The 115,343-nt window shown below is 63.7% G+C and carries 109 protein-coding genes and 2 tRNA genes (1 of these 111 only partly in view); 41 read left to right on the top strand and 70 right to left on the bottom strand.

Annotated elements, in window-relative coordinates; translation table 11 throughout:
- Positions 1-457: the 5' portion of a 3-isopropylmalate dehydratase large subunit gene (leuC, locus tag AC1L34_RS01675; protein ID WP_424322684.1), read on the bottom strand. Its footprint begins 980 nt before the window's first position; the window shows 457 of its 1,437 coding nt (coding positions 1-457); it begins with the start codon at positions 455-457; its stop codon lies beyond the left edge, outside the window.
- Positions 458-591: 134 nt separating this feature from the next.
- Here leuC and AC1L34_RS01670 point away from each other — a divergent pair, with 134 nt between their 5' ends.
- On the top strand, positions 592-1,308 hold the full coding sequence (locus tag AC1L34_RS01670) for an IclR family transcriptional regulator (protein ID WP_424296912.1): 717 nt from the start codon (positions 592-594) through the stop codon (positions 1,306-1,308).
- A 9-nt stretch (positions 1,309-1,317) separates the two neighbouring features.
- Entirely contained in the window at positions 1,318-1,818 is a 501-nt protein-coding gene (locus tag AC1L34_RS01665) for a pyridoxamine 5'-phosphate oxidase family protein (protein WP_424296910.1), read from the top strand.
- A 166-nt stretch (positions 1,819-1,984) separates the two neighbouring features.
- Here the strand turns inward: AC1L34_RS01665 and AC1L34_RS01660 are convergent.
- From AC1L34_RS01660 to AC1L34_RS01640, 5 genes are all read right to left on the bottom strand, one after another.
- Positions 1,985-2,057, bottom strand: a tRNA-Glu gene (locus tag AC1L34_RS01660).
- A gap of 53 nt (positions 2,058-2,110) precedes the next feature.
- Positions 2,111-2,182 (bottom strand) — tRNA-Gln (locus AC1L34_RS01655).
- Positions 2,183-2,320: 138 nt separating this feature from the next.
- Positions 2,321-3,811 carry a glutamate--tRNA ligase gene (gene gltX, locus AC1L34_RS01650; RefSeq protein WP_424293253.1) on the bottom strand — a complete coding sequence of 497 codons (1,491 nt, stop codon included), beginning with the start codon at positions 3,809-3,811 and terminating at the stop codon, positions 2,321-2,323.
- 55 nt (positions 3,812-3,866) lie between these two features.
- Entirely contained in the window at positions 3,867-4,700 is an 834-nt protein-coding gene (locus AC1L34_RS01645; protein WP_424293254.1) for an alpha/beta fold hydrolase, read from the bottom strand.
- Positions 4,697-5,467: a fumarylacetoacetate hydrolase family protein gene (locus AC1L34_RS01640; RefSeq protein ID WP_424293255.1), complete on the bottom strand. Its 771-nt coding sequence runs from the start codon at positions 5,465-5,467 to the stop codon at positions 4,697-4,699. Before AC1L34_RS01640 ends, AC1L34_RS01645 begins: the two co-directional genes overlap by 4 nt.
- A gap of 119 nt (positions 5,468-5,586) precedes the next feature.
- Between AC1L34_RS01640 and AC1L34_RS01635 the strand changes: the two genes are divergently transcribed.
- Positions 5,587-6,816, top strand: coding sequence for an MFS transporter (locus tag AC1L34_RS01635; RefSeq protein ID WP_480035068.1), 1,230 nt, complete (start codon positions 5,587-5,589; stop codon positions 6,814-6,816).
- On the opposite strand, the gene AC1L34_RS01630 is transcribed toward AC1L34_RS01635, so the two are convergent.
- The 3 genes from AC1L34_RS01630 to serA all read right to left on the bottom strand — a co-directional run bounded on the left by AC1L34_RS01630 (position 6,794) and on the right by serA (position 10,476).
- On the bottom strand, positions 6,794-7,744 hold the full coding sequence (locus AC1L34_RS01630; RefSeq protein WP_480035067.1) for a DUF1648 domain-containing protein: 951 nt from the start codon (positions 7,742-7,744) through the stop codon (positions 6,794-6,796). The genes AC1L34_RS01635 and AC1L34_RS01630 overlap by 23 nt on opposite strands.
- A 117-nt stretch (positions 7,745-7,861) precedes the next feature.
- Positions 7,862-8,872: a 3-isopropylmalate dehydrogenase gene (locus tag AC1L34_RS01625; protein ID WP_424293260.1), complete on the bottom strand. Its 1,011-nt coding sequence runs from the start codon at positions 8,870-8,872 to the stop codon at positions 7,862-7,864.
- 8 nt (positions 8,873-8,880) lie between these two features.
- Positions 8,881-10,476 (bottom strand): phosphoglycerate dehydrogenase, encoded by a 1,596-nt coding sequence (serA, locus tag AC1L34_RS01620; RefSeq protein WP_424323097.1) that lies wholly within the window; start codon positions 10,474-10,476, stop codon positions 8,881-8,883.
- Positions 10,477-10,751: 275 nt separating this feature from the next.
- Between serA and AC1L34_RS01615 the strand changes: the two genes are divergently transcribed.
- Complete coding sequence (locus AC1L34_RS01615) at positions 10,752-11,420, top strand: chymotrypsin family serine protease (protein WP_424296975.1); 669 nt, start codon at positions 10,752-10,754, stop codon at positions 11,418-11,420.
- 120 nt (positions 11,421-11,540) lie between these two features.
- Here AC1L34_RS01615 and AC1L34_RS01610 read toward each other — a convergent pair whose 3' ends face one another.
- From AC1L34_RS01610 to AC1L34_RS01595, 4 genes are all read right to left on the bottom strand, one after another.
- Positions 11,541-11,984: an SRPBCC family protein gene (locus tag AC1L34_RS01610; protein ID WP_424323098.1), complete on the bottom strand. Its 444-nt coding sequence runs from the start codon at positions 11,982-11,984 to the stop codon at positions 11,541-11,543.
- A gap of 552 nt (positions 11,985-12,536) precedes the next feature.
- Positions 12,537-13,538: a ketol-acid reductoisomerase gene (gene ilvC / locus AC1L34_RS01605; protein ID WP_424323124.1), complete on the bottom strand. Its 1,002-nt coding sequence runs from the start codon at positions 13,536-13,538 to the stop codon at positions 12,537-12,539.
- Between the two features lie 152 nt (positions 13,539-13,690).
- Positions 13,691-14,191, bottom strand: a complete 501-nt coding sequence (gene ilvN / locus AC1L34_RS01600) for an acetolactate synthase small subunit (RefSeq protein ID WP_424294876.1) — start codon at positions 14,189-14,191, stop codon at positions 13,691-13,693.
- On the bottom strand, positions 14,188-16,095 hold the full coding sequence (locus tag AC1L34_RS01595) for an acetolactate synthase large subunit (RefSeq protein WP_424323099.1): 1,908 nt from the start codon (positions 16,093-16,095) through the stop codon (positions 14,188-14,190). The genes ilvN and AC1L34_RS01595 overlap by 4 nt, the downstream gene beginning before the upstream one ends.
- A gap of 335 nt (positions 16,096-16,430) precedes the next feature.
- Here AC1L34_RS01595 and AC1L34_RS01590 point away from each other — a divergent pair, with 335 nt between their 5' ends.
- From AC1L34_RS01590 to ilvD, 3 genes are all read left to right on the top strand, one after another.
- Positions 16,431-16,838 carry a PH domain-containing protein gene (locus AC1L34_RS01590; RefSeq protein ID WP_424294879.1) on the top strand — a complete coding sequence of 136 codons (408 nt, stop codon included), beginning with the start codon at positions 16,431-16,433 and terminating at the stop codon, positions 16,836-16,838.
- Between the two features lie 2 nt (positions 16,839-16,840).
- Positions 16,841-18,178: a magnesium transporter gene (gene mgtE / locus AC1L34_RS01585; protein WP_424323760.1), complete on the top strand. Its 1,338-nt coding sequence runs from the start codon at positions 16,841-16,843 to the stop codon at positions 18,176-18,178.
- 144 nt (positions 18,179-18,322) lie between these two features.
- Complete coding sequence (gene ilvD, locus AC1L34_RS01580) at positions 18,323-20,167, top strand: dihydroxy-acid dehydratase (protein WP_424294883.1); 1,845 nt, start codon at positions 18,323-18,325, stop codon at positions 20,165-20,167.
- 84 nt (positions 20,168-20,251) lie between these two features.
- Here ilvD and AC1L34_RS01575 read toward each other — a convergent pair whose 3' ends face one another.
- A complete protein-coding gene (locus AC1L34_RS01575; protein WP_424323100.1) occupies positions 20,252-21,469 on the bottom strand; it encodes a DoxX family protein in 1,218 nt (405 codons plus the stop codon).
- Between the two features lie 80 nt (positions 21,470-21,549).
- On the opposite strand from AC1L34_RS01575, the gene AC1L34_RS01570 reads away from it, so the two are divergent.
- Positions 21,550-22,695 (top strand): PQQ-dependent sugar dehydrogenase, encoded by a 1,146-nt coding sequence (locus AC1L34_RS01570; protein ID WP_424294886.1) that lies wholly within the window; start codon positions 21,550-21,552, stop codon positions 22,693-22,695.
- A gap of 73 nt (positions 22,696-22,768) precedes the next feature.
- Here AC1L34_RS01570 and gatB read toward each other — a convergent pair whose 3' ends face one another.
- Genes gatB through AC1L34_RS01550 form a run of 4 tightly spaced genes read right to left on the bottom strand, consistent with a single transcriptional unit; the run spans position 22,769 to position 27,418 of the window.
- On the bottom strand, positions 22,769-24,274 hold the full coding sequence (gene gatB / locus AC1L34_RS01565; RefSeq protein WP_424294887.1) for an Asp-tRNA(Asn)/Glu-tRNA(Gln) amidotransferase subunit GatB: 1,506 nt from the start codon (positions 24,272-24,274) through the stop codon (positions 22,769-22,771).
- Positions 24,275-24,328: 54 nt separating this feature from the next.
- Entirely contained in the window at positions 24,329-25,357 is a 1,029-nt protein-coding gene (locus AC1L34_RS01560) for an ATP-dependent 6-phosphofructokinase (RefSeq protein WP_424294889.1), read from the bottom strand.
- 55 nt (positions 25,358-25,412) lie between these two features.
- Positions 25,413-26,054: a response regulator gene (locus AC1L34_RS01555; RefSeq protein ID WP_424294890.1), complete on the bottom strand. Its 642-nt coding sequence runs from the start codon at positions 26,052-26,054 to the stop codon at positions 25,413-25,415.
- Between the two features lie 5 nt (positions 26,055-26,059).
- Positions 26,060-27,418: a sensor histidine kinase gene (locus AC1L34_RS01550; RefSeq protein WP_424323101.1), complete on the bottom strand. Its 1,359-nt coding sequence runs from the start codon at positions 27,416-27,418 to the stop codon at positions 26,060-26,062.
- Between the two features lie 165 nt (positions 27,419-27,583).
- On the opposite strand from AC1L34_RS01550, the gene AC1L34_RS01545 reads away from it, so the two are divergent.
- Together AC1L34_RS01545 and AC1L34_RS01540 are read left to right on the top strand one after the other, a co-directional pair.
- Entirely contained in the window at positions 27,584-28,228 is a 645-nt protein-coding gene (locus AC1L34_RS01545; protein WP_424323102.1) for a hypothetical protein, read from the top strand.
- Positions 28,225-29,421 carry an alpha/beta-hydrolase family protein gene (locus AC1L34_RS01540; protein ID WP_424323103.1) on the top strand — a complete coding sequence of 399 codons (1,197 nt, stop codon included), beginning with the start codon at positions 28,225-28,227 and terminating at the stop codon, positions 29,419-29,421. Before AC1L34_RS01545 ends, AC1L34_RS01540 begins: the two co-directional genes overlap by 4 nt.
- 67 nt (positions 29,422-29,488) lie before the next feature.
- Here the strand turns inward: AC1L34_RS01540 and gatA are convergent, their stop codons facing one another.
- Entirely contained in the window at positions 29,489-30,976 is a 1,488-nt protein-coding gene (gatA, locus tag AC1L34_RS01535; RefSeq protein WP_424323104.1) for an Asp-tRNA(Asn)/Glu-tRNA(Gln) amidotransferase subunit GatA, read from the bottom strand.
- A 2-nt stretch (positions 30,977-30,978) separates the two neighbouring features.
- Positions 30,979-31,290: an Asp-tRNA(Asn)/Glu-tRNA(Gln) amidotransferase subunit GatC gene (gatC, locus tag AC1L34_RS01530; protein WP_424297453.1), complete on the bottom strand. Its 312-nt coding sequence runs from the start codon at positions 31,288-31,290 to the stop codon at positions 30,979-30,981.
- A 149-nt stretch (positions 31,291-31,439) separates the two neighbouring features.
- On the opposite strand from gatC, the gene AC1L34_RS01525 reads away from it, so the two are divergent.
- Together AC1L34_RS01525 and AC1L34_RS01520 are read left to right on the top strand one after the other, a co-directional pair.
- Positions 31,440-31,781 carry a YbjQ family protein gene (locus AC1L34_RS01525; RefSeq protein WP_424297451.1) on the top strand — a complete coding sequence of 114 codons (342 nt, stop codon included), beginning with the start codon at positions 31,440-31,442 and terminating at the stop codon, positions 31,779-31,781.
- Complete coding sequence (locus AC1L34_RS01520) at positions 31,778-32,458, top strand: ACT domain-containing protein (RefSeq protein ID WP_424297449.1); 681 nt, start codon at positions 31,778-31,780, stop codon at positions 32,456-32,458. The genes AC1L34_RS01525 and AC1L34_RS01520 overlap by 4 nt, the downstream gene beginning before the upstream one ends.
- A 30-nt stretch (positions 32,459-32,488) precedes the next feature.
- Here AC1L34_RS01520 and ligA read toward each other — a convergent pair whose 3' ends face one another.
- Positions 32,489-34,624, bottom strand: a complete 2,136-nt coding sequence (ligA, locus tag AC1L34_RS01515) for an NAD-dependent DNA ligase LigA (protein ID WP_424323105.1) — start codon at positions 34,622-34,624, stop codon at positions 32,489-32,491.
- 82 nt (positions 34,625-34,706) lie between these two features.
- On the opposite strand from ligA, the gene AC1L34_RS01510 reads away from it, so the two are divergent.
- Positions 34,707-35,096, top strand: coding sequence for an MmcQ/YjbR family DNA-binding protein (locus AC1L34_RS01510; protein WP_424297445.1), 390 nt, complete (start codon positions 34,707-34,709; stop codon positions 35,094-35,096).
- Positions 35,097-35,198: 102 nt separating this feature from the next.
- Entirely contained in the window at positions 35,199-35,531 is a 333-nt protein-coding gene (locus AC1L34_RS01505) for a DUF4333 domain-containing protein (protein ID WP_424297444.1), read from the top strand.
- 11 nt (positions 35,532-35,542) lie between these two features.
- On the opposite strand, the gene AC1L34_RS01500 is transcribed toward AC1L34_RS01505, so the two are convergent.
- From AC1L34_RS01500 to AC1L34_RS01470, 7 genes are all read right to left on the bottom strand, one after another.
- On the bottom strand, positions 35,543-36,580 hold the full coding sequence (locus AC1L34_RS01500; protein WP_424297442.1) for a uroporphyrinogen decarboxylase/cobalamine-independent methonine synthase family protein: 1,038 nt from the start codon (positions 36,578-36,580) through the stop codon (positions 35,543-35,545).
- Complete coding sequence (gene mnmA, locus AC1L34_RS01495; RefSeq protein WP_424323106.1) at positions 36,577-37,671, bottom strand: tRNA 2-thiouridine(34) synthase MnmA; 1,095 nt, start codon at positions 37,669-37,671, stop codon at positions 36,577-36,579. The genes AC1L34_RS01500 and mnmA overlap by 4 nt, the downstream gene beginning before the upstream one ends.
- Positions 37,671-38,894 (bottom strand): cysteine desulfurase family protein, encoded by a 1,224-nt coding sequence (locus tag AC1L34_RS01490; RefSeq protein ID WP_424323107.1) that lies wholly within the window; start codon positions 38,892-38,894, stop codon positions 37,671-37,673. Before AC1L34_RS01490 ends, mnmA begins: the two co-directional genes overlap by 1 nt.
- A gap of 69 nt (positions 38,895-38,963) precedes the next feature.
- Positions 38,964-39,842 carry a lysophospholipid acyltransferase family protein gene (locus tag AC1L34_RS01485; protein WP_424323108.1) on the bottom strand — a complete coding sequence of 293 codons (879 nt, stop codon included), beginning with the start codon at positions 39,840-39,842 and terminating at the stop codon, positions 38,964-38,966.
- A 14-nt stretch (positions 39,843-39,856) separates the two neighbouring features.
- Positions 39,857-40,708 (bottom strand): GNAT family N-acetyltransferase, encoded by an 852-nt coding sequence (locus AC1L34_RS01480; protein WP_424323109.1) that lies wholly within the window; start codon positions 40,706-40,708, stop codon positions 39,857-39,859.
- 353 nt (positions 40,709-41,061) lie between these two features.
- Positions 41,062-42,015: an electron transfer flavoprotein subunit alpha/FixB family protein gene (locus AC1L34_RS01475; protein ID WP_424297433.1), complete on the bottom strand. Its 954-nt coding sequence runs from the start codon at positions 42,013-42,015 to the stop codon at positions 41,062-41,064.
- A 54-nt stretch (positions 42,016-42,069) separates the two neighbouring features.
- Positions 42,070-42,855, bottom strand: a complete 786-nt coding sequence (locus tag AC1L34_RS01470) for an electron transfer flavoprotein subunit beta/FixA family protein (protein ID WP_424323771.1) — start codon at positions 42,853-42,855, stop codon at positions 42,070-42,072.
- 159 nt (positions 42,856-43,014) lie between these two features.
- On the opposite strand from AC1L34_RS01470, the gene AC1L34_RS01465 reads away from it, so the two are divergent.
- The 8 genes from AC1L34_RS01465 to AC1L34_RS01430 all read left to right on the top strand — a co-directional run bounded on the left by AC1L34_RS01465 (position 43,015) and on the right by AC1L34_RS01430 (position 50,798).
- Complete coding sequence (locus AC1L34_RS01465; protein WP_424323772.1) at positions 43,015-43,851, top strand: class I SAM-dependent methyltransferase; 837 nt, start codon at positions 43,015-43,017, stop codon at positions 43,849-43,851.
- On the top strand, positions 43,852-45,378 hold the full coding sequence (locus tag AC1L34_RS01460) for a 1,4-alpha-glucan branching protein domain-containing protein (RefSeq protein WP_424323773.1): 1,527 nt from the start codon (positions 43,852-43,854) through the stop codon (positions 45,376-45,378).
- The gene (locus AC1L34_RS01455; RefSeq protein WP_424324768.1) at positions 45,378-46,622 is read left to right on the top strand and encodes a glycosyltransferase family 4 protein; all 1,245 of its coding nucleotides are present in this window, start codon (positions 45,378-45,380) and stop codon (positions 46,620-46,622) included. The genes AC1L34_RS01460 and AC1L34_RS01455 overlap by 1 nt, the downstream gene beginning before the upstream one ends.
- 162 nt (positions 46,623-46,784) lie before the next feature.
- Positions 46,785-47,306 carry an alternate-type signal peptide domain-containing protein gene (locus AC1L34_RS01450; RefSeq protein ID WP_480035066.1) on the top strand — a complete coding sequence of 174 codons (522 nt, stop codon included), beginning with the start codon at positions 46,785-46,787 and terminating at the stop codon, positions 47,304-47,306.
- A gap of 45 nt (positions 47,307-47,351) precedes the next feature.
- Positions 47,352-47,945, top strand: coding sequence for a hypothetical protein (locus tag AC1L34_RS01445; RefSeq protein WP_424294132.1), 594 nt, complete (start codon positions 47,352-47,354; stop codon positions 47,943-47,945).
- Positions 47,942-48,613 carry a signal peptidase I gene (locus tag AC1L34_RS01440; RefSeq protein WP_424323113.1) on the top strand — a complete coding sequence of 224 codons (672 nt, stop codon included), beginning with the start codon at positions 47,942-47,944 and terminating at the stop codon, positions 48,611-48,613. The genes AC1L34_RS01445 and AC1L34_RS01440 overlap by 4 nt, the downstream gene beginning before the upstream one ends.
- The gene (locus tag AC1L34_RS01435; protein ID WP_424323114.1) at positions 48,610-49,182 is read left to right on the top strand and encodes a hypothetical protein; all 573 of its coding nucleotides are present in this window, start codon (positions 48,610-48,612) and stop codon (positions 49,180-49,182) included. Before AC1L34_RS01440 ends, AC1L34_RS01435 begins: the two co-directional genes overlap by 4 nt.
- Entirely contained in the window at positions 49,179-50,798 is a 1,620-nt protein-coding gene (locus tag AC1L34_RS01430) for a signal peptidase I (protein WP_480035065.1), read from the top strand. Before AC1L34_RS01435 ends, AC1L34_RS01430 begins: the two co-directional genes overlap by 4 nt.
- 2 nt (positions 50,799-50,800) lie before the next feature.
- Here AC1L34_RS01430 and AC1L34_RS01425 read toward each other — a convergent pair whose 3' ends face one another.
- Positions 50,801-51,562: an acyltransferase gene (locus AC1L34_RS01425; protein WP_424294127.1), complete on the bottom strand. Its 762-nt coding sequence runs from the start codon at positions 51,560-51,562 to the stop codon at positions 50,801-50,803.
- A 149-nt stretch (positions 51,563-51,711) separates the two neighbouring features.
- Here AC1L34_RS01425 and AC1L34_RS01420 point away from each other — a divergent pair, with 149 nt between their 5' ends.
- Positions 51,712-53,043, top strand: a complete 1,332-nt coding sequence (locus AC1L34_RS01420) for an outer membrane protein assembly factor BamB family protein (RefSeq protein ID WP_480035064.1) — start codon at positions 51,712-51,714, stop codon at positions 53,041-53,043.
- Between the two features lie 106 nt (positions 53,044-53,149).
- On the opposite strand, the gene AC1L34_RS01415 is transcribed toward AC1L34_RS01420, so the two are convergent.
- From AC1L34_RS01415 to AC1L34_RS01390, 6 genes are all read right to left on the bottom strand, one after another.
- The gene (locus AC1L34_RS01415; RefSeq protein WP_424294124.1) at positions 53,150-53,653 is read right to left on the bottom strand and encodes a hypothetical protein; all 504 of its coding nucleotides are present in this window, start codon (positions 53,651-53,653) and stop codon (positions 53,150-53,152) included.
- 53 nt (positions 53,654-53,706) lie between these two features.
- Positions 53,707-54,678 (bottom strand): alpha/beta hydrolase family protein, encoded by a 972-nt coding sequence (locus tag AC1L34_RS01410; RefSeq protein ID WP_424294123.1) that lies wholly within the window; start codon positions 54,676-54,678, stop codon positions 53,707-53,709.
- Positions 54,678-55,589 (bottom strand): transporter substrate-binding domain-containing protein, encoded by a 912-nt coding sequence (locus tag AC1L34_RS01405; RefSeq protein ID WP_424294122.1) that lies wholly within the window; start codon positions 55,587-55,589, stop codon positions 54,678-54,680. Before AC1L34_RS01405 ends, AC1L34_RS01410 begins: the two co-directional genes overlap by 1 nt.
- 148 nt (positions 55,590-55,737) lie before the next feature.
- Positions 55,738-56,955, bottom strand: coding sequence for a THUMP-like domain-containing protein (locus AC1L34_RS01400; protein ID WP_480035063.1), 1,218 nt, complete (start codon positions 56,953-56,955; stop codon positions 55,738-55,740).
- A gap of 110 nt (positions 56,956-57,065) precedes the next feature.
- Positions 57,066-58,076 (bottom strand): class I SAM-dependent methyltransferase, encoded by a 1,011-nt coding sequence (locus tag AC1L34_RS01395; protein ID WP_424293381.1) that lies wholly within the window; start codon positions 58,074-58,076, stop codon positions 57,066-57,068.
- 13 nt (positions 58,077-58,089) lie between these two features.
- Positions 58,090-58,878: an enoyl-CoA hydratase/isomerase family protein gene (locus AC1L34_RS01390; protein WP_424293382.1), complete on the bottom strand. Its 789-nt coding sequence runs from the start codon at positions 58,876-58,878 to the stop codon at positions 58,090-58,092.
- A 92-nt stretch (positions 58,879-58,970) separates the two neighbouring features.
- Here AC1L34_RS01390 and ligD point away from each other — a divergent pair, with 92 nt between their 5' ends.
- On the top strand, positions 58,971-59,957 hold the full coding sequence (gene ligD, locus AC1L34_RS01385) for a non-homologous end-joining DNA ligase (RefSeq protein WP_424293383.1): 987 nt from the start codon (positions 58,971-58,973) through the stop codon (positions 59,955-59,957).
- Here the strand turns inward: ligD and AC1L34_RS01380 are convergent.
- Positions 59,954-60,784, bottom strand: a complete 831-nt coding sequence (locus AC1L34_RS01380) for an NUDIX hydrolase (protein WP_424293384.1) — start codon at positions 60,782-60,784, stop codon at positions 59,954-59,956. The two genes, ligD and AC1L34_RS01380, sit on opposite strands and share 4 nt — an antisense overlap.
- Before the next feature lie 91 nt (positions 60,785-60,875).
- Entirely contained in the window at positions 60,876-61,712 is an 837-nt protein-coding gene (locus AC1L34_RS01375) for an ABC transporter ATP-binding protein (protein WP_424293385.1), read from the bottom strand.
- Between the two features lie 75 nt (positions 61,713-61,787).
- Between AC1L34_RS01375 and AC1L34_RS01370 the strand changes: the two genes are divergently transcribed.
- Positions 61,788-62,822 carry an LLM class flavin-dependent oxidoreductase gene (locus tag AC1L34_RS01370; protein ID WP_424293386.1) on the top strand — a complete coding sequence of 345 codons (1,035 nt, stop codon included), beginning with the start codon at positions 61,788-61,790 and terminating at the stop codon, positions 62,820-62,822.
- Between the two features lie 30 nt (positions 62,823-62,852).
- Positions 62,853-63,581 (top strand): peptidyl-tRNA hydrolase, encoded by a 729-nt coding sequence (locus tag AC1L34_RS01365; protein ID WP_424293387.1) that lies wholly within the window; start codon positions 62,853-62,855, stop codon positions 63,579-63,581.
- 6 nt (positions 63,582-63,587) lie between these two features.
- On the opposite strand, the gene serB is transcribed toward AC1L34_RS01365, so the two are convergent.
- The 3 genes from serB to ctaD all read right to left on the bottom strand — a co-directional run bounded on the left by serB (position 63,588) and on the right by ctaD (position 68,098).
- Positions 63,588-64,808: a phosphoserine phosphatase SerB gene (gene serB, locus AC1L34_RS01360; protein ID WP_424293388.1), complete on the bottom strand. Its 1,221-nt coding sequence runs from the start codon at positions 64,806-64,808 to the stop codon at positions 63,588-63,590.
- Between the two features lie 108 nt (positions 64,809-64,916).
- Positions 64,917-66,044 carry a polysaccharide deacetylase family protein gene (locus AC1L34_RS01355; RefSeq protein WP_424293389.1) on the bottom strand — a complete coding sequence of 376 codons (1,128 nt, stop codon included), beginning with the start codon at positions 66,042-66,044 and terminating at the stop codon, positions 64,917-64,919.
- A gap of 344 nt (positions 66,045-66,388) precedes the next feature.
- A complete protein-coding gene (gene ctaD, locus AC1L34_RS01350; RefSeq protein WP_480035062.1) occupies positions 66,389-68,098 on the bottom strand; it encodes an aa3-type cytochrome oxidase subunit I in 1,710 nt (569 codons plus the stop codon).
- A 298-nt stretch (positions 68,099-68,396) separates the two neighbouring features.
- Here ctaD and AC1L34_RS01345 point away from each other — a divergent pair, with 298 nt between their 5' ends.
- The 3 genes from AC1L34_RS01345 to AC1L34_RS01335 are packed head-to-tail and all read left to right on the top strand — an operon-like array spanning position 68,397 to position 73,017.
- Positions 68,397-69,359 (top strand): ABC transporter substrate-binding protein, encoded by a 963-nt coding sequence (locus AC1L34_RS01345; RefSeq protein WP_480035297.1) that lies wholly within the window; start codon positions 68,397-68,399, stop codon positions 69,357-69,359.
- Between the two features lie 35 nt (positions 69,360-69,394).
- Entirely contained in the window at positions 69,395-72,253 is a 2,859-nt protein-coding gene (locus AC1L34_RS01340) for a DEAD/DEAH box helicase (RefSeq protein WP_480035061.1), read from the top strand.
- On the top strand, positions 72,250-73,017 hold the full coding sequence (locus AC1L34_RS01335) for an SWIM zinc finger family protein (RefSeq protein WP_480035060.1): 768 nt from the start codon (positions 72,250-72,252) through the stop codon (positions 73,015-73,017). Before AC1L34_RS01340 ends, AC1L34_RS01335 begins: the two co-directional genes overlap by 4 nt.
- A gap of 85 nt (positions 73,018-73,102) precedes the next feature.
- Here AC1L34_RS01335 and nrdF read toward each other — a convergent pair whose 3' ends face one another.
- Complete coding sequence (gene nrdF / locus AC1L34_RS01330; protein ID WP_480035059.1) at positions 73,103-74,104, bottom strand: class 1b ribonucleoside-diphosphate reductase subunit beta; 1,002 nt, start codon at positions 74,102-74,104, stop codon at positions 73,103-73,105.
- 167 nt (positions 74,105-74,271) lie between these two features.
- A complete protein-coding gene (locus AC1L34_RS01325; RefSeq protein WP_480035058.1) occupies positions 74,272-74,832 on the bottom strand; it encodes a TetR/AcrR family transcriptional regulator in 561 nt (186 codons plus the stop codon).
- Between the two features lie 100 nt (positions 74,833-74,932).
- Between AC1L34_RS01325 and AC1L34_RS01320 the strand changes: the two genes are divergently transcribed.
- Positions 74,933-77,422: a molybdopterin-dependent oxidoreductase gene (locus AC1L34_RS01320; RefSeq protein WP_480035057.1), complete on the top strand. Its 2,490-nt coding sequence runs from the start codon at positions 74,933-74,935 to the stop codon at positions 77,420-77,422.
- A gap of 127 nt (positions 77,423-77,549) precedes the next feature.
- On the opposite strand, the gene AC1L34_RS01315 is transcribed toward AC1L34_RS01320, so the two are convergent.
- Entirely contained in the window at positions 77,550-78,236 is a 687-nt protein-coding gene (locus tag AC1L34_RS01315; RefSeq protein WP_480035056.1) for a response regulator transcription factor, read from the bottom strand.
- Between the two features lie 186 nt (positions 78,237-78,422).
- On the opposite strand from AC1L34_RS01315, the gene AC1L34_RS01310 reads away from it, so the two are divergent.
- Positions 78,423-78,863: a hypothetical protein gene (locus AC1L34_RS01310; RefSeq protein WP_480035055.1), complete on the top strand. Its 441-nt coding sequence runs from the start codon at positions 78,423-78,425 to the stop codon at positions 78,861-78,863.
- Between the two features lie 436 nt (positions 78,864-79,299).
- A complete protein-coding gene (locus AC1L34_RS01305) occupies positions 79,300-80,322 on the top strand; it encodes a sensor histidine kinase (protein WP_480035054.1) in 1,023 nt (340 codons plus the stop codon).
- Positions 80,323-80,368: 46 nt separating this feature from the next.
- On the opposite strand, the gene AC1L34_RS01300 is transcribed toward AC1L34_RS01305, so the two are convergent.
- The 5 genes from AC1L34_RS01300 to AC1L34_RS01280 all read right to left on the bottom strand — a co-directional run bounded on the left by AC1L34_RS01300 (position 80,369) and on the right by AC1L34_RS01280 (position 85,364).
- Positions 80,369-80,935, bottom strand: coding sequence for an NUMOD3 domain-containing DNA-binding protein (locus AC1L34_RS01300; RefSeq protein WP_480035053.1), 567 nt, complete (start codon positions 80,933-80,935; stop codon positions 80,369-80,371).
- 356 nt (positions 80,936-81,291) lie between these two features.
- Positions 81,292-83,490, bottom strand: a complete 2,199-nt coding sequence (nrdE, locus tag AC1L34_RS01295) for a class 1b ribonucleoside-diphosphate reductase subunit alpha (RefSeq protein WP_480035052.1) — start codon at positions 83,488-83,490, stop codon at positions 81,292-81,294.
- An 80-nt stretch (positions 83,491-83,570) separates the two neighbouring features.
- On the bottom strand, positions 83,571-84,047 hold the full coding sequence (nrdI, locus tag AC1L34_RS01290) for a class Ib ribonucleoside-diphosphate reductase assembly flavoprotein NrdI (protein ID WP_480035051.1): 477 nt from the start codon (positions 84,045-84,047) through the stop codon (positions 83,571-83,573).
- A 12-nt stretch (positions 84,048-84,059) separates the two neighbouring features.
- Entirely contained in the window at positions 84,060-84,293 is a 234-nt protein-coding gene (nrdH, locus tag AC1L34_RS01285; protein ID WP_480035050.1) for a glutaredoxin-like protein NrdH, read from the bottom strand.
- A gap of 513 nt (positions 84,294-84,806) precedes the next feature.
- Complete coding sequence (locus AC1L34_RS01280) at positions 84,807-85,364, bottom strand: NADPH-dependent FMN reductase (protein WP_424296207.1); 558 nt, start codon at positions 85,362-85,364, stop codon at positions 84,807-84,809.
- Between the two features lie 195 nt (positions 85,365-85,559).
- Here AC1L34_RS01280 and AC1L34_RS01275 point away from each other — a divergent pair, with 195 nt between their 5' ends.
- Entirely contained in the window at positions 85,560-86,186 is a 627-nt protein-coding gene (locus tag AC1L34_RS01275; protein ID WP_424296210.1) for a TetR/AcrR family transcriptional regulator, read from the top strand.
- Between the two features lie 44 nt (positions 86,187-86,230).
- On the opposite strand, the gene eccB is transcribed toward AC1L34_RS01275, so the two are convergent.
- Positions 86,231-87,619: a type VII secretion protein EccB gene (gene eccB / locus AC1L34_RS01270; RefSeq protein ID WP_480035049.1), complete on the bottom strand. Its 1,389-nt coding sequence runs from the start codon at positions 87,617-87,619 to the stop codon at positions 86,231-86,233.
- 246 nt (positions 87,620-87,865) lie between these two features.
- On the opposite strand from eccB, the gene AC1L34_RS01265 reads away from it, so the two are divergent.
- Positions 87,866-89,038 (top strand): type VII secretion protein EccE, encoded by a 1,173-nt coding sequence (locus AC1L34_RS01265; RefSeq protein WP_480035048.1) that lies wholly within the window; start codon positions 87,866-87,868, stop codon positions 89,036-89,038.
- A 40-nt stretch (positions 89,039-89,078) separates the two neighbouring features.
- Here AC1L34_RS01265 and manA read toward each other — a convergent pair whose 3' ends face one another.
- From manA to AC1L34_RS01250, 3 genes are all read right to left on the bottom strand, one after another.
- Positions 89,079-90,365 carry a mannose-6-phosphate isomerase, class I gene (manA, locus tag AC1L34_RS01260; RefSeq protein ID WP_424294489.1) on the bottom strand — a complete coding sequence of 429 codons (1,287 nt, stop codon included), beginning with the start codon at positions 90,363-90,365 and terminating at the stop codon, positions 89,079-89,081.
- Positions 90,365-91,486: a hypothetical protein gene (locus AC1L34_RS01255; RefSeq protein ID WP_424294488.1), complete on the bottom strand. Its 1,122-nt coding sequence runs from the start codon at positions 91,484-91,486 to the stop codon at positions 90,365-90,367. The genes manA and AC1L34_RS01255 overlap by 1 nt, the downstream gene beginning before the upstream one ends.
- Positions 91,487-91,585: 99 nt before the next feature.
- Positions 91,586-92,014, bottom strand: coding sequence for a DUF3499 domain-containing protein (locus AC1L34_RS01250; protein ID WP_480035047.1), 429 nt, complete (start codon positions 92,012-92,014; stop codon positions 91,586-91,588).
- A gap of 84 nt (positions 92,015-92,098) precedes the next feature.
- On the opposite strand from AC1L34_RS01250, the gene AC1L34_RS01245 reads away from it, so the two are divergent.
- Complete coding sequence (locus AC1L34_RS01245; protein ID WP_424294486.1) at positions 92,099-92,608, top strand: metallopeptidase family protein; 510 nt, start codon at positions 92,099-92,101, stop codon at positions 92,606-92,608.
- A gap of 150 nt (positions 92,609-92,758) precedes the next feature.
- On the opposite strand, the gene AC1L34_RS01240 is transcribed toward AC1L34_RS01245, so the two are convergent.
- Positions 92,759-92,995: a WhiB family transcriptional regulator gene (locus AC1L34_RS01240; RefSeq protein ID WP_424294491.1), complete on the bottom strand. Its 237-nt coding sequence runs from the start codon at positions 92,993-92,995 to the stop codon at positions 92,759-92,761.
- 475 nt (positions 92,996-93,470) lie between these two features.
- On the opposite strand from AC1L34_RS01240, the gene cofD reads away from it, so the two are divergent.
- Genes cofD through AC1L34_RS01225 form a run of 3 tightly spaced genes read left to right on the top strand, consistent with a single transcriptional unit; the run spans position 93,471 to position 96,411 of the window.
- Positions 93,471-94,475, top strand: a complete 1,005-nt coding sequence (cofD, locus tag AC1L34_RS01235; protein WP_424323122.1) for a 2-phospho-L-lactate transferase — start codon at positions 93,471-93,473, stop codon at positions 94,473-94,475.
- Complete coding sequence (locus AC1L34_RS01230) at positions 94,445-95,830, top strand: coenzyme F420-0:L-glutamate ligase (RefSeq protein ID WP_480035046.1); 1,386 nt, start codon at positions 94,445-94,447, stop codon at positions 95,828-95,830. The genes cofD and AC1L34_RS01230 overlap by 31 nt, the downstream gene beginning before the upstream one ends.
- A 5-nt stretch (positions 95,831-95,835) precedes the next feature.
- The gene (locus tag AC1L34_RS01225) at positions 95,836-96,411 is read left to right on the top strand and encodes an NUDIX hydrolase (RefSeq protein WP_480035296.1); all 576 of its coding nucleotides are present in this window, start codon (positions 95,836-95,838) and stop codon (positions 96,409-96,411) included.
- 99 nt (positions 96,412-96,510) lie between these two features.
- Here AC1L34_RS01225 and glgC read toward each other — a convergent pair whose 3' ends face one another.
- The 10 genes from glgC to AC1L34_RS01175 all read right to left on the bottom strand — a co-directional run bounded on the left by glgC (position 96,511) and on the right by AC1L34_RS01175 (position 105,023).
- Positions 96,511-97,728 (bottom strand): glucose-1-phosphate adenylyltransferase, encoded by a 1,218-nt coding sequence (gene glgC, locus AC1L34_RS01220; RefSeq protein WP_424325933.1) that lies wholly within the window; start codon positions 97,726-97,728, stop codon positions 96,511-96,513.
- Between the two features lie 44 nt (positions 97,729-97,772).
- The gene (locus AC1L34_RS01215; protein WP_424322956.1) at positions 97,773-98,552 is read right to left on the bottom strand and encodes a methyltransferase domain-containing protein; all 780 of its coding nucleotides are present in this window, start codon (positions 98,550-98,552) and stop codon (positions 97,773-97,775) included.
- Between the two features lie 119 nt (positions 98,553-98,671).
- On the bottom strand, positions 98,672-98,839 hold the full coding sequence (locus AC1L34_RS01210) for a DUF3117 domain-containing protein (protein WP_424294068.1): 168 nt from the start codon (positions 98,837-98,839) through the stop codon (positions 98,672-98,674).
- A gap of 185 nt (positions 98,840-99,024) precedes the next feature.
- Positions 99,025-99,390, bottom strand: coding sequence for a DivIVA domain-containing protein (locus tag AC1L34_RS01205; RefSeq protein ID WP_424294069.1), 366 nt, complete (start codon positions 99,388-99,390; stop codon positions 99,025-99,027).
- A 4-nt stretch (positions 99,391-99,394) separates the two neighbouring features.
- Complete coding sequence (locus AC1L34_RS01200) at positions 99,395-100,402, bottom strand: glucosyl-3-phosphoglycerate synthase (protein WP_424294070.1); 1,008 nt, start codon at positions 100,400-100,402, stop codon at positions 99,395-99,397.
- Positions 100,399-101,211 carry a dihydropteroate synthase gene (gene folP, locus AC1L34_RS01195; RefSeq protein ID WP_480035295.1) on the bottom strand — a complete coding sequence of 271 codons (813 nt, stop codon included), beginning with the start codon at positions 101,209-101,211 and terminating at the stop codon, positions 100,399-100,401. Before folP ends, AC1L34_RS01200 begins: the two co-directional genes overlap by 4 nt.
- 127 nt (positions 101,212-101,338) lie before the next feature.
- On the bottom strand, positions 101,339-103,111 hold the full coding sequence (locus AC1L34_RS01190; RefSeq protein ID WP_480035045.1) for a long-chain-acyl-CoA synthetase: 1,773 nt from the start codon (positions 103,109-103,111) through the stop codon (positions 101,339-101,341).
- Between the two features lie 41 nt (positions 103,112-103,152).
- Positions 103,153-103,689 (bottom strand): LOG family protein, encoded by a 537-nt coding sequence (locus AC1L34_RS01185; protein ID WP_480035044.1) that lies wholly within the window; start codon positions 103,687-103,689, stop codon positions 103,153-103,155.
- On the bottom strand, positions 103,686-104,513 hold the full coding sequence (locus AC1L34_RS01180; protein WP_424293902.1) for an LOG family protein: 828 nt from the start codon (positions 104,511-104,513) through the stop codon (positions 103,686-103,688). Before AC1L34_RS01180 ends, AC1L34_RS01185 begins: the two co-directional genes overlap by 4 nt.
- A 9-nt stretch (positions 104,514-104,522) precedes the next feature.
- Complete coding sequence (locus AC1L34_RS01175) at positions 104,523-105,023, bottom strand: nitroreductase (protein ID WP_480035043.1); 501 nt, start codon at positions 105,021-105,023, stop codon at positions 104,523-104,525.
- A gap of 209 nt (positions 105,024-105,232) precedes the next feature.
- On the opposite strand from AC1L34_RS01175, the gene AC1L34_RS01170 reads away from it, so the two are divergent.
- A complete protein-coding gene (locus AC1L34_RS01170; RefSeq protein ID WP_424293725.1) occupies positions 105,233-105,946 on the top strand; it encodes a TetR/AcrR family transcriptional regulator in 714 nt (237 codons plus the stop codon).
- A gap of 3 nt (positions 105,947-105,949) precedes the next feature.
- Here the strand turns inward: AC1L34_RS01170 and dapE are convergent, their stop codons facing one another.
- The 5 genes from dapE to AC1L34_RS01145 form a co-directional block, all read right to left on the bottom strand.
- Positions 105,950-107,056: a succinyl-diaminopimelate desuccinylase gene (gene dapE, locus AC1L34_RS01165; protein ID WP_424293724.1), complete on the bottom strand. Its 1,107-nt coding sequence runs from the start codon at positions 107,054-107,056 to the stop codon at positions 105,950-105,952.
- Positions 107,057-107,116: 60 nt separating this feature from the next.
- Positions 107,117-107,995 (bottom strand): formylglycine-generating enzyme family protein, encoded by an 879-nt coding sequence (locus tag AC1L34_RS01160; RefSeq protein ID WP_424322950.1) that lies wholly within the window; start codon positions 107,993-107,995, stop codon positions 107,117-107,119.
- Positions 107,992-109,659, bottom strand: coding sequence for a sulfatase family protein (locus AC1L34_RS01155; protein ID WP_424293722.1), 1,668 nt, complete (start codon positions 109,657-109,659; stop codon positions 107,992-107,994). The genes AC1L34_RS01160 and AC1L34_RS01155 overlap by 4 nt, the downstream gene beginning before the upstream one ends.
- A 156-nt stretch (positions 109,660-109,815) precedes the next feature.
- The gene (locus tag AC1L34_RS01150) at positions 109,816-110,493 is read right to left on the bottom strand and encodes a response regulator transcription factor (protein ID WP_424293721.1); all 678 of its coding nucleotides are present in this window, start codon (positions 110,491-110,493) and stop codon (positions 109,816-109,818) included.
- A complete protein-coding gene (locus AC1L34_RS01145; protein WP_424322949.1) occupies positions 110,490-111,659 on the bottom strand; it encodes a sensor histidine kinase in 1,170 nt (389 codons plus the stop codon). The genes AC1L34_RS01150 and AC1L34_RS01145 overlap by 4 nt, the downstream gene beginning before the upstream one ends.
- 89 nt (positions 111,660-111,748) lie before the next feature.
- On the opposite strand from AC1L34_RS01145, the gene dapD reads away from it, so the two are divergent.
- Both dapD and AC1L34_RS01135 read left to right on the top strand, forming a co-directional pair.
- The gene (gene dapD, locus AC1L34_RS01140; protein WP_424293719.1) at positions 111,749-112,714 is read left to right on the top strand and encodes a 2,3,4,5-tetrahydropyridine-2,6-dicarboxylate N-succinyltransferase; all 966 of its coding nucleotides are present in this window, start codon (positions 111,749-111,751) and stop codon (positions 112,712-112,714) included.
- 141 nt (positions 112,715-112,855) lie between these two features.
- Positions 112,856-113,632 carry an endonuclease domain-containing protein gene (locus tag AC1L34_RS01135; protein WP_424322948.1) on the top strand — a complete coding sequence of 259 codons (777 nt, stop codon included), beginning with the start codon at positions 112,856-112,858 and terminating at the stop codon, positions 113,630-113,632.
- Between the two features lie 54 nt (positions 113,633-113,686).
- On the opposite strand, the gene dapC is transcribed toward AC1L34_RS01135, so the two are convergent.
- Together dapC and fdxA are read right to left on the bottom strand one after the other, a co-directional pair.
- Positions 113,687-114,769 (bottom strand): succinyldiaminopimelate transaminase, encoded by a 1,083-nt coding sequence (gene dapC, locus AC1L34_RS01130; RefSeq protein ID WP_424324614.1) that lies wholly within the window; start codon positions 114,767-114,769, stop codon positions 113,687-113,689.
- 28 nt (positions 114,770-114,797) lie between these two features.
- Positions 114,798-115,124 (bottom strand): ferredoxin, encoded by a 327-nt coding sequence (gene fdxA / locus AC1L34_RS01125; RefSeq protein WP_424293716.1) that lies wholly within the window; start codon positions 115,122-115,124, stop codon positions 114,798-114,800.
- Positions 115,125-115,343: the final 219 nt, after the last annotated feature.

Raw genomic sequence — 115,343 nt, 5'->3', positions numbered from 1 at the left:
CGAGCGCACCGAATGCACCGTGCGTGGAGGTGTGGCTATCGCCGCAGACTACGGTCATGCCGGGCTGAGTGAGACCCAGCTGGGGTCCCACGACGTGCACGATGCCCTGCTCGGCGTTGCCCATCGGGTACAGACGGACGCCGAACTCTTCGCAGTTCTTGCGCAGTGTTTCCACCTGCAGTGCTGAAACCTGGTCGGCAATCGGACTGAAGATGTCGACGGTCGGAACATTGTGATCTTCGGTCGCGATCGTCAGGTCTGGCCGTCGCAGCGGGCGGCCAGCCATGCGGAGGCCGTCGAAGGCCTGCGGGCTGGTCACCTCGTGCACGAGGTGCAGGTCGATGTAAATCAGGTCGGGGTTGTAGTTGCCGCTCGCATCTGCCTCGCCGGGGACCACAACGTGGTCGTCCCAGACTTTCTCGGCCAGCGTGCGCGGTTTTCCGGCGCTCTGCGTCATGAGCTCACTCGCATCTTCTAGTAGTTCCGCCTGCGCCGAGGCGAGCAGTCCGCACTGTCCGGGCTGGAACAGTGTCGGCCGGGCTGACACCCCTCGACTTTCAATCTCAGTATTTGGACGGTTAATATCGTCCTATGGGAAAGGATAGCGGAATCGGCGTGCTGGACAAATCCGTGATGATTTTGCACACTGCGGCCCGATCACCGATCAACCTTGGTGAATTATGCGACGCGACGGGATTGCCTCGCGCCACTGCGCACCGGCTGGCCGTCGGCCTGGAAGTTCATCAACTTCTGGCCCGCGATGAGTCGGGTCGCTGGATCCCCGGCCCCACGCTTGGGCACTTGGCTGCGACAGCTCGCGACACGGTCCGCGAGGCGGGCCTCATGACGCTGTCCGCCTTGCAGGACACCACTGGCGAGTCGGTCCAGCTGTACCGGCGCGAGGGCGCCGAGCGGGTGTGCATCGCCGCCGTCGAACCCCCGACCGGTTTGCGCGACACCGTCCCCGAAGGCACCCGCCTGCCGATGTCTGCGGGGTCGGCGGCCAAAGTCCTCGCCGCTTGGACCGAACCCGAGACACTGCGCACCTTGCTGACCGATGCCGCGTACACCGAGCGGTCCCTTACGGAGATCCGTCGGCGCGGCTGGGCGCAAAGCGTGGCCGAGCGGGCGGCCGGCGTTGCTAGCGTGTCGGCACCCGTGCGCAACAACACGGGCGATGTGGTTGCCGCCGTGTCTATTTCCGGCCCCGTCGATCGTCTGGGACGGCGTCCCGGTGAGCGTTGGGGACCACATTTGGTTGCCGCAGCCGATGCAATCAGTACCCGCCTCGGAGCACCGACACGCTAACGTCACCCCATGGGAATCAATCAACGGTCGAGCATCGTCATGTCCGACGATGAGATCGAAATGTTTATCGCTCAGCAGCGCGTCGCTAACCTGGCGACGCAGGGCAAGAGCGCGATCCATCTGACAGCCATGTGGTACGGCGTCATTGACGGTGCGATCTGGTTTGAAACGAAGGCCAAGTCGCAGAAGATCGTCAATCTTCGTCGCGACCCTCACGCCACGATCCTGATCGAGGCTGGCGATACTTACGACACTTTGCGCGGCGTCAGCATTGAGGGCACGGTCGAAATCTTCGACGATCCCGAGACCTGCTTCCAGACCGGCCGCAGCGTGTGGGAACGCTATAACGGGCCGTACACCGACGAGTTGCGTCCCGCCGTCGAAGCCATGATGAACAAGCGCGTCGCCGCCCGCATGGTGCCCTCGCGCATCCGCTCCTGGGATCACCGCAAGCTAGGCCTGCCCGCCATGCCCATCGCAGGTTCCACCGCTCAGTTCCTGAACGACTAACCCCGGTTCGTCGCTCCGCTCCTCGCGTTCTCGCATGATGCGTGCGTTCCCGCTACACGTCTGACGTGTAGCGGGAACGCACGCATCATGCGAGAACACCCGGGAGTGGGTTGTCGCACCAACGAGAGAAGGTCCGCACCTTTCGGTACGGACCTTCTCTTTTCTGTAGCCCCGACGGGATTCGAACCCGCGCTACCGCCTTGAGAGGGCGGCGTCCTAGGCCGCTAGACGACGGGGCCCTAGGAAAACATTCAATTGTAAAGCGCACAGAGAAGTACCTCTGTGAACTTCGCTGGGGTACCAGGACTCGAACCTAGAATGGCGGTACCAGAAACCGCTGTGTTGCCAATTACACCATACCCCAAGGTATTGCCCCGAAATCCGCCAAGACGCTGTGGTCGCGGCGCTTTTCGAGCCGGGAAGAACAATACCAAGAACCCCCTACCCAAACACAAATCGGCTGGTCAGAGGCCACAATTTCAGCCCGACGACGAGGGCGCGGCTATTGCGCAGCCATCGAGGCTGCGAGCTCGCGCGCACCGCGCAGTCGGGCGATCGTCTTCTCCCGACCGAGCAATTCCATCGACTCGTACAGGGGCGGGCTCACCGCAGCACCCGTGACACCAACGCGGACCGGACCGAAGGCCTTGCGGGGCTTCAGTTCCATCTCGTCAATAAGCGCCGCTTTCAAACCGGCTTCGAGAGTCGGGGTGTCCCAGGTGTCGACCGACTCACAGACGGCGATAGTGGCATCAAGGACGGCCGTGGCCTCGCCGCCGAAGTTCTTCTGCACCGACTTCTCGTCGTAGACGAAGTCCTCGTCGGAGACGAACAGGAACTTAATCAGGCCCCACGCATCGCTAAGCACCTGAATGCGGGTCTGCACGAGATCGGCAATAACAGCCCACTTGGCGGGCTCGACGGGCTCCGATAGGTTGCCAGCGTTGATCAGGAACGTCTCTAGGCGCGCGGCAAAGTCAGCGGGGTCCAGACGGCGGATGTGCTCGGCATTGATCGAGTCAGCCTTTCGCTGATCAAAGCGTGCCGGGTTCGAGTTCACATTGCGAACGTCGAAGGCCTCGATCATTTCCTCAATCGAGAAGATGTCTTCGTCGCCCGAAAAACCCCACCCGAGGAGCGCCAGATAGTTGATCAAGCCTTCTGGAATGAAACCGCGGTCGCGGTGGTGGAACAGGCTCGACTCGGGATCCCGCTTCGAAAGCTTCTTGTTTCCCTCGCCCATCACGAATGGCAGGTGCCCGAACTCCGGCACTGCATCGGCAATACCCAAGCGCATGAGGGCCTGGTACAGCGCGATCTGGCGCGGAGTCGACGACAGCAGATCCTCACCGCGCAGGACATGCGTGATCTTCATCATCGCGTCGTCGACCGGGTTCACCAGCGTGTACAGCGGGTCACCGTTGCCGCGGGTCAACGCAAAGTCGGGAACCGTTCCCGCCTTGATCGTGGTGGTGCCGCGCACCAGATCGGTCCAGCTGATGTCTTCGGCGGGCATGCGGAGTCGAACCACCGGATTGCGACCCTCGGCCCGATAGGCGGCACGCTGCTCGTCGGTGAGGTCACGATCGAAGTTGTCGTAGCCAAGCTTCGGGTCGCGTCCGGCGGCCTTGTGGCGAGCCTCGACTTCCTCATTGGTCGAGTACGCCTCGTAGGCCTCCCCCGCCTCGAGCAACTGAGCGACGACGTCAAGATGCGTCTGCTTGCGCTCGGACTGGCGGTACGGACCGTACGGGCCACCAACTTCGGGACCTTCATCCCATTCCAGACCCAGCCAGCGCAGCGCGTCGAGGATCGCATCGTACGACTCCTGCGTGTCACGAGCCGCGTCAGTGTCCTCAATGCGGAAGACGAAGGTACCGCCGTCGTGGCGGGCCTGCGCAAAGTTGAACAACGCCGTGCGGGCGAGGCCGACGTGCGGGGTTCCGGTGGGTGACGGGCAGAAGCGGACGCGAACGTTTGCGGCACTGGTCATGCCCACAATGTTAGTCAGTGTGCCGACTACCATCGAGGCGGCCCGTCCACCGGCCTCACCGATTGCTGTCGAAGAACTCCAAGATCAACGAATTCACTTCGTCCGGCCGCTCAATGTAGCCGTAGTGTCCGGCCCGCTCGATAACCCGGTGCACCGCCCCGGGGATCGCCTCAGCCACCTCTTTCGCCAGATACGGCGGCAGCGTCCGATCATCTGCGAACCCAACCACCAAGCACGGCACGGCGATCGCCCGGTACGCGGCGAGACGATTCTGTTCGCGGTCGTGGAGGTCGAGTTGGGCGCGGACACCCGGCGAACGGGTCTGACCACTGAATCCGATGATATCGAGCCAGTCGCGCGCCGCGCGATCGTCGGACAGCGTATGCGGCGACAGATTCATGTGTGCAGTCAGAGCCGCGTGGTACGACTCGGGCAGCGTGATGTTTTTATCGATCAGTTCACGTTCGCCCTGCGAAACGGCCTCAAGCATTGGGGTGGGACGCCCATAGGTCGCGAGCATTACCGCAGCCTTCACCAGATCAGGTCGAGAGAGCGCCAACTCTTGCGTGATTCGCGCACCGAGTGAAGTCCCCACGACGAGCGCCGGGCCACCGAGGTGCTCGATGAGCGCGGCGGTGTCGGCGACCATGTCGGCCAGGGTGAAGCCTTGGGCACACTCGCTCGACGGCGCGATCCCTCGATTGTCGAAGGTCACCACGCGATAGCCTGCCTTGACCAGCGCTGGCTGTTGGTGCGCGTGCCACACGCGTCCGGGGCTACCCGTGCCCATGACCATCACGACCAGCGGGCCGACACCAACGTCGGTGTACGACACGGTGATTGAGTTCAGGGTGGCAGTCTGCGGCCGAACCGCACCGGGTCGGGTCACTTGTCGATAACCGGATTGCTGAGGGTGCCGATCCCTTCGACCGTCACCGATACGCGCTGGCCGGCAGTCATGGGGCCGATACCTTCCGGGGTGCCGGTCAGGATGACGTCGCCGGGAAGCAAGGTCATGACGCGCGACACCCATTCGACGATTTCGCCGACGCTGTGCAGCATCAGCGAGGTCCGACTCGCCTGCTTGGTCTCGCCGTCGAGCTGGGTGCTGATGGCGACGTCTTCGGGATTGAGATCGGTGACGATCCACGGGCCGAGCGGGCAGAACGTGTCGTAGCCCTTTCCACGGGTCCACTGGCCGTCGTACTTCTGCTGATCACGTTCGGTGACGTCGTTGGCGACGGTGTAGCCGAGGATGAAGTCCTTGGCCTTGGCTGCGGGGATGTCCTTGCCCGGACGGCCGATGACGATGGCAAGTTCACCTTCGTAGTCGACGCGAGTGGCACCGCGAGGGCGCACGATCGGGGCTTCCGGTCCGACGATCGAGGTGTTGGGCTTCATGAAGATGACGGGGTCGGCCGGGGCCTCGGATCCCATCTCGGCCGCGTGGGCGGCGTAGTTCTTGCCGATCGCGATGATCTTGGTCGCGAGGATCGGCGCGAGAAGGCGCGTGTCGGACAGCGGCCACGACCGGCCGGTGAAGGTGGGATCACCGAAGGGATGCTCGGCGATCTCGCGGGCGGTTTCGCTTCCTTCCGCACCTTCGATCGCTACGAATGCGACGCCGTCAGGACTGGCAATACGACCCAATTTCATACCCTCAAGGCTAACGTACCCATGTCGGTGTTTTACACTATGGAACACAAGTTTCACTATGTGAGACACAATTGAACGGTGGCGCGATAGCCTCGACGCGGACGAAAAGGAGTCCACAGATGCCCAACACCGACGGTGCCACGGCCAACATCTCCAACGCCCGCGCGTGGACCATGCTCGCGTGCGCACTCATCGCCGCTATGACCACCACGTGCGCCACCGCCGGCGTCGCCTACGTGATCCCCGAACTACACCGGGCGCACGCGATGTCGCTCTCGTCAGCGGCCACCCTGGCGGCCATTCCGACCATCGGCCTGACGCTGACGATCATTGCCTGGGGCGCGGCCTTGGATCGCTTCGGTGAACGACGCGTCCTCCTGGTATCGCTGCTAATCACCCTGGCGGGTACCGTCGCCACCTTGATCGCTGCGGCGGTGGGTGCCGGATTCACCACGCTCGCCGCGGGCCTGCTGATCGGCGGTCTCGGTGCCGGTGCCGCGAACGGCGCGAGCGGCCGGATCGTCGTGGGGTGGTTTCCCGCTTCTCAGCGCGGGACCGCGATGGGCATCCGCCAGATGGCGCAACCCCTCGGAATCGCGGTATGCGCCTTAACTATGCCGGTGTTGGCCGCAACTGCCGGCTTGGTCGCAGCATTCGCTGTGCCCGTCGTCGTCACGACCGTCGGACTGATCGCCGTGGTCTTCGGGATCGTCGATCCACCATTGGAACGGGCCACCGGTCACCCTGGCGCAGCGGCCAACCCGTACCGCGCGTCGTCGTTCCTGCAGCGCGTCCACGCGGTCAGTGTCCTGCTGGTGATCCCGCAGTCGATGCTGTGGACATTTGTGCCCGCATGGCTAATCGTTGGGCACGGGTGGTCTCCGCTGAGTGCGGGAATCCTGGTGACCGCCACCCAAGTGGTCGGTGCCGTCGGCCGAATTGTCGCTGGCCGTATTTCCGACGTGTGGGGTTCCCGCATGCGCCCGATCCGGGCAATTGCGGTCGCCGCCGGTGCCACGACCGCACTGCTGGCCCTGGCCGACTGGTTGAATTCACCTCTCGCCGCCGCGGTGATGGTATTAGCCAGCATCAGTTCGGTTGCCGACAATGGACTGGCCTTCACCGCCATCGCCGAGTTCGCGGGCGGATCGTGGAGTGGCCGAGCCCTCGGTGTCCAGAACACGGCGCAGTACGTGACGACGGCAGCCAGCACACCGGTATTGGGAGCACTCATCCAAGCCGCAGGCTATCCGGCGGCGTTTGCCGTGAGTGCGATCGCTCCGCTGATCGCCGTCGGGTTAGTCCCCAAAGACGCAACGCCTCGGATCAGTGAGACACCAGTGCGTTGAGGATGCCAGCCGCTTCGACTGCGCCGTCGACGACGACCAACTCGCGACGGTCGTCCCCGACGACCAGCAACGCCTCCCCCGACCGCAGCACGAAGCCCTTAACCCCGCGGAGTTCGCCTCGGCCTGCCACCCGGTAGCCCCAGCCACCGAAATCACGGAATCCGTTGACGTTCACCACTTCCGCGCGTCGGATGTCGGCAAGCGCCATATCGATCTTGGGCCAGCCGAGCGAGTTGTGCGCGTGGAATCCGTCGCTCGAGACGGTGACCTTGATTGACCCCATCAAGCCCAAGCTGACAATAGCCACCAACACGGCCAAGCCGAGCAGGAACCAGCTGGTCATCACCACCCCGAGCCCGATCAGCACGGCGACAGAGGCACCCATGGCCACGAGTCCCGTAACGCCAGCAGATGCCGTTCCCTGCCACTCGCGGCGGCCGTCGTGCGCGACGGGCACCTCACCGAGCGCCTTCGTACGGCCGTAGTCATTAGCGCGAGCTGGCGTCGATAGTCCAGCACCGATGCCGATCAGCAGCGAGATCAGGCCGCAAACAACCATCACCCAGTTCGGGGCCGTCGCCTCGGCCGCGTCGGCGAGCCCGCGTTGCCTCGCGGTGATCCACACTTCGGTCGCGATGATGAACACTGCGGTGCCGGTACCGATCCCGACGAGGATACGACTGGTAGTCGTGTCTTTGGCAATGAAGGCACCGTATGCGGCGATCAAGGCACCAACGACTGCCGTGGTCGCGGCGATGAGGATGACGTTGGTCAGCGACGAGAAGCCGTCTGCGCCGCCGTCCATGCCGAAGTGTGACGCCACCGGGTCGGGAAGCTTCCCCGACCACACGGCCAGCAACACACAGCCCACGACTCCGGCGACCACAGCAATCAGCGGCCCAACGGTCCTTTTCGCAGTTTCACCCATGGCCCAACCGTAGCGGTGCGGACCGACAGGACATAAATCGCTCACGGGACGAAAAAGGCCTTGGCCCGCCCGAATCATCGAGCGGCCCAAGGCCTTCAGTCGTTACTCGTGGATTGCTTACACGAGAGCGAGGATGCGAGCACCGACCTCGTCGGTGGCACCGCGCTCGCTGCCGCGGGAGGCGACGTCTTGGGCGACGGCCTTCTCCACGCGCTCAGCACCTTCGTTGTCGCCGAGGTGACGCAGGAGCAGTGCCACGGACAAGATGGCCGCAGTCGGGTCGGCGATGTTCTGGCCCGCGATATCGGGGGCACTACCGTGGACCGGCTCAAACATCGACGGGCTGACGCCGCTGGCATCGATGTTGCCCGACGCCGCCAAACCGATGCCGCCGGAAACGGCAGCGGCCAGGTCGGTGATGATGTCGCCGAACAGGTTGTCGGTGACGATCACGTCAAAGCGGCCCGGATCGGTGACCATGAAGATGGTCGCCGCATCGATGTGCAGGTAGTCGGTGGTGACCTCGGGGAACTCGGTGCCGACTTCTTCGACGGTCCGCGCCCACATGGAGCCAGCGAAGGTGAGGACGTTGTTCTTGTGGACCAACGTCAGCTTCTTGCCGCGGGCCTGCGCGCGAGCGAACGCATCGCGAACCACGCGCTCAATACCGAAGCGAGTGTTGACGCTGACCTCGGTGGCGACCTCGTTGGGAGTGCCGACGCGGATGGCGCCACCGTTACCGGTGTACGGGCCCTCGGTGCCTTCGCGAACGACGATGAAGTCGATCTTCGGGTTCCCGGCCAGCGGCGACTGCACGCCGTCGAACAGGAACGACGGTCGCAGGTTGACGTGGTGATCCATGATGAAACGCAGTTTCAGCAGGAAGCCGCGTTCCAGGACACCCGACGGCACCGACGGATCGCCGATCGCGCCGAGGAGGATCGCGTCGTGCTCGCGCAGCGATGCGACGTCTTCGTCGGTCAGCAGCACACCGGTGTCGTGGTAGCGGCGTGCACCGAAATCAAACTCGGTGGTCGTGACGTCAGGATGCAGCTTGCGCAGCACGTTCAACGCCTGGGCGACGACCTCTGGTCCAATGCCGTCACCGGGGATGACAGCGAGATTCATCGGCTTGCTCATCCGAGGTTCACCTGCTTAATCAGGGTGGCCGAGACTGCATCGCCGACCGAAGCCAGCAGCGCGTCGTCGAGCTCACGGTCGAGGCGGAGGATCATCGTGGCACCTTCGCCATCAACGTCTTGCGCAAGTGCGGCGGCCTCGATGTCGACGCTGGCACCGCCGAGGACGGTACCGATCTTGCCGAGCGAGCCCGGCTGGTCGGCGTAGCTGACCAGCAGGTTGCGGCCTTCGGCGCGGAGGTCGAAGTTGCGGCCGTTGATGTTGACGATCTTCTGGACCTGCTGCGGCTCGGTCAGGGTGCCTGCCACGTTGACGATGCTGCCGTCGGCGAACACGGCGCGCACGTCGACCTGGCTGCGGTGGTTGGGGCTTTCGGTTTCGGTGACGACCTCGTGGGTGACGCCACGCTCGCCGGCAACTGCCGGGGCGTTGACGAAGGTGACGGGCTCGTCGACGACGGCCGAGAACAGTCCGCGCAGCGCCGAGAGTCCGAGGACGTCGACCGGGTTGGCGGACAATTCGCCGCGCACCTCGACGGTCAGGTGGGTCGGCATGCCGCCAGCGACGACGCCCGCGAGGAGGCCGAGCTTGCGGGACAGTTCCAACCAGGGAGCGACTTCGTCGTCGACCGGGCCACCGGTGATGTTGACGGCGTCGGGAACGAAGTGCCCTGCGAGGGCCAGCTTGACGCTCGCGGCGACGTCGGTGCCCGCGCGGTCCTGTGCTTCGGCGGTCGAAGCGCCAAGGTGCGGGGTCACGACAACCTGGTCGAGTTCGAACAACGGCGAATCGGTGCACGGTTCGGTGTTAAACACGTCGAGGCCAGCGCCGCGGACCTTGCCGGAGCGGATGGCGTCGGCGAGCGCCTGCTCGTCGATGAGGCCACCGCGGGCGGCGTTGATGATGATGACGCCGTCCTTCACCTTGGCCAGTGCGTCCGGGCCGATGAGGCCGGCGGTCTCCTTCGTCTTGGGCAGGTGGACGGTGATGAAGTCCGAACGCTCGAGGACCTCGTCGAGCGAGACGAGCTCGATGCCGAGCTGTGCGGCGCGGGCGGCCGAGGCGTAGGGGTCGTACGCGATGATCTTGGTTTCGAAGGCGGCAAGACGCTGCGCGACGAGCTGGCCGATGCGGCCCAAGCCAACGACGCCGACGGTCTTGTCGAAGAGTTCAACGCCGGAGAACGACGAACGCTTCCAGGTGTGCTCCTTCAGGGTCGCGTCGGCTGCGGGGACCTGACGAGCGGTTGCCATCAGCAGTGCGACGGCATGCTCTGCGGCCGAGTGAATGTTGGAGGTCGGGGCGTTGACCACCATGACGCCGCGCTCGGTGGCTGAGGGCACATCGACGTTATCGAGGCCAACGCCTGCGCGGGCGATGATCTTCAGGTTCTTGCCTGCGTCGAGAACCTCAGCGTCGACCGTGGTGGCCGAGCGCACCAGGATGGCGTCGGCGTCGACGACCGCCTCCAGGAGTTTCGGACGATCGGGGCCGTCGACCCACCGAACTTCTACGTCGGAGCCGAGGGCTTCCACCGTCGAAGGGGCGAGCTTGTCAGCAATGAGGACAACGGGACGGCCGGTTTCGGTCACTACTTTCTCCAGGTTTCTTCCGGTGAAGAGTGCCACGTCCGGCACCCGAGATTTCCCTACTATGGTAGGTCGCCGAGGCCCGCCAAGCACAGTTGGCCTCAACTGAATGTGGTGTCCGACACGTCGGGCCTGTACCCTTCGTTAGGCGTCTCAATTCCGTCACAACCTTCTCGCAAGTGATGGAACACATTGGTGGTCGCTGGCAAGGCACCTACAGTTGGCACGTCGCCGTTGTCGCGGCCAGCAGCAATAAACGTACTGAGCGGAGATCTTTTATGAAGAAGTCGATGGTGCTGCTTGCAGTCATCGCAGCGGCGTTGATGTCGCTGGTGGGGTTCGGAACTGCTGAAGCTGCGCCGAAGGTTCCGCTTGGTGGCGGCTCCGGAATCCTGGTTTTGAAGGGCGGGAACACTGCTGCAGCGTGCACGGTGACGACTGTCGGACGCCCTACGGCTGGCGCAAATAAGGGCGAGCTGATCGGCATTACCGCAGGTCACTGTGGCAAGCGTGGCCAGAAGGTCTACTCCGAGCGCTACCAGAACCGCGGCCAGATTGGCACCATCGCGTACACCGCTTCGGATATTGACGTCGCCGTGATTGACCTCGACGAGAGCAAGGTTGCTCCGGTTCGCACCGTGAACGGCGTGACGATCCGCCGCGTCAACACGGCACCCGTGCAGTTCCCGACCATCCTGTGCAAGGAAGGCCGCACCACGGGTAACACCTGCGGAATCACCTGGTTCTCGGACGGCTACTCGCATTTCAGCCAGATGTGCGTCATCGAAGGCGACTCGGGTAGCCCGGTTGTCGTCGGCGATCAGTTGGTCGGCATGGTCAACGCCTACTACTTCGTCTCTTGCCTCGGCCCGGAGACCGGAACCAACATCAAGACGATCCTGAACCGCTTGAACAAGATCGGCTACAACAACTTCAAGGTCATCTGACCGACTTGATCGAAAGGCCCCGACCGCACAGCGGTCGGGGCCTTCTTCGTTCTCGCACCACTTCTGGTTGTCACATTTGGTCGCGACATGTGCGACAACCGGAAGTGGTGCGATAAGGGACTAGCTTGCCTCGATCGCGTCGCGGATCTTGCTTTCGACGTGCTTGACGCCCTGTTCGGCGAAGGGCCCGATGAGGCCGCCGAGGACTTTGCCAGCGAGCCCGCCGGGCAACGTGTAGCCGAAGCGGACGCTCAGAATCGTGGTGCCGGGCTCGTCGCCGTCGGCGAAGGCCCAGTCGGTGTCGGCGCCGAAGCCCTTTACGGAGGCGAGTTTGATCAGTTCACCGTCGACCCATTCGGTGCAGCGAACGGTTGACGCGAGCTCTTTAGGGCCGACTTTGATGGCGGTCGAGAACTCTGCCCCGAGCCCGTGGTCGATGTCGGTGGTCGGCGTGAAGCGGTCGACGCCGAACATGTAGTCGGGTACGTTCCGGTAGTCGTCGACGTAGGCAAAAACCTTCTCGCGCGGACTGTTGATCACTGCTTCGTGGCGTACTTCGCCCATCTCACTTCTCCCCTAGTAATGGCCCCAACTAACACTGCAGAGCATTCCGCAGATCATAAGCGACACCGCAAACGACGACGCAAACAGGCTTGGGCGGGGGCAGCTTTCTGAAGCCCCCACAGTGACAGCGCGCTAGCGGACATCTCGGGGGCGTAGCCCCCTGCCACGGGTCTTAATCCAATTGAGTGCCCCACCCCTGCTGGATCCCGTTGCCGTCGTCCCAAACCGAGCTGCTCGTCCTCAACGGTTGTTGCTTGGGTCGTTTGGGTGGCGGGTTGTAGTGCTCCGGGCGAACGAGAGTCCACCGGTCACGTGCTGGAGGCACCGCATTGTTTGCACCTGCATCAGGTGCGGCCAGCGCTGGTGGTTAATTCCCAGAACCTGACACCGAACATGCTTTCAAAGCATGTTCGACCTACGATCTGCGGACGTCAGGGGCGGTAAGTTTGCGATTCTGTACACACGTTTTGACCTTTAGCCCCCAAACAAATACTCAAGGCACCGTCGGAAGGAATCCAACGGTGCCTTGAGTTGCACGAGGCGAGGCTGAGACTAAGCAGTCTCGGTGATCGGACGATCGACCCAGCTCATCAGGTCGCGAAGCTTCTGACCCGTGACCTCGATCGGGTGCTCAGCGTTCTCCTTGCGGAGACCTTCGAGCTCCTTGTTGCCGCCTTCGACGTTGGCGACGAGGCGCTTGACGAAGGTGCCGTCCTGGATGTCGGACAGGATCGCCTTCATGCGCTCCTTGGTGTCGGCGTCGATGACGCGGGGGCCCGACAGGTAGCCGCCGAACTCTGCGGTGTCAGACACCGAGTAGTTCATGCGGGCGATGCCACCCTCGTACATGAGGTCGACGATGAGCTTGAGCTCATGGAGGCACTCGAAGTAGGCCATCTCGGGGGCGTAACCGGCCTCGATGAGGACCTCGAAGCCGGTCTTGACGAGTTCTTCGGTGCCACCGCAGAGAACGGCCTGCTCGCCGAAGAGGTCGGTCTCGGTCTCTTCCTTGAAGTCGGTCTTGATGACGCCTGCGCGGGTGCCGCCGATGCCCTTGGCGTAGCTGAGCGCGAGCGCCTGGCCTTCGCCCTTGGGGTCCTGGTGGACGGCAATGAGGGCGGGGACGCCCTTGCCGTCGACGAACTGGCGACGAACGAGGTGTCCGGGGCCCTTGGGTGCAACCATGGCGATGGTCACGTTGGCCGGGGGCTTGATCAGCCCGAAGTGGATGTTGAGTCCGTGGCCGAAGAACAGCGCGTCGCCGTCGTTCAGGTTGGGCTCAATGTCTTCGGTGAAGATCTGCGCCTGGCTGGTATCGGGAGCGAGGAGCATGATGACGTCGGCCCAGGCTGCTGCCTCGGCGGTGCCCATGACCTTGAGGCCCTGCTCTTCTGCCTTTTCGCGCGACTTGGAGCCTTCGCGCAGGCCGATCGCGACATCGACACCCGAGTCACGGAGCGACAGCGAGTGCGCGTGGCCCTGGCTGCCGTATCCGATCACGGCGACCTTGCGGCCCTGGATGATCGACAGATCGGCATCGTCGTCGTAGAACATCTCGACTGCCACAGTTAAATCCCTTCGGTACTTCCCATAAAAATTTGGGCTTGTCTGGAAAAGCTTTTCGGTCGTCGCCGACCGTTCTAACGTCATGACCATTCAACCGCGTGGGGGTTGCGGTGGCCACGACCGGGGTCGTCACCGAGCGGTCAGCGGTGTGCCGACATGCTCTTGGGTCCTCGACCCAGGGTGACGCTGCCCGATTGTGCAATCTCGCGGATGCCGTACGGGTCCAGCATGCGCAGGAGTGCGTCGAGTTTGTCGTCCGTGCCGGTTGCTTCGACGGTGACCGACTCCGGCGAGACGTCAACGACCTTGGCGCGGAACAGGTTTACGACATCGATCACTTCGCTGCGGTTGGTGGCGTCAGCGCGGATCTTGACCAACATCAGCTCGCGGGAAACCGAGTTCTCCGGTTCCTGCTCGACGATCTTGATGACGTTGATGAGCTTGTTGAGCTGCTTCGTGACCTGCTCGAGGGGGAAGTCCTCGACGGAGACCATGATGGTCATGCGCGAGATGCCCTTGAGTTCGGTGGGGCCCACGGCGAGGGATTCGATGTTGAATCCGCGGCGGGAGAATAGGCCGGAGACGCGAGCCAGGACGCCGGGTCGGTCTTCGACCAGGACGCTCAGAGTATGGGTGCTCACTTGTCGTTCCCTTCGGTGTCTGCCTGCGAACGGTCGATGACCGCGTCGGTATCGACAGGGTCGCCCGCCAGTTCTTCATCGTCGAACAGCGGACGGATATTGCGTGCGGCCATGATTTCGTCGTTGCCGGTTCCGGCGGCGACCATCGGCCACACCTGTGCGTCCTTGCCGACGATGAAGTCGATGACGACGGGACGGTCGTTAATTTCGCGGGCCTTGGCGATAGCCGGTGCGACGTCTTCTTCACGTTCGACGCGGAATGCGACGCAGCCGAGAGCCTCACCGAGCTTGACGAAGTCGGGGATCATCCGCGAGTGGGTCGACAGGTCGGTATTGGAGTACCGCTCGTCGTAGAACAGCGTCTGCCACTGGCGGACCATGCCCAGGTTGCCGTTGTTGATCAGCGCGACCTTGATCGGGAGACCTTCGATGGCACACGTAGCGAGCTCTTGGTTCGTCATCTGGAAGCAGCCGTCGCCGTCGATGGCCCAGACTTCCTTCTCCGGTGCGGCGGCCTTGGCCCCCATCGCCGCCGGAACCGAATAGCCCATGGTGCCAAGACCACCCGAGTTCAGCCACGAACGCGGCTTCTCGTACTTGATGAACTGGGCAGCCCACATCTGGTGCTGGCCGACGCCGGCCACGAACACGCCGTCCGGTCCGACCATGTTGCCGAGGGTTTCGATGACGAACTCCGGCGACATGGAACCGTCCGACTGGCCGTCGTAGCTCAGCGGGTAGGTGTCGCGGAGGCCCTTGAGGTAGGTCCACCACTCGGTCATCTCCGGCTTGCTGCCGCCGGCGGCAAGATCGGTGCGGATCGCCTCGAGCAGGTCGATGATGACGGCCTTGGCGTCGCCAACGATCGGGACATCGACGTCACGGTTTTTGCCGATCTCGGCGGGGTCGACGTCGGCGTGGATCACCTTGGCGTCGGGCGCAAACGAGTTGAGCTGGCCGGTGACGCGGTCGTCGAAGCGGGCGCCGAGGGTGATCAGCAGGTCGCTGCGCTGCAGCGCGCCGACTGCGCCGACGGTGCCGTGCATGCCGGGCATACCCATGTGCAGCTCGTGGCTGTCCGGGAATGCGCCGCGCGCCATCAGGGTGGTGACGACGGGGATGCCGGTCAGTTCGGCGAGTTCGAGAAGTTCCTCGGAGGCCTCGGCCTTGATGATGCCGCCACCGACGTACAGCACGGGACGCTGCGACTGCGCGATCATGCGTGCCGCTTCCCGGATCTGCTTGCCGTGCGGCTTGATGACGGGACGGTAGCCGGGGAGTTCAAACTGCGGTGGCCACGAGAACGTGGTCTGCGCCTGCAGGATGTCCTTCGGGATGTCGACGAGGACGGCCCCCGGTCGGCCTGATTCGGCGATGTAGAAGGCCTCCGCGATAACGCGAGGAATATCGATCGCCGAGCTCACCAGGAAGTTGTGCTTCGTGATGGGCATGGTGATGCCGGAGATATCAGCTTCCTGGAACCCGTCGGTGCCGATCAAGGCCGTGCCGACCTGGCCGGTGATTGCGACAACCGGAACCGAGTCCATCTGGGCGTCGGCGAGCGGGGTCACCAGGTTGGTGGCTCCGGGTCCCGACGTCGCCATCATGACGCCTGCACGGCCTGCGACCTGCGCGTACCCGGTGGCTGCGTGACCGGCACCCTGCTCGTGACGGACCAGCACGTGGCGGACCTTCGTCGAGTCGAGCAACGGATCGTAAACCGGGAGCACTGCGCCGCCCGGAATGCCGAAAACGACCTCAACGCCAAGCTCTTCAAGCGACCGAACTACCGACTGCGCACCGGTGACGCGTTCGGGTGCCACAACGGCACTCGGCGAACTCATGCCCTCGGTGGACGGCGACTGCGGTCGGGTCGACGACCCGCGTGCTGTTGGAGTACTCACTGCACGATCCTCATCCTCTTGTGTTTGGCCTGTTCTGTTGCACTGCTCACGCTTCCCCGCTCAGGCCCTCGCGGTCACTTTCGACCGGTTCCTGGCAAGAAAAAACCCTCGCCAGCGAGGCTGTGCGAGGGGCGCGTCGTAATTGATCTCGAAGGTTCACGAAGTGACCGATCAGGCGTCGACGCGCCTACCGATTACTACGAGAAGTTTCTGATTCATCACGAGACAAAAATAGGACAGGACCAATGGTTACGTCAAATCGTCGCCGGTGATGACGCTACTTTGGCCGCTCCGCGGAGGTCCGCGCACGCGCCCCGCGTGAGAGAATGGACCATATGACGCAGTCCCCTCACGTTTTCACCATCTCCAAACTCGCGTACTTCGCTGTCCCGGTCGCGCTGCTTCTCGTTCTCATGCTGATGGGCATCTCTGTGCCCGGCTTCGCGTGGACCATCGTGGTCCCCCTGGCGCTGATTTGGTGGATTCGCCGCCTCAAGACCGTCGTCGACGAACAAGGCATCACCGCAGTCGGCACCTTCAAGACGGTTCGCATTCCGTGGCACGACGTGAACGGTTTGCGTTTCCCGAAGTGGAGCCCGGTCTGCGTCGTACTGAACGACGACTCTTCCGTGCGACTACCCTCAGTCAGTTTCAATGATTTGCCCGCCCTGGCAAAGGCGAGCGGCGGCCGAGTCCCCGACCCGTTCGCCGCTGAGCGGGAAGCCCGTCTGGCCGCCGACTAGCCGTGGCGGTCGTTTCAGTCCGGCAGTTGCAGAGTGCCATAAACGACGGTGACCTCGCCGAAGTTGGTCAGCAGTTGTCGCTGCTGGCCCCGCAAGATGCGGCAGCCATGCTCGACGCGATGGATTCCGGCGACCGGACTATCGCCTTTCGGCTCCTTGCCAAAGATGACGCCGTCCACGTTTTTGACGACCTCAGCCCCGGTGCTCAAGCGGCGCTCATCAAGTCATTGGGGACCGCCGAAGTGGTTGACGCCTTCGACCACCTCGACCCCGATGACCGTGCAGAACTGCTCGACGAACTCCCTGCGACGGTCGCGACGTCCTTGATTCGCAGCCTGTCCCCCGCTGAACGCGAAGCGACGGCCGTTGTTCTTGGCTTTGCCCGCGGATCGGTGGGCCGCCGGATGAGTCCGGAGTTTGTGCACGTGTTCCCCGACGACACGTGTGCGACGGCAATCGGTCGTATCAAGGCGGGCGGTCGGGATTCGGAAACCATCTATACGGTCCCGGTCGTTGACCATCAACGCCGCCTGGTCGGGGTCGTGAGCTTGCGAGATCTGCTGCTGTCGGATCCGGAGTCGCTCGTCGAGACGTACACCAAGGCGCCAATCTTCGCGTACGCCGACGAGAACGCCGAATCGGCCGCGCAACGCTGTATCGACCGCGCGGTCCTGGCGATGCCCGTCGTCGACGCCGAAGATCGTCTCTTGGGACTGCTGACCCTCGATGACGCCGCGGAAGTCGTCGAAGCCGCTCGCGACGAGGACGAGGCTCGCGCCGGTGCCCGCGAAGTCCTTAAGACGCCGTACTTGCAGGCCTCGGTGTTTGCGATCACGCGGGCACGGATCGTGTGGCTGTTCGTCTTGGCGATCTCGGCGATCTTGACGGTTAACGTGCTGGAGATCTTCGAGGGAACCTTGGAACAGCGCGTCGCATTGGCCCTATTCATCCCCCTGCTAACCGGCATTGGTGGCAACACCGGTTCCCAGGCCGCAACCACGGTGACCCGCGCCCTGGCAATTGACGAAGTCACCACGGCCGACGTCCTGCGGGTCGCAGGCAAGGAACTCAGTGTCGGAATCACCATGGGTTCGGCGCTGGGCTTAGTCGGCTTCCTAGTCGCTGGCATCGCCTACGACTTCGGCATCGGCACCGTCATCGGTTTGACGATCGTGTCAGTTTGTATGGTTGCTGCTACCGTCGGCGGCCTGATGCCGTTGATCGCCAGAACTGTGCGCGTCGACCCCGCAGTCTTCTCCACGCCGTTCATTTCCACCTTCTGCGACGCCACCGGCCTGGTCATCTATTTCATGATCGCTAAAACGGTGCTTGGCATCTGACGGGATTCGCGGCAGCGACCGCCGGGCCAAACGTGCTGTCCACCACCGGAAACGGTTGGCCATCGGGCGGCGCGTAATGTGGACTGCGTCCGATCAACAGCCCGTTCGGGCCCCATTCAGCGATTTATCTAGCGAGGAATTTTCATGCCAGCCCTGCGCTCTCGCACCACCACTGTCGGCCGTGAAGCATCCGGTGCCCGCGCCCTGTGGCGCGCCACCGGAATGACCGACGACGATTTCGGCAAGCCGATCGTTGCGATCGCCAACTCGTACACCCAGTTTGTGCCCGGTCACGTGCACCTGAAGGATGTCGGCGAGATCGTGGCGGACGCTGTTCGCGCCGCCGGTGGCGTACCCCGCGAGTTCCACACGATTGCCGTCGACGACGGTATCGCGATGGGCCATGGCGGCATGCTTTACTCCCTTCCTAGCCGGGAGATCATCGCCGACTCCGTCGAGTACATGGTGAACGCGCACACCGCTGACGCCCTGGTCTGCATTTCGAACTGCGACAAGATCACGCCCGGCATGCTGAACGCCGCGATGCGACTGAACATCCCGACCGTGTTTGTGTCCGGTGGACCGATGGAGGCCGGTAAGGCCGTCGTCGTTAACGGTGTTGCCCAGGCACCGACCGACTTGATCACCGCCATCTCTGCCTCCGCGAACGACGAGGTCGACGACGCCGGTTTGGCCGCTGTCGAACTCAGCGCCTGCCCCACCTGCGGTTCGTGCTCGGGCATGTTCACCGCCAACTCGATGAACTGCCTCACCGAGGCGTTGGGTCTGGCTCTGCCGGGCAACGGTTCGACGCTCGCAACCAACGTTGCGCGCCGCGACCTGTTCTCACGCGCAGGCACCACGATCGTCGAAGCGGCGAACCGCTGGTACCAGAACGACGATGCCTCGGTGCTGCCCCGCAACATCGCCACGGCGACGGCGTTCCGCAACGCGATGGCACTCGACGTTGCCATGGGTGGCAGTACTAATACGGTGCTGCACATTCTCGCCGCCGCCCAGGAAGGCGAGGTCAAGGACTTCAACCTCGATGTCATCGACGAGATCAGCCGGAACGTGCCGTGCCTGTCGAAGGTTTCGCCCAACTCCGACTACCACATGGAAGACGTGCACCGGGCTGGCGGCATTCCCGCCATCCTCGGCGAACTGCGGCGCGCTGGCCTGATCGACGACACCGCGTCGACGGTTCACTCCCCGACGTTGGCCTCGTTCCTTGACGACTGGGACATTCGGTCAGGGACCGCAACCGAGGAAGCCTTCGAACTCTTCCATGCAGCGCCCGGTGGCGTCCGTACCACGGAGCCGTTCTCGACGAGTAATCGGTGGAGTTCGCTCGACACTGACGCCGCCGAAGGCTGCATCCGCGACTTTGAGCACAAGTACACCGAGGAAGGTGGCCTGTGCGTGTTGAGTGGCAATATCGCCCCCAACGGTTCGGTCCTCAAGACCGCGGGCATCGACGAAGACCTGTGGCATTTCCAAGGACCAGCGCGCGTCGTGGAAAGCCAGGAGGCTGCCGTTCACGCCATCCTGTCGAAGGAACTGCAGGCAGGCGAGGTGCTCGTCGTCCGTTACGAGGGTCCCGCTGGCGGGCCCGGCATGCAGGAAATGCTGCATCCGACCGCCTTTATGAAGGGCACCGGCATGGGCAAGAAGTGCGCGCTCATCACCGATGGTCGTTTCTCGGGTGGATCGTCTGGTCTTTCGATCGGCCACATGGCACCCGAGGCTGCCGCTGGCGGCGCGATCGGTCTGATCGAAGACGGCGACGAGATCTACATCGACGTCAAGGAGCGTGCTTTGAAACTCCTCGTCGACGACGAAACCCTCGCCGACCGCCGCGCCAAGATGGAAGCCTCGGAGAACCCGTGGAAGCCGGTTAACCGCGACCGCGTCGTCACGACCGCACTTCGCGCCTATGCGAAGCTCGCAACCTCAGCCGACAAGGGCGCTGTGCGCGTCGTCGACTAGCTCGACTCGTTCCGCCAAATAGCCAGTGCCCGTTGTGACTTCAGCAAAGTCACAACGGGCACTGGCCATTTGGTACGGGTAACCCTACGGAATGAAATGTCCCGTCGCTTGCAGCGGGTTGGAACCGTTGAAGATCATCCAGACGGCGACTGCGGCACCGATGCCGACGATGACCCAGGCGGCAGATCCCCATGCGGGACGCCGCGACCAACCCCAGCGACGGTCAACGGAATACGTACCCGGACCGGTCAAAATGAGCGCGATGGCGGCCGCAGCCAACAGAATCTCCAGTTCAAGTCCATTGCCGCCACCGTCCGCATTGAAGAACCAGAGGCCACCGGCCAGCGTCGCCTTGTACGTGAGCGCGACAAGAATGGTGCCAAGCAACGCGGCACCCGCGATCGGCGTCAACAGGCCCAGAATGAGCAGGATTCCGCCAGCAGTCTCGGTAATACCCGCAGCCAACGACAGGATCGTCGTCACGTTGTCGTGGAACCCGATGGCCGGGTTCGGCTTGTTGGCCAGGTAATCGGCGAAACCGTTCTGACCGGGGCCGTTCATCCAGCCCGTCAGCTTCTGCAAACCATGCAGCGTGAACGTCAAGCCGACGACGACCCGCAGAATGAGCAGACCCAGATCGAGGGTGCCTCGACGCACGGGCACCACCTCGGGCCCGGATTCACTCACCACTGCTGGTTCCGCGGCCTCGGGAAGGTGCGTCGGCAACTCTTCGGTGTAGTCGTTTTCGAATTCGAGCGGCGTCGTGGGCTGCGGCTCGATGTAGGGCAGCGGCGGCTCCGTTAGGTGCTCGGCATAGCGGCGACGCTGCGCCGCCTCGTCGTCGTCGGAATCAGCGTCCGCGATCGCAGAGCTGTCATCGTCCACGAACGGCTCAGTGCGGACAGGCTCGTCAGAGACGCTCTTCTTCACCGGATTTTCCGTCGGAAGCGGCTCAGCCTTGATGATGGACCCAGTTTTGTTGGACCCAGTGTTGGTGGACGCCTCGTGGTCCGACAGTTGCCCCTCGTCTGCGGCGCTCAACTCCGCGGTTTCAGCAACGGGAAGCGCTTCAGTAGCCGCATCGTCGGCCTGATCACCGGCGTCATCGCGAGCAGCCTTCGCGTCGATCACCGTCCGCACTTCTGGTGCAGGCTTACGCCCGTGCCGGTCGAAGAAGTCATCGTTATCCGGCTTCGGCCGCCTAACCCGCACCTTCTCGATCGCTTGGGTCGGCTCGTCATAGGGGCTACTGGCTGGCGACGAAGAGCCACCCTCCGGGAACGTGTCATCGGTACTACTCACGACTTCGACTCTATTAGCGGCAACCTCAGTGAAGGCTTAGCGCCACCCGACGATTTGGTAACGATCGTTAGAGTGGAGGGATGCCGTCGCACCCCGGGACCACCCGTCGCGCCCTGCTCGCCGTCACCTCCGCGATCACCGCAACACTGATGGCTACTTCGTGCGCCAACTTCAGTGAGACCGATCAGGCGGCCGATCAGGGAACTTTCACCAACGTGCCGACGATGGAACGCGCACCTCAGCTTCCGCCAGCGCCGCCCGAAAACCCCGACGGTGGTCCGCCGCCGACGGGACCGTGCATCGACCCAAACCCAGCAGTTATTGCGACGTGCCTCGAATCGACAAGCGGACTGCGCCCAGGCGACGCCCAGGGACGCACCACCTATGTGGCCGAACGAACAACGGGCAAAATTATCCTGTCGAAGCGGTACGGACCACAGCGAGTCGTCGCCACCGTTCCCGATATCGACGCCTCGGGTGACGGCGGCCTCATCGACTTCGAAATGTCGCCGACGTACATGCAGGATCAGATGATCTATGCCCTTGTCACCACTGGGTCCGACAATCGGATCGTCCGCATCGCGCCGACCGGTTCGGTGAAACCTGTCCTGACGGGAATCCCGAAGGGCCCCACCGGCAATTTGGGTTCGATTTCTTTCGCCTCCCCGACAGAATTGATCGTCGCGACCGGCGACGCCGACAACCCCGGAGCGGCAACCAATCAGGCATCGCTCGCAGGAAAAATCTTCTCGATCGACCCCAACCAGTCGCAACCCAAACCGGACATCCGTGCGTCGGGGCTCGGCTCCAATGTGGCCTTGTGCCCATCTTCCGGAGCTGACGGACAACTATTCGTCGCCGACAGCGGCTCGGCAGGCGACCGCCTATCGCTGGTCGGTCCCAAAGGTCTCCAAACCCTGTGGACCTTCGCCAACCGCCCCGGCGTCAGCGGATGTGCCGTCGGCGACAACTGGATCGCTGTGTCCGCCGCAAAAAGTCGCACCATGAACATCTTCATCAAACCGACCGCTGGCAGCACTTCGGTGGGACAACCCGACACTCAGGACTACACGAAGACCTACGGTGCCGTCGGCCGGCTCACCACCTTCGGTGGCGCGGCAATGCAACTCGCCACCGTCAATAAGACAACTCCCGGCTCCAACGTGAAGTCGTTCGACGACCGCGTCGCCGTAGAGTCACCAAAAGCAGGCGAAGACCGGACCTAGGAGGCCCGGCCCCAACCCCTACCTCGCAGGCAACTCGCTACTCGCAAGCAGCCCTCTACTCGCAAGCAGCCCTCTACTCACAAGCTGCCAGGACGAGTTCCTTGACGCGAGCGGGGTCGGCCTGTCCGCGAGTGGCCTTCATGACGTCGCCGACGATCTTGCCTGCCGCTTGCACCTTGCCCGACCGGATCTTCTCCGCGATGTCGGGGTTCGCGGCCAAGGCCTCATCGACAGCCTTCTGCAGTGCCGAATCGTCGCGCACCACTTCGAGTCCGCGGTCGGCAACAATCTGGGCGGGCTCGCCTTCGCCGTCGAGGACCGCAACCACAACCTGCTGCGCCAGTTTGTTCGTCAGCTTGCCGTCGTCGACCATGCCGATGACTTCAGCCACCTGCTTCGGCGTGATAGCCAGATCAGCCAGCTCGGTGCCACGGGTGTTGGCCTGCTGCGCCAGGAACGATACCCACCAGCTGCGAGCCGAGTCAGCGGAGGCACCGGCTTCGGCGGTCTCGATGATGAGGTCGACGGCGCCGACATTCACCAGGTCGCGCATCACTTCGTCGGACACGCCCCACTGTTCTTGAATGCGCGCACGGCGGATCCAGGGCAGTTCTGGGAGGGTGCCGCGCAAAGTCTCAACCCAAGCCGGATCGGCAATCACCGGCGGCAAGTCCGGCTCCGGGAAGTACCGGTAATCCTCGGCAGTCTCTTTGCGGCGACCTGCAGAAGTGGTGCCGTCGGCCTCGTGGAAGTGACGCGTCTCCTGAATGATTTCGCCACCGCCCGACAAGATGACGGCCTGACGCTGCATTTCGAAACGCACCGCCTGTTCTACCGATTTCAGCGAGTTGACGTTCTTCGTCTCGGTGCGGGTGCCAAACTCGTTTGCCCCCTTGGCCATCAGTGACAGGTTGACGTCGCAGCGCATCGACCCCTGATCCATGCGGACGTCGGACACATTGAGCGACTTCAGCAAGTCGCGCAGGGCGGTGACATAGGCACGCGCAACTTCCGGGGCACGTGCGCCGGCACCTTCGATTGGCCGGGTGACGATCTCGACGAGCGGCACACCGGCGCGGTTGTAGTCGAGCAGCGAATGGCTCGCGCCGTGGATACGGCCCGTCGAACCACCGATGTGCAGCGACTTACCGGTGTCTTCCTCGATGTGCGCGCGTTCAATCTCCACGCGCCACACCGTCCCGTCGGACAGGTTCACATCCAAGTAACCGTCGTACGACGTCGGCTTGTCGTACTGGCTGATCTGATAGTTCTTCGGCTGATCCGGGTAGAAGTAGTTCTTGCGAGCGAAGACGCTGGACTCACGGATCGAGCAGTTCAGCGCCAAGCCGATGCGGATGGCCGATTCGACCGCCTTCGCGTTGGCGACGGGCAATGCCCCCGGCAGTCCGAGGCACGACGGGCAGACCTGCGTATTCGGCTCAGCACCGAAGCCCGTCGGGCACCCGCAGAACATTTTGGTTTCCGTACCCAGTTCGACGTGGACTTCCATACCCATAACAGGGTCGTAGGTCTCGATGACGTCGTCGAAGTCCATCAGTTCGTCGGTAGCCGCACTCATGCCGTCCATCGTATCTGGGGCGGTCGCGGTCGGTGTCGCCAGTATCGCGTGGGATCAGCCGAAGATCGCTCGCGCACCCCGGTAGTAATCAAGCGGCACCGTTTTAGGATTCCCCACGGCTTCGGCGAAGGGGACGCGGACAATATCGGTCCCGCGCAACGCCACCATCTGCCCCCACTGACCGTCGGCGACCAAGTCGCTGACAGCCTGACCGAATCGAGTGCCGAGCGTGCGGTCCCAGGCACTCGGAACACCGCCGCGCTGGATGTAGCCGAGCGTCGTCGAACGTGTCTCGATGCCAGTGTGTTCTTCGATGAGCGGGGCCAAGATGTCGCCGATCCCGCCCAGACGAGGCCGGTTGAAGCCATCGAGACCCTTATGCGAGTGGGCTTCATCCATGTGTGGGAAGGTGAACCCTTCGGCAACAACCACCATCGGAGAGCGCCCGCGGTCCTGGACGCTGAGGACCCATTCGCAGATCTGCTCGAGTGTTTCAGGCTGTTCCGGGATCAGAATGGCGTGCGCCCCGGCCGCAACCCCCGAATACATGGCAATCCAGCCCGCATGCCTGCCCATCACTTCCAGCACCATGCACCGTTTGTGGGAGTTGCCGGTAGTTCGAAGTCGGTCAACAGCCTCGGTCGCCACTTCCACGGCAGTATTGAAACCGAACGTGTAGTCGGTGGCGTTGAGGTCGTTGTCGATGGTCTTCGGTACGCCAACGATCGGGATCCCGTCCGTCAACAAGCGGTTGGCAGCGGCCATGGTTCCGTCGCCGCCGACCGCGATGACCGCGTCGATCCCGAGCCGAGCGAGAACGCCCTTGATATTGTCCGGGCCGCCGTCGGGTTCATACGGGCCAAACCTGCTGGTCCCAATAATGGTGCCACCCTGCGATGAAATGCCTTGCACGGCAGTGCGATCCAGATCCACAACATCGCCGTAGACCAGGCCGTGGAATCCATCTTTGAAGCCGACAAACTCTTGCCCGTGAACCTTGGTGCCCTGGAGGACGGTCCCGCGGATGACCGCGTTGAGGCCGGGGCAGTCGCCACCGGAAGTCAGAATGCCGAATCGGGCCATCGCTGTGAGACCTCTCGTGAAAGGAGACAGATGTCGGTCTTCATCAGACCATGTTCTACTTCAGTCCGTTCTCGTACGCGAACACGACCGCCTGGGCACGATCGCGTAAACCGAGTTTGGTCAGCATGTTGCTCACGTGCGTTTTGACCGTCTGCTCGGAGACGAACAGATCCTGTCCTATCTCCGCATTCGATTTTCCGTCAGCCACAGTCAACAGCACCTCCAGCTCACGCGGAGTGAGGGCGGAAGCAGCGTTGGTGCGCACACGTCCAGACGTCGCAGTGACCTTCTGGATGAGCCGCTTCGTCACCGAAGGTGCGAGCAGGGCGTCACCTGCCGCAACCACGCGGACCGCACGCACCAACTCGTCAGCTGGCGCATCCTTCAGTAGAAATCCTGACGCGCCGATGCGCAACGCGGAGTACACGTAGTCGTCGATATCAAAGGTGGTGAGCATCAACACTTTCGAATTCGAGCCCCCGGAAATGATCTGCTCGGCCGCCCACAGCCCATCGCGCCGCGGCATCCGTACATCCATCAGGACAACGTCGGGGTTCAGTCGGCGGACCTGTTCGACGGCGGCGAGCCCATCCTCGGCGTCGCCGAGCACAGAAATTCCGTCAGCCGCATCCAACAGAGCCGCGAATCCCGCCCGAACCATCGCTTGATCATCGGCAATCAGCACAGTAATCGGCACGTCACTCAGCCTAGTTCGGGTGGCTCGGTACCTGCCGAAGGCTGCTGGGTCGGCGCGCTGGTTGCCGTATCCAAAGCCTCGTCCGAATCCGAATTGGGCGGATCGCCGGGCTCAGCGCGCCCGATGGGATTGGCGGGCATGCTGGAGCGAACGACAAAACCGCCACCCGGCCGAGGTGCTGCGGTCAGCGTGCCGCCGACGGCTAGCGCGCGCTCAGTCATGCCCAGAATCCCTCGACCACCGCCGTGGGCGTCGCCGACCGGCCTGGTGGGTCCACCATTCACGACCTCGACGACGAGTCGGCCAGCATGGCCGGCGTCCGGTTGCATTCGAACCGCAATATCCGCACCTGGCGCATGCCGAGTCGCGTTGGTGATCGATTCCTGCACAATTCGGTACACCGCTGTCCCCACTGCCGGGGCAACATCGTCGCGCACCACAGTGCTGTCGAACTCAACGGTGACGCCGATCGCCCGGACTTCATCGACCAGTTCGGACAGCGCGTCGAGCCCCGGCACCGGAGCGAGTGCAGCACCACGGTCACTGTGCGGTGACAGTACCCCGAGCAGTTGTCGAACTTCATCGAGCGACTCGCGGGCGGCATCGGCGATGGCCGCGAACTCTCGCACCGTGCCAGGGCCGACCTGCTCCCGAGGTTCGGCGGCCGCCAGCCGGAACTGCGCAGTTTGAGCCATGACCACCACCATTGACATCCGGTGAGCCACGATATCGTGCAGGTCACGGGCGATCCGGGATCGTTCCGCGAGCACCGCTTCGCGGGCGCGCAGCACTTCGGTTGCCTCGGTCTGTACGGCGATCTCCTTCTGCGACAGTGTCCGATAGCGCAGGAATGCGGTACTTATCGCGACAACTACGAGAGCGAACACCCATCCGACGACCGCACTCAGGGGTAGCCCGACAAAGAAGACACCCGCGGTCGCGACGGTAATGATCGGCAGCGTCCGCAATGGCTGAGTCCAGAGTGCGGCGACCGTCATCACCAACAGCACCAGGAACAGCGGGATCGGCATCGACCACGAGTCCGCGCCCGGCACCAATGACGCCACGCCGGACGTGATGAGGGTGGCCGCCCAACCGAACCTGACGCCATCTGGACCGGTAAACAAGAGCGCCAGCCCGCAGCATCCAACGATGGCGAACACGGGGAGGAGGAAAGCAGGCAGGCTGGTGTATTCGCCGAGGACCGGCCAGCACACGGCGATCATTGCTACTGCGAGCAATGCGGCAAACCAGTTCCGCCCCCGCGACAGATAGCGATGCACTGCGGGGTCGCTGATCTGATCGACGTACGGGCGCACAGATCGGAACCCCGCCACCAATCTCTGCGCAACAGAAGTCTTCACACTTCGACGATAGGGGCCCGCAACTCCCGGTGCCTCCCCCACAGGAGCGAAATCGCAATGCCTCCTGCGGGTGAGGTAGGAACTTCGGCTACCCCGCGAGAACCCCGTCAATCTGGCCTTTCCGGGCGATCCGGCACAGTGTTTGCCGTTCATAGCGTTGCCACCATGACGTCCAACGACACCGACAGAACCGCGCTCGCCCCGCCCCGCCACCGCGTCCGAAAGTGGGCCCTGAGATTCGTCGTCGGGTTCGTCGCGACAGTGGGCTTGCTCGGTGCGGTCCCAATCGCCGTCGCGGTCGCCGACGTGAAAGCTGGCGACCCCCCGGTACATCCCGCTTTCCAAACCGAGCGGGCCATCGTCGCTCTAGTCAGCGATCACCCGCTCGACGCGCTCGCGTATCTCCCGGCAAAGTTCGTCGAACGATTCGGCTACACGCCCGAAGTGGTCGACGCTCGACCTCTCAATCCGCACGGTGACTGCTCCTCACCAATATCGCTGCCAGACGCGTTCACGAACGCGTGCCGGGCGCACGATTTCGGCTACGACCTTCTCCGCGACGCCGACAGTGAAGGTCGTCCGATCGGTGCCTGGGCGAGGCAAGCCCTCGACCGAAAACTGTTTGACGACATGCACAACAGTTGCCGACTATCGCCGACCCCCGGGTGCACCGCTGCCGCCGAAACGGCGCGGGTCGCGGTTTCGCTCAATACCTGGCGGCAACGCTCCGGGCCACCGCGACCGGAAACTACCGGCGATATCGCGGTCACCTATCTGACACGCGCAGTCGAAGCGCTGGGCCTGTCGTGAATTGGCTGCGGGTACCCCCGTCGGTCGCGTTCGGAGCGCTCGTCGGACGGCTGTTGGCCTTGTCGCCGGGAATGCTGCCGCGGTCGGTGCTGGTCGCGACGGCAGCCGGATCGGTCCTCACGGTGATCGGTATGGGAGTCGGCGGTGCCATTGGATCAGGCATGAACCGGATCTGGCGTCGCCGCCCCACCTGTGTGCATCCACTCTGGATCGCCGCCGGTCTAATGACCGTCAGCGTCGCGCTCGGGTTCGCTGTACGACACGAGATCGCTGTGCGATGCACGCTCGGCGTCCCGGCGATTGGCCCCTGGTGGGTACTCACTGTTTGGCTGATCCCACTTGCGACGGCGGCTGGCGTCGCGGCAGCGGTACAGGTGCCGCGGCGGCGGTTGGTCGGCCTCGGACTGGTTGGGTTGGTGATCGCTACCTTCCTGGTTCCGGGATCCGCCGCGCAGGCGACAACGGCGGATCGTCCCGATCGATCCGATTTGCTCTACAGCGCATTGAGCGAACCCGGATCTTTCCAAGTCCGGGCCGACCGACTAGTCGAACGGTGGGTCGCTCGTGGCGGCTTAACGCAACGGGCGGTGGCGCTAGTGGTGCCCACCGGATCGGGTTGGGTCGATGCCAGTTCCATCGAGGGCTTGAGCCGACAGTTCGGCGGGTCGGTCCGGAGCCTAGCGCTGCAGTACGACAACGTGCCTTCGTGGCGGGCCTTCGTCTCGGATCCCGACCGCGCCGGCGATGCGACTGTTGCTCTGCTATCACGTCTCTGGGAGGAAGCTACGCGGGTGCCAGCGTCGCAGCGGCCACGGATCTATCTGGTGGGCCAAAGCCTCGGCGCGGTCGGAGCGGACGCGGCCCGCGAGTGGGCACGCTCGGCAAAGGTCGACGTTGCGGGAACGATTCTTACCGGTCCCCCGGCCGGAACCATCCGCGCACTCGCCGCGTGCGAACGTCGTGTCATCGTCGCCAATCACGACGATCCGGTTCCTGGTTTTGCGCTCTCCCTGCTTTGGAGACCGACGCCGCGGGCGGACGGCGAACACCGTGCATGGTTACCTGCGGTGTCGGCGACGGCGACGGTGCTCGACCTCGTTGGCTCGCTCGATGTTCCCACCGGCCACGGGCACCGCTACGGGATTGAGCAGGGATCTGCGCTCACCCGCATGCCCGCAGGTTGCATTGACTGAAGCGACAAATCGGAAGTGCCCCGGTGATTCAACAAATCACCGGGGCACCGCTCGTTGTTGACCTGTGTCAGGCGACGGGGCCGCGCGCCGCCTCGTAGGCCGCGCCGACCCGGTACAGGCGGTCGTCGGCCATGGCCGGAGCCATGATCTGCAGACCGACCGGCAGGCCGTCGTCGCTGGAAACGCCCGAGGGCACCGACATCGCGGCCGTACCGGCCAGGTTGACCGGAAGCGTGCAGAGATCGAACAGGTACATCGACAACGGGTCGTCGACCTTCTCGCCCAACTTGAACGGCGTCGTCGGTGTGGTCGGCGAAATCAGGACATCGACGTCCTGGTAGGCCTTCGCGAAGTCCTGTGCAATCAGTGTGCGGACCTTCTGCGCCTGCCCGTAGAAGGCATCGTAGGCACCGGAGCTCAGCGCATAGGTACCGATCATGATGCGGCGCTTCACTTCCGGACCAAAGCCAGCTTCTCGCGTCAGCGCCATCACTTCGTCTGCGCTGTGGGTGCCGTCGTCGCCGACGCGGAGGCCGTAGCGCATAGCGTCGAAGCGCGCGAGGTTACTCGACACCTCCGACGGGAGGATCAAGTAGTACGCGCCGAGAGCGTAGGTGAAGTGCGGGCAATCGACCTCAACAATGGTGGCACCGAGACCGGTGAGCACCTCGCACGCTGCCTGGAACGATTCCAGCACGCCTGCCTGGTATCCGTCGCCCTGCAACTGCTTGACGACGCCGATGCGCATGCCCGAGAGGTCGCCGGTGGCACCGGCAAGTGCGGCACCAACCACATCCGGAATGGCGGCGTCGATCGACGTCGCATCGCGGGGGTCGTGGCCGGCGATTACCGAGTGCAGCAGAGCGGTGTCGAGAACGGTACGACCGCAGGGTCCGCCTTGATCGAGCGACGACGCACAGGCGACAAGACCGTAACGCGAGACGGTGCCGTAGGTCGGCTTGACGCCGACGGTCGCGGTGACCGACGCGGGCTGACGAATGGAGCCGCCCGTGTCGGTGCCGATCGCAAGGGGTGCCTGGTACGACGCGAGTGCTGCAGCACTGCCGCCGCCCGAGCCGCCGGGAATGCGCGTGACATCCCAAGGGTTGCGAGTGACCTGGTACGCGGAGTTTTCCGTCGACGAGCCCATCGCAAACTCGTCCATGTTGGTTTTGCCGAGGATCGGAATACCGGCGGCGCGAAGCTTCGCGGTCACGGTCGCGTCGTACGGCGACACCCAACCTTCAAGCATCTTGGATCCGCAGGTTGTCGGGGCGTCGACAGTGGTGAAGACGTCTTTCAGCGCGATCGGCACTCCGGCCAATGCCGACGGTGCCTGCCCAGCGGCGATGGCTTCATCAGCGGACTTGGCGGCAGCCAATGCCTCGGATGCACCGACATGCAGGAAGGCTCCGAGTTCACCATCGATCTCGCCAATCCGATCCAGGTGCGCTTGAGTGACCTCGACCGACGACAATTCGCGAGCAGCGATCTTGCCTGCGAGGTCGGCTGCGGACAGACCGGTGATATCACCGGCGGTACGGGTGTTGCTCACGCTTACTCTTCCCCCAGGATCTGCGGAACGGCAAAGCGCTCCTGTTCGACGGCGGGCGCACCAGAAAGAGCCTGCTCTGCGGTGAGGCCGGGAACCACGACATCCGGACGCAACGGATCGCGCAATTCAGCGGGGTGCGCGGTCGGCGCCACGTTGTCTGCGGCGACCTCGGAAATCTGGGCGACGTGGCTCAGGATTGAGTCGAGTTGCGACGCGTACCGATCAAGTTCGGCATCATCGAGCGCCAGTCGGGACAGCCGCGCCAGATGCGCGACTTCATCCCGGCTGATCGCCGGCTGGGAATCGGTAGACATTCCTCGACCTCTCTACAGATACGGGAATTTCGGATTGGACTTCATACAAGGATATGCGGCCCCTCCGACAGCGTCCCGGGCAGGGAGGGCTGCGTCAATCGAATGATCCATCGGTGGCTGCCACACGCGCCCCAAGGTAGTTTGAACACATGATCATCGTCACCACGAATGAACTTCCCGGCTACCAGATCGAGCACACATTCGGGGAGGTATTCGGCCTCACGGTGAGATCCCGCCACATCGGCTCAAATATCGGTGCCAGCTTTAAATCCCTCGCCGGTGGCGAATTGAGGGGCATCACCGAACTTCTCCACGAGGCCCGACACGAGGCGCTGAACCGACTGGCAGCCGAGGCCACCGGCAAAGGTGCGAACGCGGTCGTCGCCTTCCGCTTTGAAACCAATGAGTATGCGGGGTCGGGCGGCGTAGAGGTATGCGCGTACGGCACAGCCGTCGGTGTACGGCCGCTGGCGTCGACGCCAAACCAATGAGTCCGTCGACCTACCTACTCCGCGTTGTCCTCAACGATCGCCCCGGCAGCCTCGGCATGCTCGCCGTGCAACTCGGCACCATTGGTGCTGATATCCGCTCGCTAGAGGTGGTGGAACGCGAGGATGGCTTCGTCGTTGATGACCTCGTAGTCGATTTGCCCTCCGGGGCCCTCCCCGACACATTGATCACCGCGTCCGAGAAGGTGGCAGGGGTGCACGTCGATTCGATCCGCCCGCATGCCGGAGTCCTCGATACTCACCTGGAACTCGAACTAATCGACCGCGTGGCCGCCGGCGGGAAGGATGGCCTGCAGGTCCTAGCCGACTACGCGCCGCGTGTCCTACGGGTGTCGTGGGCGACGGTGATTTCCAAGCCCGGGCCCGATGTCCTGCGGTTGTACGGCAGTTCCGGTGCACCCGAAAGCCCGTTGGAAGTGGCCGATTGGCTCCCCCTCGACCATCCGACCTCGTTCGACTCGGAAGCCGAATGGATTCCCGCGTCGTGGCGCGACATGGACACCAGGTTGGCGGCGGCACCGCTGGGTACATCCGGAAAGGTGCTGCTGCTGGGCCGGATTGCCGGCCCGGATTTCCGTCCCGCAGAGGTCGCGCGCCTCGGCTACCTGACCGGAATCATCGGCACCCTGCTGCACACCAAGAAGCCGAAGGAAGGCTGAGCCCGATTCTGCGGGACGAAGCCGGCGAGGCTAGTCCTCGTCGGCTTCACTGCTTTCGGAATCGGTGCCTCCCGCGCTCCCGGTCTCAAGGAGCACCTTGAAGCCATCCTCATCCAAGATCGGCACACCGAGTTCCTCGGCCTTGGCGGCCTTGCTCCCGGGTGAATCACCGATGACGACGTAGTCGGTCTTCTTCGATACCGAACCGGAAGCCTTGCCGCCGCGGGCGATGATTGCTTCCTTGGCGCCGTCGCGGGAGAAGTCGACGAGCGATCCCGTCACAACGATTGTCTTGCCTTCGAGAGTCCGTTCGATGGAGTCGTCGCGTTGATCTGCCATGGCGACGCCCGCGGCCCGCCATTTCGCGACGATCTCGCGATGCCAGTCGACGGAAAACCAGTCGTGGACGCTGGCCGCACGGGTGGGACCCAGCCCGTCGACCTGGGCAAGTTCATCGACGGAAGCGTTCTGGATCGCTTCGAGATTGCCAAAGGCTGTCGCCAACGCACGGGCCGGGGTGGGACCGACGTGCCGGATCGACAGCGCCACAATTACCCGCCACAGGGGAACGTCCTTGGCTTTGTCGAGATTCTGCAGGAACCGTTTGCCGTTGGCCGACAACTGACCGGCCTTGGTGGTGTAAATGTCGGTCTTCGTGAGGTCGTCGGCCGTGAGCGAAAAGAGGTCCCCCTCATCGGTGAGCACGCCGCTGGACAGGAGTGCTTGCGCACCCTCGTAGCCGAGCGCTTCAATATCGAACGCTCCACGACCGGCCAGGTAGAACAGCCGCTCACGCAGTTGGCCCGGGCACGATCGCTGGTTGGGGCAGCGGATGTCTTTGTCGCCCTCTTTCGCCGGAGCGAGTTCGGTACCGCACTCGGGGCAGTTGGTGGGCATGACGAAGGCGCGTTCGGTGCCGTCGCGCAGTTCCACGACGGGGCCGAGCACCTCCGGAATTACGTCGCCTGCCTTGCGAATGGTGATGGTGTCACCAATCAGCACGCCCTTGCGTTGTACTTCGAAACCGTTGTGCAGGGTGGCGCGTGCGACTGTGGACCCGGCGACCAATACCGGTTCCATTAGTGCCCACGGCGTGATGCGACCCGTGCGGCCGACGCCGACCATGATGTCGAGAAGCTTGGTGGTGACTTCTTCGGGTGGGTATTTGTAGGCGATGGCCCAGCGCGGGGCGCGGGAGGTGGCACCGAGCCTGCGCTGCAGGGAGACATCGTCGACTTTGACGACGAGACCATCGATTTCGTGTTCTACCGAGTGTCGGTTTTCGCCCCAGTAGTCGACGGCGGCGACGATGTCGTCTGCGCCGGTAACTTTGCGAGTGTGGGTGGAGACTGGCAGACCCCAATCACCGAGCGCGAGGTAAGCCTCGTGCAGTGATTCGGGCTTCCATCCGTCGATCTTGCCGATGCCGTGGCAGATCATCCGCAGGTGCCGCTTGGCGGTTATCTGCGGGTTCTTTTGACGCAGCGAGCCAGCCGCCGAGTTGCGGGGGTTCGCGAACGGCGCTTTGCCGTCCTCGACCAGGGAGGCGTTCAGGACCGCGAAGTCTTCGAGGCGGAAGAAAACTTCGCCGCGAACTTCCAGAAGCGTCGGCACCGGCCGGACGGAAGCGTCGAGTTGGTGCGGAACGTCGGTAATGGTGCGGGCGTTGAGGGTCACGTCCTCGCCGGTACGACCGTCGCCTCGGGTGACGCCGCGAACCAGCTTGCCGTTCTCGTACACCAGCGACAACGCGACACCGTCAATCTTCAACTCGCACAAGAACTCTGCGCCAGCACCGACTTCGGCTTGGGTGCGGGCCACCCAGTCGCGCATCTCGGTGTGGTCGAAGACGTTGTCGAGCGACATCATGCGTTCGAGGTGGTCGACGGAGGTGAATTCGGTGGAGAATCCTCCGCCAACCAGTTTGGTTGGCGAATCGGGCACCGCGAGTTCAGGATGATCGGTTTCGAGCGCCTCAAGCTGGCGCAGCAGGGTGTCGAACTCCCCATCACTGATGATCGGCGCATCTTGCACGTAGTAGCGGAATTGGTGTCCGCGGACTTCCTCGGCTAGCCGGGCCCATTCGCGTGCCCAGTCTTCGCCTGTTCCCCCGGGTTGGTTGCCGCCGGCGTCGTTCGTGCTGCTTACCTTCTCACCCTCACTCACTTGACCAGATTAGCCGAGGGTTCTGACATTTCTTGCGACGAGAATCTGCGCACTCTCTACGGTCCGCAACTACCCTGGTTTCATGCCGCATCCGATCATGTTCGATGACGCCGATCCGATCCTGCACCGCTTGAGGAAGGCGGCCCTCGCACTCCCGGAAGCGACCGAGAAAGTGGCGCATGGTCGTCCAACCTTTCGCTGCGGGAAGATGTTTGCGATGTATGGCGGCGGAGAAAAGGGCAGCAAGGTTCGGCGCGATACGGCTCTGTTGTTCATCCCCGACCCTGTCGAACGGGAAGCCCTGATCCAGGACGACCGGTTTTTTGTTCCCGCCTACGTCGGTGCTTACGGCTGGCTCGGCATCGATCTCGCGGCCGACTCCGACTGGGCCGAGATCGCTGAACTCCTTGACGCCAGCTTCCGGCAGATCGCTCCGAAACGCGCCATCGCCGCACTTGAGAATTCCGCGTAGTTCGTTATCTTCCCTCCCACACGAGATTTCCCTCGTTAGGCTGGCACCACCCAAGTTCTCCACTAGACCGCACGAAGACCGTTGACCAGCGAAGGAACCCTCGTGAAGAAGAACATGATCGTTGCCCTGGCCGCTCCGCTGCTTGTCGCCGCGGCAGTCTCGTCGTGCAGCGTTGAAGCTTCAGTTGGCACCTCCAACTCGATTTCAAAGTCCGATCTGGCTTCCGCAACACAGAAGTCCCTGGCCGAGAAATTCGGCGATCAGACTGGCGAAGTGCGGTGCAAGGGCGACCTCGAGAAAAAGGACGGTGCCACCCAGGAATGCGCGATCAAGGATCGCAACGGGTGGCTTCCGATCACCATCACCGCCAAGGGTAGCGACGGCAAGTTTAATTATGAGGTGGGTACCGCGGTCATTCCCGAACCCACTTGGTGACAGGCGCTGGCCTACGGGCCAGCGAAGTCCGGGTCGCTCGCCAACCCCGACGCCACCTGTGACGCCAATTCCAGTGCGCGCGCGGCCCATTCGGGCGTAGCCGAGGCGAGGCCGCAGGTCGGGGTCACAAGAATGTTGTCGCGCAGCACGTTTCGCGGCAGCCCGATGCGATCGATGAGGCTTGCGAGATCAGCGGCAAGCTCTTCGGCCTGCAGCGGCGCGCCCGCCTTGGGTGCGGTCGACGGCACCAGGCCCGCGGCGAGAATCCCCCCGGAGTCCAGGAAACTGCCGAGACCGTCGTAGTCGCGGGCCGCGTCCAACGTCGTCACGTCCAACGACAGCGCCACCGACGAGAGCTGCTTCGTCAAATCCCAGCGGGGCACATTGCACGAATGCAGGACTACCGGCACACCGAGCGCGTCAATCATTTCCTGCAACTGCGCTGCGACATCGGGTGCCGGAATCGGACGTATCGGGTCAAGTCTGGTCAGGGGCGTCACACGACCATCGATCACGCGACCCACGTCAGGCTCATCAAGCTGCACGACGACCGTCGCCCCGAGGCGCCGCTGCAACTCCCCAACGTGCTCGCGGAGCCCTTCGGTCAGAGAGGCCGCAATATCGCGCACTGCGCCGCGGTCCTTGACAATCTTGTGGCCGCCTCGCAATTCGATGTGTGCACCCAACGTGAATGGTCCGCACGCCTGCACCTTCACCACGCGGCCCGACCCCATGAGACCAACTGTTTCCCAACGCTCTTCAAGAGCGTCCAGGTCCCAGCGCAGCCAGTCGCGGGCACGACGAGTTGTGGTGTTCGGGTGGTCGGCAAGCCGGTAGGCGCGGTGCACCAGGTCAACGTTGATATCGACCAACAGCGCACCGGTGCGACCGATCATGTCTGCACCCACGCCCCGATCGGGCAGTTCGGGCAGGAAGGGGAAGTCGACTTCGCCCGTCGCGACCTTCACCGATTCACGAGGATCGGTTCCGGGCATCGACCCGATACCAGTACCGACACCGGTCGGCACCGATCCGAGAACCTCGGTCATACCCCGGTCCCGGTGATGCGGCCACAGCCAATCACCTGATCACCGTTGACCGCATCGGCGAGGTACAGCACGGCTGCCTGGCCGCGGGCCACGCCACGCAGCGGTTCGCGCAGTTCAATCCGCATTTCTGGGCCATCAACGCCGTCAACGGGCGTGGCGATCGCGGGGGCCAACCCACCGTGTGCGCGGACCTGGACCAGGCATTCGACGGGACCGTCAGGGGTCACACCCGAAGTCCAGATCGCCTTGTTCGAGGTAATGGACCAGACTTCGAGCTCTTCGGCACCTCCGACGGTGACCGTCCCACTGTTGGGGTCGATGCTGGTCACGTAGCGTGGCTGCCCATCCGCCGCGGGGGCTTCAATACCGAGGCCCTTGCGCTGCCCGATCGTGAACCCGTGAACGCCTTCGTGCTCGCCGAGGACGTCGCCCGTCGCCGAATCAACGACGGAACCGGTGCGGATACCGATCTTGGCACCGAGGAAGGCACGGGTGTCACCACTGGGAATGAAGCAGATGTCGTAGGAATCGGGCTTGTCGGCGACGGCTAGACCGCGCCGCTCGGCTTCCTCGCGAATCTGCGGCTTAGCGGTGTCCCCCACCGGAAACATCGCACGCGACAACTGCTCGTGGTCGAGCACGGCGAGCACATAGGACTGGTCCTTGTCGGCGTCGACCGCGCGACGCAAGACGCCATCTTCCAAACGTGCGTAGTGGCCGGTCGCGAGAGCGTCGAAGCCGAGTGCCACGGCCCGCTCCGCGAGCGCCGAGAACTTGATCTTCTCGTTGCACGACAAGCATGGATTGGGGGTTTCGCCCGCCGCGTATGCCGCCACGAACTCGTCGATCACGTCTTCCTTGAACTTCGCGGCGAAATCCCACACGTAAAAGGGAATGCCCAGCAGGTCGGCGACGCGTCGAGCATCGTCGGCGTCCTCGCGGGAGCAGCAACCGCGCGACCCGCTGCGCAGTGCACCCGGGGCCGTCGACAATGCCAGGTGTACACCGACCACCTCGTGCCCAGCTTCCACCGCCCGCGCTGCGGCGACAGCCGAATCGACGCCACCGCTCATTGCTGCAAGTACACGCATTAGGAATTTCCTCCGGTTCGCCCACCAGCCACCGAGAGCAACCCTGCGGCCCGGGCACGGTCCACGACTTCACCGATTACCCCGGCGACGACGTCGACATCTTCGTTTGTGTTGTCCGGTCCCAACGAGAACCGGAGCGATCCGCGGGCGGTCGCGGTGTCCAAGCCCATCGCCAGGAGGACGTGGCTTGCTGCGGCAACGCCCGCGGTGCATGCCGATCCGGTGGAACACTCGACACCTTTGGCATCGAGCAGCATCAGCAGTGAGTCGCCTTCGCAACCGTCAATCGACACGTGCAGCAGACCCGGCAATGCCAGCTTTTCGTCGACGGTGCGCGCACCGTTGATCCGGACGGCACCAACGGCCGTAATCACCTCAGCCAGGCGGTCACGCAATGCCGCGACACGCACGGTTTCGTCGTCGAGCCCGGCAACCGCTTTCCGCAAAGCCGCAGCCATTCCCGCCGCGGATGCCACATCGGGAGTGCCGGATCGCAGGTCTCGCTCGTGACCGCCACCGTGCAGGAGCGGAACGGCAGCCACATCCCGACGGATCAAGAGAACGCCGGTGCCCTGCGGGCCGCCGAACTTATGAGCCGCCACCGACATGGCCGATAGCCCGCTCGTCGTGAAGTCGACCGGCAGATGGCCAACCGCTGCGACGGCGTCGGAGTGCACCGGAATCCCGGCGTCAAGGCCGAGTTGCGCGATCTCGGCGATCGGCTGGATGGTGCCAACCTCGTTGTTCGCCCACATCACCGAAATCAGCGCGATCTGGCCCGCATGTTCGACGAGCGCTGCGCGCACCGTATCCGGGTGTACAAAACCGTTCTCGTCGACGGGTAGGACCACCAATTCCGCACCAGCTTCGTCAGCTAGCCACTGCGCCGGATCCAACACTGCGTGATGCTCCACGGCGGAAATAACAATCTTGCGAAGACGGTCATCCTCGCGACGTCGGGCCCGGTAGATGCCCTTGATCGCGAGATTGTCGGACTCGGTACCACCGGCGGTAAAGATCACCTCGGACGGTCGTGCACCAAGGTCGCGGGCGATAGCCTCGCGCGATTTCTCCAGAGTGCGCCGCGCCGCCCGACCAGCACCGTGCAGAGACGATGCATTTCCGGGGTGACGCCAAGCATCAACCATCGCCGCGACGGCTTCGGGAACCATCGCGGTGGAGGCAGCATTGTCGAAGTAGACGGGAGGGCGCTGAACAGACATGACTTCACCAGGATAGACACCGGGCCCGCCCAACTCCCACCCGAGAGATGCCCGTCACGGCACACCGGGTCAGGCGGCAGTCGTTCCCGGTTCGCGAAGCGGGGCCGGAACTGCCAGGTCGACAGCGAGTTCGCGCAGGTCGTCGGACGAGACAGTCGGTGCGATCAGTTCCTGCGCCGCGGCCGCCAACTCCGCCCGACTGCCCGCAGGCAGCTGCAAGTCGAAGACGGTGACGGTGATGGTCAGGTCTGCCGATCGCAGTACCCGCGACATGGTGGTGCCCACGGTGTCGTCGCCGAGAAAACCGGGCATCGTCGTGGCATGGCCGGCGTCGGTGTAGCGCAAGCTAATCGGGAGGACCGGGACGCCCGCGTCGACAGCGGCTTGGAAGAAGGCGGGACGGAAGCGGCCCGATGCGGTCCCGCACCAAGTGGTTCCTTCGGGAAAGACCACCACGGGCCGACCGCTGTCGAGCACCCGCCCCACTTGGTCGATCATGGGTCGCAAGCGTCCGAGGTCGCCGCGAATGTGCGGTAATACCCCGAACAGTCGGGCGACGGGCCCAAAGCCTGCCATCTGCACGACCTCTCGCTTCGCGACAAACCGTGCGGGAGTCACGGCGGCCACGGCGACAATGTCCAGCAGGGAAATGTGGTTGGCGACCACGAGTGCGCCGTGTACCCGGCGACCATCGGTAGGACGGCGATCGTCGATCCGCAGGGTGATGCCCATCAGGCGAAGCGTCACCTTCGCTGCGCCGCGCCAGTAGCGGTGCCGGGCGCTGCGTGGTAGCAGCAGCGTCGCTAGGCCAACCATCGCAATGATCGATCCGACGGAGATGACGGTGCCCGCGCGCGCAATCGCGCGCAGGCGGGTCGCCGGGTTCGCTGGCGTGTGAACGCAGTGCGGTCCGCACGGACTGCTGGGTACCCAGATGTTTGCGGTCAACGGTTGGTCCTCCGCTAGTTAGTGCCGAGCCTGGTCATGGCACCGCGCAGTCGTTCGGTGTACCGCTGATCGCCGCGGTGCCGGTCGAGGACGGTCAGAAAGTCGCCGACGTCGAAAATCTCGTCGAAGGCCGGTTCACCGCAGACACGTGCCCCGAGGCGGACATACCCGCGCAGGAGTGCGGGGAGGCGGTTGGTGGTCGGAGGTTCCAGTTGATCCAGGCTCAGGCCGTCTACTTCGACAGGGCGGAACGGGAATACTTGCCAGTCTGCGCGGTGCTTGTCACGTGCCAGGTCGCGGATGCCGCGAAGTTCGCGTCCGCGGCCGATCGGCGACTCCAGCGGCACCGACACGCACCCCATCAGGTAGCGGTAGCCGCCTTCTTCGAGGTAGCCGAGCAGCGCGGCCCACAGCATGGCGGTAACCGAGCCACTCCGGTGGTTGGCGTCGACGACGGCGCGCCCCATTTCGACGGTCTCGCCGCGAATTGGTGAGAGCTCGTCGAGGTCGAACTCGGTGGCGGAGTACCAACCGCCCGCGGCGATGGCGCGGGGCGGCGGGAGGACGCGAGCACAGCCGACCAGTTGGCCCGTCGGCAGATGGTGGACCAGGAGGTGGTCACAAAAGTCGTCGAACGTATCGGCATCCAGTCCGGACGTGGCGTCGCCGATGGAGTCGGAGTACCCGGTTTCACTGTTGAAGACGTTGAAGCGGAGTCGTTGCGCGGCCTCGATCTCGCGGCGCACGTCGCCCTTGCTGATGCCGCCGATTCCCGCGTCGCTGACGATCGAAACGCAGTAGTCACCGCCGGACAGAAGCACCCGACGCGAAGAAGTTCTTGCACTGCCGAACTCGGTTACTGTCATGCCACGAAGTCAAGGCGGGCCAGTCGACGCGACGGTCACAGTGGCGTGACATGTCCGGACACGACAGGTGAACTCCTCGCGACGATGTGAACGGGCGGCAAACGAGCCGTCGAATCTGGGGCCAGAGCGTCGTCGTACCGGTTCTGGGTCGACTTCCCGCCCGACTTTCCCCTTTTCTGTCACATCTGACGGTCATGCTTCCGCCAAAGTGTCACCGGACGGCCTGTTCGGTGATGGGTGGGGCGAATCGTGACAGAAAAGGGGGACGGCCGAAGGCCGGGAAACGGGGCCGGGAAGACGACGACGCCCCGCCATGGAAGTCCAGGGCGGGGCGTCGCGGGAAAGCTAGCGCACTACTTGCGCTTGTTGACCTCTTCGGTCAACTGCGGAGCGACGTTGAACAGGTCGCCGACCACACCGAAGTCGCTGATCTCGAAGATCGGAGCTTCTTCGTCCTTGTTGACGGCCACGATGGTCTTCGAGGTCTGCATGCCAGCACGGTGCTGGATGGCACCGGAAATACCGAGGGCGATGTACAGCTGAGGCGAGACGGTCTTACCCGTCTGACCCACCTGGAACTGGCCCGGGTAGTAACCGGAGTCGACCGCGGCACGCGAGGCACCGACAGCGGCACCGAGCGAATCGGCGAGAGCTTCGACCACTGCGAAGTTCTCAGCCGAGGCGACGCCACGACCACCCGAGACGACGATCGACGCCTCGGTCAGTTCGGGACGGTCGCCGCCAACGTTCGGCGCGAAGCCGGTGATCTTGACACCGCCTTCCTGTGCCGGGACCTCGACGTTAACGACTTCGCCTGCACCAGCGGCCGGCGCAGCCTCGACGCCGCCGGGACGGACCGAGATGACCGGGGTGTCGCCACCGGCGGTTGCGTCAACGGTGAACGCGCCACCGAAGATCGAGTGGACGCCAGCGCCGCCTTCCTTGACGTCGATGACGTCGGTCAGCAGGCCAGAGCCCAGACGCACGGCCAGCCGGCCGGCAACCTCTTTGCCGTCGGCAGTAGCAGCGACGAGCACGCCAGCGGCACCGTTGGCCTCGGCCAGCTGCGACAGGACGTCGACGGCCGGGGTGATGAGGTAGTTGGCGACGTCGTCCGACTCGGCGACGTAGATCTTCTCAGCGCCAGCCTCGGTGAGACCGGCGGTGATGCCGGCGGCCGAGCCGGGCTTGCCGACGACGACTGCAGCCGGGGTGCCGAGGGCACGGGCGGCGGTGATGAGCTCGCTGGTGACCTTCTTCAGTCCACCTTCGGCATCCTGCTCAACGAGCACGAGTACTTCAGCCATGATTGTTCTCCTGAAATTCTTGGGTTTCGCCTGTGGAAGTGGTGTTCGCGGGGATCAGATGATCTTCGACGCAACCAGGTACTCGGCGACCTTGGTGCCGCCGTCGCCCTCGTCGGTGACGCGCTCACCAGCGGTCTTTTCAGCCTTCGGGGTCACGGCGGTGACGGTGCTGCCCGCGTTGGCGAGGCCAACGGTGTCAGCGTCGACGCCGATTTCGGCGAGCGTCAGGACGCTCACTTCCTTCTTCTTGGCGGCCATGATGCCCTTGAACGACGGGAATCGCGGCTCGTTGATCTTCTCGTTGACCGAGACGATGGCGGGGAGCGAGGCCTCGACGTTGAAGATGCCTTCGTCGGTCTCGCGCTCGCCGCGGAGGGTCTCGCCGTCAATCTCCAGCTTGCGCAGGTGAGTCAGGTGCGGGAGTTCCAAGTATTCGGCGATCATGGCCGGGACAGCGCCGCTGCGGCCGTCGGTGGCCTCGTTGCCGGCAATAACCATCTCGACGCCTTCGACGGTGCCGAGGGCGGTAGCCAGGACGTATGCGGTCTGGACCGCGTCGCTGCCGTGCATCAGGTCATCCTTGATGTGGATGGCCTTGTCTGCACCCATCGACAGGGCCTTGCGGATGGCATCGGTAGCGCGCTCAGGACCGACGCAGAGGAGGGTCACCTCGCCACCGTTTGCTTCCTTGATCTGCAGAGCCTCTTCGACAGCGCGCTCGTTGATCTCATCGAGCACTGCGTCTGCGGCTTCCCGATCGAGCGTAAAATCGCCATCGGCGAGCTTGCGCTCGGACCATGTGTCGGGAACCTGCTTGATCAGAACGACAATATTCGTCATGGGTCTTCGTCGACCTCCTGCTTCGGGTTCGGCAACTTACCGGCCGGTAAGGCCATGGGTCTCTGCCCTACTTTAGCGGCTGTCCGCCCGGCCGAGAACATGGCACCGATCACTTCCCACCTGCCAAGCGCCACAAGCACGGGTACTAAGGTCGAGTTGATGACCGAGAATCAGCCGACCGCGACCCCTCACGGCACCAACTTTGTTGGGGCACCGCCGTCCGATCAGCTTGCACTCACCGGTGAACGCACCGTACCGGGTATCCCGGCCGAAAATTACTGGTTCCGCCGCCACGAGGTGGCCTACGAATACATCCTCGACGCGGTTGCCGACCGAGATGTCCTCGAGGCAGGTTCGGGCGAGGGATATGGCGCGTCGATGCTCGCCACCCGCGCCAAGACCGTGACGTGTGTCGACTACGACGAACAGGCCGTCGCCCACACCTCTCGGGTGTACCCGGAGTTGACTGTTCAACAGGGCAATCTCATCGACCTGCCATTGGCCGATGGATCCGTCGATGTGGTGGTGAATTTCCAGGTTATTGAGCACCTCTGGGATCAGAGTGCCTTCGTCGCCGAATGCCACCGTGTGTTGCGTCCGGGGGGTTTCCTGCTGATGAGCACCCCGAATCGGGTGACCTTCTCGCCCGGCCGCGATACCCCACTTAACCCGTTCCACACGCGTGAGCTCAATGCTGCCGAACTTACCGAGTTGCTCGCTGAGGTACCCGGGACGACCGGCTTTGATGTGACCGGCATGGCTGGCGTCTACCACGGGACGTCGCTGGAAGCCCTGGACGCGAAGTGGGGTGGGTCGATCATCGACGCGCAGATCGAACGCGCCCTCGCCGGTGACCCCTGGCCCGACGAGTTGACCTCCGACGTTGCCGCGATGACCACCGCTGATTTCGCTATCCGTTCGGCGAAGAAGGCCGACATCGATGCGAGCCTCGACTTGCTCGCCGTGGCGGTGCGTCGCCCGGATCCGGCGGACTAAATGGCTGAGCAGGTTCCCGGCCAGTTCACCCTGGTGCTGCATTCGCATCTGCCGTGGCTAGCCAATCACGGTCGGTGGCCGGTTGGCGAAGAGTGGCTCTACCAATCGTGGGCGAATTGCTATCAGCCGGTTTTCGCGGCGTTGCGTCGCCTGGCCGACGACGGCTTCACTGACGTGCTGTCACTGGGGATTACCCCGGTGTTGGCAGCTCAGCTCGACGACCCGCACTGCGGGACATCGATGTACGAGTGGCTGGCCGACTGGCAGTTGCGGGCCATGGAGGCGGCAACCGACTCCGACCGCGACCGCCGAAACATGGGTCACCGCGAGTTCCGGGCGGCCGCAACCGCCTTGGCCGATTTCGAGACCCAGTGGCGACACGGTGGCAGCCCACAGATTCGGCCACTCATTTCGTCGGGAATCATCGAGCTCCTCGGTGGCCCCCTGGCCCACCCGTTCCAGCCGTTGCTGGATCGGCGCCTGCGCCAGTTTTCCCTTCGCGAAGGCCTCGCCGATGCCGAGTTACGTTGGGGCACAAGACCGTCCGGCATCTGGGCACCGGAGTGCGCGTACACGCCGGGCATGGAGACGGAATACGCCGCCGCGGGTGTCGGACACTTTATGGTCGACGGCCCCACCCTGCACGGAGACACGGCCCTGGGCCGGCCCGTAGGTGACTCGGGCGTCGTTGCCTTCGGTCGGGACCTGACCGTCAGCTACCGCGTGTGGTCGCCTAAGTCGGGCTATCCGGGTCACGCGAACTATCGCGACTTCCACACCTACGACCACGAGACCGGCTTTAAACCTGTGCGGGTTACAGGTAAAAATGTGCCGAGTGAGGCGAAGAAACCGTACGACCCGTCGTTGGTGGATCCCGTCATCGATAAGCATGTCGACGATTTCATCGGTGCGGTCCGCGAACGCCTGATTTCCGAATCCGAGCGCATCGGCCGCCCAGCGCACGTCATCGCAGCCTTCGACACCGAACTATATGGCCACTGGTGGCATGAGGGCCCCATCTGGTTGGAACGGCTCATCCGCCGACTCCCCGAAGCTGGCATTACCGTGGGATCCCTCGAAACCGCCAGGCAGTCCGGGTACGTCGGCGAGCCCGTCGAACTCAGCGACTCATCGTGGGGTTCAGGCAAGGATTGGCGCGTCTGGGAGGGGCCCCAGGTGCAGCACCTCGTACAACTCAACGCCGAGGTCACCGAGACCGCACTCGACTCCCTCGACAAGCGGGCCAGCCACGAACCGGCCCGCGATCAGGTCGCCGACCAGATTCTGCGGGAAACCTTGATGACCGTTCAGTCCGATTGGCCGTTTATGGTGTCCAAGGACACGGCCGCCGGTTACGCCGAGGACCGTGCTTACAAGCACGCGCACGCTACCCGCGAGATCTGTGCGGCGTCTGACGCCGGTAAGGATCGACGAGCAGACCAGCTCGCGCAGGGTTGGCGGCGTGCCGACAATTTGTTCGGTGCCCTCGACTCCCGTCGACTACCGAGCCGGGAAGGCAACTTTTAATGCGCGTACTCGTCGTTTCTTGGGAGTACCCGCCGGTGGTCGTTGGCGGGCTCGGCAGGCACGTGCACCATTTGGCTGAGGCCGTTGCGGAGTTGGGCCACGATGTCATCGTGCTGACGCGCCAGCCGTCGGGCACCGATTCGACGACGCATCCCACCACGGACACCGTGGTGAACGGCGTGCGCGTTATTGCCGTGGCAGAGGATCCGCCAGCGTTCGATTTTGGTGCCGACATGATGGCGTGGACCCTCGCCATGGGTCACAGCTTTGTGCGCGCAGGTCTGCAGATTCTGCGCGACGAGCCGCGCCCGGACGTGGTGCACGCGCACGATTGGCTGGTAGCCCACCCGGCGAAAGCGCTGGCCGAGTACTTCGACGCGCCGCTGGTTTCGACACTGCACGCGACCGAAGCTGGCCGGCACAGCGGTTGGGTCGCCGGACACATCAACCGTCAGGTCCACTCGGTGGAGTGGTGGCTCGCGAATGCTTCCGACGCCCTCATCACCTGCTCGGCGTCGATGCGCGACGAAGTCGCCACACTATTTGGCCCGCAACTGCCGCCGATCACGGTGATTCACAACGGGATCGATGTCGGCACCTGGAGTTTCACTCCGCGCGCTGCCCGTACCGGTCCCGCGGAATTGCTGTTCGCCGGACGGTTGGAATACGAGAAGGGTGTGCAGGACCTCATCGAGGCATTGCCCGCCATTCGACGCCGCCATCCCGGCACCACTGTCACCATTGCTGGCGACGGCACCCAGAATCACTGGCTGCGCGAGCAAGCCCACCTGCACGGCGTCACCGATGCCGTTGAATTCGCCGGTCAGCAAGACCGCGATGGCTTGATGAAACTGATGCATCGGTGCGACGCGATCGTCCTCCCAAGTCGCTACGAGCCGTTCGGGATTGTCGCCCTGGAAGCTGCCGCAACGGGCATCCCCCTAGTGACGTCGACTGCTGGCGGATTAGGTGAGGCCGTCACCGACGGCGTCACCGGGTGGACGTTTGAGCCCTTCGATCCCGTCGGCCTCGCGACCGCCGTCTGCGCCGCCCTCGACGACCCCGAGGCGGCGGCCGCTCGCGCCCTCCGCGGCCGAGAACGGTTGGACGAGGAGTTCACCTGGCGGGCCATCGCGAAGCGAACCGCCGATGTTTACCGCGAAGCTGTCAAGCAGCCCACGCGCCCGCTGGGCCGCCCGGTAATCCCAATGCGCCCCATGCCCGAGCGCGATCCGATGCAGTAGAAATTTCGCTTCACCTGCCCCTTTGCCCTACTGCCGTCCGAACGGATGAATTAAACCCGGGACGTAACAATCGACTCAAAATGGGCGAAACTATCGATAAGTGACGTTCGTCACTGACATCTGGGTGGCGAAACAGAGTCCACCTTAAGTGGAGGTGGACTGATGAATCGCAAAACCAAGGGCGCACTCGCTATCGGAGCCGGAGCCATCCTGCTACTGGGCGGCGCGGGGTCGTACGCCCTGTGGAGCGTCGACTCGGATATCGCCGGGGGCAGCAACATTTCGACCGGCAATTTCGCGCTGGATTGTGGAACGTCCGGTGCCTGGACCGACGAATCGCCAACGACAAACGGCGTACTGACCGTCAATCCTTCCGTCGACCTGATGGTTCCGGGCGACGTCTGGAAGTACACCGGTAGTTGCACACCCACGTTCACCGGTAAAAACATCAAGGCCGAACTCAGTGTCAGCGGGATCGGCACGGGTGCCACGCTTCCCACTGGCATCACCGCGGTTTCCACGGCCAACGGCAGCCCGGGCACTGCGTTCCCCGCAGTCAGCGGAACACCCATCGCCGTCACTGTCACGTTGACCTTTGATGCGGCCACCGGCGGAACCACCAGCACGAACACCGCCATATCGGTCGATGCCATGGCGATCTCACTCAAGCAGGTTCGTCCGTAGCCCGCCACCCATCGAAAGGCCACGGAACATCGTCGAACAGCTACCGTGACGCGAAACAAACTGCTCCTGGGAGCCTTGGGTTTCCTGGTGGTGTCGCTGATCTTTGGATCGGTGTACACCACCGGGGCCTATTGGTCCGAGACCGGATCCCTCGGGACACAGACTGACATTGGGACCGGCACCATCGGTCTCAATCCGCACGGCAGTGGCGATGCCTCCTACAGTTTCGGTTCCCTCACCGGAAACAACATCGCGGTCGGCAATGTCACCGAGAAGCCGTTAACGATCGTTAATACCGGGACCACCCGAATTAAGTTCCAACTCTCCAGTGCCGGACCGGCCATCACGAGCCCCGGGTCCACAGTTACCGTGACACTGTCCGGATCCGTGGCCGGCACTTGTCCCGGCGGCACCGGCAATCTGTCGGGCGCTTTTCCGGCAACCGACACCACGGGACCGGCGACAACGATCGGTTCCCCGAACCCCGGTTTGGCGAACTGGCGGGTCCTCGACAAGGGCGGTTCCGAAAGCTGGTGTGTCCGAGCAATCCTGAAGACCCTCGGCGGCACCCTGCCCGCCGCGTACACGATCAACTTCAATTTCTCCGTCGGCCAGCTACGTCCGGGGACAAACCCATGACGACGCCTACCTCTGAGACTTCGGGCACCGAAACTCCCGGCACCGACGCCGTCGAACGCACTCCCCGCCAACGCGCGATGCACATCCTGTGGCAGACGGTCAGTTGGTTCCTGCTGGCGGCCGCCTTCGCCATGCTGTGCACGACAATTCTGATCCCCAAGATCGCGGGTGCGCGGCCATACACCGTGTTGACCGGGTCCATGAAGCCCGACTACCCGGCTGGCAGCCTGGTCGTCGTGAAGCCGCGGACCGTGTCGTCTATCCACGTTGGCGATGTCATCACCTACCAAATCGAGTCCGGTAAGGCCGATGTGGTGACGCACCGCGTGATCGAAGTCCAGGAGGGGCCCGACCAGCAGCCCCGGTTCATCACGAAGGGCGACAACAACAATGTCCCCGACGCCGAGCCGGTCCGCCCGATCCAGGTGCGCGGCGTCCTCTGGTATTCGGTCCCCTACCTCGGGTTTGTGAACACCTGGTTCACCGGCGCCAAGCGGACGATCATCGTGTTCGTCCTGGCTGGCCTGCTATTTGTTTACGGCGGCTGGCAGTTTTACGTCGACTGGCGCGACGGTCGTCGTGCCGAGGCCGAGGGCACCGATGAGACCACGGTGCCAGAGCCCGACAACACCGACACCGCTCCCCTCCGAACGGAGGTGGAGTCGTGAAGCTGCCGAACATTTCCGCCGGAATGTCGCGACGAGTTCGAGCTCTGCTTGCGTGCGGAATCTTGCTGGGCACGGGCGCAGTCGGCACCACGGCACTATGGTCGACGACGGCGGCAACAACATCGGGCCAGTTCACAACCGCTGGCGTCGAAATTATGGTGGGCCCCAGCGGCGGACCCCACAAAGCGAGTTACAACTTCACGTTCCCCGGAAACTTGCTGCCGGGCTCAACGACGGCCCAGATTGTCCAGGTCAAGAACACCGGCGGCATCCCATTCACTTTCACCTCAGCCGCGACACAGTCGGGTGTGGGAGCTTTCACGACGCTGACGGCACGACGATCGACAACTAGCGCGGTCAACATCGGTACCGGCCCCTACGGCGAACCAGCCTGCGGGACCGGCGGTGTCGCCATGGCGATGGGTACCGCGGTCGGCCCAATAGCCGCGGGCGGTGTGCAAGATATTTGCCTCGGCATCCAATTAAATGACAACACTCCCGGCTCCTACGCAAACAGTGCTGCGGCCGGCACTGTGACCGTGACCTTCACTGCGACGGCGGCATCATGACCACGCCCATGATGACACCGACGCGACGTCGCCAAGTTCTCGCCAATGCCGCACTGACCAGCGCAGCCATCCTCGGTACGTTCTGCATAATCCTCACCGTGCTCGCCATATCTTTCGGTATTCGACCGCTCATCTTCGAGACCAACTCCATGGCCCCGGCAGCGCCGACCGGATCCCTCGGCATTGCCCGGACCGTGCCCGCAAACACTGTCCATCCCGGCGACATCGTCACCGTCACCGCCGACAACGGCACACGCCTCACTCACCGAGTCGTCACCGTCGGTTCGTTCGCCGGGGATTCCGCAACCCTCACGTTGAAGGGCGACGCCAACAACGTTGCCGACCCCGGAAGGTACGTCACGACCACCGTCGACCGCGTCTACTGGACCGTCCCCTACCTCGGGTATGTGGTGTCGTGGTTGAAGAACCCGATGACCCTCGCCCTCGAAGCCGTCGCACTGTTGATCCTGTTGGCAATTGCGTTCGCACCGAAGCAGGGGTGGCGCAACAGTCCCGCCGGACAACGCTTCCTCGCCGGAACCGCCGCGGCGTCGGTTGTTGCGGTCGTAGTGTCGGGTGCGCAAGCTCCGGGCGAAGCCCAGGCCGCTCCACCGCTGTCGGCAACAGCGACGGGGACGATTTCGACGGGAATCCCAGCCAACCCGACGTCGATGGGCTGTTACAACACGACCACATCGATCCTGCTCCTGAGCTATTCGACCGTCGAACTCCGATGGCCCAATCCCGCCTCAAATTCCAGGTACACCTACGAACTGAGCTTCCCCGGACAGAGCCAAGCACCAGTCACAATTAACGCGGCGACTGCACCGAACCCCGCCGTCTACAAACTTGACCAGGGTCTGCTGACTGCCATCATCACCTGGCTACTCGGAGGCGGCACAATAACTGTCGTACTGACGAACACAGTGAAGAACTTCCGCTCAGCAGCAACCGTCACACAATTAATCCGCCCGACCAGTCCTGGGCAAGATGGCCTGTTAACACCGGCCGGAATCAGATGCGTTACTCCCACGAGTGGGTTCGCAGCGCGGAACGAACCGCCGAGTGAGTCAGCGACGTCGGCAGATCCGAGCACTTCAGCATCAAGTGGAGAGTCGTCAAGCTCGGCACCTTCCAGCACTGCTACGGAAAGCGCAGGACCGTCCTCCAGCGAAACATTGTCCCCGATCTCCACTGCCCCGAGTCCCCCGACGGCGACACCGACCACAACCGTCCCGAAACCAACCCTGCCGCCCGGCGGCACGACTACCGCGTCGGGCAGTTACGCCTTCTATCAAGAGGGCGGCGCGGTGATGATTCGGGACGCGTCGTCGACCGATGTGGTTTATCGGGGTAATTTCCCGGCGTCGAGTTCAGTGCGGTGGCTGCCGCAGTCCGAACAACTTGAGGTCACCGAGCCAGATGGAACGATTGTGGTGGTGAGTCAGTCGGCTGGCGTGTGGACCGAGGCGGTCACGCCGCCTCCCCCGCCTCCGGCAGAGCCGCCACCAGCGAACGAACAGCAGCCAACCGAGCAACCGTCACGCGCACCGGCGGAGCCGACCCTGTCGAAGCCGGTTCCGGTCGCACCGTCGAGCGAGCAGCCCAGCGAGTAAAGCTAGGCGCTATCGCCAGCCTTCTTGTTGGCCGCAGCTTTCTTGCGTTCGATGTCGGCGAGTGCGCGTTCGAGTTCAGCGCGCTGCTCGGCTCCGGCTTCCCAGTCCGTCATGCGGTTCTTGACGACGCGGGCCGGTGCACCGACGGCGATGCCGTAATCCTCGATGACGCCGCGAACCACAGCGTGTGCACCCAGCACACAGCCACGTCCGACGGTCGTGTTGCGCAAGACAGTCACCTTGGCAGCAATCCACGTATCGGGACCGATGCGCACGGGGCCCTTCACGATGCCCTGATCCTTGATCGGCAGGTTCAGGTTGTCGGTGACGTGGTCGAAGTCGCAGATGTAGCACCAGTCGGCAACCAGGGTGGAGCCGCCGATCTCCATGTCGAGGTACGAATTCACGACATTATTGGCACCAAAGACGGCCTTGTCGCCGATGCGCATGCTGCCCTCGTGACAGCGGATGGAGTTGCCGTCGCCGATGTGGACCCAGCGGCCAATCTCCATGCGCGCCAGTTCGGGGGTCGCGTGGATCTCAACATCCTTGCCGAGGAAGAGCATTCCGCGCAGCACGATGTGCGGGTTGGCCATCCGGAAACGGGCCAACCGGTAGTAGCGCACCAGGTACCAGGGGGTCCAGGCACGGTTGCGCTTAATCCAGCGCAGCGAGTCGAGCGTCAAAAAACGCGCCTGCTGCGGGTCGCGGCGGCGGCCGGCACGCCATCGTGAACGGTAAGACGCATTCCACATCGTGGTCATGGATCAAAACTTTAATCGACCAAACATTGAACTCGCCCATCGCACCGGTGCGCCCAGCGCCTCACCCATGGTGTTAATGCAGGCGCATTCACCCGACCAGATAGAGTCGTGCCCGAGCGTGGAGCCATGAGACCTAAGCTTCCCCGCGCATGTCAAAGGATGATCGGAGCACGATGACCCAGGCCGCACGTCGACGCTTGCGCGCGATCGGACGGATCGCCGTACTCGGAACGTTGGCCGCACTGGTGGCTACATCCTGCTCCGATGGCCATATCGACGTCCGATCGGTCCCGGCTGCCGGATGGTCGTCGTACGGCGGTAACAGTGGCAACAGCAACTACAGCCCGGCCGCTCCATCTGCCGACCTGAAGCTGTCGTGGACGCGACCCACCGGCGGCCCCGTCACCAGCCCGACCGTCATGAACGGTGGCGGCGATGTCCTCGTCACCGCCCGCACCCCGAACGGCTGTAACTTCCTGGTGCTCGATTACCGCGCGGGCCGTAAGAACTTCTGCAAGCGGATGAAGGACGGCTTCTGGGGCAACGCTCCCGTCGTCGACCAGTTCACTCAGCCGTACATCGGTGAGCCCGGCAAATTCTTGGCGCTGACCGGCGGCGGCCCTATCCGCTGGCGGATGGACGTTCCCGGTGTTCCGACGTCGGCCAAGTTTGTGAGCCCCGGCCGCATTCTGATCACGACCTCGCTGGGCCGCGTGCTGATCGCCAACTCTCAGAACGGCGACCTCGCCGCTCCGGCCCGCGACCTGTGGTCGAATGTCGCAACCGATCCGCTGACCGGCTTCGGCGATTGTGTGTCCGGCGGTCCGGGATGCGCCATTTCTGCGCCCCCTGCGGTCGACTGGGCGGGCAAGCGGATCTTCCTGAACTTCTTCCCGCAGGGCGCGAAAGCGTCGCAGGTGAAGGCCCTAAGCTACGCGCAGGTTGACGGTAAAGACGCCGTGACTGATGCGTGGGTCGCCGACCTGCCCGGCGGCGTCGTCGGACCTCCGGTTTCCTCCAACGACGGCAAGACTGTCTACGCGTTCGGTCGCGACGGCAAGATTTACGCCCTCGACGCTACCAACGGCACTGTCCGTTGGAGCTACGACAATGGCGGCTACGGCTTCGGCACCATGTCCGTCTCCCCCGACGGCCTCATCATTCCGGCTGGCACCATCGGCGCGCCGCTGGTGATGCTGCACGACGATGGAGACAAGGCCACCGAGGTAGCCCGACGCGACGACCTGCAGACGGCGGGACTGGCAACGGTGACCGCCTCAGGAACCGCGTGGGCCGTTATTCGTCAGGGCCCCGAACTGGAATTGGCCCTCGCAGAAATCGACACCAAGACCGGCAAAACCAAGCGCACCCTGCCGATGCCCGAAGCGAAGGGCTTCGCGACCGGCGTCGCCGTGTCGCCCTACGGCCAGCTCGCTGTCACGACCAACATCGGCAAGGTTTACTACTACGCCGCCGACTAGCAGGCATTCCGCTGGACGAAAAGGGTCCGCCCAAGCCAAAAATGGCTGGGCGGACCTTTCTTGTCCGTGATCGCTACCCCGGGTTTCGTCCTTACTGGGTGCGTCCCTATCGGGGTGCGTCGCCCGTGATGTTGCAAACCCAGCCGCCGGAGGATCCCGGAATCAGGTAACCGGGTGCACCACTCTGATCGGTGCACGGATGCCCGCCCGGATCATCGTCGTGAGTGGCGTGCGGCTGTGTCGTGGCCTGCGGTGCGTCACCAGTGATGTTGCAAACCCACCCGCCAGAAGACCCCGGAATCAGGTAACCGGGTGCACCACTCTGATCGGTGCACGGATGCCCACCCGGATCATCGTCCTGCTCTGGTTGGGCTTTAGGGGTCGTGTGATGCGGTGCTGGAACTGGCGCAACGTTCGACGCTTCCGGCTTCGGATTCTGCGGAGTGGTGACTGCGGGCGTCGAAGACATCGTGGTCGTCGTTGCCGAAGCCGCTGTCGTTGGACTGCTCGCCGACGAGGTCGTCGTGTCTGAATCACCGGACCCGCACGCACCAACTAACAGCGCCATGGCAAACAGGCCCGCAGCGAGCCCAGACTGTCTCACGTTCATCGAAAAACTCCTCAAACAGATGGGTTTGTTCCAGCTCTCGGTCTGCCGTTCACTCAGTCACGTTGGGCGGTAAATGCCGCCCGGCTTATCGTCTCCAATACGGTCATGAATTGGCCATTGTTGACGTCAACAATGCTGACGTGATTGCCGCCCGGAATCGAGATGAACTCGGATTTGGCACCGGCTTTCCTCGCTGCGGCCACGTAATTGCGCGCGAGCACCGCCGGAACCACATGGTCGCGGTCACCAGCGATGGCAATGGTGGGAATGCTTGGATCGATGTTCTGGATGGGATCCACCATCGCGTACCGTTCAGGGGCTTCGTCGGGACTTGCGGACATGACGCCCTCGATGTATTTGTCGCCCATCGCCACGGCCTTCCGCATATCGAGGGGCCCGGCGAGGGAAATGACATTCTCCGGGCGAAACTTCGGTTTGGCGCCCACTTCGTTGTCTTCCAGGCGATGCCGCGTTCCCGACCACATCGCCAACTGCCCGCCCGCCGAATGGCCGGCGACCACCACGTCATCGGTATCGATCGCCGAGTTAGCGGCCTTCACCGCCGGAACGTAATCGAGGGCAGCCGCCACATCGGCAAAGGTCGTCGGCCATCCTCCGCCCGCACCGACCCGGCGATACTCCACGTTGTAGACGGCCAGCCCACGCTCACCAAGGCGGCGAGCGAAGTTCACGAACGAGTCCGCACCGATCTCCGATTGCCAACCACCCCCGTGAATCAGAATGACGAGTGGGACCGACGAATCGGCATGGTCGCCCTCCGGGATAAAGAGGTCAACCCAGTTCTGATCGTCATCCCGGGTGCCGGTGGTTGTTGGGTACAGATACCGCTTGGCGTCGACGTTCGTGGAGGCCTCGACTTTTGCGAAGTCGGCTGCAGCCTTGCCGGGATCCGCCTTCTGCGCTGGCGGCACCCCTGGCGTGTCCGTCGAGGAACACCCGCCGACGACGACCATCGTCGCGGTCAACAGGATGGCAATCAGCCGGTGCCGCACCGTGTTTCGCATTAGTGGACCGCCGCGTTAATCAGTGAGGTCTCGATGACCCCGTTCTCGATCCCCCAGCGCTCGGCGATCGTGCGCATCTCGCCCGAGTCGATCAGGTACTGGACCACCGTTTGAAGTACGGGCCCAAGCGTGGACCCCTTCGCGACGGGCAAACTGTACGGCAGCGTGTCGAAGGCTTGACCAACTGCTTTGATGGCCCCATTCGACCGCTCGGCGGCATACAGCGTCACCGGCGAGTCCGCCGACACGGCATCAACTTTCCCCGCGACGAGCGCTTCCATCGCCGCCCTTTCGGAACTGAACTCGACGATCTTGATCGGCTCCTCACCGACGGTTTCGCACGCCTGAGACTTGGCAGGGAGTTCGATGGTCGACTGGGTTGTCGCAGCCTCGGCACCGACCGTTGTGCCACAGGCTTCGTTGGGGTTGATGTCCGTCGACATCGCGGCCCACTGCGTGCCAGCGCGGAAGTAGGTCACCATGTCGACGACCTTTTCTCGCTCGGCCGTATCGAAGATGCCTCGAGCGGCGAGGTCGACTTGACCATTCTGGACAGCGGAAATGATTCCGGAGAATTCTTGGTCCTGAAACTGCGTCCGCAACCTGAGCGCGTTAGCAATCGCGGTGAGCATATCGATATCGAAGCCGGTGAGCTTTCCGTCGACAGAATTCACCATTGGCTCGAACGGCGTACTGGTGATGACAGTAAGCGTTCGAGATTGGCGAATCCGCTCGGGCAACCGCGCGGTAAGAGCGGCAACGTCCAGCGGCGCGACTGCAGCCGAGGACTGCGGTGATGTCGACTCCGACGGCGTGGTCTCAGTACTGCATCCGACGGCACCCACAGCCAAAACCAACGGCACAATCGCACCGAATCGCGCGATACCAGCCCACCGCAACCCAATCCGCATTCCGTTGCCTCACTAGCAAATTGAGGATGCAGCTTGGCGCCACACCAACAGGTTCATCGGCATTCGGAAATGAATGACGAAATTGCCTGCAACGCTAACAAAGACACAAATTTGACGTTGCAAATCGGAAGAATGCAGTTCCCAGCGGTCAATGCGGAAAACGCAAGCCCGGCTCGCAAAGAAAGGCGGTGCCCGCCCGACCAATTCTGGTCATAACCAACGACAGTGGCTTTGTGCCCTTAAGCTTTAATCGCTTCCGTAACTGGTCCGGATCGACATTGAGGCCGCGAACCAGGATTTCTAGACTGCCGCAATCGTGGGCGGCAAGCGCCGCCCGCAGCACCTTCTCGGTCACCCCCAACTGATCGATCACCCGAAATCCACGTTCTCCGGCGGGCACCGAGTCGCCGGTCAGATAGGCGATCTGGGGGTCCAACTGTCGCAGGCCGTGCCGGCGGGCGTAGTGCCGCACCAGGCCCGCGCGCACGACCGCCCCATCGGGGTCGACGATCCACTCGCCGATTCCGGGCTCGTCAATGTCATCGGGGTCGTCACTGGTGATCTCGAAGCTCCCACTTTCAAAGCCACCCTCACCGCGCAGGACAGTCGCGCGCCGTTGCGGGCCATCGACCCGACTCCACAGGCATGCTTCGCGCACTCCCCCGTCGAGTGAAACCACCTGAACCTGACCCTCGAACCCAAACCGTTCGCGCAGGAGGTCGTAATCCAGGCCCGGGGCGCACTTCACCACCAACGACCGCCCTTCATACGCGGCGAGCAGATCCGGCAACGGTGGGACCAGTTCGTCGAACCGGAAGGTGCGTCCGCGCGCATTTCGGCGCGCCGGATCGGCCAACACCACATCCGCGGTCGATGTCGGAGTAAGGGCGTCGCCCCGCAGCAACACCCGGGGCACTCCGGCACTCACGGAAAGGTTGTGGTCGGCCATCGATAGCCGGATCGGGTCAATGTCGCTACCGATCACGCCACCGATGCCCGGGTTGCCTGTCAGCGCCAGGAGCTCGGAACCGATGGAGCATGTCACGTCATGTACGACCGCCCCGGGGTGGCGCGCGGCAATGTCGGCGGCGCGATGCCTGGCGACGACTGTTGCGGTGGCCTGTTGCAGCGCCGCATCAGTGGCGAGAATGCGGTCGGCGTGCTCAAGCTTCACCCCGGCCCGACGCCGGACCAGGACCGTCTCGACGACGGCTGCGGCACGATCGCCATAGTTGGCGCGCAGCGTCGGCATTTCCTGCAACAACGACGCCGGAGTCAACACCAGCCCAGCCGCTTGCGTCAGCGCCTCGGTACCGGCGGCCGATCGCAAGAACTCGACGTCGTCGTAGCTGAAGTCATAACCCACCAGCCAAGCGTAGATTGCGGGACCGCAGACGGAGGTCGCGTACCGGGGAGAAAACAAAGCGGCACCGGACTTGGGAGTCCGATGCCGCTTGGAAAAGCTAAAGCTCTGGCTTACTTGGGCTCAGGCTTCACGCCGGTGATCAGCAGGTTGTAAAAGAACTCCTTCGGGACCACCTTGTCGAGGACGTTCTCGTCGAGCCAAGTCATCCGCTTCCAGCCGCCGAACGCGAAACGCGCCCAACGCCACTGCAGCTTCTCCTGCGGGACAGCAGCCTCGAAAGTACGGACCGGCCAGCCGAGCATCGCAGCTGCGAGCTCTTCCGATGCCGACTCCACCTTCACTGCACCGGCGTTGGTAGCGAGGCGCTCCAGATCGTCGGGGGTAAAAGTGTGGATGTCGACGACCGCTTCGAGTGCTGCTGCACGCGAGGACTCGTCGAGTTCGGCCTGCGGACGGCGCCAGCTCTTCAAGGGTCCGAGCTTGGTGGCGTTGGTGGTGATCCACCAGGTGGCACGGCTCATCCAGCGAGCATAGAAGTCACCGTAGGTCGACGGCTCACCGGCGAACACGAAACGACCGCCCGGCTTCAGGACGCGTAGCACCTCGCGGAGCGACTTCTCGACGTCCGGAATGTGGTGCAGCACGGCGTGACCGACGACGAGGTCGAAGGTGTTGTCCGGGTACGGGATCGACTCGGCGTCCGCAACACGACCGTCGACGTCCAGGCCGAGGTTCTCAGCGTTACGCAGCGCAACCTTCACCATGCCGGGCGACAGGTCGGTGACCGAGCCCTTGGTGGCGACACCCGACTGCATCAGGTTCAGCAGGAAGAACCCGGTACCGCAGCCCAGTTCCATAGCGTGGCCGTACGGGAGAGGTGCGTCGGGCAGGATTTTGTCGAGGCGACCGCGCGCGTAGTCGATGCAGCGCTCGTCGAATGAGATCGACCACTTGTCGTCGTAGCTCTCGGCTTCCCAGTCGTGGTACAGCACCTGGGCGAGCTTGGTGTCGTTGAAGGCGGCTTGGACCTGCTCAGCACTGGCGTGCGGGTTCGGGGCCGGATCGACCTGGTCGCTCGAGGCGGCCGAATCGGCGGTGTTCTGATCGTCGATGGCGGTCATGTCTGGTCTTTCCCTACTTTCCAGTGAATTGGGCTTTGCCGGGCCCATTGGCAACGAACGACTCCATGCCGATCGTGCGGTCGTCGGTGGCAAACAGGGAGGCGAACACCTGCTCTTCAATCTTAAGGCCAGACGCGAGATCGACATCCAGACCAGCGTCGATGGCACGTTTTGCGGCGGCGAGCGCCATCGAGGCGGCCCCCGAGAACTGACCAGCCCACTTCAAGGCCTCGTTGTACACGTCGTCGGGTGCCACAACCTGGTCGACAAGTCCGATTGCCAAGGCCTCCTCGGCACCGACGAAACGTCCGGTAAAGACGAGGTCTTTGGCGCGCGACGGTCCGATGAGGCGAGCCAGTCGTTGCGTGCCGCCACCGCCGGGGATCACCCCGAGCAGGACCTCGGGCACGCCGAGCTTGGCGTTATCGCCAGCAATGCGACGGTCGGCCCCCAGGACCACTTCGAGGCCACCGCCGAGCGCGTAGCCGGTGATAGCGGCAACGGTCGGCTTCGGAATCTCGGCGATCGCACCGAGCGCCCGCTGCAGGCGGCCCGCGATCTTCGCCATGTCGGCGTATGAAAGGTCAGTGAGTTCTTTGATGTCGGCACCAGCGGCCAGCACCTTGGGGCCGCCGTAGATGACGACGGCTTTGATGTCATCGCGGACGCTCGCCTCGTCGGCAGCTGCCGCGAGTTCGTTCTGAACCTGACGACTCAAGGCGTTCATCGGCGGACGATTCAGACGAATCGTCCCGACTCCGGGATGCTCGTCGGACGTTTCCAAGGTTACAAACTCAGGCATGACAGGCAGGTTACCGGTAAGTCAGGTCCGCATCCCAACTGGCCAGTTCGCATGTGACACCAGAATGCGCCGCAGAAGCATAGTGTGACGGGATGGGTGACGGCACGAAGGGCGACGGGTCGGTAGTCGTACAAGTGCCCGGCCCGGGCGGGATTCTGCGCGATGTTCGCATCAGCAGTCCCGACCGGATCTATTTCGCCGAGGCCGGGCACACCAAACTCGACCTCGTGAACTACTACTTGAGCGTCGCTGACGGCATCACGCGAGCCCTGTTTGAGCGACCCTGCATGCTGCACCGCTTTCCGCGCGGGACAGCTGAGAAGAAGGTTCACCAAAAGAAATTGCCTGCCGGTGCGCCGGACTGGATACAGACGGTCGATATCTTTTTCCCCCGCTATGAGCGGACCGTTTCAGAACTCTGCGTTACCGAACCGGCCGCCGTTCTATGGGCGGTCCAGATGGCGACCGTTGAATTTCACCCGTGGAACTCGCGACGTACACACGTGGAGCACCCCGACGAATGGCGGATCGATCTGGACCCCATGCCCGATGCCGATTTCGCGCGGGTCCGTCGCGTGGCCGGGGTGGTCCACGAAGTACTCGATGAACTCGGCATCGTCGGCTATCCGAAGACCTCCGGCGGCCACGGACTCCACATCTACGTTCGCATCGAACCCGAGTGGGAGTTTGCCGACGTTCGCCGGGCCGCACTCGCCTTCGGCACCGAGATAGTTCGACGACTCCCCCATGATGCAACCGTGACCTGGTGGCGCAAAGACCGTGATCCGGCGGCCGTCTTCATTGACTTCAACCAAAACGCCCGCGACCACACCATGGCCGCGGCGTACTCGATCCGCGCAAATGCTCGAGCCACGGTATCGGCACCATTGTGTTGGGACGAGATTGATGTCGCCGAACCCGACGATTTCACTGTCGCCACCATGCCAGCGCGCTACGCCGAACTCGGCGACCTGCACGCAGGCATCAACGACACCGCCTACCGCCTCGACACGCTGTTGGAATGGGCGCAACGCGACGGAGCCGACGGGAAAAACACCGACAGGGCGAAGTCGGACTAGCTTGGCGCGTTGGTGTTCTTCAGCTGGTCCATGCGACCGTCCCCGAGCGACTTCAAGTACTCGCCGGAGTCCGCGAACTGCAGGCCGTGGATACCTGTCGGGTCGGCAATTCGCGGCTCGATGGGCTCAATGACGTGCTTGGCGCCCATCAGCGCGGCAACGGTCGAAAAGCCTGCGATGGTCCGAAGCTGTGACCAGGTAGGCGGCAACAGGAAGTGCTTACCGTTGTCCCAATCACGCAGCGCCTGCTCGGCGGTCTGCCAGCCGGTCGATTCCGCTTCGGTCGTTTCGCCGTCCGCGGTCTGCCCGGCGGGCAGTTCCGCGAGGAAGAAGCGGGTGTCGTAGCGACGGCGTTCGTTTTTCGGGGTAATCCAATGCGACAGCGGAGCAAGCAGATCAGTCCGCAAGACGAGGTCGTGCTTGGTGAGGAACTCGGCAAACGATAGGTCCTTGCTGACGAGCCGATCCCGTTCGTCGGCCAGCGACGCGGGGTCGTCGTAGACGGAGTCCTCGGTGCCCGCGAGGAGCACGCCGCATTCTTCAAAGGTTTCGCGGACGGCTGCACACACCAGAGCTCGCGCGGATTCGACATCGGCGGCAAACTGTTCCGCCCACCACGTCACATCGGGTCCGGCCCAACTGATTTCGGCGTCGCGATCGCGGGCGTCGACGCCACCACCGGGAAAGACCGTCATGCCGCCGGCAAACGCCATCTGCTGCACGCGGCGCTGCAGGAACACCTCGATGCCATCGTTCGAGTCGCGAACCAGCACCACGGTCGACGCATCCCGCAGGGGCACCGACTCCGACTCGTTTTCCACGAACATCGCTAACTCCTTAAACCACGATCAGCACCGAGCAAGCGCTCGGTTCGGTGATGTGACCATAACCCGGCCCTTGCGACTGCGGATCAGAACCCTATCCCTCGGCCCGGCGATGCCCACCGGCACGACGAGCCCGGCGGGCAAAGTAGCGACCGTCCTCGACGGTCAGGGCAATGTTCTGACGGAAAGTCGTCGTCAGATTCTCAGCGGTGAGCGCCTCGTCGAGCGGTCCCTGTGCGGTGACCCCACCCTCGGACAGCATCATGATGTTGGTGAAGCCCGGCGGGATCTCTTCGACGTGATGGGTAATTAGCACCAGCGCGGGCGCGTCCGGATCCTGCGCGAGGTTGCTGAGACGGTCGACGAGTTCTTCACGACCACCGAGGTCCAGGCCCGCTGCCGGTTCGTCGAGCAGCAGCATCTCGGGGTCGGTCATCAATCCGCGCGCAATCAGGACTCGCTTGCGTTCACCTTCGGACAGGGTGCCGAAGGTGCGGTCGGCGAGATGCTCAGCCCCCATCGACTCCAGAATGTTGGTGGCTTGCTCGCGGTCAGTCTCGTCGTACTCCTCGCGCCACCGGCCCAGCACTGCGTACCCAGCGGAAATCACCAGATCGGAGACCAGTTCGTCGGCGGGGATGCGCCCGGCCATCGCCGAGCTGACGACACCAACCCGAACCGCGAGTTCCCGCACGTCAACATGACCAAGTTGCTCGCCCAGCACAAAGGCGTCGCCGCGAGTGGGGAACTCCATGGCCGCGGCCATGCGCAACAGTGAGGTCTTACCCGCGCCGTTGGGTCCGATGATGACCCACCGCTCGTCGAGTTCGACCTGCCAATTCACCGGCCCAACAAGCGTTTTCCCGCCGCGGATCAATTCCACGTCGCGAAAGTCAATGAGGAGGTCGGGGTCAGAAGTCAGTTCGGTCACGACCTCCATGTTGCCGGATCCGTCACTGTTTCGGCGCAGCGGAATACAAACGTGTCGTCGCGGGCTGAATCTAGCGTGACCGAAACCGTTAATTCTCCCCAATCTCAGTCCTCGCCGGCCTCGCGTGTTCCGTATTCGCTTCTTGACCTTGCCCAGGTAGGACCTGGCGAGACCGTCGCCGAATCGTTGAAGCATTCGCAACGCCTCGCCGAATTTGCCGACGGGACCGGCTATCAGCGCCTCTGGTACGCCGAGCACCACAACATGCCCGCGATTGCCTCGGCGGCACCGGCAGTGCTGATCGCGCACATGGCCGCACGCACTTCTCGAATCCGCCTCGGTGCCGGCGGAGTGATGCTGCCGAACCATTCACCGCTCGCCATCGCCGAGCAGTTCGGCACCCTCGCCGAGTTGCATCCCAACCGCATTGATTTGGGACTGGGTCGTGCTCCCGGCGGCGACGCCCCCACTTTCACCGCATTGCGTCGCACACCTGCAACATCGGAGAACTTTCCCGGCGATGTCGTCGAATTGCAGCGGTACTTCGCTGGCCAATCCGTCCACGGGGTAATCGCTAACCCCGGAGCCAACACTCACGTGCCGCTCTACATTCTGGGATCGTCACTCTTTGGTGCACAGTTGGCCGCCACGCTGGGTCTCCCCTACGCTTTTGCCTCACATTTTGCGCCCCGGGCGCTAGAACAGGCAATTGCGATCTACCGCCAGGACTTCCGTCCGGCCGAACTGCCCGACGGTGGGGCCACCGAGCCGTACGTGATGGCTGCGGTGACCGTGATCGCCGACGACGATGCGGCGCTGGCCCACGAACAACTACGTGAGGCAAAACTGCAGCGCATCAAGTTCCTCTTTAATCGGGGACGCAACCTCACCGACGATGAGGCCGAAATGCTGCTCGATGGCCCCCAAGGCGCGCAGGTCGACGAGATGCTGCACTACGCCGCGGTAGGCACCACCGACGATGTCCTCGCCGACCTCGACCGGTTCACCGCCCATACCGGTGCCGACGAGTTGATTCTCGCACCCCTCGCCAATGACCGCGATATCTGGTTTGGGACTGTCGAAAAGCTAGCCCCGGCACTCGAGGCGTAGGTCCCGGTTGCGCTCTGTAGCCTCGATCTCGTGCAGGTAAGCGATCAATACCGGCGTCTCGTCGCCGATCTCGGCAGGTACGACGACCCCGAAGACCCGGAGAATGTGCAAGCCATGCAGATGGCACTGCATATCGAGAAGGCCACCCCACCCGACCGGCATCAACTGCTGGTGGCGGCGGCACGTGCGGTTGCACAGTTGTGCCTGGATCCTCGGGTTGCGGCCGAGGGCGAGTGGGCTGGGGCCATGGATGCTTGGACCGACGCCCGGATTCGCAAGATCGCCCGCCGGGCACGCGGCGCACATTGGGTTGCCGCACAAGATGTTCCGGGTGTCACCGCAGAGAACGGCGGGGCAGCGGCACGGGCGTACGTGCCGAGCCGGATCGGCGACGTCGACAAGCGGGTGTCGAAACTCCAGATCGGCGGCACCGACGTCGAAGGTGAGCTGCCGGGCGACGACGCCTCACCCGGCCCGACCGGCGGGCTGATCCTCTGGGTCAATCCATACCTGGACATGACTGTCGGCAAGCTTGCCGCTCAGGTTGGACATGCGTCGATGCTCGGCGTCCGTTTAATGACCGAGCAGGAGGCCGACGATTGGTACACGGCTGGCTGCCCTCTCGACGTCGCGCTCCCCAGCAAAGACAGGTGGGCCACGCTCAGCAAGGCCGCCGACCGCGGTGAGGCGATCGCCGTCCATGACGCAGGCTTCACCGAGATTGCTCCCGGTTCGATATCGGTTATCGCGACCCGCTAGTTGTCGTCAGTCGATGGGGACCCGGCGGATCCCGCCGTCCGCGCTGTCGGCTGCCTCGACCTCCTCGCGGGTCACGCCCAACATAAACAGCACGGCATCGAGGTAGGGGTAGTCGAGGGTAGTGTCGGCGACCTCGCGCAGTGCGGGCTTCGCATTGAAAGCGATGCCCAATCCGGCGGCGGTCAGCATGTCGATATCGTTGGCACCGTCACCGACGGCGACGGTCTGCTCCATCGGGACGCCCCGCTCTTCAGCAAAGGCCGCCAGCGCACGGGCCTTACCCGGACGGTCGACCACTTCACCGATCACCTGACCGGTCAACTTGCCGTCGACGATCTCCAGGGTGTTGGCCCGGACAAAGTCGATGCCCAGCTCTTCCGCTAGGGGTTCGATGACCTGGCGGAATCCACCCGACACCAAACCGCAGTGGTAGCCGAGTCGATTCAGAGTACGGATCGTGGTCCGAGCCCCCGGGGTCAGCTCGAGGGATGCGGCGACGTTCGCAATCACGTCCTCATCCAGCCCAGCGAGCGCCTTGACTCGCTCGTGCAGCGAATCCGCAAAGTCGAGTTCGCCGCGCATCGCCGCTTCGGTAACCGCCGCGACCTCCGCCTCGCGGCCAGCCTTTGCCGCCAGCATCTCGATGACTTCACCCTGGATCAGGGTGGAGTCGACGTCGAAGACAATGACGCGCTTAGCGCGCCGCGCCAAGCCGCTGCGTTCCACTGAAATATTGATCGGATGCTTCGCCGCGACCGCGCCCAAGCATTCGCGGAGCAGCGCGTCACCGCTTGAGCCGACGGTGATCATAAGTTCGAGACCCGTCAACGGATAGTCAGCGATGCCGCGAATCGAATCAATATTGGCACCGCACGAATGCAGTTCGCCCGCCACTGCCTTGAACGCGAGCGCCGAGATCGGACGTCCGAGCAAGACCACAGCGTGCGTCGACGGCGCCAGCGCCTTGCCCGGCGGATCCAAATTGATCTCCACCTGCATCCCACGCTGATCCATCTGAATCGACACCGCTTCTTGGAGGTCATCCAGATCGCCCGCCGTCGCCACAAGGACACCGAGCGTCAAGTGATTGTGAATGACAACCTGTTCGACATCCAGCAGGTCCACACCGACCGACGACAGGGTTCCCATGAGGGACGAGGTGACACCGGGCTTATCGGGACCGCTCACCGTGATGAGCACCGTGCGCTTCGAATCGATCAATTCCACCAGTCAAGTATGGCCGGTCGGTTCGGGAACTGCGCGGGGAGGTCAGCCAAAGCAATCGAACGCGCCAACGTACCTCGGGGTGCGGAGAACTCGGGTGCGGGCCCTTCGTCAGCTTTTTGCGTCGACCGCCACCGGAGGCAGTCCCTGAAGCTCCTTCAGAACTGCCGGATCCTGTAGTTCCAGCCAGGAGACCAGATCGGTGTAGGTGGCGCAAATGGTCTCCGGATTGCCACAGACATCACGCATGAACTGCCAGGTCGCCGGATTGAACGCGTTTCCGCTCCAGTCGTTGAAATGGTTGGCGACGACAATCGGTGCCCGGTTGCCCGCGTAGGCACGTTTGTACATGTAGTTGTAAGTCCCGCGGACCATTCTGCTGATCTTGGGCGCTTGTTTCGGTGTGTTTTTTGCGCCGTTATAGGTCATCCAGAAATTGAAGTCGAGCGCGGTTTGCCGAGCCTTCAACGCAGGCGAGTAGACGTACGGCACCGGAAATTCCCAGATTCCGCGGGTCTTCGACGGCCAGTAAATGCCGGGCTTCGCCGCGGGCATCGATGAGTCCCATGTCATTTGGTGGGCGCGCAGAGCCGGAAAGAGTTTCTCTGGAGAACCCTCAAGGCACTGTGTTCGGCCACCTTTGACCGCCCCCGGACCAAATGCGAGGTCAGGACCGTCGTTGATGCCGGTATTGCGACGCCAGTTTTGCATGAGCGAGAAGAACTGGTTGAGTTCGTTCTTCCAGTCACCGGCTGTCCAGTCTTTACCGGGGTACTTCGTGCCAGCACAGAAGTGGCCGACGAAGTGGGTGCCCATCTCGTGACCGGCGTACCAGGTGCGGTTCAAGTAGCCGATCTGTTCGCGGACTTCTTTTCTCGTGCCTCCGAACGGCAGTGCCGACTCGCCGGGAAGATGCCCCGGTCCCCGATACCGTTTGCTCGCTCGGTCGGTGAGGAAGTACAGCCCGGTCATCAACGCGGTGAACCGGGCTCCGGACTCCTCGGCAGCCTTCAGAAACTCATCCCAGTTCGGTGAGACGCCCACGCCGTCGAAAGAAAACAGAACGAATTGCGGCGGCTTCTCCCCCGGTGCCAACTTCCGCATCGGAACGTTGGACGGGACCCGCGTTGGCAGCGCTGGTGCCACCACGGCAGGCGTCGTGGAAGTCGACTCAAGCGGTGCGGCCTCAGCCTTGAACGACGGAGCACATCCACTGACGAACAGTGAAATTGCGGCCACAACTGCCGCAATGAAGCGGGTGCGCGAAGAATCTCCGGAAATGCCAGCGGCCTATCTCGATAGTCGGCGTCAGCTCTGAACTGCCATCAACCGGGCACGCCTCTGCAGTTCGGTGATCGTCGAGCAAACGTTGGGACAACGCTCTATTGAGTCTGAAAGTAGCCGACATCACCGGTAACTCCAATAGATAACTCACCAATCTGGCCGATCCGCACAATCAGACGACACTTTCCCATCAATTTCTCGCCATGGATGCAAAGACAGGATGCAAAAACAGTCAGGCCCATCCGAGTTTCCTCGGACGGGCCTGACTGCAGTGGTTCTACTCCACTAGCGCAAACCGACTAGTGGTTGGCGTTGCTACTGCCCCAACCGACATGGGCTTCGGAACGCATGCGCTCCACCATGTGCGGGTAGTGCAGCTCGAATGCCGGGCGCTCCGAGCGGATGCGAGGCAGCTCAGTGAAGTTGTGGCGCGGCGGCGGGCAGCTGGTGGCCCACTCGAGTGCGTTGCCGAAGCCCCAGGGGTCATCGACGGTGACAACTTCGCCGTAGCGGTAGCTCTTGAAGACGTTCCACACGAACGGCAGGGTCGACAGACCCAGGATGAACGCGCCGAGCGTCGAAATCATGTTCAGCGTGGTGAAACCGTCCGACGGCAGGTAGTCGGCGTAGCGACGCGGCATGCCCTCGTTACCGAGCCAGTGCTGGACCAAGAACGTGGTGTGGAAGCCGATGAACGTCAACCAGAAGTGCCACTTGCCGAGGGTCTCGTCGAGCATGCGTCCGGTCATCTTCGGGAACCAGAAGTAGATACCCGAGAAGGTGGCGAACACGATGGTGCCGAAGAGCACGTAGTGGAAGTGTGCGACGACGAAGTACGTGTCCGTGACGTGGAAGTCCAAGGGCGGGCTGGCGAGCAGGACGCCGGTCAGGCCACCGAACAGGAAGGTCACGATGAAGCCGATGGCAAACAGCATCGGGGTTTCGAACGTTATTCGACCCTTCCACATGGTGCCGATCCAGTTGAAGAACTTCACGCCCGTCGGGACGGCGATCAAGAACGTCATGAATGAGAAGAACGGCAGCAAGACCGAACCGGTCACGTACATGTGGTGCGCCCAGACGGCCACCGACAGTGCGGCGATCGCGAGGGTGGCGTACACCAGGCCCGAGTAGCCGAAGGTGGGCTTACGGGAGAAGACCGGGAAGACCTCCGAGACGACGCCGAAGAACGGAATCGCGACGACGTACACCTCGGGGTGACCGAAGAACCAGAACAGGTGCTGCCACAAGATGACGCCGCCGTTGGCGGGGTCGTACAGGTGCGCGCCGAACTGGCGGTCAACCTCAAGGCCCAACAGTGCTGCGGTGAGCAACGGGAAGATGAGCAGGATCAGTACGCTCGTCACCAGGATGTTCCAGGTGAAGATCGGCATGCGGAACATGGTCATACCCGGTGCGCGCAAGCACACGACGGTGGTGATCATGTTGACCGCACCCAGGATGGTGCCCAGACCGGCAACGCCCAGACCCATGATCCACAGGTCGGCGCCCATGCCCGGCGCGTGGACCGCGTCGGTCAGCGGGGTGTAAGCGGTCCAACCGAAGTCAGCAGCACCACCCGGGGTCAGGAAGCCACCGAGAGCGACCAGGTTGCCGAAGAGGAACAACCAGTAGCCCATGGCGTTCAGACGAGGGAAAGCCACGTCCGGCGCGCCAATTTGGAGCGGCAAAACAAAGTTGGCGAAGCCGATCACGATCGGGGTCGCGTACATCAGCAGCATCACCGTGCCGTGCATGGTGAACAACTGGTTGAACTGCTCATTCGAAAGGAACTGCAGGCCCGGTTGGGTCAGTTCCACACGCATGAGCAACGCCATCAGTCCGCCAACTAGGAAGAAGGCGATACAGGTGGTGATGTACATCATGCCGATCAGCTTGTGATCGGTTGTCGTGATGAGCTTGTAGAAGAACGAGCCCTTGGGCTGAACGCGGGCCGGATATGGCCGTTCCGCTTCAACCCGGGTCGTCGGTTGGTCTACCGCGGTCACAGATTCCTCCTCCTCGGCGCCACTGGCCGACACCTGGGCGTTTCGGCCCAAATCACTACTGTCGTGCCAACACTGGCGCTAGCGCTACGTACTGATCGTAAACCAGACCGAAGCACTATTCCGACTGGGTCCTACGATCTGTCGTATTTCCACATTAGCGCTGCTTGATCGTGGCTGGTAGCCCCCATTCGCGGAAGGGCGTCGATGCTAGCGTGAGCGAGTGTCATTCAAGCCCACCAGATTTCCGCGCCAGAGTTCGACGCTGCGCCGCACGGCTGCTTTAGCCGCGACTGCCGCGATGGCATTCGGACTGAGCGCCTGCGCGAGCGATGACGGCATTCTCCGCACACCGGATGGATCGGTGATTTCCACCACCGTCACGCGGATTGCCGAGGTCAACATCGTCAATCCCGGTCGCGACAACAGCAAAACGTGCCTCGCGCCGACAGCACCCGACGCCGGTAAGGCCGACGTCGCGCGCATCGTCGTCACCGATCCAGCCCTGCTCGACGCCCTGTGCGCGCTGGGCATGGGCGCACAGGTCAAGGGAATCACTGCTGGCGCGGGTTCGGTGCCTGCCTATCTCGGCCCGCAATTCGCGTCGATCCCGGCCTTGGGCGATGCCCCGACGGCCGACGCGGTGAAGACTGCCGCACCAGATATGGTGCTCTCCTCCCCCGAGACGGCTACCCAACTGTCAGTTCTGACCGCGACCGGCGCGCTCGGGAAGGCGCGGACCGCGACCGTTGATCCCGGACAAGAGTGGGAGAAGTCGTTCCGCGACATCGCAGCCGCCGTGAACCGCTCGCATGCCGCCGACGAGCGCCTAGCCGATTTCAATACCGAAGCGACCCGCGTCGGCAAGGTGATGGATGCTCGGCACAGTGAAGTGTCCCTGGTCCGCTTTATGCCCGACGCCGAAATGATTGAGGGCACCGCCTCGTTCGGGGCACAGATCATGTCGATGATCGGGGTGGCCCGCCCGGTGGCGCAGCGAACCCCGGCGGCAGTTCCCGCGACCGACGCGAACTTCACTGACGCGGACGCCGACCTCATCTACGTCAGCTACGACGGCGATGCCGGCCTCGCCCGCGGCAAAGAGGTCCTGATGAGTGATCAGTGGCTCGACATGGGTGCCCCCACCTGGAATCGCGTCCTGTCCGTCGATGACAGCATTTGGTACGGCACGTCGGGTCTCGCGGCCGCCTGGCTGGTACTCAACGATGTGAAGGACTCGCTTAACAGCAGTTCGGGAGGCTAGCCGTTACCGCTGATATCGCGTCACGCGAGGTTCCCGTGCGCGTGCGATGGGTGCCGGGCCTTGGCCTGGCGGCCTGGCCCGACGCAGGCGGCGCCGTCGGCGCTGTCTTCGGCGAGAGCGTCGAGCTGCCCGAGGCCCTCGAGGATCTATTGGCGAAGCGGAAGCTGCGCCACACCGTCGAACTTCCCGGGCGCGATGGCACCCGGCAGTACTTGGCCGCCACGGGTCTTGGCGTGCGCACCGCGGTGGAACTGCTTGACCGGTGCGAGCATCTGCACTCCGGCGGCGACATCGCCTATTACCGCTATCTCCTGGCCGCCGTGCGCTCCTACATCGCCGCCGGGTCGGTGGCACCAAGCACCGTCCTCGTCGGCGGCGAGCATGAAATGCGTTGGCTACCAACGCCTTCGCCGGGATGGCACAGCTGGTTAGCAGTCGCGCAAGCCTCCGCACCTCGCGCGCTCGCCGACAGTGGCAGCGTGGGTGATTTTGTTGCCGAGACCCTCGACCATGAGTGCCGCAGACTCCTCGACGGCTCGGGCGTGTCGTCGACCGTCCAGCTGATCGCGAGCCTCGCCACCCGGTCGGCAAGCCTGCTGCCACCCGAGGTGGGCCCGCGCAGCGCGCAGGCCTGGCACGACTGGATCGGTACCGCCGGGCCGGGGAAAACGTCCGTCGTCTTGCGGCTGCACCTGCCGCCCGACGACCCCGAGGGCCCGATTGTTCCCGCAGACCATGTCCGATGGCGACTGGAAATCTGCAGGCAAACCCCGGCCGGCGAATTGCAGCCGGTAGTCCCGCACCGGCTCGACGCCCACGACCTCGACGCCGTCACCACCGAACTGGCCATCGCCATGCAGGCCTTTGGCGAACTCAGCCGCGCCGAAGCCGACCCGCACAACCTGGACTTTTTACTGACGACGACGGTCGTAGATGAGCTCCTGGCGCACGGCGCGGGCGAATTACAGTCCGCGGGCATCAACGTGCTGCTGCCGTCGTCGATCGCGGCGGTGACCCCGTCGCTGTCGATTCACGCCCAGCAGACGCCCGGCGGCGGATCGCGACCCGGCTTTGTGGGACTCGACGAGATTTCCGATTTTGAATGGCGGCTAGCCCTGGGCGCCAACGCCGGTTCGACGGAACTGTCACAGACCGACATTGACGAGTTAGCTTCGCAGAGTGGCGATTTGGTCCGTCTGCGCGGCAAATGGCTGCGTGCCGAGGGGGCCGCGCTGCATCGAGCGGCATCGTTCATTGCGGCGCAACGGGCCCTGAAATCCGACGATGATGCCCCAACCATGTCCGACCTTTTGGCGCTCGTCACCAACCTCGACGATTCCCTGCCCGTGCCGGTCAATGCCGTTTCCGGACTCAGCTGGCTCGACGATATCGCCGCGCGCGGGGTGTTCGTACCGCCTGAACTCCCCGCCCCGGCATCGTTGAATGCCCAATTGCGGCCCTATCAGCAACGCGGCCTGGAATGGCTCGCGGCACTGGGTCAGATTGGTGCCGGCGGCGTCCTCGCCGACGATATGGGCTTGGGAAAGACCGTCCAGGTGATCGCCCTGCTGACCGCCAGCCGGGAGGGATCATCCCCTTCTACTCCGGTGAACCCCGCCCTGGTGGTGTGCCCAATGTCGGTGATCGGCAACTGGAATCGCGAACTGTCGACGTTCGCCCCGCACTTAAAAGTCCTGGTGCACCACGGCGCGGGACGGTCGGCCGATCTCATTACCGAGACGGCCCCCGACGTGGTGCTCACGACCTTCGCGACCCTGGCCCGCGATCGTGCGGCGCTGGCTGCCCTGCCGTGGCGCGAACTCGTCGTCGACGAGGCACAACATGTGAAGAACGTCCATACCGCGGCTGCGAAAGCCCTGCGCGCCATTCCTGCCCAGTCCCGCATCGCCCTCACCGGTACGCCCGTGGAGAACCGACTCGAGGATCTGCGCGCGGTCATCGATCTGGTGAATCCTGGCTTGCTTGGCACCGCCTCGAGCTTCCGTTCCCGGTTCGCCGAACCCATTGAGCGCGACCGCGATCCGCGCGCTCTCGCCCGTCTGACGTCGGTGACGAAGCCGTTCATTCTGCGGCGCGAGAAGACTGATCCAACGATCGTCCCCGACCTTCCCGAGAAGACCGAACTGCTGGTGCGGACCAACCTGTCGCCCGAGCAGGCTGGGCTGTATCAGGCTGTGCTGAACGAGCTGAACGAGGCGCTGGCCGACACTCGTCAAGGGGGGCCGCGTCGTCGAACGGTGCTCGCTGCACTGACCCGGTTGAAGCAGATCTGCAACCATCCCGCGCACTACCTCGGCGACAGCTCGGCCATGCTGCGCCGGGGCAGACATCGCTCGGGCAAGGTGGAACTGATGGTCGACGTGCTGACGACCTTGATCGCCGAGGGCGACCGCGCCCTGGTGTTTACCCAGTTCGCAGCGTTTGCGGAGTTGCTGTCGGAGTGGCTCGAACCCGTCCTCGGGACCGATGTGCCGGTGTTGCACGGCGGGAGTTCGCGCGAACAGCGCGACGGGATGGTCGAGCGGTTCTCACGCCCCGACGGTCCGCCGATCCTGCTCGCCACCTTGAAGGCCGGCGGTACCGGCCTGAACTTGGTCGCCGCCAACCACGTCATCCACATTGACCGCTGGTGGAACCCGGCCGTCGAAGACCAGGCGACCGACCGCGCGTATCGCATTGGCCAGCAGCGAAACGTGCAGGTCCGCAAGTTTGTGTGCGTCGGAACTCTCGAGGAGCGCATCGACGAGATGGTCGTCGCCAAGCGGGAACTGTCGAAACTCACCGTCAGCACTGGCGAATCGTGGCTTAGCGATCTCGACAACGACACCCTGATGGATTTGCTGGCCTTGCGCGAAGATGCGGTGTCCGAATGAGTCCCGGGCGTCGCAGAGCCAAGCCCGCGGTGCGCGGCTACGGGATCACCGGCTGGTCGCGGGCCTTCGTCGGCGTCGTCGAGTCCGGCGCCGACCATCGACGGATCACCGGCGCGCGACGATACTTCCGCGAACGGCACGTCGACGGACTGGAGATTTCGCACGGCTTCGTCACCGGTTCGGTGCGCGGCAGTCAGCTCGACCCGTTTGACGTGCGCTTAGACATGCGGACCGTCGACCCCGCGACCGTGATCTCGCTACTGAAGCAGACGGGCTCGGTGAACGACCTTCTCGCGTTGGCCCGCGGCGAACAACCCGCCGGGCTCGGGAACTTGATCGCACCGACCGAGGCGGCCGACGTCGTCTCGGACTGCACGTGCCCCGACGACGCGCCCCGTTGCACCCACGTGCTGGCCGTTGCCTTTGAGGTAGCGGCCGAAATCGACCGTCGCCCAACAACTTTGCTGACCGTCATGGGGACCGACCTGCCGGAATTGTTGGCGACGGCGCAGGAGGGCGATACCGCCGTCGACGATGAACCGGAGGCCGCGCCGGCGGGCGGTCCGTTGATGGCTGACGATCCCTTTGGCGATCACCTCATGCCGCCGCCGGTGCCGTCGTTCCCGGCGACCGACCCCCTCAGCGCTCTTGACCCCACGCTCTTGCGCCAGGCTCTTCGCGCCACGGGTGTGCCCCTGACTGAGATCGCCGAAGCCCTCGACGACCTGGAAACGTACTACGACGTCTTTGCCCGACGCCGATAGAGAACGAGGCAGTAGAAAAAAGTTTCCGCAGCTGCGCGCATGATGCAGCTGCGGAAACTTTTAACGGGTCAATCGACGTGCGTGGTTAGAAGTCCCAGTCGTCGTCTTCGGTGTTGATGGCCTTGCCGATGACGTACGAGCTACCCGAGCCGGAGAAGAAGTCGTGGTTCTCGTCGGCGTTCGGCGACAGTGCCGACAGGATCGCCGGGTTCACGTCAGTCTCGTCCTTCGGGAACATTGCCTCGTAGCCCAAGTTCATCAGGGCCTTGTTGGCGTTGTAGCGCAGGAACTTCTTGACGTCCTCGGTGAGGCCGACCTCGTCGTAGAGGGCTTCGGTGTAGTCGTTCTCGTTGTCGTAGAGCTCGAAGAGCAACTCGAAGGTGTAGTCCTTGAGTTCCTGGCGACGTTCCGGAGTCTCCACCTCAAGACCGCGCTGGTACTTGTAGCCGATGTAGTAACCGTGAACGGCCTCGTCGCGAATGATGAGGCGAATCATGTCGGCAGTGTTCGTCAGCTTGGCGCGCGAGCTCCAGTACATCGGCAGGTAGAAGCCGGAGTAGAACAGGAACGACTCAAGCAGCGTCGAAGCGATCTTGCGCTTCAAGGGATCGTCACCACGGTAGTAATTCATGATGATCTGAGCCTTGCGCTGCAAGTACTCATTTTCTTCCGACCAGCGGAAGGCTTCGTCGATTTCCTTGGTGGAACTCAGCGTCGAGAAGATTGAGCTGTAGCTCTTGGCGTGCACCGACTCCATGAACGCGATGTTCGTCATGACGGCTTCCTCGTGCGGGGTAATCGCATCGGGGATAAGCGAGACGGCACCGACAGTGCCCTGGATCGTGTCGAGCAGGGTCAGGCCGGTGAAGACGCGCATCGTCAGCGTCTTCTCGTACTCGGTGAGAGTGCCCCACGACGGGATGTCGTTCGACACCGGAACCTTCTCCGGCAGCCAGAAGTTGCCGGTCAGACGGTCCCACACCTCGGCGTCTTTTTCGTCCTGGATCCGGTTCCAGTTGATAGCGGAAACCCGGTTCACCAGCTTAATTGGCGCACCGTCGGCGGGACTGTGGGCGAACTCAGACATGGCACCTCACATAGAGAAGAAAATACGAATCGATCCCCGCCCACCCTACCTTCGACCAACCCCCACCGTTATCGCACCCCGTGTGGTTGTCGCACGAGGGCGCGACCTAGTGCGACAACCACAACCGGTGCGATAACGAAGCGCGTCCTCGGTCACGTCGAGCGAACTTAACGCTCATGCACAACGGGTGCCTTCGCAGCCGAGATGAGACCCTCGAGGTACCCAATGACCTCGTCGAGCGGCTCTACCGACCGCTGGACGCGGCAGAGGATGATCGCACCCTCGACACTTGCGATAGTCATCGCAGCCAGACTTGCGGCCGCTCGCGCGTCAATGCCCTCGGCAATCATGGTCGCGGAGAGGGCATCTAGCCAACGTCGCATCGTCGACTCAATCGCTGGCCGAAGAGCCGCATCGTCAGGTGACCCACCCACGGCCGCCGAGACGATCGGGCAGCCTGCCTGGTAGTCGGACTCGCGAAGGACATCCCTCCAGAAGCCCGCGAACCGGCGGAGCACCTCGATCGCACCGCCAGTCGACGTGCTTTCGATGAGGGTCGTGATGGTGTCGGAGGCAAGGTCGAGCGCACCTGCCACCAGTTCGGTTCGCCCTCCGGGAAAGTGGTGGTACACCGAGCCACGCGGGGCACCGGTTCGTTCCAGGACCGCATCGATCGTGACGCCGGCAACCCCCCGCTCCCGCAGCAGGCCGACAGCACCGATCAACATTTTCTTGCGGGTCCCGCCCCGAACTCCGATGACACCTTCTCCTCTCGTGCGCCACACTCGCACCCTTGCTATGGATTATGCCATAGTCCATACTTTCGGAATGACTGGCGAAGCACCCACCACCGACTGGCAAAAATCGGCGTGCATCCTGTGCGAATGCAACTGCGGCCTGGAGATTCAGGTGGCCGACGGGCGGCTCACCAAAATTCGCGGCGACAAGGACCACCCGTCGTCGCAGGGCTATACCTGCGAGAAGCCACTCCGCCTGGACAAGTACCAAAATGGCCGCGACCGGCTGACCTCACCGCTTCGTCGACGACCAGACGGAACATACGAGGAGATCGACTGGGACACCGCGATCGACGAGATCGCCGAGCGGCTGGGCGCGGTCAAGAAGGCTCACGGCGGCGAGCGGATCCTCTATTACTCCGGCGCTGGCCAGGGCAATCACCTGCCTGCGGCCTACGGGCAATCACTGCGAGCAGCTCTCGGGATGCGGTACTACTCCAACGCGCTGGCGCAGGAAAAGACCGGCGAGGCGTGGGTCGACGCGCAGCTCTACGGCACGCACACAAAGGGAGATTTCGAGCACGCCGAGGTCGTCATGTTCCTCGGGAAGAATCCCTGGCAGACGCACTCGTTCCCGCGTGCCCGCCCCGTCCTCAAAGAGATTGCGAAGGACCCAGCACGCTCCATGATCGTGGTCGATCCACGCACGAGTGAGACCGCAGCGATGGCCGACTTCCACCTCCAAGTGATTCCGGGCACGGACGCCTGGTGTCTGGCCGCGATGCTCGCCGTCGTCGTTGAGGAAGACCTGCTCGACGACGCCTTCATCGCCGAGCACACCGACGGCGTGGACGACGTGCTTGCGGTTCTGCGACGGGTCCCCATCAGCGGCTACGCCGAGACCTGCGGTGTGGATGAGCAACTCATCCGGGCCGCCACGCGTCGCTTCGCGACCGCGGCGAGCGCGACCACCTACGAGGACCTCGGCATCCAGCAGGCGCCCAACAGCACCCTGGTGTCGTATCTCAACAAGCTGCTATGGATGTTGACCGGCAATTTCGGCCGTCCGGGCACGATGTACCTGCATTCATGGTTCTCCTCCCCCGTTGCCGCACCGGGCGGCGACCCGAGGCGCGCTCAGCGACCGCCGTCGCGCGGATTCGCCAAGAGGGCTCGCACCGTTGTCGCGAGTGCGGTGGGAATCGGGGCCAGCGGCATCGCACGCGCGGTCCCCGCCGCCGCCACGACACCACTGCCTGCAGACCTCATCAATGCCGCCGCACACGCCATGCTGATTCAGCTCGCTCCCAAACTGAGCGCCGGACTAGCCGCCGAACAACAACCGGCTACGGGGCGACTAACCCCCGTCACCGGCGCACGGGTTCTCGCCGGTCTGATGCCGTGCAATTCGATCGCCGATGAGATTTTGACCGACCATCCCGACCGGCTCCGCGCGATGTGGATAGACAGTTCCAATCCCGCGCACTCGTTGCCGGAGTCGCAGCGCTTTATCGACGCGATGCATGCGTGCGAGCTGACGGTGGTCGTCGACATCGCCATGACCGAGACTGCGCGCCAAGCCGACTACGTACTTCCTGCCTCGAGCCAGTTTGAGAAGTGGGAATGCACATTCTTCAATATCGAGTTCCCCCACAACGCCTTTCAACTCCGGGCACCGCTGCTCCCACCGCGGACCGGAACGCTTCCGGAGCCGGAGATCTATGCCCGACTTCTGCGGAAGATGGGCGCGGTCGACGAGGCGCTGCTTGATCGCCTTCGGACCGCGCTCACCGCAGGGACCGATGCCTTTGCCCTCGCCGTATTCTCTGCCGCGGCGGCCGACCCGTCGCTGCTCCGGGTGATTGGATACATCCTTTACGAGACTCTCGGACCAACGCTGCCCGACGGTGCCCGCGGCGCAGCCATTCTCTGGGGTGCATCGCACCTGTGCGCCCTCACGAACCGCGATGCGGTGGCTCGGGCAGGCTTCACGGGATCGGGAATGCAACCCGGTCAGAAACTCTTCGACGCCATTCTCCGCGAGCGGTCCGGCGTGGTTTTCTCCGTCGACGAGTGGGAGCACGCGTGGGATTACGTGCTGCGCCGCGACAATCGCTTCACGGTGGCGATCGGGGAACTGCTCCCCAAGATTGATGAGCTCCGCGAGGCACCGTCGTCGTGGACGACTGCCGAGTTCCCGTTCATCCTTATGGCTGGCGAACGACGCGCCTTCACAGCCAACACCATCATCCGCGATCCGCAGTGGCGTCGCCGCGATGCCGGCGGGGCACTGCGGATCAGCGTCGAGGATGCCGACCGCCTCGGGCTGGAGCCCGATTCCCGGGTTCGGGTTACGACCGAAGCCGGTTCCCTTGAATCGTCCATCGAGATCAGCGCGATGATGCGCGCGGGCCACGTCTCGCTCCCGAACGGCTTGGGGCTCGACTATCCCGGAGAGGACGGCCTCGCCCGCCCAGGTATTGCACCGAACGAGCTGACCAGTGCAAAGTATCGCGATTGGTTCGCCGGGACGCCATGGCACAAGTACGTTCCCGCGCGGATCGAACCGGTCACGGCGTAGCCGGCCGGTCCCTCGGCCGGTCCCTACCGCCGTTGTCGCACCCCGTGTGGTTGTCGCACTACGTCGCGACATAGTGCGACAACCACAACCGGTGCGACAACCACAGCCGGTGCGCACTGCGCAGTAGTCAGCCAGGCAGGCCGCCGTCGGCGCGGAGGCGGTATCCGACGCCGCGCAGGGTCTCGATCGCCGTGCACCCGAACGGGGCGTCGATCTTCCGACGCAGGTAACCCACGTACACCTCGACGACGTTCTCGGCACCGTCGTAGTGCGCGTCCCACACGCTGGACAGGATGGCAGTCTTGGTGAACACGGCACCGGCATTGCGCATCAGATACTCCAGCAATCCAAACTCGCGGGGCGTCAACTCCATGGGGACGTTGCCGCGGGTCACGCGATGCTCGGAGGGGTCGAGGGTGAGATCGCCGGCGGCGAGAACAGCGGGACGCACCGGCGCACCGCGGCGAAGCAGGGCCCGCAACCGCGCAATCAGCACGACGAACGAGAACGGTTTGGTCAGGTAATCGTCAGCACCTAGATCGAAGGCGTCGGCTTGGTCGTATTCGCCGTCCTTCGCGGTGAGCATCCGGACCGGGGACCAGACCTGGGCTGCGCGCAGGCGGCGCAGGACCTCATAGCCACTGAGTTCGGGCAGCATGATGTCGAGCATGATCACGTCGAACCGCTCTTGGGAGGCGCGCCAGAGGGCGTCGGCACCGTCGGTCGATATCTGTACGGCGAATCCCTCGAGTTCTAGACCTCGGCGCACCGTCTCGGCCAGCCGGACTTCGTCTTCGACGACCAAAACTCGCACCGGTACCCCATTTCTGCCGCTCTCGGCGACGCCTGTGTCACCAGCGTGCGTGTCGGGCGCTGTGGCCGCGCTGAGAACAGTGCGGGCTCGCAGCACTCAGCGCGGTCACAGTGAGCGACGACCACGGTGGAGATCGGTTGCTGACCCCCGGCGACCATCGTTCGCAAAACGATGGAAGGACCCACCATGAAGAAGATCGACCCCTCGAAGTTCAAGATTTCCCGCACGGCCCTCGCAGGTATCGGAATCGTGCTGACGGTCGGTGGCCTCGGCGGCGGCGTGGCCGCGGCAGCCACCTCCAGTGGTCCAGTCGCTGGCGTCGTCCAGACGGCGAACACTCCCGTCCAAGCGCCCGGAGTTGTGAATGCCCCGGACCGTCCCGGCGTGGTCGACAAAGCCGAAGCTGGCGATACCCCCGACCACCCCGGCGCCGTCGACAAGCCCGAGCCCGGCGACACCCCCGACCAGCCTGGCGCCGTCGACAAGCCCGAAGCTGGCGACACCCCCGACCACCCCGCCGCCGTCGACAAGCCCGAGCCCGGCGACACCCCTGACCAGCCCAGCGCCGTCGCGCATCAGGACCGTCCGGAACCCGGTGACACACCGGACGCTCCCAGCGGGCACTGATCGCCTGAAAGATCGAAGCATCGGTCCTCCACCGGCCTACGGTGGAGGACCGATCGCGCTGCCAGCGGAAGGAAGCCGTTCGTGTCCTCGAAGAGTTGGCGAAGTCGCCTCGTACACCCCTCGCGGTGGCCGCTGCGGGTGCGTTCGGCGGCATCGGCCGCAGTCGTAGTCGGGTTTGCCCTGCTACTCGGTGCCGGGGCCCTGCTGTGGCTGCTCAATCGCACGCTGATCGGTGCCGTTGACTCCGCTGCCATCACTCGTGCCAACGACATCGTGAACCAACTCGCCCACGACTCACCTGCCGACCTCGACGGCGCCCTGTTCGCCATCGACGGCCGGGTATCGGTGGTGCAGGTGGTCTCTGACCGCGGGACCGTGCTGCGTACCTCGGGCAGAGCCTCCGCGCCGCCACTGGTCACCGTGCAGCCAGGGGAAGGTGCAACCACCGCGAGCAAACCGGCCGACGGCACCGGCCCCCGGCCTGCGCGTCGCGGTCCGTCCCGCCGACACCCCGAGCGGACACGTGGTGGTTCTGGTCGGTGCCAACGACGAGTCGGTGGAATCAACGCTGACCACTGTGGCGATACTTCTGGCCATCGGCGGCCCGCTGATCGTCGTCATCACCGCCGCCTCCACGTGGGTTCTGGTCGGCGCGTCGCTGCGCTCGGTGGAGCGGATACGGTCCCGGGTCGCCGAGATCGACGCAGGCGACCTATCCACGCGGGTACCGGTGCCACCGACGGCGGACGAGATCGCCCGCGTCGCCGAGACCATGAACTCCATGCTCGGCCGTCTTGAGGCAGCGCAATTGACACAACGACGGTTTGTCGGCGACGCGTCCCACGAACTCCGCAGCCCACTCGCGACCCTCGCGGCCGCGTTGGAACTCGCGAAGGAACGCCCCGAAACCTTCGACCGCGCGCTGCTCACCGACACGCTGATCCCCGAGGCCACTCGCATGCAGCGGCTAGTCGAGGACCTACTGATTCTGGCCCGCGTCGACGAAGCCGGCCCTGTCCCCCGCCGCCACGACGTGGACCTCGACGACGTGACCGACGAGCAAGTCCGCGCCATCACCTCCCCGCCCGCGGTGACCGTGCACGCCACGATCGCACCCGCACGGGTCACCGGCGACCGGGAAGCGCTGGCACGCGTGGTGCGCAACCTGGTCGACAACGCCGTCACGCACGCCCGGTCTACGGTCACCGTCACCGTGGTGGCCCGCCACGACGGCGGCCGCATCGTGGTCGAGGACGACGGTGCAGGCATCCCGATCGACGACCGAGCCCGGGTGTTCCAACGCTTCGTCCGACTCCAAGCCGACCGCTCGCGACAGACCGGCGGCAGCGGTCTCGGCCTCGCGATCATCGCCGAACTCGTTGCCGCACACGGCGGAACAATCACCCTCGACGAGTCGCCACTGGGCGGTGCCCGCTTCACCGTCGACCTGCCCCGCTGAGGTGCGATCGACCACACAGAACACAACATGCAGCTGTCTCGCGCAATCATTGCGCTCCGTCAGAGCGATCCTCTTGGCAGTACTCGCACGTCGCTTTGAAGACACCCTTGTTGGTGTGATGCCGCGTATGCGCACTGCGGCGGCTCGACGGCATTGGTCGACCTTTTCGGACGGCAGACATCTTTGCTCTCGTTTCCGCACTCGCCCGCTTGCCGAAGTTCGGATTACCGGCACCACGCTTTTGCTCGGAGAGTTTCTGCCGCGACTCCCGCGACATCGTGTGACCGTACGACGGGTGGTCTTCGCCAAACTTGCCGTAGTTCGGGTTGTCAGGACCAGAATTGGTGCCCTTGCGGGCCGCCGACCACTTCGCTCGCTGCTCATCACTGTGGTGGTGCCCATAGAACGACGAACCAACTCCAGATCGTCTAACGACCTTTCGGCCGGTTGATCTAACCCGAGCGGCCTCTCGCATTTCTTCAGTCCATTCGACGCCGGTAGGCCCTAGGCCGCCATCGGAAATGTTCAACAGCGGTTGTCCTTCCTTGCGGAGGTAGGCAATCCAATCGATCTCCGCCTGCCCAAGTTCTTTCCGCCCCTCAACCCAGGACAAGACGTCGGCAATAATCTCGCCGCGATCGTACTTACGCAGCCAGTCGTAAATGGAGTCTTTCGACCACCGCGTGCTGTCGAGAAGTGCTTCTGCAAGCGAACCTCGACGTCCTTGCTCGTCTGGCCGATGTATCGGTACTCATAACTTGACCGCAATCGAATGCCGTAGACCACACCGCCGGGATTCTCCGCCATCTTCAGCCACCGATCATCGCTAGCAACAGGATTAGCAGTGAAGCTACGCCGAGGGTCTGACAATCTGACGCCGATGCAGCGAACGCCAATGTGGGACGCCAGTGGCCCCGCTCTTAATAAAGAGCGGGGCCACTGGAATTTAACTGTAACCGTGCGTCACACTCACAACATGCAGCTGACGCAACCCTCAATTTCAGTCCCCTCAAGCGCCATTTGGCGGAGGCGGATGTAGTACAGCGTCTTGATTCCCTTGCGCCACGCGTAGATCTGCGCCTTGTTGACGTCGCGCGTCGAAGCGGTGTCCTTGAAGAACAACGTCAGGCTCAGGCCCTGGTCGACGTGCTGAGTGGCGGCGGCGTAGGTGTCAATGACCTTCTCGTAGCCGATTTCGTAGGCATCCTCGTAGTACTCGAGGTTGTCGTTGGTCAGGTACGGCGCCGGGTAGTAGACGCGGCCGATCTTGCCTTCCTTGCGGATCTCCACCTTCGACGCGATCGGGTGGATCGAGCTCGTCGAGTGGTTGATGTAGCTGATCGAACCGGTCGGCGGGACAGCCTGCAGGTTCTGGTTGTAGATGCCGTGCTTCTGGACCGACGCCTTCAGCTCAACCCACTGCTCCTGCGTGGGGATCGCGATGCCAGCTTCGGCGAACATCTCGCGAACCTTGGCCGTGGCGGGCTCCCACACCTGATCGGTGTACTTGTCGAAGTACTCGCCGCTCGCATACTTGCTGTTCTCGAAGCCGGCGAAGGTGGTGCCGCGCTCCTTGGCAATCGCGTTCGACGCACGGATCGCGTGGTAGACGACCGTGTAGAAGTACATGTTCGTGAAGTCGATGCCCTCTTCGCTGCCGTAGAAGACTCGCTCGCGCGCCAGGTAACCGTGCAGGTTCATCTGGCCCAAACCGATCGCGTGACCTTCGTCGTTGGCGCGACGGATCGACGGCACCGAATCGATCGACGTCTGGTCGGCAACAGCGGTGAGGCCGCGGATCGCGGTTTCGATGCTGTGACCAAAGTCGGGCGAATCCATCGTCTTGGCGATGTTCATGGAACCGAGGTTGCACGAGATGTCGCGGCCGACATGGGAGTAGGTGAGGTCTTCGTTGAACTCCGACGGCGTCGAAACCTGTAGGATCTCCGAGCACAGGTTCGAGTGCGTGACCTTGCCCTCGATCGGGTTGGCGCGGTTCACCGTGTCCTCGAACATGATGTACGGGTAGCCCGACTCGAACTGCAGCTCGGCGAGGGTCTGGAAGAACTCGCGAGCCTTGATCTTGGACTTGCGGATCCGCTTGTCCTCGACCATTTCCTGGTACTTGTCGCTGACGTTGATGTCCGCGAACGGCACACCGTAGACGCGTTCGACGTCGTACGGGCTGAACAGGTACATGTCGTCGTTGTCTTTAGCGAGCTGGAACGTGATGTCCGGGATCACGACGCCGAGCGAGAGGGTCTTGATACGAATCTTCTCGTCCGCGTTCTCACGCTTGGTGTCGAGGAAGCGGTAGATGTCCGGGTGGTGCGCGTGCAGGTACACCGCGCCGGCACCCTGGCGGGCACCGAGCTGGTTGGCGTAGCTAAACGAGTCTTCCAGGAGCTTCATAATCGGAATGACGCCGGAGCTCTGGTTCTCGATCTTCTTGATCGGCGCACCGTGCTCGCGCACATTACTGAGCAGCAGGGCGACGCCGCCGCCGCGCTTGGACAGCTGCAGTGCGGAGTTGATGGAACGACCGATCGACTCCATGTTGTCTTCAATACGCAGCAGGAAGCACGAGACCGGCTCACCGCGCTGCTTCTTGCCCGAGTTCAAGAACGTCGGGGTCGCAGGCTGGAAACGGCCATCCATGATCTCGTCGACCAGGTTGCGGGCCAGCGCGGTATCGCCGTCGGCCAAGGTCAACGCGACCATGCAGACGCGGTCCTCGAAGCGTTCCAGGTAGCGCTTTCCGTCGAACGTCTTGAGCGTGTAGCTCGTGTAGTACTTGAACGCCCCGAGGAAGGTCGGGAAGCGGAACTTCTTGCCGTACGCGTGGCTGAACAGGAGCTTGACGAACTCGCGGTCGTACTTCGCGAGGACCTCGGGCTCGTAATAGTTTTCCTTGATCAGGTAGTCGAGCTTCTCGTCCAGATCATGGAAGAACACGGTGTTCTGATTGACGTGCTGCAGGAAGTACTGGCGTGCAGCTTCCTTGTCCTTCTCGAACTGAATGTTGCCGTCGGCGTCATACAGGTTGAGCATCGCGTTGAGCGCATGGAAGTCCAAATCGCCCGGCTCATGCCCGGCCGGTCCGGCATGGACCCCCGACTGGCTGGCCGAAATGGTGGACTGGCTGACAGAAACTGCGGTGGGCGACACTGCTTCTCCCTGGTGACACTGACGTGTTCGTCAGCAATTAATACGAGCGGATGGTGCTGGAGATTGTGGCGGGAGCGCCGTTAGGCGGCTCGGCCGGTGAACGCGGGACTTTGCGCAAACTGCGCGAGTCCCTCGGACACCCGTTCAACGTCTTCGGGGGTACCCATCAACTCGAAGCGGTACAGGAAAGGCACCTGGCACTTGTGCGACACAATGTCGCCGACCATGGCAAACTCCGCGCCGAAGTTCGTGTTGCCCGCGGCAATGACGCCCCGGATAAACGACCTGTTGTGCTCCACGTTGAGGAACTTGATGACTTGTTTCGGAACGTATCCCCCGCCGGCGTGTGCCGTGACGCTCCCCGCGCTAGTGATCTTGCCGCCACCGTAGGTGGGACTGATCAGAACGTAGGGTTCGTCGACTCGGAAGGATGACGTGTGATCTATGAGCGGGATTCGGACCGACCGGAGTCCCAGCTTTTGGACAAAACGATGCGTGTATTCCGACACCGACGAGAAGTAGACGATGAGCGGCACTGCGCTGCTATTCGCAGCCATTGGCTTGACGAATCAGGCTGCGTTTGCAGCGAGCGACTTGATGCGATCGGGACGGAAGCCCGACCAGTGCTCGTCGCCGTTCACGACAACGGGGGCCTGCAGGTAACCGAGAGCCATCACGTAGTCGCGGGCCTCATCGTCCTGGCTGATGTCCACGATGTTGTACTCCAGGCCAGCCTTATCGAGGGCCTTGTAGGTTGCGTTGCACTGAACGCAGGCGGGCTTGGTGTAAACGGTGATGGCCATCGTGACTCCCTTTGAGATGAGGATCAATTGCGAGCGAACTACTACAGATGTTCATGACCGGTATCCCTGCTCTGAAGCAGTGAATGACATCCGCGTAACTCTTGCGTCTGCCGTTCTCCCCCCGGACTCCTCAAACACTACACCTAGTGTCTGCGGTTTTCCTAGACCACAAGAACTTGTGAATAACATTCTTGAAACTCGCAGGTCGCGGGCGAGTTGTCCACAGGTGGGTCGGCGTGTCTTCAAACGCCCGGCGTGTCGTAAATTTGATCCCCAATCCATCCCCAACGCAGTCCCCAAAGCTGTCCCCAGGATTAGCGGGGGTAGTCCCCAGAATCATCCCCAAGCACTTCCAACGCCTCCCGAGTACAGCGGCAGGGCCGGCCATGGGATCGCCATGACCGGCCCTGCCGGTGGTCGTGCGCCGTCGATGGGGGTGCCCGCCTCCGACACAAATCAACCTCGTCCCGCGGCACCCACATGAGGCCCGCGGAAGAACTGCCCTGCGGAGAACTACACCGACACGGCTACGTGATCGCCGAGTACTCGCACAGCCAAGACAGTCTGCTCAACGATCGCCGGGGTATTCATGCCCGCATCGTCGAGGCCGCCCGTACTGATACCAATTTCCACATCTTCAACGACGCGAGCGCCAGCGACGGTCAGGGCGCGACGCGCCTCCTGCCGCGACCCCGCACCGCCACGGCCACCGAGTGCCGCACCAATCACTCCGGCTGGCTTGCCACTAAGTGCGCTGGCCTGGAACGGCCGCGACAGCCAGTCGATGGCATTCTTCAACACCGCGGGCATGGTCCCGTTGTATTCGGGAGTGACGATCAGGACCGCGTCCACCGATTCCACGTAGTCACGCAATGCGGTGACGGCGGCGGCCGTCAGCTCGGGCGTATCCAGGTCTTCGTTATAGAACGGCAGGTCTGCGAGACCGTCGACGACCGTCAAAGAGATTCCGTCAGGCGCATTGGCGACCGTGACCTCGGCGAGCGCACGGTTGTGTGAAGCCGCCCGCAGGCTGCCCACGAGGACCGCGATGTTGATGTTGCCTTCAGTCATGTACGACTTTCTCCTTGATGCATTGACGTCTTTGACGCTGTCGACTTTCAACACCTTGTACAAACGGACCAGGGTCCACAGCGATTCCCCGAAGTGGACGTGATGCTGCGCACTCGAAAGAATCGCTAGTCAACGGCACGCCGCACCAACCGAAGCACCAAACACGGCATCCGCGACATGAACTAAAGTCGGGGCATGATCTCCGACGGCCCCGGCCCCCTGGAACTGCATGTGGCGAATGCCCCGGCAGTGTCAGTAGAGCGCGCCGACGCCGCGCGGAATCGGCGTTTGCTCCTGGCTTCGGCGAAGTCGCTGATCGACAGCCAGGGGGCTGCTGCTGTCACGATGGAAGCTGTTGCACGCGCGGCCGGAGTCGGCAAGGGGACGGTGTTTCGCCGCTTCGGTAATCGGACCGGGTTGATGCTGGCCCTCTTGGATCATTCCGAGTCCGACTTGCAGCAGGCTTTCCTGTCGGGACCGGAACCGTTGGGGCCGGGTGCACCACCGCTTGAGCGACTAGTGGCATACGGTCGCGCACGCCTGCGAATGACCGTCAACCACCTCGATATTCTCATCGAGGCAGGCGCGGACCAGCACGACCACCTGTCGCACCCGGTGTGGACTATGTCGACAATGCATGTGCGCATGCTGCTCGCCGAGTTGGGTTTCGGCGGTCGCCTCGACGTCGTGACCCACGCTGTGCACGCTCCGCTGATGGCGCTGACCGTCCGCCACCTGCTCGAGGTTGTCGGCATGACGTACGACGAGATCGCCGAGGACTGGGAAACCATGGTCCGCAGGTTGGCGTTGGCATACCCGTGATCGCTGCCATTCGCGTGTCTCGGTGACGCTCTCCGACCGGCGGCTCAGCTGCCGTCGCGAGTCACTACCGCAGCTTCCCTGCTCAGTTCGACGCCCGCGGGCAGCAGGCCGATAATCGGCCACGGTGCGCGGACCGGATCCGACAATCCGAGAGTTTCGGCGGTCGCGGGACCGGCGATCGGGTATCGCACGCCTGCATCGCTGATGTAGACCGGTGCCGACGCCTGCACCGAGTTGGGTTCGATACCCGTGAGCAGGACGTGTTCCCCAGATCCAGGCGGTAGGTAGACCTGATCAAGCGCGGGTCCACGACCGTCGGCCGATGCCAACACAACCGGCCTCGCCCCCGTTGGCAGCGGGAGTCGTGAGGCAACCACCAGTTGCAAGGTGGCCGACCTGTCGTCCTGCTGGCGCGACCACCGGTGGCAGAGGACCGGCCACCGATCATCGACAAGGACGGGCGTCGCTTCCGGGAAGTGTCCGAGCGCGACGCTGTCGCGAACCGGTACCGACGCGAGCGCGCGCGGCGAGACACGACGGATGGCGTCACCGGCAGATGGATCAATCGAGCGCATCAGTTCGGCGGCCGGCGCCGACAGCGGTTGGACGCCGTCGGCCAATACCAGCCGAAATCGATCGATTCCGTCGACGCCGGCGGTCGCGATCACCGATCCCACCGGCATCCCGAGCACGCCCGGCTTATCGCGGTCGGCGACATCGGGGATGGTGAGGTCCGGCCGGACCGGGAGAGAATTGAGTAGTCCGATATCGATCGTGCGGGCCGTAGCTGACTCCAGTCCCAGCGCACGCAGCAATTCGACGCGACGCTGATCGACGCGGGCCCGCACCGGACCGACTGAAGCCGGTCCCGGCGCGGGGTAGATGAGCCATCGCTCCCCCGCCGATTCGACCAGTGCCGAGGCGCTGACTGTTGCGCCGGAACCCATCGCCCCGGCGATGATGGTCGTCCCCTCCGGTCCATCACACAGCGTCCACTGCGACTCCCCCGGCACCGCCGGCCCAGCGAGAGCGCCCGGGGCACCGGGTATTCCGACCGCAGCGCCGCGCGGATAGCGTGCCAGCGAAGCATCGCTGACATGCCGCACCGGGAGCGGTTGCCCCAGGATCAGCCGGGCCGACGCCAGGTTGGGCACCGGATGCATCACGTCGTCGACAAGGACGTACAGCGCACCGTTGTCAGCGGCGAGGATCTTGCCGTCACGGACGCTCGGCGCTGGCCTGATGAACCCGTAGATCCCAGCACCGGCCACGACGAGCACCGCCAGGATGATGCCCGCCATCAGGGACCGAGACTGTCCGCGCATCGGATCGTGCGCCATTCCCGCATCGCGGCGAACCAGTGCGTGCTCGGCTCGCGACAGCCCAAAGCGATAGCCGCTGACCTGTGCCCGCGTGGTGATATGTCGTGACATCAATCCCCCGATCAATTCCCCAGCATGGACACTAGCCGCGCGATAGCCTCATCTCGGGCCGGTTTCGAGAAGTTTGTCGCACCAGATTTCAGCTTCGGGGGGAGCACTATGACGCGAATGGTTGTGCGGAGAACTTCGCCACGCAGGGGGCATCGTCCCCAAACGCGTTCGGCTCCAGCACCGTTCGACGTTCCGTCGGAAGGCTCCCAGACTGGTTTTCGTCGCGAGACAGATTCGCTGGTAGCAGTGCTGGCAGTGACCCCGTCCGACCCGATTCCGATCGTCGTGGGCCAACCCCACGGAGCCGGTCAGCCCATCCTTCCCGCAGTGATCGCCACGATGGCCGCCCGCGATGTGGCACCGTGGTCCGTCGACATTGTTAGCCACACCATGGGGTGGTGGTCGGATGGTCCGGCAACTCGCGCGTACCGCAGTTTGCTGGGAGGTGTACCAATTGCCGCGCATCGCAGCGTCTACCTGATGGTTCGGATTCGACCCACCGATTTTCCCGACGCGGTCGCGCGACGCGGCGGCGATGGCCCCGGTGCGCTCCGCACCGCGCTGTGGTGCGTGCGGCGCCTGCGTAATCGTCTTTCCGAGAACGGCGTTCTGGCACGGCCGTTGAACGCCGCCGAGATTGCCGACCTCACCGCAAGCTTTGCGGACCGGTCCGGTGTCGACGGCTCGTCCACTTACGAATGGGTCGGTCGTGACCGCGACTCACTGGCCGCCCTGATCGCGGCCCCCGGCACCGTCGATGCCGCCTCGACGTCGCTCACCCTGCAGTTGGTTGGCGGCCCCGCTGGCCCACGACTGCGTGGAACAGTCCGTGACGGCGGCGGTCCGTCCGCCGCTCGGTCCGGCAACCACGACCTTCGACCGGTGACGGACGACGACCCCGGTTTCCTGACGCCCGAGCAGACCGCATCGCTCACGCACGTGGCACTTCCGGTCGCCGGTGATGGTCAGGTGATCGGGGCCGATCCTTCCGGTGCACCCGTCGCCTTTCGATTGGCTGGCCCCAACATCCCCCAAGCTCACGTGATCGGTGACGACACGTTGGTCCGTCAAGTGGTGGTGCGGCTCGCCGCGCTTGGAGTTCCGGTCGCTATCGCCTCCGACAACCCCCAGCGCTGGGAACGTCTGGCGATGGCTATCGGCGGCGGCTTGGTAACAATCGGGCAGCAGCGCCGACCGGCGCGGGTGCTGCTCGACGACACCGCGGCTGGCGAGGTCTCGGCACTACCGGGGTCGACGCTGCTCCGCAGGCACGCAGACACGTCGGCACTCACAGTTCCCGGACCACTACTTCGGCAGGATCCGACCACCGGGACCGTGGTCGTGCGGGGAGCGGATCGCTCGGCCACGGCACGACTGGTTTCCACGGCTGCGGAGCGAACCCTTACCGAGGTGGACTAGCGATGGGACTTGAGGCTGTGATCAATTCCCAGTGCCGCGATCAATTTCCGGCGCTGTGATCGATACCCGGAACTAGGGCCCGGAAGAAGACCGCCTTTGCCGACTCCGCGCGCACCAGAACGTCGGGGTCGCTGTCGGACAGCCAGACGGCATCGCCCGGCCCGGCGATAAGCCGGCTACCGTCGGCACCTTCCACCACGATGCGGCCGGACATCACCGACAGCATCTGCGGTCCCGGCATATCGAAGCTGATCGATTTCGCCGATTGCATCCCCGTACCGTCGAGTTCGATTCGGGACAGTCGGAATTCGGGTGCCGGGGTCAAATAAATTCGTTCGGCACCGAGGCCACGTACCTCGGGCATGAGCTGCTCCAAGGTGACGGGTCGAAAGTCGAGGACGCGGAGCAGTTCCGGGACGTCGATGTGCTTTGGGGTCAGTCCACCTCGTAGCACGTTGTCGGAGTTGGCCATCAATTCCACCGCCATGCCGTGCAGGTAAGCGTGGAGGTTTCCAGCCGACAGGTACACGCCTTCGCCGGGCTGCAGTCGAATGCGATTCAGCAGGAGTGAGGCGAGGACACCGGGATCGCCGGGGTAGGCCTCCCCAAGTTCGAGCAACGACCGCAGTTCCAACGTGAAGCGGCCGTCTCCCGAACCCAGGACCGAAATCGCGCCTTCCAGCACCGCGGGCACCAGAGTTCCGATGACCTTGTCCGGCAGCGTCAACCAGGTGGTGAAGACCGCACGCAGACCCGCTTCGTCGGGCTGCCCGATCAGCATCCCCAAATAGGGGTCCAACGCGGGTACGTCGAGCTGCTTCAATAGTTCGATCGTGACCAGTGGGTCGCGGAATCCGGTCAGGGCATCGAATTCGGTAATGGCGACGACGAGTTCTGGCTTATGCCAATCGTCGCGGTAATTCCGTTCGGGGTCATCCAGTGCCAGGCCAGCGGCATTCTCCCGAGCAAATCCGGCAATCGCCTGCTCCAGGCTTGGATGTGCCTGCAGGGAGAGGGGTTCCTGGGCAGCCAGAATCTTCAGCAGATACGGCAAACGGGGGCCGAACTCCGCAATGGTCGCGGTGCCCAGTTCGCCTGCCGGATCGGCATCGATCACCGTCAACAGATTGTCGGGGCAGTCGAGCGGCTCGGTGCCGTCTACCGGGTGTTCGACGCGGTCGCAGACACGTGCGGGCGATGCCGGGTGGGCACCGAACCACAGTTCCGCTTCGGGATGCGCAGAAGGACTCGGTGTGCCGCGCAACTCGGCGAGTGCGGTACGCGAACCCCACGCGTACGGTCGCACTACTCCAGTCAGCAGCTTCATCAGGCCGCTTCTCCTATCAATCGAATAAACACTGCCGCCAATTCGGCACGCAGCGCCAACACCAAGTACGCGGCGAGATCCGCTGGCGAATCAGTGCCTTGGTCGCCGTCCCCGTACGGTTCGGCGATTTCTGGTCCCCCGTCTTCGGCGGGCCGCTCGGCGAGGACATCGATGTCGCCGAAGGCCGCGACTCGCCGCTCGGTGGACCAGCGGCGTGCCGCAGTCGTGAATAGTATCCCGCGGACGCCGATAGTCTTCGGTTCGTCAAAGTCAGGGTCATAAAACAAGTCGTCGGTCGGTGCCGATCCGGAAGCCCCAAACCCTTCGCGCATGCGCCCGGTCAGCGTCACTTCCGGTGCCGACGGCGTCAAGACGCCAGCGACACTGAAGGCGACATCCGAGGCGTGCGTGGCTACCGCGACAGCACCGGGAGTGTCGCCGGACCAGACCGCAGACCGGCCCTGTACCCGCATAGCGAGCAACTTGGCTTGATTGTGAAAGCTCTCCTGCGACGGATGGTCGGCGGCGGCCTCGTCATCGAGCGTATCGGCCAACTCGGCGAGATCTGGCGGGGCAGGCGTCAAACGAACATCTGTCAGGCCCGCACAGACAGCGGTAAGGGCCGCAACCATACGGCAAAAGCCGAATCGGGGATCGACGACGAGTCGCGGTGTCAGGTCCACGATCGGCTGGTTGCCCACCGCGTCGAGCAGTGGTCCCTCAAGCGGCGCGACAACGACAACTTCCGCGCGTCGGCGAAGGGCCCGCATCGCCCCGTCGGTGAGCGCCCGGTCTCCGGCATCGTCACCGGCAAGCACCACGACGTCGAGCGGCCCGATCCAACCGGGCAGCGACGGCACCACAGCTAGCGGTGCGTCCAGACGTGGGGCAATGGTGGCATTCACCAATTCTGCTGCACGGCGGGCCGTCGCGGAGGACCCCGTCACGATGACAACGGCGCGGGGACGGAGGTCGGCAAGGCTGGCGAGCACGCCTTCCGATTGCGCTTGAGACACCGACCGCACGCCGGCTCCGGCCATTGCGGCAGCGCGGAGAAGCCCTTCGCGGTCGGCGGCCAGGAGACCGTCGACATCATCGAGGTCAGTAGTCAACGCAGACATGTTTCACAGCCTAGTAGTCACCCAGCGTTTGCGGACGTGAGCGCCCACAGAAGATCGCTACAGGAAAGATCGTTAGAGACGGAGGTTGACGAGGAACGGTCAGTCAACCGGATCGGGCAGCACACGCAGATGCCCACGGCGGCCCGGGAGCGGGGTAACTGCGGGAGCCGGAGTTGGCCGTGGCGCAGCGTGGTGGCGGCCGCGCGGCACGTCGTCGAAGTCGGGGCGCCCACGAAAACCAACGCTCGGAGCGAGCGAGTTGCCGCCCGCCTCACGGACTGCTTCGGCGAGTGCCGTCAGCTCTTGATCTTCTGCGGGCTGATTGAAACCGCTTTCGCTGCGGATCATCTCCCACCCGACGGGCACGGTGATGCGGTCGGCATGCTGGGAGCACATGTCCCACGAATGCGGTTCGTCGTTGGCCGAGAGCGGCCCAATGACCGCCGTTGATTCGGCATAGACGAACGTCAGAGTCGCCACAGCTATGCGAGAACAGCCGGGCCTGCAGCACTGACGAGGGACACTCACGCCCGCCAGCCTATCGCCTCACCCATCGCACCGGACAATCGACACGCGGACGCAGCCCGGGGCGCATGTCTTAGAGTGGGCGACATGGCCAATCGAGAAGCCCCGTCGCCGTCTGGGCACCACCTCCTCGGCCCGCCACCACGACGCCTCCGTGATCGTCGGGGGCGCGGCATCCGCGGCCAGCTGATCCCCGCATCACTGCCTGCCTACCGCACGCGTGCCGACCGATTCGATGCCGTCGTCGCCGAATCGTTCACCGAGATCGATGCGCGCTGGCATGACCACTTGACCGGACTGGATGTAGCTGTCGATGACATTCCGCGCATCCTGCCGCGCGGTGACCAACCCGTGCAGTGGCCCGACGACGTCACGGCCGACGGCCAGGTACCCCTAGCTAGGTTTATTCCCAAGGGTGTCGATTTGGCGGGCAATCCGACGCGGGCGCAGATCATCTTGTTCCGTCGGCCGCTGGAACTGCGCGCACACGACGCCGAAGAGCTCCCGGAGATCTTGCGGGAGGTCCTTATTGAGCAGGTCGCCGTCTATTTGGGGGTGGACGAAGAAACCATCGAGTCCGGCCCCGATAGCGATTAGAAATGACGAGGGCAATGGCCCCCGGCGCGAACTTTCTCGCCAATAGCGAGCAGACCCTTTCGCAGCGTGGCGACAGGGTCAATTGATTGAATGAATTGGCGGCAAAATCTAGTAATGGGCTGTCCCGCCCATTACTGCAATAGCGCTTGTTTAGACGATTCCACGCTTCAGGCGACGGCGCTCACGCTCGGAGAGGCCACCCCAAATTCCGAATCGCTCATCCTTATGGAGTGCATACTCCAAGCAATCGGCCTTTACTTCGCAGCCCTGGCAAATACGCTTGGCTTCGCGGGTTGACCCGCCCTTTTCCGGAAAAAATGCTTCCGGATCAGTTTGTGCGCAAAGCGCACGGTCTTGCCATTCTTCGTCCTCGATAGAACCGAACATTCCTTCGAAGTTGTCTTGCACCACCGACAAGTGGCGCCCCTCGAAGGGATAGCCGATCGGGTCTTCACCACCAATGGATTGAAAAGTCATCCGACACCTCCCAGCTCGCAGACTTAGTTACTTGCTTCCCCCGCCATAGAGAACCGAAATTCCCTATTGGCGTGTCTCGAATGAAACCTCAACGCGGTTCCCAGAGAGCTCGGGCTGGCGCGAGAATTCAAATGACACTGATGTGATTAGACACGTTCGGGGGCGCTTGGGTCAAGCGGAAGGCGAAGATTCCTTAGTACCACCAAGGTCCGACAAAACTGTGCCAGAAGTGCTAACCCCATAGTGGGCGGGCGTGTCGAGTTTCTCACCGATGGCGTGTCGGACGCCAACTACGACGTGAAATCGTGTCATCCGTTTGGCCCCTCGAATGCCCTGCCGACCGCCGTCGTGCGAGGGAGAAAGTCCGGTCACTACAGTGGTCGGTGTGAAGGTGACGGTACTGGTAGGCGGCGTGGGCGGCGCCCGATTTCTGCTCGGCGCACGTGAAGCGTTCGGGCGCACAGCATTTCCGCAACTAGCAGACGACCCCGAGACACCAAACTCGGTGACCGCGGTCGTCAACGTTGGCGACGACGCGTACATGCACGGCGTCAGAATCTGTCCCGATCTTGACACTTGCATGTACACGCTCGGCGGCGGAATCGACCCCGAACGAGGCTGGGGCCATAAGAACGAAACGTGGAACGCCAAGGAGGAGTTGGCCGCTTACGGAGCCGATCCCGATTGGTTCGGTCTCGGAGATCGCGACCTCGCAACACACCTGATTCGAACGCAAATGCTCGAGGCTGGCTTTAGCCTTACCGATGTCACGGCCGCCTTGAATCGCCGCTGGCAACCGGGCGTTCGACTGCTCCCCGCCAGCGACCAGCGTCACGAGACCCACGTTGTCATCGATAAGCCAGGAGGCGAGGAGGGCGAGCGAGTCGCAATCCACTTCCAGGAATGGTGGGTCCGGTACCGAGCCCAGGTGCCAACACACGGTTTCGCGCAAGTCGGGCTCGACGAGGTGAAACCCGGCCCCGAGGTCATCGAGGCCATTACCGGCGCGGACATCGTCCTGCTGGCGCCGAGCAATCCGGTCGTCAGCATTGGTGCCATCACCTCCGTTCCCGGCATTCGGGCGGCCCTGCGCACCACCGCTGCGCCCGTCGTCGGCATCAGTCCCGTCATCGACAACAAGCCGCTGCGAGGCATGGCCGACGAATGCCTTTCGGTCATCAACGTCGAGACCTCGGCGGAGGGCATTGCCAAGCACTACGGGGCGCGCAGCGGCAACGGCATACTCGACGGGTGGCTCATTGCCGACGGTGATCACGCGGAAGTCGACGGCATCGCCATCGGTACCGCTCCCCTGCTGATGACCGACCCGGCGGCCACCGCCGACATGATCCGCGCCGCATGCGCCCTGGTGGGAGTGATCACACCGTGACGACCATCGGCTCCGGCGATGACCATCGCGCCGTCGAAGGCTTGCAGATCCTGCCCGTCACCGGACTCGGCGAATTCGGGCCCGACAGTGACCTAGCCGCTGATCTCATCGCGGCCGCGCCGTGGATCGCCGACGGCGACGTACTGGTCGTCACCAGCAAGGTGTTTTCCAAAACCGAGGGTCGGATGGTCGCCGCGCCGACCGACCCCGAGGAGCGAGACGCTTTCCGACGCAAGCTGATCGACGACGAGACGGTCCGGGTGGTGGCTCGCCGCAATCGCACCCTTATTACCGCCAACCGGAACGGCCTCGTGCAGGCCGCCGCCGGCGTCGACGGTTCCAATGTGCGAACCGACCAGATTGCCCTGCTGCCGCTGGATCCAGATGCCAGCGCCGCAGCACTGCGGTCGCGCCTGGCCGCCGAGTTCGGCCTGTCGGTGGCTGTGATCGTCACTGACACGATGGGACGCGCCTGGCGCACCGGTCAGACCGATGTGGCGATTGGTGCCGCAGGGATCGCCGTGAGCCATGGCTACGACGGCATCGACGACGGCTATGGCAATACATTGATGGTGACCGACATCGCGATCGCCGACGAGCTCGCCGCGGCCGCCGATCTCGTCAAGGGCAAACTCGACGGAGTTCCCGTCGCCGTCGTCCGCGGAATGAAGCCGCGCGATGATGGGAGTGTCGCGCGCGACCTGGTGAGGGACCTCGACGACGATCTGTTCCGCCTCGGCGTCGAAGAGGCGATCGAACTCGGGCAACAGCAGGCGCTCCTGACTCGCCGATCGGTCCGCCGATTCCAAGACGGGCCTGTCTCCGACACGGTAATGCGGACGGCGTTCGCCGAAGCCCTCACCGCGCCGGCACCCCATCACACCCATCCCATCAAATTCGTGTGGCTGCGCGACAAGGAGCGGCGCCGTCGCCTCCTCGATGCGATGGGACAGGCCTGGCAGTCGGATTTGGCTGCCGACGACAAGACCCCCGAGTCGATCGCCAAGCGCGTACAGCGCGGCCAGATCTTGTACGACGCACCGGAACTCGTGGTGCCCGTCATGACTGGCGAAGGTATGCACACCTACCCGGACGAGCGGCGCAATGCGTGCGAGAACACCATGTTTACCGTCGCTGGCGGTGCCGCGGTCGCTGGCCTGCTGGTGGCATTGTCGGTTCGCGGAGTCGGCAGCTGCTGGGTTGGCTCGACGATCTTCGCCGCGGACGTCGTCTGCCGCGAGCTTGACCTTCCCGCGCAGTGGCAGCCGCTCGGCGCCGTCGCGATCGGCTACCCGGCCGACGAACTCGGACTGCGCGAGCCCGCCGATGCCAACGGCCTGGTGATCGAGCTGTGAGCGAGATTGATGCTGGGGTCCTGCACGCTGCGGCGGTCGAATCGCTGACCGGCTGGGCGGCGCCCGACGCTGACCAGGATTCGCTGCGTCACGCCTACCTCGCGTTCCTCGCCGCTGCCCCCGACGGGTGCCAACGCTCCTGCGCCGCGGGCCACTTGACGGGATCGGTCGCCGTCTTCACCGCTGACCTCAAGCATGTTCTGCTGACCTTGCATCCGCGGGTCGGCAAGTGGATTCAGCTCGGTGGGCATTGCGAACCCGGCGACCCCACGCTCGCCGCCGTCGCCCTTCGCGAGGGCCTGGAGGAGTCGGGACTGCCGTCGTTGCGGCTGTCGGAGGGCCCGGTGCAACTGCACACGCACCCGATTACGTGCTCACTGGGCGTTCCGACCCGACACTTGGACGTGCGTTTCGCCGCCGTCGCCGACCCCACGTCGGACGGCAGCCTTCCGCCGATTGTTCGCAGCGACGAGTCCGTCGACCTCGCCTGGTGGCCCGTCGACGACCTCCCCAGCAACATCGACACCGAATCGGTGCCCACCCTGGTGGCCCTGGGCGTCGCCGCCTTTACCCCGCACTAACGCCCTCCCCCATCGTTCTCGCATGATGCGTCGATTCCCGCACTATGTCTGACATAGTGCGGAAATCGACGCATCATGCGAGAACGGCAGGCGGGGCGGTTACTCTACGACGACGTTCTTGCCGACGGCGACGATGCCGCCGGGCGAGACTATGTGTTGCTTGCGGTCGTGGTCCAGGTCGACGCCGAGTTGGCCACCGTCGGCGATTCGAACGTTCTTGTCGAGGATCGCGTTGCGGACCACGGCGTTGCGGCCGATGCGCACACCCGGCATCAGGACGCTGCCTTGAACAACCGCGCCTTCGTCGACGAAGACGTTATTAAACAACACCGAACCGTGCACGGTGGCTCCCGCGACAATGGTTCCCGCACCGACCACCGAGTCGTTGGCGGTGCCGCCTCGCACAAACTTGGCGGGCGGTAGGTGGCTTGTCTCGCCGCGAATCGGCCAGCGCTTGTTGTACAGGTTGAATACCGGATTCTCCGACACCAGGTCCATGTGGGCGTCGTAGAAGGCGTCGATGGTGCCCACGTCGCGCCAGTAGCCGCGATCGCGGTCCAGGCTACCGGGCACCACGTTGTCGTCGAAGTCGTACACGTAGGCCTCACCGCGAGCCACGAAGGCCGGGATGATGTCGCCACCCATGTCATGGTCCGAATCGCCATCCGCGGCATCGGCTTTCAACGCTTCCACGAGCGCATCGGCGGTGAAAACATAATTGCCCATCGACGCGAACGTGACGTCGGGATCATCGGGGGTACCCGGCGGATCGGCAGGCTTCTCCACAAACTCGGTGATCTTGCCGTCGTCGTCGGAGTCGATACAGCCAAAAGCCACCGCCTCGCGACGCGGGACTCGAATACCGGCGACGGTGACCGCAGCGCCGGACGCGATGTGCGCGTCAACCATCTGCGACGGATCCATCCGATAGACGTGATCGGCACCAAAGACGACGATGTAGTCGGGCTCTTCGTCGTAGATGAGGTTCATCGACTGATAGATGGCGTCGGCGCTGCCGGTGTACCAGCGCGGGCCGAGCCGCTGCTGTGCCGGCACGGGGGTAATGAACTCGCCCTGGAACCCGGACGACCACCAGGTCTGCGAGATGTGCTTGTCGAGCGAATGCGACTTGTACTGCGTCAGAACGCAAATCCGTTCGTACCCGCCATTGACGAGGTTCGACAGCACAAAGTCGATCAGCCGATAAGACCCGCCGAACGGGACTGCGGGCTTGGCCCGGTCCATTGTCAATGGATAGAGCCGCTTGCCTTCACCGCCAGCGAGGACGATTCCGAGAACATGCGGTTGTGATCTCACGCCTCAAACATATCCGCCCGACGCCGGACCGACCAGCCGGCACCCTAAATGCGCTGGGCAACAGTGACATTGACATCCAATCTGGCACGCACCGAACCCCCTGCCGCCAGCGCCGCTGCGGCAGCGGCCAACTCCTCGTGGGTGCGGTGGAACGCCGCTGGCCCCATCGCCGCCACATTCAGGAGCGCAGTTTCGTCAAACTCAACCTCCGCGCGTACGACGGTGGTCTGCGGGGAGGTGAAATCGGCAGCCAATTCGTGGCCGATCCGGGCAGCCTTGGCCTCGCCGACAGCCAGCATGCGCATGGGGGCCAGGATTTCGGCCAGATGGGCGGGCCGGGGCGTCACAATCACCCATTGGCCGCCGGGGCGGAGCACCCGCGCGGTCTCGGCCGCATTGCGCGGCGCAAACACCGACAAGACGGTGTCGACAACGCCGTCCTGCAACGGTAGTCCGGCCCAAAGATCAGCAACGACCGACACGGCCCGCGGATGTCGTTTGGCGGCACTACGCGCGCAGTACTTGGAAAGGTCTAGACCGATCCCGATGGGCCCGGATTCGCTGCCGCTATGCTCTGCGGCCACGTCAAGCGCGGCCGCCAGGTACTGCCCGGGCCCGCCGCCAGCATCGACAATCACCTTCGACGACGCGCACGTCTGTGCAACAGCGGCCACAATCGGGGCATACAGGCCAGCGTCAAAAATCGCATTGCGGGAGGCGACCATCGCTGCCGTATCGGACCGGTGAACGGTGCCCTTCCCGGTCAGCAGCGAGACGTAGCCTTGGCGGGCGACGTCGAAAACATGGCCTTCGGTACATTCCAGCGAGGCACCGCATGGCGACAGACCGCCGGAACAGACCGGACAGGCCAGAAAGCCGGCCGCCTCAGCGAACCGCTGCCCCGGCGGGGGCGGGGGTTGCTGATGCGAACCGGCACTCTGAATCAGGCGGTAACGTCGCGCAGGGCCTCGCCGAGCGCCGACGCCTCTTCATCGTTCAGCTCGACAACCAGGCGTCCGCCTCCGTCGATCGGGATCCGAACGACGATCCCACGTCCTTCCTTGACCGCTTCGAGCGGGCCGTCCCCCATACGTGGCTTCATCGCCGCCATCTGTCGTGCTCCCTTCAATGGAACTTCACGAAATTCCCCCTAATGATACGTGGCGCACAGGTATGCATTGCGCGCAGTCCGACTGGGACACACATAAGTTCGCTCATGGAGCAAACCTCAGTTCGCTGACGGCACGTACGTAACTTCGCTGATGGAAGCGCCCGTCGCACGGGGAATCGCGGGGATCAAGATCCCTTCGGCTGCCCTGTTTGTGCATCAAACACGGGCATCGGCCCGGTCTGAGCACTTGCCGAATCAACCTCATCGCGAGCCTGCAAGTCTTGTACGACCGCCCGCAGTTCATCGATCTCGCGCGCTAGTTTCTCGATGGTCCAATCGACTTCGGAAACCTTGTATCCGCGGAACGCCTGCTGGAAGAGCACTGCCCGCGCATCGTCGCCGGTAATTCCGGCATAGGGGAGGCGCGTGAGCGTCGTCCCCTTGTCAACCGGCGGCAGATCTTCGCCGCGACCGAATACAAACCACACCACCGCGAAGATGAGCGCGACCATCAAGGCCACACCCATAACGTAAAGCCCGATCGTCACCATGGTTCTACGGTAGCGAGATGTTCGCCGGATGGCCGAGATCGAGGTCGGCAATGGCCGGTCGTTCGCCCTGTTGCAGTTCGGTGGTGTGCGGGGTGAAGCCGCCGTCGGGTTCGACGTCGAACTGGGTGAGTCCGACACCCGAGTCCTCAATGCCACACCGCTGTAGCAGCGTCGCAACAATCTGCCTGCTCATGACGGCAAGTTCGGCCAGCGGCCGGTTCCGGTGTCGACGGACGCCCAGGTTGACCTGCCCAATTCCGTCGAGCCCGTAACGGTCGTATGTGTCGATCAGGAGACCGATCTCCACTCCGTAGCCGGGCGCGAACGGCACCGACGCCAGTAGTTCGCGGGTGCCTGCATACTCGCCACCGAGCGGCTGACAAACATCCCCGAGTTCCGGCTTGAGGGCGGTGAGGAGCGGTCGGGCAAGGAGTTCCGTGACGCGTCCTCCCCCACCCGGTTCCTGCGTGGTGCCGGTCCGAAGCGGCCGTCGGTAGTAGCCCTTCACCAGGTGAATATCGGGGTCGGCGAGTAGCGGTCCGATCATCTTCGGGACAAACATCGGGTCCGGGTCGATCAGATCCGAGTCGACAAAGGCGATCACGTCACCGGTGGTCGCGGCGATCGACCGCCACAGGACTTCCCCCTTCCCCGGAACCGGTTCCAGTCCGGGGATGGCTTCTTCGCGACTAATGACGCGCGCCCCCGCAGCCTGGGCGTGTTCCACAGTCCGGTCGGTGCTTCCCGAGTCCAAGACAATCAGTTCGTCGACGAGAGTCCCGACGAGCGGCATGATCGTCGCAATCACCCCGCCGACGGTCGCTTCTTCGTTGAGGGCGGGGAGCACAACGGAGACGGTGCGCCCGTTCTTGGCGGCAACCAGGTCGGCAACATCCCACGCCGGGCGGTCCCAGGTGCGAGGCGAGCGGAGCGACGGGTACTCCGGGTGGGACCAATGCGCTTCTCCTTCACCCCGATCCACCCAGGGTGCCCCTTCGTGGCCGGGGTTCATGCCAGCCCCCGAATGGTGCGGGCGGGCGCTCGGGTCCCGGCAATCGAGGCGACCATGTCAACAACGCGGCGCGTATCGGCGACCTCGTGGACGCGGAACATACGGGCACCTGCGGCCGCGGCGAGCGCCGTCGCGGCAAGGGTGCCAGCGACCCGGTCCTCGAGATCGGCGTTCAACGTCTCGCCGATGAAGTCCTTGTTGCTCAACGCCATCAGGACCGGCCATCCGGTGTCGACAAGACGATCGAGGTGGCGCAGCAGGGCCAAGCCGTGGTGCGTGTTCTTCCCGAAATCGTGCGTCGGATCAATCAGAATGCCGTCTTCGCGGACACCGGCGTCGAGGGCGCGCTGCGCGGCCGTCGTAACCTCGGTGACCACATCGGCGACGACATCGTCGTAGGCCACACGATGGGGGCGAGTGCGGACCCGCGCGCCACCGGTGTGGGAGCACACGATGCCCACGCCGTTGCGGGCGGCAACTGCCACCAGTTTGGGGTCGACGCCCGCCCACGTGTCGTTGATGAGATCGGCACCGGCAGCGCATGCCGCTTCGGCGACCTCGGCCCGCCAGGTATCGACACTGATCAAGATGTCTGGATGCGTGGCCCGAATCCAAGCGATCATTGGGACCACACGCTCGGCTTCCATCGCCGCATCAACTTCGGCACCGGGGCCAGCCTTGACTCCGCCAACGTCGATCATGTCCGCGCCCTGCGACACCACTTCATCGATGCGCGCCTTGGCGGCATCGTCGGAAAATGTGGCGCCACGGTCGTAAAACGAGTCGGGCGTGCGGTTGACTATGGCCATCACCAGGGCGCGGTCAACGGCTACGGGCCGGCCGCAGAGGGTCGTGGCCGGACGGGCAGTGCTCACGGTCCCAGCCTACGGGTCGTGTGGGATCGGCTAGTCGCCGGTCCCATCACGCCGGGACATCTCAGCGAGGAGCCTTCGCCGCAGCCACGTCCGCGGCGTAACCGTCATAGAACGGCACATAGCCGTCATTACGGCCCGCTAAAACCCACAGTTCGTCGTCGCCGACGCTAGTGAAAGCCTCCTCGCGCAGTTCCACCTTGCGATTCTTGAACGTTGACGTCGCCTCGATCGCCGAAACGAACCGGACAAACAACGGCATCGCGTACGCCGGAAGCGTCCGGTAAAGATGATCGGCCAGCTTCTTGGGATCCAGCACGGCACCGTCTCGCATTTCGACAGCGACCATTCCGGCTCGACCGTCGCAGCCTGCGACTTCAACGCCGTACGCCACGGTCTGCTCAACGCCGCCGGCACCGTCGACAGCCGCTTCAACTTCGGTGGTCGCCACGTTCTCCCCCTTCCAACGGAAGGTGTCCCCGAGTCGGTCGACAAAGGCAATGTGCCGGAAACCCAACTCGCGGACGAGGTCACCGGAGTTGAAGTACGCGTCGGCATCCTTGAACGCGTCGCGAATGATCTTCTTCTCGGTGTCGGACTCATCGGTGTAGCCGTCCACGGGGACGCGGTCACTGATCTCGGAGATCAACAGGCCTGGTTCGCCCTTGCTGACCCGGTTGAGTCGCCCTTTGGCGTCGCGCTTGGGGTTGCCATCCATGTCGTATTCGACGACTTTGTACGGCAGCGGGCAAAAGCCCACGGTGTGCTTCACATCGAAGGCGTTCACAAACGCGAGGTTGAGTTCGCTCGCCCCGTAGAATTCGACGACGCGGTCGATGCCGAAGCGGTCGGTGAATTCATCCCAGATTTCCGGGCGCATGCCGTTGCCGACGATGACGCGCACCGAATGCTGTCGGTCGGTCGGCTTTGCGGGCTGCGCCAGCAGGTAGCGGCAAAGTTCGCCGATGTAGCAGAACGATGTCGCCCGGTTCAGGATCACTTCGTCCCAGAAGCGCGACGCCGAAAACTGTTTGCTGATCGCAATGCAGGCACCGCCGGAGAGGACCGCGCCGAGCGAAACTGAGAGCGCATTGTTGTGATAGAGCGGCAGCGCGACGTACATGGTGTCCGATGGACGCAGGCGCACGGCCAGGCCGCCGATACCGCTGTAGTTTGCCAACCACCGGTTGTGGCTCATGACGCTGGCCTTGGGGAGACCCGTGGTCCCCGAGGTGAAGATGTAGAAAGCGGTGGTGGAAGCAGGCAGGTCCTTGGTGACCGCCGGGTTACTGTCGGATTTACCTGCGGCCTCCTCGTCGAGAGCCGTGAAGTCGAGCACATTGCTCGGCAGTCGTTCGGGGCTAATTGACTCGAAAGCGTCGGTAACCTCGGGGTCGTAGATCAGAGCGGCACCGTCGAGCAACTTCATGCTGTGGTCAATGACTTCGCCGCGCTGGTTGTAGTTCAGCATGCCCGCGACCGCGCCGAGTTTGACCGTCGCCAGGATCAGCATCAGATCGGTGGGGTTGTTCTTCGACAGAATCCCGACCACGTCGCCGGTCCCCACGCCACGATCGGCTAGGACTGCCGCGTACCGGTTAACTTGGCGGTTCGCTTCACCATAGGTGATTGACTCGCCGTTCCAGCGGATGAACGGGCGGTCGGGATGCTTCTCGGCGAGGTTGGCAAAAATTTGCCCAATGGTTCGCTTGGCCGTAGCCGATCGAATCACGAGCCCGGGCGCGTGGCGAGCCATGGATGGCAGGTCAGGCACCATTTTGATGGCCCCGCGCACCATGTCGGTGACGCCGATTTTTTGGGGGGCGGTGGTACTCATCGATGCCTCACTTTTGATTTCTGCCATTGAACGACGTCACCTTACCCGTTGGTTAGATAGGTCATTGCGTCACCCACGGTTACACATACTTTGAGCTTGCTGAGCGCCCGATCCGCGACGAACCCTTTCGACCGCAGCACCTCGAGCCAGTCAATGAGCGGGTCGTAAAAGCCGTCGTAATTAAGCAACACGATCGGCTTGTCGTGCACGTGGAGATAGGCACCCGTCCAGGTTTCGAACAGTTCCTCAAACGTGCCGATACCGCCCGGCAAGGCAATGAAGCCGTCGGACATCTCGTCCATTAACCGCTTTCGCTCGCGCATGGTGTCGGTGACGATCAACTCGTCGGACCCAAGGTCGGCGACTTCCTGGTTCATCAAGTGTTCGGGGATGATGCCGATGGTGCGACCACCCGCGGCGCGGGTGGCCTGCGCGAGCGCCCCCATCATCGAAATGTTTCCGCCGCCCGACACCAGCGTGTGTCCGTCAGCAGCGATCGCCCGACCCGTCTCGGCGGCCAGGTCCAGGAACTCTTGATCGACCGGACCGGACGCGCAATAGACACAGATTGCCTTCATCCGCGAGCAGCCTTCACGACGATCTCGACGGCCTCGGCGGGTGTATCAACCAGGTGCAGGAGGTCGACGTCTCCGGGCGAGACCTTGCCCTCGGCCTCGAGGGTATTGCGCAGCCAATCCACCAGCGGACCCCAGAATTCCTTGCCGATCAACACGATCGGGAACTGCAAGACCTTTTCCGTCTGCACCAAGGTGACGGCCTCGAACAACTCATCGAGGGTGCCAAATCCGCCGGGCAGACAGATGAAGGCCTGGGCGTATTTGACGAACATTGTCTTCCGCACGAAAAAGTAGCGAAAGTTCATGGTCAGCGTGACCCACGGGTTGGTGTGCTGTTCAAACGGCAGTTCAATGTTGAGCCCGATCGATTCCGCCCCCGCTTCGTAAGCACCGCGGTTGGTTGCTTCCATCGCGCCGGGACCGCCTCCGGTAATGACGGCGAAGCCCTCGTGACCGAGTCGTCGGCCCACCTCCCGGGCCAACTCGTATTCGGGTGTCCGCTCTTGGACCCGTGCCGACCCGAAGACGGTGACGGCCTCGGCTATGCCTTCAAGGGCATCAAAACCGGACACAAACTCCGATTGGATGCGCTGCACGCGCCACGAATCGCGAATCATGCGCTGCTCGGCACGGCGCGGGTCGCGCGGGTCAATCCATTCCAGCAGTCGTCGGTCCGACGGGACTACTTCCGCACCGGCCTCCAATCGAACCTGAGCGGGGCCCAGATTTCGGACGCAACCGTCGTTGGGATCCGGGGTGTCCGACCGCCAGATTGGGGTGTCGGGCAGCGGATGGGAATTGTCGGATACAGAACGGTCAGTCATCCCGCGAGACTAGCAACCAGCGGGCTCCTGAGCAGGACCACGACACTGGTGACCGACCGATCGGCACTCGAAAATGGGGAATTGTGCCAGCGCCGCCGCCAGGTCCTCGTTGGACGACGATGCCGATAGGCCATTGACGAAGGCCGACACCTGCCAGCCCCAGCGCGCGAGGTAGGTGCGCAGGAGGTCGATGCGGCGGTCGTCGGTGATCTCGATGAGTTCGACCGCCTCGCTCGTATGTCGCCTCCGTAGGACTGCGGTCTGCCCGGCCCGAACGTTCCGTACCCATTGCGTCTGGCCGCGTGGCGACAGCAAGTAGCGGGAACCATTGACCTCCATAACGTTGACCGGCCGACCAGTGACTCGGCCCGAGGTCCGCCCGGCAACCAGCAATTCATGGCAGGCAGCCGGCCCGATGCCGAATCTGGCCAGACCGCCGACTATCGCGTTCGAGATCCGCAGCAGTCGACTGTCGGTGTGGGCGGGTGCATGATTCGTGGCTCGGGACATTTGAATCCTCCGTAAGCGGTAGGTCGGGAACAGCGCGAGCATCGCGAACGTCGTCCCCAGTATTCGAGAACAGTGTTCTCATTTGATTAAAGGTTAATTGCGTTGCCGCCTTTAATCAAGAACACTGTTCTTGAATTTTGGGATTCTGTCGGTGCCGCATGCGACGATGACCAAAGAATCCCCAAGAGCACATGACCCCGGAGGTAGCGGTGACAACCGAAGCCCCTGATCCCCCCGACAACGTCGGATTGCGCGCCCGCAACCGAGCGGCGATCGAAGCCCGCCTCCGCGAGGTCGGACGCCAACACCTCGCCGAGCACGGTGCCGCAGCCCTGTCGTTGCGCGCCGTCGCCCGCGACATGAACATCGCGCCCTCGGCGCTCTACCGATATGTCGCGAACCGCGACGACCTACTGACCGTCCTGATTGTCGACGCCTACGACGATCTCGCCGACGCCATCGAAAGCGCCGTTGCCCGACACCAAACCGCTCGAACTCGATTCGTGGCGTTCTCGATCGCACTGCGCGACTGGGCATTACGCAATCGAAGCGAGTACGCGCTGGTGTATGGATCCCCGGTACCTGGCTATCGCGCCCCCGCCGAGCAGACGAACCCAGCGGGCGAACGTCCACTCATGGCGCTGGCGTCGATCGTCGCCGACCTCGATTCAGTGCCGGTAATCCGCGGCACGCGGTCACCGGTTCAGACCAGCGCCGCCAATGCCCTGCACGCGTTGCTCGACGATCCGGCAGTACCCGCCATGGCCGATCCGGTCGTCGTTGCGCGTGTCATCACCGTGTGGAACCTGCTTATCGGCGCCATCTCAAGTGAACTATTTGAGCAACTTGGCCCGGTCACCGATAATCCCGCAGCGGTGTTCGCGGGCGTCGCAGACCTCTGTGCGGCGCTGATATTCGGGTAAGGCTCAAGCCCCCGCGAGGTAGTCGCGCAAAATCTCCGTGACCTCAGTGATCTGCTCGACGGGCACCCGCTCATCAACGCGGTGCGCCAAGCTCGGGTCACCGGGTCCAAGGTTGACGGCCGGAATACCGAGCGCAGCAAAGCGAGAAACATCCGTCCAGCCATACTTGGCACGGAAACGTCCGCCAGCCGCATCGACCAGTTTCGCCGCGGCCGGATTCGCCAACCCCGGAAGCGCACCCGCCGCCGAATCAGTAACCTGCGCGGTCACCTGCCCACCGGCGAGCTCTGCCGCGAAAACCTCTTCGACGTGCGCGAACGCCTGCGCTTCCGAGCGGTCGGGAGCGAAACGAAAGTTCACGTCCACGTACACCTCGTCGGGAATCACGTTGCCCGCGACGCCGCCGTGAATACCCACCGCAGAGAGCCCCTCGCGGTACTCACAGCCATCGATATCGACGCGACGCGGTTGGTACTCGCTCAGGGTGGTCAGCAGACGGCCCAGCTTGTGAATCGCATTGTCGCCCATCCACGCTCGCGCCGAATGCGCCCGTGTGCCGGTCGCCGTGAACCGGACGCGCAGCGTTCCCTGGCAGCCAGCTTCAATCTGGCCGGCGGTCGGCTCCCCAAGGATCGCGACATCTCCCTCAAGCCAACCGGGCAGATCCCGCTCAATGGTGCCCAACCCGTTGAACTCGGCCGCAATCTCTTCGCAGTCGTAGAAGATCAGCGTCAGATCGTGCGCGGGATCGGCCAACGTGGCCGCCAAGTGAAGGAAAACCGCATCGCCGGATTTCATGTCGACGGTGCCGCACCCGTGCAGCACGTCACCTTCTTCATCGGTCATGGTGCGTCGGGATGGCACGTTGTCGACGATGGGCACGGTGTCGAGGTGCCCGGCCAAGATCACGCGCGTCGGCCGACCCCGATTGGTCCGCGCCAGGACGCAATTGCCATGCCGAACAATCTCGAAACCGTCCGTCTGCGCTCGCAGCGCCTGCTCGACGACATCGGCGATCAGCCCTTCGTCGCGGCTCACACTGGGCAAATCGACCAGGGCAGCGGTCAGTTCGATGGGATCGGCGGTCAGATCCAGGCTCGGGATACTCACAATGACCCATCGTAGGAGGAATTCATCGCACAGGTTTGCCCGCCTCGGCACCTTTCTCGGCTAGCGGCCACCGTCGACAGTCGTGACACAGCGAAAGCCAAGGTGCGATGTCGACGAGTCGGACTCCTCAAACTGGCGCGCCGACGGCCGATATCGCTGGCAATAGTCAGGCGAGCACAGGTGAGAGCCACCCTTAATAACTTTGGAAACCGGGCCGCGACCGCCCGGCGCACAGCACGACCGCGGCGCTTCTCCACCGCCTGCATGCGATGGCGTCGCGACCGTATCGGTCCACTCCCAGACATTGCCGATCATGTCGTAGAGGCCCCAAGCGTTGGCCGGATACGAACCGACCGGGCTGGTACGCAGGTGCCCATCGGGGTCGGTGTCGTCCCATGGGAAGTCCCCGTGCCACGTGTTTGCGAGCCGAGTACCGCCGGGGGTGAGTTCCTCGCCCCAGGCAAACTCCGACTCGGTCCCCGCACGTGCCGCGTACTCCCACTGGGTTTCGGTTGGCAGCACCGCACCAGCCCACGTCGCGTAGGCGGTCGCATCACCATGCGAAACATGCACCACCGGATGGTCGTCGACGGCCATACTTCCCGGCCCCGCGGGGCACCGCCAAGACGTCCCCGGCAGATACGACCACCAGCGCCGAAAATCATCCAGCGGCACCGGCCCGGGTGGCGGCGAAAAGACCAGCGACCCAGCCACCAACAGCGCGGGATCGGCATCCGGGTAGTGCGCCGGATCCGGTGGAATTTCTGCGGTCGTCACATGCCCGGTACTGCTGACGAACTCGGCGAACTGGGCGACTGTCACCGGTGTCGCAGCAATTGCGAATGCCTCAACGGTGCGACGATGCCGCGGTCGCTCCTCGGGATAGCCGTTGTCGGAGCCGACGAGAGTCTCCCCGCCGGGGACCAGAATTGCCGTCAAATCAGGACCACGCCCTTCGGTGCGGTGTTCGTTTCGGCCATCTTCGCGGCCAGTCGTGATTCCATCGTCGCCAACTGGGCCGGATTAAATCCGCGAACTGCCGGATCGGCAATGTTCCGCATCTCGTCCGGATCCGCCCGCAGGTCGTAAAGTTCGCGCTGCGGTGCCGCCCGACCGTCCGGATCGAAGTACACGGCGAACTTCCAGCGGTGATCTCGGATGGCCCGAATGTGGTACGGCTCCCGGATGATCTTGGCTGCCGCACCCCCGGCCGCCCCGGCGTCTTCGTCGAAGGTGAAAAGCACACTGTCCTGCGCTGCGGCGGTCGGGTTTCCCGGGTTCGCGATTGCATCGGAAATGACCGGGGTCAAGTCGGCGCCGCGGAAGGTATATGCCGACCGGTTAGGCACCTTGGCCATACTCGCGATCGTCGGCATCAGATCGACGAGGGATGCCAGGGCATTGGTCTTGGTGCCGCGAGGGAACATTGTCGGGTTGCTGACGATCAGCGGGACACGCAGGGTTTCGTCGTACGCGTTGAAAGCCTTCTGCCTCAACCCACCGTGCGACATACCCATCTCACCGTGGTCGGAGATCCGGAAGACGACGGTATCCCGGCGGACCTGCGGGTCGGCGTCGATCGCGTCCAGCACCCGCCCGAGGTGCGCATCGACGATGGTGTGCAGGAATGCGTAGAAGTTCACATAGTTGCGAGCCTGAGCTTTGGTCGGCATCGCGCCGAGGCCCCCGGCAAGCAGCAGTTTTGTCTGGGCATGCGCCGTCGGCTTGTGATTGCGACGGAGGTTTTCGCCATAGGTCGATGGCAAGCCGATGCCCTGTTTAAACGCGCCCGGCACCGACGAGGCGTAGTTGTCGCACGACCCCACCCGCTGATTCCAGGTTTCCGGGTACGACAGAATGTCGTGCGGGTTCGCCAGCGAAACGATCAGTGCGAATGGTTTGCCACCGGGCGCTTCGTTCCGCAAGAAGTCGACGGCCTGCTCGATTACTGCCCCGTCGTGATTGGCACAACCGCCACCAAAACCTTCCGGTTTAATGTCGCCGCCGTAGTCCGGGCCCCGCCAGCCGTCGAAGCCGTACTTGGCCAGATCACCGGGCAAGGGGCCGCCACCGTTCGCCCCCTTGCTCATGTGCCACTTGCCTCGGTAATGAACCCGGTATCCGGCGGCTTTCAACATCTTCGCCATGTTCTGCTCGTCAAGGGGCAGTTGCGCTTGGGATTTGGCGCTCTCGCTGTCGACGAGCGTGCTTGTGACCCCGTGTTCGGCGGGGAACTTGCCGCTGAAGAAGGTGCTGCGACTGGGCGAGCACATTGCGGCTGAACAGAATGCGTTCTCGAAGCTCAGTCCGTGCTTGAGCAGTCGTTGCCGGTTCGGCAGGTTGTTTGCGGCCCAGCCGACCGGCCAGTGCATGGGCTTGCGTTCCTGGTCGGTGATGAACAGGACGATGTTGGGCTTGGGCACCGCGGCACCACGCGCGGCCTTGGCGGTGGGGGCCGCTGTTGCTCGTCCGGCAACGCTCGCCGCGACCGCACCCGCTGCGAGCGCGCCGACACCAGCGAGAAACTCCCTTCGCGAGGCTCCGATCCCGCCACCATCAGAAGGTGCCTTGCTGTGGGCACGGGACGCAGAATCTTCGATCACGAAAGGACCTCCTGGGGACGCGGGCAGTTTCGAGCACAACCTAACCTGGCGGGCCACCCGCGCTTCCCAAACCGGCAGTTCCTCCGGTCCGAGCCGAAATCGGGCCAGGTGGCCGGTGGCAGATCCATCGCCTTGAACTACGACAAACGCAGTAGATCACTGGCCGCGTGGCCTCCCCGGGACTACCAACCCACCTTCGTAAGACCGCACCACCAATTGCGCCCGGTCGCGCGCATTCAGTTTCACCATTGCCCGGTTGACGTGTGTTTTTGCCGTCAGCGCGGTGATCCCCAGGCGATCGGCAATCTCGACATTCGATGCTCCCGTCGCCACCAGAACGACCACCTCCCGTTCGCGCGCCGTCAGCGTGCCCAGCGCACCTTCGATCCCCGCAGCGGCGACCGGTCGGGCGAGAAAATCATCCACCAGCATCTGAGTGGCCACCGGCGACAGGGGTACGGTGCCCGCGGCGACTGCACGCACCGCAGCGAGCACGTCGGCCGGCCGCGCGTCCTTCCCGAGAAACCCCGCCGCGCCCGCCCGCAGTGCGACGCTGACATTTTCGTCGAACTCGAACGTGGTCAATATGAGAACTCGAGTCGAGGCCAGTCGCCGCTCGCCGATGATGGCTCGGGTAGCTGCGATTCCATCGACCCGAGGCATCCGAATATCGAGGATTGCAACATCGGGGTTGCTGCGTCGCACGGCCACCACCGCTTCCGCCCCGTCGCGTGCCTCACCGACCACACTAATGTCGTCCTCCGAGTCCAGCAGCAGCCGGAGCGTGCTGCGGAAACCGTGCTGATCGTCAGCGATGACCACCCGAATCGTCATACCGGCTCGCGGACTTCGAGTGGCAATTCGACAGCGACGCGAAATGTCCCACCGGCGCTGTCAACGTCCAACTGACCTCCCGCGGCACGGACCCGTTCGGCCATGCCAGCCAAGCCCAACCCGCCGGTTGCGGAATCTGTTGCGGTCAGCAGTGGATTCTCCACTTCAATCAAGAGTGTGGTTGGTCGGTAGACAAGCGTGATTCGCACCTGCGAACCGTGGGCGTGTTTCACCGCATTGGTCAAGGCTTCCTGGACCACGCGGTAGGCCGCAAGCTCCACGTCCGGGGTTGTCGGCCGGGGAGTGCCGCGCACCAGCGAGTTCGTGTCGACCCCATTGGTGCGGGCCCACGAGACGAGGCGACCGATGTCGTCGAGTCCCGGCAGCGGACCATCAGCCCCGGCGTCCTCCTCCCGAAGCAGTCGGACGAGACCTTTGATCTCGCGAAGCGCCGCTTCCGAATTGGCGTGCATCCCCGCCAAAGCCTGGGCTGCGGTGTCCGGTTTGTCGAGGAGATGGCGCGCCGTCCCGATCTGCAGGTTGAGCGTCGCCAAGTGGTGTGCGACCACATCGTGGATATCGCGGCTCATCCGCAGTCGTTCCGCCATCACGCGCTGAGCCATTTCCTGCTCGTAGAGCGCGGTCGCCAGTTGTGCGCGCGTCTGGACTGCTGTGACGTACCTGTTGCGAGCTTTGGTCAGGCCACCGATGATGGCACCGACCAGTGGCCAGCCCACTAAACCGATCCGCTCCACCAGCAACCAATCTGGGCCAACCACGATCCCGACGATCGTGAGGAAGCTACACGTCGCTGCGGTGGTGACAATGGCGACACGCGCCGGGAAGATGGACGCGATGGTGCCGAGACAGACCAACAGCGGCAGCGTCGCCGCCGCATTAAAGACACCCGAATAGCAGGTGTAGCCAACTGCTCCGGCCAACGTCAGCGCCAGGGTCCACCAGGGCCGAACCCGTTTGATCACCAAACTCGCCGACGACGCCACCACAATTAACGCTGCCGCGAGCGTGTCATCGCCGGGCCGAGCGCCGCGCTGTTCAAATCGCAGGGAGATCACACCGAAGGCGGCAACAACAACCGCGACAATTCCGGCCGTGATCATGGGACGCCGGTTCGACAACACAATCCAGCGCTCCACTACATCCATGCGCTCACCCTAGAAGAGTGATCGTCAGCACGGGCACATCTGCCCGATCGGCTAACGAAAGTTGAGCAGTACGCCGCTAGAATGTTCCAGTGAATACTCAAGGTGCTATTGCCAACGGAATCGCCACCGTGTGGGCGGGCGATGATTCGACAGTCGTCCTCGACACCTGGTACCCCTCCCCCACACTGACCGACGAACCGGGCATCAGCGGGTCCACCGAGTTGACCGGCAACGACATTCCCGAAGAGCTACGTGCACTCGTCGGCACCGATGAGGCCCGCGGTGTGCGCACCATCGCTGTCCGCACGGTGATCGCCGACTTGTCGATCGCCCCTATCGATGCCCACGACGTGTACTTGCGCCTGCACCTGCTCTCGCACTGTTTGATAGCACCCCACGGCGCCAACCTTGACGGACAGTTCGGTTTGCTCGCCAACGTGGTCTGGACCAACTTTGGTCCCTGTGCCGTCGAAGATTTCGAAACGACTCGCGCGCGCCTGCGCGCACGTGGCCAAGTCACCGTGCTGTCGATCGACAAGTTCCCCCGCATGGTCGACTACGTGACCCCCAAGGGCGTCCGCATCGGCGATGCCAGCCGCGTCCGCCTCGGCGCCCACCTGGCACCGGGGACCACCGTGATGCACGAAGGTTTCGTGAACTTCAATGCGGGCACCCTCGGCACGTCGATGGTCGAGGGCCGAATCTCAGCGGGCGTTGTGGTCGGCGACGGCTCTGACATCGGCGGCGGCGCGTCCACCATGGGCACCCTGTCCGGCGGCGGCAAGGAAATCATCACCATCGGACAGCGGTGCCTCCTCGGCGCCAATGCCGGGTGCGGCATCCCGCTCGGCGACGATTGTGTCGTCGAAGCTGGCCTCTACCTGACCGCAGGCACCAAAGTTGTTGGCCCTGACGGCTCCGTTGTTAAGGCCCGCGACCTCGCCGGAGCGTCGAACCTCCTGTTCCGCCGCAACAGCACCACCGGTGCTGTGGAAGTCCGCGCCAAGGAAGGCGACGGCATCGCCCTCAACGAGGCCTTGCACGCCAACAACTGAATTGCCCCGACGGCACAACATGTGGCGAATTTCGCGTGATTTGGGGCATTTTGCGGATTCTACGACGAGCGTCGCTTTCTAGCTGTTAGAAAATTCCGCATGGACTCGGGGGTGTTCAGGCGAACAAAACTGCAAGAGGCGATGCCTCGCGCGCAGGTCGAGAAGTCGCTTGCCGGAGGTAATCTGCGGCAGCTTCGGCACGGCTGGGTCGCCACAGGTGACGCCGACCCGGAGGTGGTGCGAGCCGTCCAGATTGGCGGCGTCTTGACCTGCGCTTCAGCACTCAAACGCCATGGGGTGTGGGTTCCGCCGACCACAAAACTGCATGTTCGCGGGTCGACCTCGTCGGTGCGTAATCATCCTGCCTGGTGCAAGCAACACGGCCGACCGCCCAAAGTCACCACTGCCGTGGACGACTTGCCGACCGCACTTCGCCATGCGGCGCGATGCTTGTCGACCGAAGCCTTCGTGGTGGTCTGCGATTCAATACTCAACCGGGGACTCCTGACACCCTCGGACCTAGAAGCCGAACTGGGCGAGGCACCTAAGTCTGTTCAGCAGGCATTGTCGTTGGTCGACGGTCGCGCGGAGTCCGGCACCGAGACCATGGTCCGACTGCGGCTTCGCGCCCCCAACCTGGAACTTCGCCCGCAGGTCGAGGTTCCATACGTTGGCCGCGTCGACCTCGTGGTTGGAACATCGTTGATCATCGAGGTCGACGGGTACGACTACCACGCCGATCCCGAGCAATTCGAGAACGATCGACTTCGTGACCTGCGGGCACGCGCAATCGGCTACTTCCCACTCCGGCTGACATATCAGCAGGTCGTGTACCAGTGGGACATTGTGGGACCGCTATTGACTGATCTCATTCGCCGCGGCGCTCACCGCAAAGGCGCCCACGGCTTTCGTATTTGAATCCCACTGGAGTGACAATTACCGATTGTGCGCGATTTTCGCCAGATCGGGGATTCAAATACGCGTGACCGCGGCGGCAATCCGTTCGTCAGTACCGGTCAGTGCCATGCGAATGTGTTTCGCTCCGGCAGGCCCGTAGAAGTCGCCGGGAGCGACAAGGATGCCACGGTCGGCGAGCCACCGCTGTGTGACCCGCGAATCCTCTCCGCGCGTTGCCCACAGGTACAGCCCGGCCTCGGAGTGGTCAATCGTGAATCCCGCACCCACCAGGGCGCTGCGGAGCTTGTCGCGGCGGACTCGGTAACGCTCGCGCTGCGCGTCGACGTGGACGTCGTCGTTCAACGCCGCAACCGTCGCCCCCTGAATCGGGAACGGGACAATCAGCCCCGCATGCTTGCGAACGGCAAGCAGTTCGGCAATGAGCTCGCGATCACCGGCAAGGAAGCCTGCGCGATACGACGCAAGGTTCGAAACCTTCGACAACGAATGCACGGCAATCAGCCCGGTGTGGTCGCCCCCGCACACGTCGGGATGCAGCACCGACGCCGCCGAGCCCTCCCAGGTGAGCCCGAGGTAGCACTCATCGGAGACGACAACGGCACCTCGTTCCCGCGCCCAGTCGACGATGGTCTTCAGTTCGGCTGCGCTCTGGACCCGGCCCGTCGGATTAGATGGACTGTTCAAGTACACCAGCGCAGGCAAGCGGTCACCCATTGCCTCGACGGTGTCGGCGCGCAGAACTTCCGCCCCGGCTAGCAGCGCACCGACCTCGTAGGTCGGGTAGGCAACCTCGGGGATGACGACCAATTCGCCTGCGGGAACACCCAATTGAGACGGCAACCCGGAAATGACCTCTTTGGTGCCGATCACCGGCAGGATCGAGGCTTCGTCGAGTCCGGTGACGGCGAACCGTCGCGCGAGGGCACCGACCGCAGCCTCCCGCAATGCGAGAGTTCCGACCGTCGCGGGATATCCGGGGAACTCCGACGACGCGGCGAGCGCTTCGCGAATCAACGGATCCACTGGGTCGACCGGCGTGCCGACCGACAGGTCGACAATGCCGTCGGGGTGCGCAAGTGCCGCAGCCTTGGCATCGGCGATGGTGTCCCACGGGAAGTCCGGTAGACCCGAACTCACCCGACGCAGTCGGCTGGTCACTACTCGATCAGCCCTCTTCGCCCATCGGGGGCAGATCCTTAATGAACTGCGGATCGAACTCGGTCTTGCCGACCTTGCTGGCACCGCCCGGCGAACCGAGGGTGTCGAAGAAATCAACGTTTGCGCTGACGTACGGTTCCCACTCATCGGGCACGTCATCTTCGTAGAAGATGGCCTCGACGGGGCACACCGGCTCACACGCACCACAGTCGACGCACTCGTCGGGCTGGATGTAGAGCATGCGCCCGCCCTCGTAGATGCAGTCGACGGGGCATTCTTCAACGCACGCCCTGTCGAGCACGTCAACGCATGGCTCAGCGATGATGTAGGTCACTACGCGTTCTCCTTCACTTGCACGATTGCCACTCCGCGCGCCAGGGCTGATGGGCGCAAAGGAATCATGTCGAGGCTAAGCGTATCGGGTGCCCCACTTCGATCTCGACCCTCACCCCACCGACACCCTGCGACCTGCACGGAGTTTTGCGCAACCTGATGAAAATTATCCGACCACCGAAAACGACGCCACCGTCTCCGAGTGCGAGCAAGGCCACAG

This window comes from Gordonia sp. 34D, assembly GCF_056682775.1.
The sequence above is the reverse complement of the archived record's forward strand: the minus strand, read 5'-3'. Positions and strand labels throughout refer to the sequence as shown.

What these genes read in the sequence shown, in the direction of transcription:
- AC1L34_RS01470 (WP_424323771.1), bottom strand. Translation starts at nt 42,855, where the DNA reads ATGACGAATATTGTCGTTCTGATCAAGCAGGTTCCCGACACATGGTCC.
- manA (WP_424294489.1), bottom strand. Translation starts at nt 90,365, where the DNA reads ATGAAGCTGCTGACTGGAGTAGTGCGACCGTACGCGTGGGGTTCGCGT.
- AC1L34_RS01390 (WP_424293382.1), bottom strand. Translation starts at nt 58,878, where the DNA reads ATGCCTGAGTTTGTAACCTTGGAAACGTCCGACGAGCATCCCGGAGTC.
- AC1L34_RS01380 (WP_424293384.1), bottom strand. Translation starts at nt 60,784, where the DNA reads ATGTTCGTGGAAAACGAGTCGGAGTCGGTGCCCCTGCGGGATGCGTCG.
- AC1L34_RS01560 (WP_424294889.1), bottom strand. Translation starts at nt 25,357, where the DNA reads ATGGCCCGATTCGGCATTCTGACTTCCGGTGGCGACTGCCCCGGCCTC.
- AC1L34_RS01280 (WP_424296207.1), bottom strand. Translation starts at nt 85,364, where the DNA reads ATGACTGAAGGCAACATCAACATCGCGGTCCTCGTGGGCAGCCTGCGG.
- AC1L34_RS01545 (WP_424323102.1), top strand. Translation starts at nt 27,584, where the DNA reads ATGACGTCCAACGACACCGACAGAACCGCGCTCGCCCCGCCCCGCCAC.
- AC1L34_RS01150 (WP_424293721.1), bottom strand. Translation starts at nt 110,493, where the DNA reads ATGACGATTCGGGTGGTCATCGCTGACGATCAGCACGGTTTCCGCAGC.
- AC1L34_RS01145 (WP_424322949.1), bottom strand. Translation starts at nt 111,659, where the DNA reads ATGGATGTAGTGGAGCGCTGGATTGTGTTGTCGAACCGGCGTCCCATG.
- AC1L34_RS01450 (WP_480035066.1), top strand. Translation starts at nt 46,785, where the DNA reads ATGAATCGCAAAACCAAGGGCGCACTCGCTATCGGAGCCGGAGCCATC.
- AC1L34_RS01415 (WP_424294124.1), bottom strand. Translation starts at nt 53,653, where the DNA reads ATGAACGTGAGACAGTCTGGGCTCGCTGCGGGCCTGTTTGCCATGGCG.
- AC1L34_RS01205 (WP_424294069.1), bottom strand. Translation starts at nt 99,390, where the DNA reads ATGGTGACGATCGGGCTTTACGTTATGGGTGTGGCCTTGATGGTCGCG.
- AC1L34_RS01255 (WP_424294488.1), bottom strand. Translation starts at nt 91,486, where the DNA reads ATGTCTGCGTTGACTACTGACCTCGATGATGTCGACGGTCTCCTGGCC.
- AC1L34_RS01310 (WP_480035055.1), top strand. Translation starts at nt 78,423, where the DNA reads ATGAAGAAGATCGACCCCTCGAAGTTCAAGATTTCCCGCACGGCCCTC.
- AC1L34_RS01490 (WP_424323107.1), bottom strand. Translation starts at nt 38,894, where the DNA reads ATGTCTGTTCAGCGCCCTCCCGTCTACTTCGACAATGCTGCCTCCACC.
- AC1L34_RS01640 (WP_424293255.1), bottom strand. Translation starts at nt 5,467, where the DNA reads ATGAAATTGGGTCGTATTGCCAGTCCTGACGGCGTCGCATTCGTAGCG.
- ilvD (WP_424294883.1), top strand. Translation starts at nt 18,323, where the DNA reads ATGCCAGCCCTGCGCTCTCGCACCACCACTGTCGGCCGTGAAGCATCC.
- nrdH (WP_480035050.1), bottom strand. Translation starts at nt 84,293, where the DNA reads ATGGCCATCACCGTTTACACCAAGCCCGCCTGCGTTCAGTGCAACGCA.
- AC1L34_RS01230 (WP_480035046.1), top strand. Translation starts at nt 94,445, where the DNA reads ATGCGCCCTGGTGGGAGTGATCACACCGTGACGACCATCGGCTCCGGC.
- AC1L34_RS01610 (WP_424323098.1), bottom strand. Translation starts at nt 11,984, where the DNA reads ATGGGCGAAGTACGCCACGAAGCAGTGATCAACAGTCCGCGCGAGAAG.
- AC1L34_RS01465 (WP_424323772.1), top strand. Translation starts at nt 43,015, where the DNA reads ATGACCGAGAATCAGCCGACCGCGACCCCTCACGGCACCAACTTTGTT.
- AC1L34_RS01670 (WP_424296912.1), top strand. Translation starts at nt 592, where the DNA reads ATGGGAAAGGATAGCGGAATCGGCGTGCTGGACAAATCCGTGATGATT.
- AC1L34_RS01425 (WP_424294127.1), bottom strand. Translation starts at nt 51,562, where the DNA reads ATGACCACGATGTGGAATGCGTCTTACCGTTCACGATGGCGTGCCGGC.
- AC1L34_RS01190 (WP_480035045.1), bottom strand. Translation starts at nt 103,111, where the DNA reads ATGAGTACCACCGCCCCCCAAAAAATCGGCGTCACCGACATGGTGCGC.
- AC1L34_RS01275 (WP_424296210.1), top strand. Translation starts at nt 85,560, where the DNA reads ATGATCTCCGACGGCCCCGGCCCCCTGGAACTGCATGTGGCGAATGCC.
- AC1L34_RS01325 (WP_480035058.1), bottom strand. Translation starts at nt 74,832, where the DNA reads ATGTTGATCGGTGCTGTCGGCCTGCTGCGGGAGCGGGGGGTTGCCGGC.
- AC1L34_RS01210 (WP_424294068.1), bottom strand. Translation starts at nt 98,839, where the DNA reads ATGGCGGCGATGAAGCCACGTATGGGGGACGGCCCGCTCGAAGCGGTC.
- AC1L34_RS01320 (WP_480035057.1), top strand. Translation starts at nt 74,933, where the DNA reads ATGACTGGCGAAGCACCCACCACCGACTGGCAAAAATCGGCGTGCATC.
- AC1L34_RS01185 (WP_480035044.1), bottom strand. Translation starts at nt 103,689, where the DNA reads ATGAAGGCAATCTGTGTCTATTGCGCGTCCGGTCCGGTCGATCAAGAG.
- AC1L34_RS01420 (WP_480035064.1), top strand. Translation starts at nt 51,712, where the DNA reads ATGTCAAAGGATGATCGGAGCACGATGACCCAGGCCGCACGTCGACGC.
- AC1L34_RS01200 (WP_424294070.1), bottom strand. Translation starts at nt 100,402, where the DNA reads ATGAACCCCGGCCACGAAGGGGCACCCTGGGTGGATCGGGGTGAAGGA.
- ligD (WP_424293383.1), top strand. Translation starts at nt 58,971, where the DNA reads ATGGGTGACGGCACGAAGGGCGACGGGTCGGTAGTCGTACAAGTGCCC.
- nrdI (WP_480035051.1), bottom strand. Translation starts at nt 84,047, where the DNA reads ATGGCTGCGAATAGCAGCGCAGTGCCGCTCATCGTCTACTTCTCGTCG.
- AC1L34_RS01395 (WP_424293381.1), bottom strand. Translation starts at nt 58,076, where the DNA reads ATGACCGCCATCGACGATCAGAACACCGCCGATTCGGCCGCCTCGAGC.
- gatB (WP_424294887.1), bottom strand. Translation starts at nt 24,274, where the DNA reads ATGAGTGCGGCTACCGACGAACTGATGGACTTCGACGACGTCATCGAG.
- gltX (WP_424293253.1), bottom strand. Translation starts at nt 3,811, where the DNA reads ATGACCAGTGCCGCAAACGTTCGCGTCCGCTTCTGCCCGTCACCCACC.
- eccB (WP_480035049.1), bottom strand. Translation starts at nt 87,619, where the DNA reads ATGTCACGACATATCACCACGCGGGCACAGGTCAGCGGCTATCGCTTT.
- AC1L34_RS01665 (WP_424296910.1), top strand. Translation starts at nt 1,318, where the DNA reads ATGGGAATCAATCAACGGTCGAGCATCGTCATGTCCGACGATGAGATC.
- AC1L34_RS01440 (WP_424323113.1), top strand. Translation starts at nt 47,942, where the DNA reads ATGACGACGCCTACCTCTGAGACTTCGGGCACCGAAACTCCCGGCACC.
- ilvC (WP_424323124.1), bottom strand. Translation starts at nt 13,538, where the DNA reads ATGTTCTACGACGACGATGCCGATCTGTCGATCATCCAGGGCCGCAAG.
- AC1L34_RS01455 (WP_424324768.1), top strand. Translation starts at nt 45,378, where the DNA reads ATGCGCGTACTCGTCGTTTCTTGGGAGTACCCGCCGGTGGTCGTTGGC.
- AC1L34_RS01480 (WP_424323109.1), bottom strand. Translation starts at nt 40,708, where the DNA reads ATGACAGTAACCGAGTTCGGCAGTGCAAGAACTTCTTCGCGTCGGGTG.
- AC1L34_RS01615 (WP_424296975.1), top strand. Translation starts at nt 10,752, where the DNA reads ATGAAGAAGTCGATGGTGCTGCTTGCAGTCATCGCAGCGGCGTTGATG.
- AC1L34_RS01135 (WP_424322948.1), top strand. Translation starts at nt 112,856, where the DNA reads ATGCCTCGCGCGCAGGTCGAGAAGTCGCTTGCCGGAGGTAATCTGCGG.
- AC1L34_RS01180 (WP_424293902.1), bottom strand. Translation starts at nt 104,513, where the DNA reads ATGACTGACCGTTCTGTATCCGACAATTCCCATCCGCTGCCCGACACC.
- mnmA (WP_424323106.1), bottom strand. Translation starts at nt 37,671, where the DNA reads ATGCGTGTACTTGCAGCAATGAGCGGTGGCGTCGATTCGGCTGTCGCC.
- AC1L34_RS01510 (WP_424297445.1), top strand. Translation starts at nt 34,707, where the DNA reads ATGCCGCATCCGATCATGTTCGATGACGCCGATCCGATCCTGCACCGC.
- AC1L34_RS01520 (WP_424297449.1), top strand. Translation starts at nt 31,778, where the DNA reads ATGAGTCCGTCGACCTACCTACTCCGCGTTGTCCTCAACGATCGCCCC.
- AC1L34_RS01405 (WP_424294122.1), bottom strand. Translation starts at nt 55,589, where the DNA reads ATGCGGATTGGGTTGCGGTGGGCTGGTATCGCGCGATTCGGTGCGATT.
- folP (WP_480035295.1), bottom strand. Translation starts at nt 101,211, where the DNA reads ATGGCCATAGTCAACCGCACGCCCGACTCGTTTTACGACCGTGGCGCC.
- AC1L34_RS01345 (WP_480035297.1), top strand. Translation starts at nt 68,397, where the DNA reads ATGGCATTCGGACTGAGCGCCTGCGCGAGCGATGACGGCATTCTCCGC.
- AC1L34_RS01245 (WP_424294486.1), top strand. Translation starts at nt 92,099, where the DNA reads ATGGCCAATCGAGAAGCCCCGTCGCCGTCTGGGCACCACCTCCTCGGC.
- AC1L34_RS01500 (WP_424297442.1), bottom strand. Translation starts at nt 36,580, where the DNA reads ATGACCGAGGTTCTCGGATCGGTGCCGACCGGTGTCGGTACTGGTATC.
- AC1L34_RS01475 (WP_424297433.1), bottom strand. Translation starts at nt 42,015, where the DNA reads ATGGCTGAAGTACTCGTGCTCGTTGAGCAGGATGCCGAAGGTGGACTG.
- AC1L34_RS01630 (WP_480035067.1), bottom strand. Translation starts at nt 7,744, where the DNA reads ATGGGTGAAACTGCGAAAAGGACCGTTGGGCCGCTGATTGCTGTGGTC.
- AC1L34_RS01525 (WP_424297451.1), top strand. Translation starts at nt 31,440, where the DNA reads ATGATCATCGTCACCACGAATGAACTTCCCGGCTACCAGATCGAGCAC.
- AC1L34_RS01175 (WP_480035043.1), bottom strand. Translation starts at nt 105,023, where the DNA reads ATGTCCCGAGCCACGAATCATGCACCCGCCCACACCGACAGTCGACTG.
- AC1L34_RS01590 (WP_424294879.1), top strand. Translation starts at nt 16,431, where the DNA reads ATGACGCAGTCCCCTCACGTTTTCACCATCTCCAAACTCGCGTACTTC.
- AC1L34_RS01460 (WP_424323773.1), top strand. Translation starts at nt 43,852, where the DNA reads ATGGCTGAGCAGGTTCCCGGCCAGTTCACCCTGGTGCTGCATTCGCAT.
- AC1L34_RS01410 (WP_424294123.1), bottom strand. Translation starts at nt 54,678, where the DNA reads ATGCGAAACACGGTGCGGCACCGGCTGATTGCCATCCTGTTGACCGCG.
- nrdF (WP_480035059.1), bottom strand. Translation starts at nt 74,104, where the DNA reads ATGTCTGAGTTCGCCCACAGTCCCGCCGACGGTGCGCCAATTAAGCTG.
- AC1L34_RS01570 (WP_424294886.1), top strand. Translation starts at nt 21,550, where the DNA reads ATGCCGTCGCACCCCGGGACCACCCGTCGCGCCCTGCTCGCCGTCACC.
- AC1L34_RS01635 (WP_480035068.1), top strand. Translation starts at nt 5,587, where the DNA reads ATGCCCAACACCGACGGTGCCACGGCCAACATCTCCAACGCCCGCGCG.
- AC1L34_RS01625 (WP_424293260.1), bottom strand. Translation starts at nt 8,872, where the DNA reads ATGAATCTCGCTGTCATCCCCGGTGACGGCATTGGACCAGAGGTCGTC.
- AC1L34_RS01335 (WP_480035060.1), top strand. Translation starts at nt 72,250, where the DNA reads ATGAGTCCCGGGCGTCGCAGAGCCAAGCCCGCGGTGCGCGGCTACGGG.
- gatC (WP_424297453.1), bottom strand. Translation starts at nt 31,290, where the DNA reads ATGTCTACCGATTCCCAGCCGGCGATCAGCCGGGATGAAGTCGCGCAT.
- AC1L34_RS01240 (WP_424294491.1), bottom strand. Translation starts at nt 92,995, where the DNA reads ATGTTCGGTTCTATCGAGGACGAAGAATGGCAAGACCGTGCGCTTTGC.
- AC1L34_RS01430 (WP_480035065.1), top strand. Translation starts at nt 49,179, where the DNA reads ATGACCACGCCCATGATGACACCGACGCGACGTCGCCAAGTTCTCGCC.